A 115,343-nucleotide genomic window follows, 5' to 3' on the forward strand; every position below is an offset into this window, starting at 1 on the left:
CCCAATGTGAAATCATCCGCTTTTTCGGCTGCGAGCGATTCACCGGTTTCAGCTTTGCTCTCACGTCCCATTCTGAATTCTGCGCCTGCCAGATAACCGATCGTTCCATCGCCCGTGCAATCGGAGAAGAAGGAGCCGGTGAAGCGCATTTCTTTGTTGGTAGCAATGTCGCGGCCGATTACGGCGGTGATGATGTCGTTCTCTTTTTCAACTTTATAAACGTGCGTATTCAGGAATAGTGAAATGTTTGGTTCTGCTTTGACGATCGAAATTTTGCGCGCATCACCGTATTCTTTGGCATCCGGATTTCCGTTTCCGGGATCACCATTATCCATTTCCCTGACGATCCTGCCCAATTTGGGGTAATGGTTTTTATCCACATCGCCCATTAAATGCACACGGATTTCGGAGCTGTTATTTCCTCCTAAAACAGGTCTGTCCTGAATCAATGCGACTTTTAATCCCATTCTGGCAGCTGAAATGGCAGCGCAGGTCCCGGCAATGCCGCCACCGACAACCACCATATCAAATCGTCCGGCGTCGGCTGGTTTTTCAGTGAGATTAAGCAGGTTTTTGCGGAATGCAGTTAATGCTTCAAAATCATTGGGAGGCGTAAATTTTAAATCATCCGTAAATAAAATCGCGTCGCAGCGGCCATTGAAGCCGGTCAGGTCTTTAATAGATAGCTTTACCGAACTCCCCTTAATATCCCTTTCGCCGCCATCATACCATTTCCACACATCTGATCCGCTCGAACCGAAAACCTGTTCGATTTTCTTGCCGTCGATGCTGATCTCGAATTTTCCCGGCCCTTTCGGAAATGGCGCCCAATCTTTGGTGCGGACCCACATTTTATATTTCCCTGGTTTTGGGAATTTGACGGTTGTAGCCGCATCTTTCACAGGCCTGCCCATGCCATGCGCCATAATGTAAGAAGATCCCATTACCACAAAAGATTGCTGATCAATCACCCAGCCGCCTTTATCCTCGAATGATTCGGTTTCCACGAAAACATGGTTTTGCGCGGAGGCGCAGAAGGTGAAGATAGATAGCAGGAGAGCGAGCATAAGGCTTGCTGGCCTTTTGGATGGTTTGGTAGCATCCCCGGATCGAGATCCGGTGTTATAAAATGGAAACGTGCCTATGGCACTTGCTGCTACGTTCCATCCAAAAGATACGAAAAAAGTGCCATCGGCACGACCAATATACCTAGCTCCGGGTTTCAACCCGGCGAAATATGCGTTTTTCATGGGTTCAGGATTTTATTGATAAGGAATGTTTGTTCCTCGTTTGAGTTTGCCAGGGTGGATTTCAGGTTGTTTTTTAGGGATTCATTAACAGGAGCCGCGTTTAATTTTTTCAAAATAGCTATCTGCATTGCATAAGGCGACTTTTCATAAGTTTGCCAAAGCCACTCCTGCCGTTTTCGTCCTGAAAAAAAATCGCTGCTTACGCGCTGTAATGCATTTTTTGCAATGAAAACATTCTTTCCACTAATGACTTTTTCAATATCAGGTTGATAGGATTGCTTAACATTGCCTTTCGCATCCATCACTTTCTCCATAGCCCAATACTGATAATGGTAATTGTTGCTTGATAAAAATTGGTGCAGCAACGCGTCGCTTTGATAGGTTTCAATGATCTTTTTCATTTCTGGAACGACCGTTCCATATGCAATGTGCCAAAGCGTGTAACAGGTGTAAACGGCTCCGTCGATTACTTGGTTTTTGATGGTTTTCAATGTTGCTCCTGCCTTCGCATCCACAGAATCGGTCAGGTTATCAGTGCCTTTTGTCATCAGATCTTCCATTTTCAGGTCACCGAAAATGGAATTGGGCTGGGTCAGAATATCCTGCAACTTTTCATAATCTTCCTGCTTGAATTCGTCGTGATCCACTTTGGTCAGAACCTTGTTTTCCGGCAGATCAAAGCGTTCGTAATTGCCCAGCAAATCCCAGTAGAAGTTGATATGCACCGGTTTGCATTCATTCGTGTAGCAAACCGGCGTAAAAATGTTTCTGAAAAAATACTGCGGTACGCCCGACTCGTCCAGAACCAGCTTTAATGTATAAGTCAGCGTATCATTTTCCACGATCTTAAATTCACGGATTTTGTTATTTCCCTTTGCAGAAAAATGATTGATTGTGACAACCAAGAAAATGATAAAAGCGCTTTTCATTACTTCCAATCCGGATTTTGCTCAATCTTCGCATTGGCGTTGATCTCATCCTGTGGGATCGGGAAATAGCGGTTTTTAGCTGTCACATTCCTGACAGGATACACGCTGTTTACCGCTTTTGGAATAACTGTCAAAAATTTCCCAGTGCGTGTGAGGTCATACCAGCGGTCACCTTCGGCAAAAAACTCCCAAGCGCGTTCCTGCAAAACGGCTTCTATAAATGCATCTTTGGTCAAACCCGTTTTCAAAGCTGGCAGCCCTGCCCGCACACGAACAACATTGATGTACTCATAAGCAGCAGCCGTAGCGCCATTCGAACGCGCTTCGGCCTCGGCGGCGATGAGGTAAACATCCGGCATGCGCAGGATCGGAATATTTGGAATTAAACCGATCGTTGAAACCGGATCCTGATATTTTTTGATCAAAACACCTTCCGTAGTGATGGGCGTAATGCTCTTTTGCGGGACCACTTTTCCAGCTTTATCAATGTAGTTGGTGTCCAAAAGCGTTCTGCGTTTGTCTTTTGGATCAAACGAATTGAAAAACGATTGGTAGGCAAACATAGAACCGAACGATGTCCGGGCATATTCCGGGCCAGCGCTTCCCGGAGGGCCGCAAAGGCCAACCAGCTGATGGCTCAATCCTGGCGAAACAGGATCAACTTCATAGGCAAAAATATTTTCCAAACGTGCAGCATCCTCATTGTCAAATCGATACACATCCCATACATTGGGTAAGAGTGCATGTTTGTTGGAAGCGATAACCAGCTTTGCTTTTTCCAGCGCCGTTGCATAATCCTCATTATAGAGCGCAACTTTGGCATAAAGCGCGAGTGCTGCTTCATTCGAAGCGCGGCCTTTAACAACTGCCGGAAAGGATGGAAGTCCCGCTGACGTCGCTTGATCTAAATCGCTGTAAATTTGCTTGTATACATCTGCTTTCGGGCTTTTTGCAGTTAATGCTTCTCCTTCGGTGTAGCTTGGCGTGATCTTAACCGGCACATCACCGAAGTTTTTGGTCAGAAACCAATGGTAAAATGCGCGCAAAAAGTAAGCTTCGCCTAAAACCTGTTTCTTCCGCGGCTCGTCCATCGTTGCGCCCGGAACTTTGGCAATTACCCAGTTGGCCTTCTCAATGCCGCTGTAACACGACTGCCAGATCTGTTGCGGCGATTCATTTACGCGGCTGTTGCTTTTTTGAGTCGTGTAATTGACGTCATAGGTAAACATAGTCAATGTGTTACGGCCTACCACACCGCGCGGGTAAGTTTGGTCGTCGCTGAAATCTGCAACCAATGTCAGTGCCGGCGCGCCGCCGAGGCCTCCTAATGCACCGTAAACTGCAACCAGTCCTTTTTCGGCGTCGGCAGCTGTTTTGTAAAAGTCTTCGGTATAAATGGACGAGTATATCGTTTCGTTCAGCTCGCAGGAAGGCAGCAGGAGCGAGGCTCCCAGAATGCTCAGCGTAGCGCTTAGTTTCAATGCTTTTTTCATTTTATTTAAAATAAAATCAGTGATGAGGATTTAGAATGTTACCTGAATTCCGCCCAGGAATGACCTGGATTGCGGATAAACGAAGTTGTCAACGCCAATGATCGTGTTGGAACCTGCGTATGTGTTCACCTCCGGGTCGTAACCGCTGTAATTGGTGATCGTAAACAGGTTATTGGCGCTTGCATAGAGCCGAATGCCCTGCACACCTTTGAACCGCGGTAATGTGTAACCCAGGGTCAGGTTTTTGCAGCGCAAATAAGAACCATCTTCAACCACGTAGTTCGAGATAGGAAGCCTTCCGCCCTGTGCAGCGCTTACATATTGATTGTTGGGGTTCGTAGGCGACCAGCGATCCACAACGCCTTTCAGCAGGTTCCGCTGACCCAGCGGGTTTTCAAACGACAAGCGGCTTGCATTGTAAATATCATTGCCCTGCGACCCGGAAATGAATACACCAAGATCAAAACCTTTATAGGCCAGATTGGTTGAAAAGCCATAAATGAATTTAGGATTTGGATCCCCAACGATCATTTGATCTGCTGCGGTGATCTGGTTGTCGCCGGTAACATCTTTCACCTTATGACCGCCCAGACGTCCGTCGTAACCAGGAAGAATGGCTTCGCCGGTTTGGTTTACCCCATCAAAAACATATGTCTTGAACATGCCCAGTGGCTGGCCCACGGAGAGAACCGTGTAAGTAGTCACGAAACGCTCTTTTGTAACGCCGCCGTCCAGATCCAGCACTTTATTCCGGTTGAATGTTGTGTTGGCTGAAACATCCCATTTCAATTTCCCGTCAAGGATCCGCGCATTCACTGCAAGTTCAAGACCCTTGTTTTCCAGAGAAGCATAATTGCCTGTGATAGAGCCGTAACCAGCGCTTAATGGGAGTGTTTTTACATAAAGCAGATCATCCGTTTTCTTGTGATAAACATCGGCGATAAAATTCACGCGATTATTTAGCAAACTAATGTCAATACCCAAATTAGCCTGGTTTGAACGTTCCCAGCGCAGATCCGGATTGGCAATTCCGGTAGGATTGATGCCGGTCACATAAGTATGGTTGATGAGATAATCGCTGCCTGTGGATGCGGCGGTTGAAAGTGATTGGTAGGGGTTTATGCCACCCGCATTTCCTGTAATTCCAAAACTTCCACGAAGTTTAAGGTCTGAAAGCCAGGTCAAATCTTTGACAAATGGTTCTTCAATCAATCGGTAGGCGGCTGAAATAGCAGGGAAAACGCCGTATTTATGGTTTGCCCCAAATTTGCTGGAACCGTCCACGCGGGCGGTCAGGTCGAGGAAGATTTTATCTTTGAAACCATAATTTACACGTGCCAGATAAGAATCAAGGCGCTGGCTGCTTCTGCTGCTATTGACCGTGCGGGTTAATGCGAGCTGCAATGCTTCATTTTGCGTGGCGTCATTTGGGAAACCGGATGCACTCAGATTGTTGGAGTTGGATTGTTCAAGCTGCGTCCCGAAGACCGCTGTTGCTTTGAATGTGTGGTTTTTTCCAAAATTCGTATTGTATGTCAAAATGCTTTCGTGCAAGAGCGCAAGGAAATTGCCATTGCCTTTTGAACCAGACCCTGAATTGTCGTTTAAATCACTTTTATTAACGATGGATCTGGGCGAATACGAGTTGAACAACTCACCGCGCTGATCAATGTTGAAGGACGCACGATAAGTAAGCCCTTTGACAAAATTGACTTCGGCATACAAGTTCGCCAACGTCCTTTTAATGTCTCTGTTCAAAACCATTGCTGCAAAATTCAGTGGGTTCACCACCTCCCGATACTGACCGCCGGCCTGCTCTCCAAACGGAAAAATGGAGCCGTCTTCACGATAAGGTTTCAGGGTAGGAGGTGCGCCAATGGCCGCTCCCAATACAGAAGATAGGACAGCGCCGCCATCGCCAATGTTCTCTCCGCCGGTCTGAATGCCATCATTAATGGAATAGCTTCCCACAATGCTCGTCCCGACTTTTACTTTTTTGCTTAACCTGTGATCCAGGTTCAAACGATACGAGTAACGTTTGAAAGACGAGCCAATGAATGTTCCCTGCTGGTCGAAATAGTTGAGGGACAATGCCAGTTGCGTTTTTTCATTTCCACCATTGATCGAAAGCTGGTGGTTCTGGATCGGTGCTTTACGGAAGATGTAGTTTTGCCAATTGACACCCTCGCCAAGAGACGCGGGATCAGGATAGTAATTGTTTTTGAAAACTTCATTTTCCAGCTGTGCAAACTCGGAAGCGTTGAGTACATCAAGCTGTTTGTTAACCTTTTGCGTGCCGTAGTAACTATCGAAAGTCACGGTTGTTTTGCCGCTTTTACCGCGTTTTGTTGTGATCAAAACAACACCATTAGCAGCCCTGGCACCGTAAATAGCCGATGCGGAAGCATCTTTCAGGACTTCAACAGATTCAATATCATTGGGGTTAATGGTAGAGAGTGGGCTCACATCCGTGATGCCGCCGCCATTGGAAATCTGGATCCCGTCGATCACGTAAAGTGGCTCGGATGATCCGTTAATAGAGTTTGTTCCCCTTATCCGGACGCTGATGTTGCCACCAGGAGCGCCTGAGTTCTGGTTTATCTGCATTCCTGAAACTCTCGCTTGCAAGCCTTGCGCAATGTTCGCAACAGGCGTTTGTACCAGATCTTCTGCCTTTACGGACGCAATGGAACCGGTTGTTTCTACACGTCGCTGCGTTCCGTAACCTACTACAACCACTTCCTCGAGCGCCTTTGTGTCGGTTTTTAAACCAATGTCAATGGTTGTGCGGTTATTAATGGCAACTTCTTCCTTTAAATACCCAACAAATGAAAAAACAAGCGTTGCGTTCGCCGCAGCTTCAATAGAATATGTGCCTTCTACGGTTGTTAATATTCCCTGCTGAGTTCCTTTGACCGTCACACTTGCTCCGGGAATCCCTTCCCCTTTTTCATCGGTAACCTTCCCCGTCACCGTGCCGGACTGCGCCTGCAATGTATGCGTTAAGCCCAAGTGCAGGACCATCAGCAAAATTGATTCAAGTATTCTTCTCTTCATATACAAGTTATTAGGATTAAAGGCAATGTGGCTTAAATAGGAATAATACAATTTTGATTTAAGAGAATGTATAGAAATGTTATTTCCAGTTATTCAAAAACTTCCGCATCCGGCGTTTTGTTTGATGGTTTTACATAAATATAGATGCGCCCGGAAGTGAAATCAAGCCATTCAGAACCCAATTAAATGTCAGAATTAAACAAAAAGTATCGGTAACGTTTGCGAACACGTTGCCGATATATGGTTTTATGGCTTTTTAATATAAGAATTTTATATTTTTGTATATCTGGCTGCAATGCACGCCTGGTCAAAGGATAAGAACCTTGATTATAGAAAAAGTACAAAGCGTATGATCAAATGTGTAAAGTGTGAGCAAGTAGATAGCATAATGAAGGCAGGTTATGTCAGGGGCAAGCAACGCTATCTCTGTAAGACCTGTAATTACTATTTTACGCTCTCTGAAAAGGACTTGTCTTCGCCTTCTGCCATTAAGCGCAAGCGGCATCAAACCACGATCATCGATATCGCCAAGTCGCTGGGAGTTTCCAATTCTACTGTTTCCCGGGCTTTACACGGGCATGCAGACATTAATCCGGAAACGCGCCAGGCGGTGCTGGATAAAGCATTACAGCTGGATTACCAGCCGAATCAGTTGGCCTATAACCTTGTAAAAAGCAAGACGAATACAATTGGAATGATCGTTCCGGAATTTCATAATCCATTTTTTCCTAATGTGATCATAGGCGCGCATGAAGTGCTGACCAGGGCGGGTTATAACCTTACCATCATGCAAAGCAATGAGTCGTATCAGGTTGAAATTTCCAATACAAAGGCCATGCTGGCAAACCGCATTGACGGTCTTTTAATATCGCTGACGCAGGAAACAAATAACTTTGATCATTTGAGCGTCTTTGAAAAACGGGGCATTCCGCTGGTGCTTTTCAACCGTGTTTGTGAGCAGATCAATGTGCCCAAAGTGGTTGTGAATGATTTTGAAGCCTCGTTTCTAGCTGTGGAACATTTGATTATGAATGGTTATGAAAGGATCGCGCACTTGGGAGGGCCTTTGAATTTGCTGGTCAGCCAAGAGCGGTTACGGGGTTATCGCGCTGCCATGGAAAAGCATGGCAAAACCATTGAAGACCATATGATCATTCAGGGCATGCTTACGCAGCAAAAAGCACGGATTTACGGACAATATTTACTGGATCTCGCCCACCGACCGGACGCTATTTTCGCAGTCAATGATTCCGCGGCCATCGAAATCATGCTGATGGCTAAGGAGAAAGGAATCAGCATTCCCGATGAACTGGGCGTCGTTGGTTTCAGTGATAATCCGGAGTCCGCCTACATTGGCCCTGGCCTCACAACCGTCCGCCAGCCCACGCACGAAATCGGCCGCACCACAGCGGATTGGATTTTGCAGCTCGTTGATGATGAGGATGTTATACTTCCAGGAAAGCGGGTATTGAAGACGGAATTGATAGTTCGAGGCTCCTCGCGGCGGTGTGGGATTTGAGAATTTTCTTTATATTTGAAACACATTACTCAATTCATGACACATACTAACTTTAAAATCTTCACTTATGCTACGATTAGCTTTGTCGACAGAAAGGGAAAAACGGACCATTCTTAACTTTTTGAGCCGGAAGGTTCGGAAGAAGAGGGCTGTCGAAATGGATACTACGGAATATCTTATGAGTAATCCTGTAAACAGAGAATACTTGCTTCAAGCTATTGACGACATCGAAAACGGTAGAAATATTATTTATCGTGAACTGATCGAGCCTTGATGCTCGCGTGGCGAGCCAAAGCTTGGGAAGAGTATCTTGAATGGCAACGGACCGACAAAGCTGTCGTTACGAAAATTAACGAGCTTATTAAAGAATGTTTAAGGCATCCCTTTGAAGGTAAAGGCAAGCCGGAATTACTCAAATCAAACTTTTCAGGTTATTGGTCAAGAAGAATCACCAATGAGCATCGTCTTGTTTATAAAGTAGAAAAAGATTTGATTACAATTACGCAGTGTCGTTATCATTATGAGAAATGATTTTTGCCGCAGCAACACGAAAAAAGTGCGAATCCAACGAAGCCGCACTTTATTAACTACAGAATATAATTATGATTGCCTTAAAGGGATCAGCTGAATACTTCCCTGAATAATTTTAAGCTTTTAGGAACGGCTGTGGCGGCGTCTTCTTTTCCTTCCATTTCCAATGAAATATAACCTTTGAAACTGGCCTTGCGCAAAATGCCGGCGATGCGCTTGTAATCCAGATCAAGGTCGTAATAGTGACCGCCTCCATAATAGGTTTTGGCCTGAACAATGGTTGCGTATGGTGCCAACCGCTCAAACTGCGGATATGGATCTCCGACAAAATTCCCCGTATCCACATTCATGCCCATAGCAGGCGACGACGCAAGTGGTTTGTATATTTCGAGCAGATAATCAATGTTGGAAGACAAGCCCCAGTGGTTTTCGATGGCCAGCACGACACCGGCTTTTTCAGCTGCTACGAGGCATTCACCCATAGCATCGATACACCATTTAATGGCGTCCTGATCCGTGTAACCTTCAATTGGCGGCTCTTTGCCATCTTTATAATAATTGGCATCCCGTTTTACAGTCCGCCAGCTTCCCGTGTTCATCCTGATCGCCGGAATTCCCATTTGAACGGCCATATCAATACATTTGATCGTATGCTCAATGTCTTTTTTACGGTCCTCGGCTTTGGGCTGGACAAAACTCTGGTGAATAGACAGCAGAGGAAGCGACAAGCCATTATCGAAAGCAAGCCTTTTCAGCTTGTTCATATAAGGAACCGTTTCATTATCCATCTGGCGATGCAGGATTTCAACGCCATCGAAACCCAGCTTTGCCGCGTCTCCAATTACTTTTTCAACAGGATATTTGTCTTTCCCGAAATGCCAGTAGGAATAAGTTGAAACGGCAATCGGGATTCTTCGTGCAGGCAATGCGGCGGGAGGTGTTTCGGCAGCATTTACACGCTTACCAGCCATAGCCGCGACGCCAGCCAATGCGGCAGTCTTCAACCAGGTCCGGCGGGATTCACCTTCATGGTTTTTGTTCGAATCGAATGACATTGTGTAGAGATTTAGGAATAAGTTATATAACTAAAATTTGAAAAACTTGTGACAAAGCAAGTTAAATGATTAACGTGCTTTGTCCAAACTGATCAGGGATTTTGTTATAAATCCGAATGAGGATATCCAGAAAAGTCCTATTCCGAATCTTTATAAAGGCCGAATTCACTGATCGCGATGCTAACAGGTGATTTCGTGATGCGAAGTCTTACTTTTTGTGTAGTGACAGGAGTTGCGAGTTTCACGATCCGTTTGGCGCCTATGCTCGTCCCTTTGTGAATTTCCTTCCAGGCATTGCCTTCCCAGCTATCGACTGCAAATTCTTCAATGCGCTGTCCAAGCTTGATAAATTCCTGTAAACTAATGATATCAAATGTAATCGGCTGGCTGAGGTCAATGACAACTTCGGGGGTTTTGAAATCATCATCTGTTGCCCAGTAAGTTTCGGATTTTCCGTCCAGAATGTTTTTGGCGCTATAAATGGAGTTGTAACCACGCACATTTACCGCTTTCGAGCCGGCTCTTGAAATCAGGTTTGTTGCAAATGTCTCTTTAACGTGATTACCGAACGATTTCAACGCAGCAACATCGTCCTCATGCAATTGTCCGCGCGTATCCGGCGCAAGGCCAAGATCCAGCGCAGCGCCGCGGCCCACACTTTTTAAGTATAGATCAAATAATTTTTCCGGTGTTTTGGGTTTCTCCGTAGGGTGATAAAACCATCCTTTACGCAATGGTACGTCACATTCTGCCGGAATCCAGAACTTTCCATTCCGTGTTCCGCCCGGGTTTTCCGTAGCGTTGGCCTGTCCTGGAACCGCAACATTCTGGCCTTCGGACGGCTTTGGCGTAAGTGTAGCCCACGAAGTTTCATTTACGCTTCCATCCTCATTTCCGGCCCAGCGAACGTCCCAGCCAATATCGCTGAAAATATTTGCAGTCGGTTGAAGCTTGCGGGTCAGGTTCGTCCAGGTGGAATCCCATTGATAATATGTCGTGTTGTCGATCGCCCGTTTTTCTTTTGCGCCGCCATAGTAACCGTCACCGCCATTGGCGCCATCGTGCCATGACATAAACAGCTCGCCATAATTGCTGTAAAGCTCGCGGAGCTGTTCCCTATAAATGGCAATGTATTCGGGCGTTCCGTATTTTGCATTGTTACGGTCCCACGGAGAGCAATAAACGCCAAATTTGAGGCCGTGTTTTCTGGCAGCGTCAGCAACCTCTTTTACCAGGTCACCTTTGCCGCCGCGGAAAGGGCTTTTTGTAATATTGTATTCAGTCGTTTTGGTAGGCCATAACGCAAAACCGTCGTGATGTTTGGCCACTAATACGATTCCCCTCAGACCTCCTGCTTTTGCAGCGAGGATGATCTGCTCCGCATTGAAATCGGATGGATTGAATGATTTGGGATCCGCATCACCGAAGCCCCATTCTTTATTTTCAAATGTAGTGGGCGTAAAATGGATAAGGCCGTAAACTTCGGTTTCATGCCACGCAACCTGCCTTGGGGCTGGCAATGCGCCGTATGGCTTCGGAGGGGTTTGCGCAAATGCATTAAATGCCGTTAACAGGAAAAGTGTGGCTAAGGGTTTGATCATTTTTGTATTAACATTAAAAAAGAAAACGTACGGTAAATTCCAAAAGTGAAGATCGGTTTTTTTGCAACAGATCACTAATTTTTGTTGAGTATGTGAATGAAAATTGCTTTTCATAGCCAAAGCTCGTCACGTGATACAAAGACATAACATAAATCTTAATTTTAATTTATATATTTGAAATACTATCAACGTTCATCTAAACTTTTTGGCATGTTAAATATAGTCGAATCTTATATGGAGCTTAAAAAGAACATGGGTGCTTTGATCAACAAATCGGGCTATAAAAATGCATTTCTGGCTGAACAGATCGGTATCCCTGCACCTACTTTTAGTGTCAAAAAGCAGCGTGGAAACTGGACGGAGAACGAGATGAAGCAGATTTTAAGCATTATACAAAATAAAAAGCTTGAAGATTACTTTTTCCTTGAACTCATGAGATCCGAAGCCGATGAGCCACGCCATCCTGTTGCGGATCTGAAGAAGGAAATGGGATGGTAGTTCAATATGTCAAAAGGTTTTCAAAAGATCTAAAAAGCACACCAAATGACATTCAAAAGAAGGTTTTTGATATTATAAGAGTATTAGAATCAGCACACAATCTTGAAAGCTCAGGTTTAGACTACAAGCGAATCGAAGGACAGAAAAGGGGCGAAAACTACTTTCGGATCCGGGTAGGAGATTGGCGGATCGGCATTGAATATATCCGTCCCGATATCACTTTGTTACGGATCCTTAGCCGTGGCGATATGTACAAATCGTTCCCGCCCAAATTCTGACTAATTCCAGCTTGTTCACGAGAAATAACTTTTTGCATTGATTACTACTCCTTTGCCACCTTTTTCTGTGACAGTATAATTAAACCCTTTTTGTACGGAGTAAGCGCCGACTTCGCCTTGCTTATTGATGGCCAGAAAGCCAACCTGGAAGGTTTTTGCACGTTCGGGGTTTGGTTTTACGATGCGTTCGATGGCTTTTTTACAGGCTTCCTCGGGCGAAAGGCCTGAACGCATGAACTCTACAACCAGGTGCGTGCCGCATACGCGGATCACCTCTTCGCCCTGCCCGGACGATGTTGCCGCACCTATTTCATTATCTACAAACAGCCCAGCACCGATAATAGGAGAGTCGCCAACCCTTCCGCGCATTTTGAAACCCATTCCGCTGGTTGTGCACATTCCCGACAAGTCACCATTGTTATCCAGTGCCAGCGTACCCATTGTGTCGTGGTTAAAGGAGCCGTCTTCAAGCCGGGCCGGTGCAAAAGGGCCGTGGCCTTTCTGGCCTTTCGACTGCTGGTGCTCAATGTTGATGACTGGCTTATATTCCGCTTTTTTCAACCATTCTTTATAAGATTTTTCTGCATCAGGTGAAAGCTTTGCTGGTTCCAGTTTGAAACCATTCGCCACGGCAAACTGCTGTGCGCCTACGCCGGCCAGGAACACGTGTGGCGTGGTTTCCATGAGTTTTCTGGCGACTGATATGGGATGTTTTATCCTTTCGAGAAACGCAACGGAGCCGCAATTTGCTTTTTCATCCATAATGCATGCGTCCAGTGTCACAAACCCATCCCGATCGGGATTTCCGCCTAAGCCTACGCAGCAGTTTACTTCATTCTCCATCGCAATGGCGGCTTGTTCCACGGCGTCTAATGCTCTCCCTCCTTTTTCCAGCACGGGCCAGGCGGCTGCATTGGAAATCTGACCGCTATCCCAGGTGGAAATGACGATCGGTTTTCTCACTACACTTTTTGCAAACAGTTTCTGAACACTCGTGAGCGGCAAGGCAAGTGCAGAAAGACGTAGAAACGAACGACGTGAAGGGGTCATCAGGATGTATTTTTAAAATTTTTTCAAATATACATTCCTATGCTTCATCCGGCAATGAAAGTAACATTATTTTGAAAAACTGCCGAATGTTGATATGTAATTTGCTGAATATGAAATCAGACCTACTTTATATAAAAACGCCCGGTAAGCGATGTGCTTCCGGGCGGGGGTTAGTTCGATAAGCTGAATGTTACTTTGGTGGCATAGAAGGCCTTACTTCTATTTTGCTAGGTAATGTTCTTGCTGGCATTTTAATCAGATCGGAAACGATTTGTCCGATGTCTTCAGGCTGGATTTTCCACGCATCTTTTTCGGAGGGTTTGTGATCACCGAATTCTGTTGCGACAGAGCCCGGCATGATCGTGGTCACTTTGACACCCGCGTCCCTAACGTCCATCATCATAGCTTGTGAAAAGCCAACCAATCCGAATTTGCTAGCGTTATATGCGCTTCCACCTGCGAAAAAGTTGGTGCCCGCGAGGCTGGCAATGTTGATGAAATATCCTTTCGACTCGCTTAGCGCTGCTAATGATGCTTTTGCACTGAAAAATACACCGGTCAGGTTAATGTCAATGGTTTCCTGCCATTGCTCCGCGGTAAGATCTTTTATAGGAGCGAAATGTCCCACGCCGGCATTTGCTATCAGATAGTTCAGCTGGCCCCATTTTGAAATAACGGTTTTGACCGCTTTCTGCTGGGATTCCAGACTCCGGACATCAGACTCGATGCCGATTGCAAATCCGTCACTTATCTTGTTCAATGAAGCGGCCGCTTTCTCTGCACTTTCTTTTGAACGGCTGGTGATCGCCACCCGGATGCCTTCTTTGATGAGCACTTCTGCGATGCCGTATCCTATTCCTTTTGAGCCGCCCGTTATCAGCGCTGTTTTGATTGATTCTGCCATTACTTTCAATTTAGATAAACAAAAATTAAATGTAGTGGGTTAACAGCGGCACATGCCAGAAGGTTTCTGTAGTTTCTTTTTTGGCAGTGCCTGTTAAAACCCTATTTTTGTCGACCAAAATCATTTTGACAGAATTATTCCCATTTATGAAATTAGTAGAAAATAAAGTCGCGTTGGTAACCGGAGCATCACGTGGTATCGGTCGTTCCATTGCTTTGCGCCTGGCCCAGGAAGGGGCTGATGTGGCATTTACCTATTTATCAAGTGTTGAAAAAGGTGAGGCGCTGGCGAAAGAACTGGAACAATTTGGAGTGAGAGCAAAAGGTTACCGTTCGGATGCGTCTAACTTTCAGGCTGCGGATCAATTGGTTACGGATGTCCTTGCTGACTTTGGCAAACTGGATGTGCTGATCAACAATGCGGGCGTGACGCGCGACGGATTGCTAATGCGCATGAGTGAGGAACAATGGGATTCTGTGATTACAATTAACCTGAAATCGGTTTTTAACCTTACGAAAGCAGCCACCAAAAGCATGATGCGCGCCAGAAGCGGCTCGATCATTAACATTACTTCCGTTGTTGGGATCAGCGGCAATGCCGGGCAGTCCAATTATGCTGCTTCTAAGGCTGGGATCATTGGTTTTACCAAATCCATCGCACTGGAACTGGGCTCACGCAACATTCGCTCCAATGCAGTTGCTCCCGGGTTTATAGAAACCGAAATGACGGATGCTGTGGACTCAAAAGCAGTAGAAGAATGGAAACAGTCGATCCCTATGAAAAGAGGAGGGCAGCCGGAGGAGGTTGCGGATGCCTGCGTTTTTCTAGCTTCTGACCTTTCGCGCTACATTACCGGCCAGGTTTTACAAGTGGACGGCGGTATGTTGACATAGCATGTTTTTTCGTTACATTTAACACATGCGGTCCGAACTCATTTTCCAAACCCCTTACTGGTTTATTGTCTTCTGTCTGGTGGCAGGCGCTGCTTATGCATTCCTGCTTTACCAACCAACGGCGCCCTGGGGTAAAAAATGGAATTATGTGCTCGCCGCGTTGAGGGGACTGGCTGTTGGAACAATCTGTTTTTTGTTGTTAGGACCTTTGGTGCGCAAAACAGAAACTTCTGTTGATAAAGCCAAAATTGTCTTCGCGATCGATAACTCGGAATCGTTAAAAGGACCAGGGCCAGCATTAATGAAGCAAATTTCCAGTGCGGCCGCTGATCTGGAATCGTCTGGCTTTGAGGTGAGTGTGCAGACTTTGGGAAAAGATTCACGTTCACCGGTTCCGGATTCGATCCGTTTTAATGCCAGGAAAACGGATCTTTCTGAAATGCTTCAAACGGTGAAAACCAATTTTGAAGGAAGGAACCTTACAGATGTTATTTTGCTTTCTGATGGCATTATAAATCAGGGAATATCACCTGCTTACAATCGTTTTCCGTTCAAAGTAAGCACATTGGCTGTGGGCGACACTGTTCCTGATCTGGATATCCGGATCAAAGATGTGGTCAGCAACCGGATCGCCTATCTTGGAAATGAATTTCCTATCCGTGCAGAAATTGCTGCTAATGGCCTGGCAGGAAAATCCACAACGATCACATTGAAGCAAAACGGGCGCGTCATTGCAAGCCAGCAGGTTATGGTAGACCGGCCGACTTTCTTCAAAGCATTTGATTTTAAAGCTTCGTCAAACCAGAAAGGTGTTCAGCATTACACATTGGAATTGGGCGGCATAGCAGGCGAGACTTCACCAAGAAATAACAAAAAAGACGTTTATATCGACATTATTGACGGCAGGCAAAAAATCCTTTTAATGGCACTGGCACCACATCCGGACATTAAGAGCATTCGCAGCCTGATCGAAGCCAACGATAATTACGAGCTGGACATTAAGATTTTATCCATTTCAAATACGCCCGTTGCCACTGCAAAACCGTATGACCTGATCATTTTGCATCAAATCCCCAATGTGCTGGGGCTTGGTAATGCGCAGGTTCGCAATTTTATTGAATCCAAAACACCGCTTTTCTTTATTCTGGGAAACCAGTCTGCGGTGCCGCTGGCCAATTCATTGAATCGTTCTCTGATCATTAATACAACCAATAACCAGATCGACAAGGTTACAGCGCGCTTTAATCCTGCTTTTCAGCAATTGAATTTTGATCCTGAACAGCTGAAATTGCTGGAACGGCTTCCGCCGTTATCCGTTCCTTTTGGCGATTACAATATTTCGTCGGGCACTGAAACGATACTATTCCAAAAAGTAGGAACTCTAAATACAAGCAAGCCGCTGTTGGTTTTAAACACAAACGGCGGGCAAAAAACGGCGGTGCTGGCGGGAGAGGGCATATGGCAATGGAGGCAGGAAGAGTTTGCACAGACCAATAAGCAGGAAGTTGTGGATAACCTGTTTCAGAAACTGATCCAGGTGCTTTCGGTGAGGGAGGATAAGCGTAAATTTCGCGTATACCCGGTTCGAAACGAATTTGAAGCGGGCGAACAGGTCGCGTTTCAAACTGAAATTTATAATGATATTTACGAACAGATTTACGGACAGGAAGTGAAGCTGGATATCACGAATGAAAAAGGCGTGACCAGACAGTTCACTTACACACATTCAAAAGAAAATCCTCGTTTTAATGTCAGCGGCTTGTCCGATGGCGTTTACCGTTTTGCGGCATCAACGTCATTGCGTTCCGGCCAGGAAAAAGTGACCGGGCAGTTTGTGATCAGTAATGCGGATCTTGAATTAAATAACACGACGGCTGATTTCGGCATGTTGCGCGAACTTGCCAACCGCTCCGGCGGAACATTCACTACACCCGCAACTTTTGCGGATTTTATCTCAAAACTCAAAGAAAACCGCCCTTCTGACCGGCTCGACAGTAGTGAAGAAATGGTCGAGATCATTTATATGAAGTGGTTGTTCTTCCTCCTGGTCCTGCTTCTCGGCGCAGAATGGGGCCTAAGAAAATACCATGGTGGATATTAAAAGGCGTTTTTTTCTAGTTTCCTTGCTGCTGATTCTGGCTGTTTTTCTCTCGGATCAGGGATTTGCCCAAACGGATTCTTTGCAAAGAAATGTTTTGCAAACAGATTCTTCACGAATTGATACATTAAAACCGGCATCAGCTAAATCAGATTCGTCAGAAGTCAGGCCGAACTATCGGATGCTGCGTGGAATTTTCGCGGCCCAATCGGCACTTTATTTAGGGACGATTTATGGTCTGAGTAAGTCGTGGTATAAGAACCCTTTAACCAAGTTTACTTTCAAAGACGACACCGGCGAGTGGCTCCAAATGGACAAAATGGGGCACGTTTACACATCCTATCAGATCGCGCGGCACACTGCTGAACTTTATAAGAAAACGGGCATTTCAAAGCGGCAAATGTTGGTCTATGGAGCTATTTCCGGCATAATTTTCCAAACACCGATTGAGATTTTAGACGGTTTTTCGCCGGATTATGGCTTCTCTCCGGGTGACATGGTTGGCAACATTGCAGGGTCGGTCATTTATCTTGGTCAGATCACGCTTTGGGATGAGGTGCGCATTCAACCGAAATTTTCTTTTCATTATACTTCACTTGCAAAAGTACGCCCGGAATTGTTGGGCAGCACCCGTTCCGAAAGCTGGCTGAAAGATTATAATGGTCAGACGTATTGGTTCTCCGGCAGTCCGGGAACATTCTTCAAAAACAGCGGTTGGCCTGCCTGGCTTTGTCTGTCAGTGGGTTACGGCATCCATGATATGGTTTCAGCTGAAAAAGAGAAGAGCATTGAGCGGGGTTACCATCCATACCGGCAATATTATTTGTCGCTGGATATTGATCTCACAAAAATCAAAACAAAAAGTAAGTTTGTGCGGACCATCGGTTTTTTTGCTAATTCGATCAAAATTCCCGCTCCGGCGTTGCAATTCAGCAAAAAAGGCATTGATTTTAAATCCTTTTACTTTTAGCAATTGTTGCTTAAAGTACATGGCCCGACTGGCCGTCATTAGTTCAACAGAAGAAATATGAATATTGGAGATAAAGTAAGACTTGTGCATGGACGGGAGGAAGGCGTGATATATTCCTTTTTGCCCGGAAATATTGTTGAGATAGAAATCGAGGATGGCTTTCGGATTCCTGTGCTTCGTAATGAGATCGTGACCATTTCACCTGTTGAGAGTCAGCGACTTGTTAAGGAGCCGGATTCTAAAAAGATCAAGTCGCAAAGTGATGTCATCGTACCCAGGAATGCGCCTTTCGCGGAGAAAGGAATCTATCTGGCTTTTGTTGCGGTAAACGACCGTGCTGTGACAATGCACCTTATTAATAATTCAGATTGGATTCTGCCTTTTACGGCTGCTGCTGTTAATGAGCAGGTTAATACAGGTTTGGCAGGAGGCGTGCTGCAACCCCGGACTGCGCAAAAGTTGTCGGAGTTGATCATGAAGGATTTTGAAGTGTGGCCGGTTTTTGAATTTAAGATACTCTATTACAGGGAAGGTAACCACGTTTTGCCGCAAGCTTTAACCCGGCGAATCAAATGCAGGGCGCAATCATTTTATAAAAATAAAGGAACAGCGCCTGTGTTGGGAAAGGATGCGTTTGTTTATCAGATCGATGAAGAGAATTTAAAAACTGAGATACAATCCAGCCCTGAAAATCTTTCCAATGAGTTGAAAACGAGTCTGATGGGCGGCGGTAAGGTAGAAACGCCCGTGCTCGAAAAGCCTGAGCAGGTTGTTGATCTGCACATTGAAAAGCTCACCAAGCATGTCGGTTCGCTTTCTAATGATTCTATTTTAAAAACACAGCTTGCTGCTTTTGAGAGTAATCTGGAATCTGCGATTGCGAATGGAATGGAAGAAATTACATTCATCCACGGTGCCGGAAGCGGTGTTCTTAGGACTGAATTACACAGGAGACTTGGTAAAAATCAGCATGTTAATTATTTTAAAGACGCTCAAAAAGAAAAATTCGGATACGGTGCGACCCTCGTCAAAATTAAATAACTGGCTCACTAATTGCCTGAATATATTGTTGGTAATGACATTTGCGCTAAGCATCTGGCAGTGCCGTTCTAAAAGCACCTCTCCGAAAGCGCCCATGGAAGAATACAAGTACTCTGTTAATGAAATCCAGAATGAAAAGCATCTCTCGGTGCTCAATGTTCCGGTCGAAATTCCGATTGCTGAAATTGAAAATCAGATCAATGCGAAGATAAAAGGGCTTATTTATGAGGATAACAGCTATGAAGATGACGACAATGACAATCTTAAAGCCAAAGTCTGGAAAATAAGTCCTATTAAAGTCGTGGCTATAGATTCCTCATTTTTGTTTGAAGTTCCGCTTAAAATATGGGTTAGCGCCGGATATAAAATAAGTCCGTTGGGCATTACCATGTCTGGTTATAAGGATACAGAGTTTTCCATACGCATTCGTTTGATCTCAAAATTGGGGATTTCGCCTAACTGGGCAATCAAATCAGAAACATATGTCGACAGCTACGATTGGATCAACGATCCGAATGTCAAAGTTGCGGGCATCAACATTCCGATTAAGAGCATGGCGAGCAGGCTTTTAAACAAGAACTTTGAAAAAATAACCCAAGCCATTGACGAACAGGTTGCCAGCAACATTGAGCTGAAAAAGAATGCAGAATTGGCCTGGAACATTGCCAGGCAGCCGGTTTTGCTCTCAAAAGAATTTGATACCTGGCTTGCCATTGTGCCAACAGGTGTGGTAATGACGCCTCTACTGGCTAAAAATGGCATTCTCCGTTCCGTCATAGGCATTAAAGGTTACACGCAAACGATCACGTCTGCCACGAAGCCAGCAATTCCGGCAGTTTTAAAGTTGCCTAATTTGCAGATCGTCAGCAAGGTTTCGGAGGATTTTAAAGTGGGTCTCATCAGTGTCGTTTCCTATACCGAAGCTGCGAGGTTGGCTACGGCAAAATTTGCCGGAGAAAAATTCTCTTTCCTGGCCGGGCAGTATAATGTAGAGGTCACGTCAATTGATATGTATGGTCAAAATGAAAAACTGGTCATCAAAGCGGGGCTGAAAGGAAGTATCAATGGTGACATTTATCTGAAAGGCGTGCCGCATTATGATCCCGTGACACAGCAATTGTCGCTGAAAGGTCTTGATTATGACCTCGATACCAAGAATTCTATTGTAAAAACAGCAGGTTGGCTTTTACAGGGTCAGTTTAGCAGGATGATGGAGAAGAAAATGGTGTTCCCGGTGGGCGGGCAGATCAGCGACGCGAAGAAAACCATTCAGAAGGCATTGTCCAATTTGAAAGTCACCGAAGGTGTCATTTTGAAAGGCAACTTAACGGATATTACACCTGACAAGGTTTATTTAACACCGGAACACCTTTACGCTGTTGTATTTGCAAACGGAAATGTTAATTTGAAGGTCAATGGATTAAAGGGAATTTGAGACAAAAATTCTCTAAAAATCCGCGTCATTATCATAATTTTTTACTTTTAATAGTATATTGACTGCTGATCGAAAGAAAGTATTTCTTAGCTTTGTGGTCAGAGGAAAGGAATAAGCTGACCTACCGCTGCGGTTTCGGCCGGAGAGGAAAGTCCGGGCAGCAAAGAGCACCGTACTTCCTAACAGGAAGGCAGCAGGCTGGTGACGGAATGCTGACAGCAAGTGCCACAGAAATTATACCGCCCTGGCATGTTTTTTATGTGTCAAGGTAAGGGTGAAATGGTGGAGTAAGAGACCACCGCTCTTTGGGTGACCAAAGGGGCACGGTAAACCTTACGGGCTGAAAGGTCAAATAGGTGTCAATCCGTGGGGCTGCTCGTCCCCGTCTTTCGGGACATTGGCACGGGTAGATCGTTAGAGGTTCCGGGTGACCGGAATCCTGGATAAATGGTAGGAGCTTGATGCTGGTTCGCCAGCTTAAGGTAACAGAATCCGGCTTACAGGCTTATTTTTTTTCTTATTTCGAGTTAATTAATTAGTGAATAATTGAATCACATAACTGGTGTTTCCCATGAAGAGAAAGAATCTTTACGTTGCTTTTATTTGTTTTTCCCTGCTGAGTTTGAACACGTTTGCCCAAAATCGAACGTACGAAGGACCCAATAAAATGAACACCTGGTCCATCACAGGTTATGGGGGGATTACCAAGTTCTTCGGTGACATCAAAGAGTATGATTTCAAAAGGAGTAATAACGAAAAATTAACAGGGGGCTGGGGCCTTTCTATTAATAAGCAGTTGTCTCCGCTTTTTGGGGTTCAGATCGTTGGTTACAATGGCCAGCTGCAAGGCTCGAAACAAGGTCACATGAGCCGTATCACAGGCGATTCATACGATGTGGTGTTCAACAGCCCTTCATTTGTTCAGGTTACAATCGACGGAACACTTAATGTTAACAGACTTCTTTTCGGTTATAAGAAATTGAGAAGATGGAAAGTTGATGCGCATTTGGGAGCCGGTATCATTTACTACCACACGGATCTGACTGCAACCAACACAAATCCTAGAAGTGAATTTTTCGGAAACACTTACGAAGTTTCAACAAACACAGACGCTAGTTCGAAAACAGCCGGTAAATGGGAACGCAATGGTTCTACATATACAAGAGAATGGGTTGTACCTGCCGGACTATCCGTACATTATGAACTAACCCCAAGATTTGACTTAGGCCTAGACTTTACTTACAATTACGTAAACACAGAGAAGCTTGACGCTACAGTAGGCGGTTTGAGCGATTATCGTACCCAGGCTGGAATCTGGACGTTTGCAAAAGACGATTCTAAAAATGACGGCTGGGGAATTGCTTCTATCGCTTTGACTTACAAACTTGGTAAGAATGCGGTAATGGCTAAAAAAGGTAAATATGATGCAGGAAGCGGCCGTTACCACTTGCGTTGGGCCAATCCACAGTCTTTGATCCCTGTTCCATACAATCCTACTATGGAGGATGCAGATTCAATCGCAAAAGCAAACATGCCTAAGCCAGTTGATCCACGTCTTTATACAGATTCAGATGGTGATGGTGTAGCCGATCTATTTGACAAAGAACCTAATACGCCAATCGGAAGCATCGTATCAGGTGGTGGAGTAGCAATGGATCTTGATAAAATCATCAGAGACGCTATCAAAAACAACTTGCCAAAAGACGAATGCGAAGCATTGTTCAGCAATATTGAATTTGATACTGACAAAGCGATCATCCGCAATCCATCAAAAGAAACTTTGAGCAAAGTGGTTGAACTTCTGAACATGCGTACAAACTGCCGCATCGTTCTGGTTGGTCACACGGATGCACGTGCTTCTGACGCTTATAACGTATCACTTTCACGTCGTCGTGTTGATGCCGCGAAACGCTTCCTGATCCGTGCCGGAATAACTGATCCTAGCCGTATCATTGTAGAACATTATGGTGAGTATCGCCCGATCGCTGAGAATACAACAGTTGAAGGCTTGCAGTCTAACCGTCGTGTTGAAATCAAGATCTTGCCTAATAACACGATCCGCTCAACATATCCTGCCGGTTTCCGCCCGTAAGATTTAGCGAAAACATAACGAAAAGGAAGGTAAGCGATTACCTTCCTTTTTTTGTGGAACAGTTCGTGAATTCAGGAATTTCCCTTACCTTTGCACCCTGTTTAATTTAGGGACGAGTTCCCGACCATAACAAATTCAATAATGGCAGTTAAAATTAGGTTGGCGCGTCGTGGACGCAAGAAGAAGGCGATTTATGATATCGTAGTCGCAGATGCCAGAGCACCACGTGATGGTCGCTTCATCGAAAAATTGGGTATCTATAACCCGGGAACAAACCCTGCATCCATCGTTTTGGAAGCGGATAAAGCAGTTGATTGGCTTTTGAAAGGTGCGCAACCGACTGATACAGCACGTTCTATTTTGCAACACGAAGGTGTTATGTTGAAAAAACACTTGCAAGTAGGCGTTATCAAAGGTGCAATCACGCAAGAAGTTGCTGATTCACGTTTTGACGAATGGAAAGGATCGAAAACAGACCGCAAAGCAACTGCTGCTGATTCTATTTCACAAAAGAAAGATTCTGACAAGCAAGCCAGACTTGAAGCTGAGCGTAAAGTAAGCCAGACTCGTGCAGAAGCAATCGCTAAGAAAAATGCACCTCCTGTTGAAGAAGCTCCTGAAGTTGAGGAAGCAGAAGCGGGTGTTGACACAGTAGCAGAAGAAGTTTCTAACGAAGCAGTAGCTGACGAAACAGCGGCAGAAGAGACTGCAGTTGAAGAAACAGCACCAGTTGAGGCAGCTGCACCAGCACCTGTTGAAACAGCAGCGGCTGACGCACCGGAAGTTGAAGCAGCAGCACCAGTTGAAGCTGAGGCACCAGCAACAGTTGAAACTCCTGAAGCAGAGGCGCCAGCATCTACTGAAACTCCTGCAACTGATGAATCAGCAGAGAAAAAAGCTGAGTAATTAGCAACAAAATACAATCTTTATGAGTCTGTCGGTGATCCGTACAGACTCATCTTGTTTTATACTTACACCATTTTTGATAACCAGGTGACACAGGACAATTGTTATTTATTAGGTTATATCGTCCGCACGCACGGAACGGCGGGCAATGTTGTCATTTTCCTTGACGTGGATTACCCGGAGGAATATGAAGATCTAGACGCGATTTATGTTGAGATCAAAGGAGAGCTCGTTCCTTATTTCATCGAGAATTTCAACTTACAAAAGCAGGCTAATGCCATTGTGAAGTTCGAAGATATCAATACGATCGAAAAGGCGCAGGCACTTGTCGGAAGCTCACTTTACCTGTCGCTGGACGAGTTGGAAGAGTTGAGTAATGAGGAATTTTATTATCATGAAATCAAAGGCTTTACAGTTGTTGATCAAACAGCCGGGACACTTGGCGTGGTGCGTGAAGTGTATTCCCTGAATGGCCAGGATCTGATCGCCATGGATTACCAGGGCGTGGAAGTGCTTATTCCGACAGCGGCTGACATTGTGTTAAGAGCGGACAAAGAAAATAAGCAACTGATGGTAAATCTGCCGGAAGGTCTTCTTGAAGTTTATCTTGATAATTCTGATTCTGAAAATACACCGGATGATGCGGATTGATATTCTAACATGCGTTCCCAACCTGCTGGATAGCTTTTTTGCGCATTCAATTCTGAAACGTGCCCAGCAAGGCGGTTTTGTGGAGGTGGTCGTGCATGATATCCGGGATTATTCGGTAAATAAGCATCGCACGATTGATGATTATGCCTTCGGTGGAGGGGCCGGGATGGTTTTGCAGATTGAACCCATTGCTCGTTGCATCCGCGGGTTGCAGCAGGAACGAGCTTATGACGAAGTTATTTATCTTACCCCCGACGGCGAATTGATGCAACAGCCTATGGTGAACCAGCTTTCCTTAAAAGGCAACATCATCATGCTTTGCGGACATTACAAAGGCGTTGATCAGCGTGTACGCGATATGTTTATCACCAAAGAGGTGAGCATCGGAGATTACGTGCTTTCCGGCGGCGAACTAGCTGCAGCTGTCCTTTCTGATGCGATTATCCGCTTGCTTCCAGGCGTGCTTAATGATGAAACTTCTGCATTAACCGACTCATTCCAGGATAACCTGCTTGCACCACCCGTATATACACGCCCAGCTGAGTTCGAAGGGCATAAGGTTCCTGATATCCTTATGTCGGGGCATGAAGCGAAGATCGATGAATGGCGCTATGAGCAATCTATCCAGCGAACAAAGGAACGCAGGCCGGATTTGCTAAAACCTTAAAAATCCAGGCTGCAATTGATCCATTCATTATCGAAGTTGGTGCCGTATTTGCGGTAGAAGCCAACTGCTGAGGTGTTCCAGTCCAGCACCTGCCATAACATGCCTGTGCAGCCGGTTTGTTTGGCAGCTGCTACGGTTGCATCGAACAGTATTTTACCGATGCCATTTCCGCGCATGTCTTCGGTTACGATAATGTCCTCCATATACAATCTTTTCCCTTTCCAGGTCGAGTAACGGTAATAGTAGAGCGACAAGCCTATGATCCTGGAATCCGATTCGGCAACGAAGAAGTCATACAATTTCTCATTATAGTCGCGGGTCATTTTTTCGACATTGTTCGAAACCTGATCCAGGGCCCTTTCATAAAGTGCCAGTTCTTTGACCAATTCAAAAATTGCAGGGATGTCTTCGAGGGTTCCGGGTCGGGTTGAGATTGTCATAGCTTCGTTTTATAAATATTCAGTAAGAGTTTAGAAGATACAATTTCCTACTGATTGTTCGTATAGATTTCCCACTTTTCTAGGATCGTCTGAAAATTTTCAGGGAGTTCCGTATCAAATTGCATCCATTGTCTGGTCGCAGGATGCACAAATCCCAGCGATTTCGCATGAAGGGCCTGGCCTGGCAGCAGATCAAAAAGATTCGTTACCATGGCCTTATAACTGCCATTCGACGGGCCGCGCAGAATTTTGTCCCCGCCATAAGTTGTATCGTTAAAGATCGGATGCCCAATGTGCTTCATATGCGCCCGGATCTGGTGCGTGCGGCCCGTTTCAAGGTTACATTGAACTAATGTGACATTACGAAAGGACTTGATCGTCTTGTAATGCGTGACCGCATGTTTGCCCTGGCTTGCGTCAGGGAAAATGTCCATCACACGACGGTCTCTGGCGCTCCTTCCAATGTTGCCGGTTATAGTCCCTGATTCCTCTTTCGGCTCGCCCCAGATCAGTGCATTGTAGGTCCGCTCAATAGTGTGATCCGAAAATTGTTTGGCCAAAAATGTCATGGCAAATTCGGTTTTGGCAATAACCAGCAAGCCGGAAGTGTCCTTATCAATGCGGTGGACCAGGCCTGGCCGTCCTTCGCCGTTTCTGCCGGTCGGCAATTGTTGAAAGTGGTAAACCAATGCATTAATAAGCGTTCCCGACCAGTTCCCGAACGCCGGATGGACCACCATCCCAGTTGGTTTGTTTACAATCAAAAGAACCTCATCTTCATAAATAATGTCCAATGCAATGTTTTCGGGAATGATCTCCGTATCGCGTGGCGGCTCAGGAAGCGAAAGCGTGATGACATCCAACGGTTTAACTTTGTAACTCGCCTTCGTCACATGGCCATTCACCTTTACAGCTTCCGCATCGATTCCATTTTGTATTTTTGTCCGCGAAGCATTTGCGACGTGTAGGCTCAAATATTTGTCAAGCCTGATTAATCCCTGACCTTTATCAGCAACAATTCTGTAATGTTCAAACAAATCATCTTCTTCTGAGGCAATCTCAATATTGTCTTCGGACATTCCAATTGGTTATTTATTATAAACAAAATTATCAAAATAAGTGGATTTAATCAGTGCCATGCTGCCAACCCCGATCCAGAGGCTTTCCAATTTCATCACGGAAAGTGCTGGTGTGGAACTGTACATGAAGCGCGACGATTTGATCCACCCGACGGTCTCAGGGAATAAATGGAGGAAGTTGAAATACAATTTACTCGAAGCCCAAACGCAGGGATATCATCGCATCATAACCTTTGGCGGTGCGTTTTCCAATCATTTGTATGCGACGGCGGCTGCCGGTAAAGTTCTGGGTTTTGAAACAGTTGGCATTGTAAGAGGAGAGGAGTTGTCAGAAAAGCTTTCGCCGACATTGACTTTTTGCAAAGAACAGGGAATGCAGCTGCATTTTGTATCCCGTTCAGAATACAGGCTCAGGAATTCTGATGATTATTTGCAGGAAATTGCCGCAACATTTGGTCAACCATTTATAATCCCTGAGGGTGGAACGTCTGCATTAGCATTAAAAGGTGTTGCGGAAATGGTGCCGGAAGTAAATTTGCAGTTGAATAGAGCGCCGGGTTACTTTGCCGTTGCTGCCGGGACTGGTGGAACAGCTGCCGGATTGTTATCAGCGGGCGCAAATGTGCTTGCATTCTCAGCCTTAAAAGGTGGGGAGTTTTTAAAACAGGACATTAACAATCTCCTGAACGATTACCATTCACCCGGCAGGTTGCAACTTCTTACCGATTATCATTTCGGAGGTTATGCCAAATGGAACCAGGAGCTGATCGAATTCATGAATGGTGTTCAGCAAGAGTTTGGCATCCGGCTTGAACAGGTTTACACCGCGAAAATGGTCTTTGGACTGTTTGATCTGATCAATAAAGGACATTTTCAAAAGGGCACTACAATTGTTGCCGTGCACACGGGCGGGTTGCAGGGACTGCTCAATGCATAATTCGAATCAGGACAGAGCCGGAATTTCCTCGTCGCTGTTGGCCGATTTTGTCTTAACAAATTCTTTGATCAGATCCTTTTCACCCGCGATCCACAAAACATCATCGTTTTCAATGATCATCGATGAATCGGGATTGAGGATCCGCTCACCATTGCGTTCCAGACCGACAATCATACCACGCGTTTTCTCCCTGATCTGGCTGCTCCTGATGCTTTTCCCACGGATCTGATATTCGCTCCTTACCTCAACACGTTCCAGTACAATGCTGTCCTCATGCGCCATATAAACGTCACCATTTGTGCTGACTTCAATGTGCCCGCGGAAAATATCCAGCTGGTCATCCGTCCCGATCACTTCAATGCGATCGCAGGGATACAGCACTTCGGTAGGGCGGGGGAGGTAAATGGTTTTGCTGCCGCGCTCGATCAGCACCACATTAATGCCGAAATTCTCTCGGATCTTCAATTCCTGTAATGTCTTGCCGATAAGGGACGAATCGGGGCTTACTTCCAGGAATGCAAAGTGCGCATCCCATGGCAGCAATATTTTCTTCGATTTCCCGCTTCCTTCCAGTTGCCTTGCATTAAGATTCTGCAAAAAACGCTCCTCAATTCGATTATAGAAAGTTTGTAATCTTTGGTAAAAAATTGCGAAGCCCAAGATCATAATTCCAGCTGCAACCGTCAGCGCTGTGGGTGTTGCGAAAAAGGAACTGAGCAGAAAGCCCATTAACAAAATCGCTATCAGCACACGGGACAGTTCTAGCAACAACAGCGGACCCCGGCTGAATTTCCTGCTCAGCCAGATCGCAGAATAAGCTTTCCGGTTTGACCTTTTAAAAATAAGTGCCCACAGAAACGGGGAAATCAGCAGGAATGTAATGCCAAATAATACAGCATTGGTAATGTAAGTTTCCGGAACCCGGGTATGCAATTGGTCCGCAAGTTGGCGTGAGGAAGCCATTATAATTCCAATGATCACCACAGAATTTAAGATAACCGTTTGCGAATAGGATTTCAGGATCTGGTTCCAATGTGTGGTCTGGACAATGGTTTCGGTGCTTGTGCTGTATCGGTTAAGATAATGTTTCCATTTCTCCGGCAGTCGTTTTTCAAGCCATTCTGAAAGCGGTTCGGATGCTTTCATCATATAAGGCGTTGTAAATGTCGTTATTACCGAAACGCCCACTGCAATCGGATAAAGAAAGCTGCTCGTAACGCTCAGAGAAAGCCCGAGGTTGGCAATGATGAAAGAAAATTCACCAATCTGCGACATGCTCATGCCAGATTGTAAGGAATTTTTAAGAGGCTGCCCTGAAATAATAGCTCCAAGTGAAACGAACGTTGTTTTACCCACTATCACAACCAATACCAGTATGGCTGTCGGCAATGCGTATTCAATCAGCAAGCCCGGGTTAATTAACATTCCAACCGATATAAAGAACACTGCACCAAAAAGATCTTTCAATGGCTTCAATAAATGCTCTATCTTTTCTGCATGTGTTGTTTCAGCCAGAATTGAACCCATTATAAATGCGCCAAGCGCCGCCGAAAAGCCCGCCTGGGTGACCAGAAACACCATTCCGAAACACAATGCAACAGAGGTGATAAGCACGCTCTCGTCATTCATCAGCTTTCTGTAACGTCTGAGCAATGTTGGGAACACGAATATGCCGCCTAGGAACCACAATGTCAGGAAAAAGAACAATTTAAGAATGGATTGCAGCAGCTCCATTCCTGCGAATTGCTGACTGATGGAAAGCGTTGACAGCAAGACCATTAGTAAAACCGCAGTTAGGTCTTCAATGACCAGAATACCCAGCACGACGCGGGTGAATTTTTGTGTTTTAAGGCCTAATTCGTCGAAGGCCCGGAATATGATTGTAGTAGAGGAAATCGCGATGATCCCGCCGAGAAATAGACTGTCTGTTTTGCTCCAACCAAGCAACTGGCCCGTTATAAAACCCGTTGCCAGCATCATTCCCACTTCAAACAAACCCGTTATCGCGGCCGTATTCCCGACCTTAACCAGCTTTTTGAAACTGAATTCAAGACCTAGATTGAACAGCAGGAAAATAACACCGATCTCAGCCCATATTTCAATGGTTTTAATGTCGGTAATGGTAGGGAAGAGGTGGAAATTAGGACCTACAAGTAATCCGGCCAATATGTAACCTAAAACGATGGGCTGTTTTAATTTTTTAAAAATAAGGGTAATGATACCCGCCATCGTGAGTATTAAAGATAGGTCGACAATCAGTTGCGGAACGTGAGTCATATAGTGGTTTAGTGGAAAATATTTTTTTTCAGGTCAATAAAATACAAAAAGCCTTTGACGAATCAAAGGCTTTCGTGGGGTAATCATATAAAAAGTTGGTTTACAGCATCAACCTACGCTGCCTTCCAAACTGATTTCCAGTAATTTTTGTGCTTCCACCGCAAACTCCATAGGAAGCTGGTTCAACACCTCTTTTGCATATCCATTGACGATCAAAGCAACTGCTTGTTCCGTTGGAATTCCGCGTTGGTTGCAATAAAAGAGAATGTCTTCACCGATCTTCGAAGTCGTAGCTTCGTGCTCAACAGTAGCCGAAGGATTGCTTACTTCAATGTATGGGAAAGTATGCGCACCGCATTTGTCACCCAATAAGAGGGAATCGCATTGCGAGAAGTTACGGGCTTTCTCAGCTTTTTTGAAGACCTGAACAAGTCCTCTGTATGAATTCTGGCTTTTACCAGCTGAAATTCCTTTCGAAACAATCCGGCTCTTCGTATTCTTACCGATATGGATCATTTTTGTGCCCGTATCAGCTTGTTGCATGTTATTGGTCACAGCAACAGAATAAAATTCACCAATTGAATTATCGCCTTTCAAGATCACCGAAGGATATTTCCATGTGATCGCTGAACCGGTTTCAACTTGTGTCCAGGAGATTTTCGAACCAGCGCCGTCGCAAAGACCACGTTTAGTAACGAAGTTATAAATCCCGCCTTTACCGTCCTTATCACCAGGATACCAGTTTTGCACAGTCGAATATTTAACATTCGCATTCTCATGCGCGAAAATTTCTACAACCGCAGCATGCAACTGATTTTCATCACGCATTGGCGCTGTACAACCTTCCAGGTAACTTACATGGCTATCGGCATCACCGATAATCAATGTGCGCTCAAACTGTCCTGTTCCAGCCGCATTGATCCGGAAATAAGTCGAAAGCTCCATCGGGCAGCGAACGCCTTTTGGAATGTAAACAAATGAACCGTCAGAGAATACAGCGGAATTCAATGCTGCATAATAGTTGTCCTTTGGCGGAACAACCGATCCGAGATATTTTTGAACCAATGCCGGATGTTCACGAATGGCCTCGCTGATCGAGCAGAAAATAATTCCTTTTTCTTTCAGCGATTCTTTAAATGTTGTAAAAACCGATTCGGAGTCCATCACCGCATCCACTGCGATGGAAACGCCTGAAAGTCTTTTTTGTTCGTTAAGGGAAATTCCCAGACGCTCAAAAGTGTCGCGCAATTCGGGATCAATGTCATCCAGACTGTCAACCTGCTTTTTCTTCTTAGGCGCCGAATAATATTTGATTGCCTGAAAATCGATTTTTGGATAATGTACGTTCGGCCACTTGGGTTCAGCCATAGTCAGCCACAAATGATAAGCTTTCAAACGCCACGCAAGCATCCACTCCGGTTCATTTTTTTTGGCTGAGATAAACCTGACAATGTCATCATTCAGCCCCATAGGAGCCTCATCTGCCTCAATATCAGTTACAAAACCATATTTGTATTCCGAACTGGTGATTTCCTCCAACAATTCATCTTCTTTGCTCATAGTCTAATTATTATCACACTGTGTTTCGTTTAATAGTAACACAGAGAACGGGGATTGAGTTTATTGAGAACATCAAAAATACACAAAAATGCGGATTTATAGGTAAGCTCCCGTCGAAAGATAGTTCTTCACATAGTCATCAATTCCGTCTTCCAGCGAAGTAAACGGACGTGTGAAACCGATGGAGCGCAGTTTGCTCATATTCGCTTGTGTGAAATACTGATATTTATCGCGAATGTCTTCCGGCGTATCTATATACGAAATGTCAGCAGGCTTGCCCATTGCATTGAATGTGCTTGTTACCAGGTCTTTGAATGTTCTGGCGCGGCCGCTTCCGAGATTATAGATCCCCGAATTTTTGCGGTGGTGCATAAAGAAAATACACACGTCGATCAGGTCTTTTACATAAATAAAATCACGCATCTGCTCACCATCTTTGAAATCAGGGTTATGCGAGCGGAAAAGTTTCATTTTCTCCGTTTTATTAATTTGATTGAATGCATGCATAACAACGGATGCCATTCTGCCTTTGTGATATTCATTCGGGCCATATACATTGAAAAACTTCAATCCAGCCCAGAAAAACGGCTTTTTCTCCTGCTGCAAAGCCCAGATATCAAATTCATTTTTAGAATCACCGTAAGGATTCAGCGGTTTCAGCTGCGATAATGTAGATTCATTGTCATCATAACCATGCTCGCCCAAACCATAAGTGGCTGCGGATGATGCATATACAAGCGGAATTTGATAAGCCACGCATTTTTCCCAGATCTGCTTGGAATAACTGACATTAAGCTCTTCAAAAATTTCCCGGTCAAATTCAGTTGTGTCAGTCCGTGCGCCAATGTGAAAGATGAATTCCACGTCCCGGTTGTGTTGATCAAGCCATTCGAAAAGCCCGGACCTTTCAACCTTTTCCTGAATTGTTTTTCCTTCAAGATTTTCTGCTTTCTCGATTTTGGAAAAATCATCGACTGCGATAATGCTCTTAAAACCGTCTTTATTAAGTCGGCTGATAAGCCCGCTGCCGATGAATCCGGCTGCACCTGTTACGATAATCATGGGAGAGATTATATGTGATTTTTATTATTATCCTCTTGTTAAACTGCAAAACTACGGATACAAGATGTAATTTTGTACCCTATTTATTAAGGGAGGAGAAGATTTATGATTTACGTAACAAGAAAAGAGCATTTTAACGCAGCCCACCGACTTTTTAATCCGGCTTGGTCTGAGGAAAAAAACCAGGAGGTGTTTGGGCCGTGTGCGAACAACAATTGGCACGGACATAATTTTGAGCTGATTGTTACGGTAAAAGGAAAGCCCGATCCGGACACCGGATTTGTGATCGATCTGAAAGTGCTGGGTGACATTGTGAAAGAGAAAGTGGTGGATAAAGTAGACCATAAAAATCTCAATCTGGACGTTGATTTTATGCAGGGTAAAATGGCTTCCTGCGAAATATTTGTTTACGAAATATGGAATATTCTCGCGCCAGCCATCGCTGAGGCGTCCCCGAATTCTAAGCTGCATTACATTAAGCTGGTTGAAACGCCAAAGAATTTTGTAGAGTATTACGGCGAATAAGCGCCAACTGACTAGTCCAGATGAAATATTACCTCATTGCAGGAGAGCGTTCGGGAGATTTGCATGGTTCCAACCTCATCGGCGGAATCCGCGAGAATGATCCCGATGCGCAATTCCGTGGCTGGGGAGGTGATATGATGGCCGAGGCGGGCATGGAGCTGGTTACGCATTATAAGGATACGGCTTTCATGGGTTTCCTGGAAGTGGCCCTTAACCTGCACAAAATTTCAGGTTTTCTCAAAAAATGCAAAGCGGATATCCTGGAATACAAGCCGGATGCATTGATTCTGATTGATTACCCGGGCTTCAATTTGCGCATTGCCTCATTTGCCAAGTCAAAAGGCTTAAAGGTTTTCTACTACATTTCGCCAAAAGTCTGGGCGTGGAATCAGAAACGTGCATTAAAGATCAAGCAGAATGTGGATCACATGTTCGTGATCTTTCCATTTGAAATCGATTTTTACAATAAGTTCGATTACGAAGTGGATTATGTCGGCAACCCGCTGATGGACGCCATTGCCGCATTCAAGCCGGATCCTGATTTTAAGCAAAAAAATAACCTCACAGCAGCTAAACCTGTAATAGCATTGCTTCCCGGGAGCAGGCAGCAGGAAATCGTCGGTATGCTGGATATTATGCTGACGGTCCAGCCTCATTTCCCCGCTCACCAGTTCGTCATTGCCGGCGTGAGTAACCTGCCCAAAACATTGTATGAAAAATACATTGCCGCACACAACGCCGTTATCGTTTATGAATCCACCTATGATTTGCTGAGCATTGCCGATGCAGCATTGGTAACATCCGGCACCGCCACATTGGAAACCGCCTTATTCAGCGTCCCGGAAGTAGTCTGCTACAAAACCAGCACATTCTCCTACGCCATCGCCAAACGCCTTATCCGCGTTCCGTTTATTTCATTGGTTAATCTGATTTTAGAAAAAGAAGCGGTCAGGGAGCTGATTCAGGATGAATTAAATGAGGATTTGTTGGTTAAAGAATTAAAGCAAATTCTTCCAGGCGGAGCTAAGCATCAGCAGCAATTATTGGATTATAAAACATTGCAGGAACGCGTCGGCAGCCCGGGGGCCTCGGAAAGAGCGGGAGGGTTGATTGTTGGTTATTTAAAATGAATATTGTCAAATCACCAGATTCGCCCGATCCCGCTGCCAAAACTACTTAGCAAACAACTGATTACCTACCATGAATCAAGCTGATAATCACTTAGACGACCATTACCAAGGTCCAAACAACGGAGAAGCCAACTCGGCGATCAAAATCGTGCATTACAATCCTGACCATGCAAAGGCCTTTTACGACTTGAATTATACTTGGATATCAGCAGCTTACGAAGTTGAACCGGAAGATGAGAAAGTTTTGGAAGATCCGGAAAAGTATTATCTGAAAGACGGAGGCGCTATTTTGATGGCGCTATACCAGAATGAACCGGTAGGAACCTGCGCATTAAAACAAGGCGAGCCTGGCGTGGTTGAAATGAGTAAAATGACTGTTTCGAAGGAAATGCGCGGAAAGAAAATCGGTGACCTGCTGGGTCATGCGATCATTGAAAAGGCGCGGGAGCTGGGAGCGCAGAAAATCATTCTTTATTCCAACAAAAAAGGCTCAGCAGCCGGCATTAACCTTTATAGAAAGCTCGGATTTGTAGAAGTTCCGCTAACCGGCCACAACTTCAAACGCGCCGACATTAAAATGGAACTGGTGCTTTAATGGTGAAGTCTTGCAAAGTCTAAGTTTTGCGCTTCTTTTTCCTTGCCGATGGAAACAAAACATTGTTCAATATCAATCGGTAACCCGGTGAATTGGGATAAAGATTGAGATCTGTTGGCATTCTGCGACCCCCTCCGCCGCGTCCTTCGGGATCGTGGCCGCCGTAAAATGTCCATTGTCCACGGCCCAGTTCGCCATAGATGTAGCGATCCGAAGAAGCTGCTGTTCCCATCACGAGTACGCTGGGTTTGACGGTTTTTTTTGAGAATGCAAAAGTCTGACCCATAAATTCCCTGATCAGATGTTCATGATTCTGAACGAGCATTGCGGGGATTACGTCCCATTTGGCAGAAAAATCAAACAACGAAAAGTAGGCCCCTTCTTCGCCCCAGCTGCGAAAACCTCCCGCGGAGGAATTAATGTCGGAAAATGTCATCCCTTCATATTCATCCAGCGCCAGTTTGAAATTCTGGAATGCGAATGTTTTTTCAAAATCGAGCCTGGACTGCGCGTCAGGATCTACGCCGTCGCCATCCATATTGTCGACAATGTCAATGCCTTCGGCCGCCAATGCAATGTCAAAGGTCTCTGCGCCGGAACACATGGCAAACAGGAAACCGCCGCCCGCACAGAATTCTTTGATCGCTTTTGCAACAGCCAGCTTCATCTGCGGGACTTTGGCAAAACCAAACCGACTTGCAATGGCTTCCTGCGCTTTTACGTCTGCCGGCGTTGTTCGTCGCAGGCTTTTTCCAAATTGCCCGGTGAAATCTTCATGATGCAAATGCAGCCAGTCATATTTCGGCAGGTCGCCTTTCAAAATTTCCTCGTCATAAATCACTTCAAAGGGAATTTCCGCATATTTTAAAACCAATAACACGGCATCCGTATTCTCAAATTCGGATGGGCTGATCTTGATCGGTGAATAAACGGCAATTTTAGCGGCTTTATGCAGCTTGATTACGTCCATATTCACGTTGGGATTACTGATCTGGCTCACAATCTGCGCGCTTGCCGATTCGGATAGCACTTCATAGGAAACGGCGCGGAGCTTGCATTCATTCTCAATGGACTTGCTATAAGCCACTTTAAAAGCACCGCCGCGGTAATTAAGCAGCCAATCGACGTCAATCTCCCCTTTCAACAACATATACGCGAGGCCGTAAGCCTTCAAGTGGTTTGTCTGCGTGTTATCCATCGGGATAAGGATCTGATTCGCAAGGGTGATTTGCGAGACAAGCACCAAAATGAATGTTATAAACCTTTTCAGCATAATGTGACAGGTTAAATTTCCAGCGCCAGAAAACAAGGGAGAGTAAAATCAAATTTAACTAATAATCATGATATTAAATACTTGCCACTAAGTGAATTATCTAAAAAAGGCACTACGAAAACCGGATCATATGCTTGAAAGGCGTAAAACCATTCAGGTACACCGTCGGTGCTTCAACAGCGGGAAGTGCGCCGCGTAATGCAATGTTCTTGTGCAAGCCAATCCCAGGGCCAAAAGAGATAATGTCACCATTGAAACTATAACTGCCGGTCCCTTCTTTCAGCAGCCATGAATCTTTGGTGTTTTCAATCTGCGTTAATCCGTTAAATGTGCCGCCGGGCCTGAAAATCAGTTCAAGAGCGATGGGCACGCGTTCGGTGCCGGAGGTTTGTATTTCAATTTGCATGCCGTTTTCCGTCTCGCTGATGAGGATTTTGGTTTCCAGATTTTGCACTTCGCTCACCGGCCGGAAGAGCCGCGGCATTTTTTCCCAATCCCCGTCTTTTGCAATAAAATCTTTGGGATAAGGCTGAAAATAAGGTCCTTCCAATGTCTGGATCAGCTCCCAGGTTTTGCCCTTCTCTTCAAGCTTTTCCGACTGAAACTGGCCTTTGCCAAAAAACGAAGAAGCCAGCCGCACGCCTTGAAGCACCGCGTTTCCTTTCATAAATGTGAACCACGACGGGTTATTTGCAATCAATGTGCTGTCCCAGTTTCCCCGGCGGATCCTGACAAGGCCCGAATTCGGAAATGTTTTGACATAATTGACTGGTAACGGCTTGGGAGCTGGCAAGTCTTTCCATAATGTCGGGTCTGCGAGATAGTAATCCAGAAAACCGCCGATTTTCAGCCCGGCCGTTTTTTCAATCATCTGGCACATAGCGGCATATGCGCCGTTCTGGTCCTTTAATGCCAGGTAACGGTAAGGATAATAATAGTTTTCCAACGTCCCGATCAGCGCCTTGTCCTGCCGCCCCGACGCATCTGTGACGATCTCACCGTTTGGATGAACGTAGAACATGGTCATATCCAGGTTTTTGCGTACGGCGTCGAGCAGTTCGGGTTTGTTAAAACCGTTTGCAATCGTGATCAGCAGCCGGTCGGTCAGGGATGAATAAATGAAAGTGCTTTTCTCATTGTATTGCCCGTCCGGATCAATGTCAATGTGCTCACCGAGCCACTCTTCTGCGCGGGCGACATACTTGGGATCGGGCCATAGCGAATTGAGCTTTGCGAGTGCCGCACATACCACCCACCGGTGATTGGGCGTATGTATTCCGCCAACTGCAAGCGCATTTCCGCCCCGGATCAGGAATGTTTTCAGGTTCGCGAGCATTTTTTCGGAGCCTTTGGTCGCCGATTTCTGAATAAGCGTATACGCAGTAACGAGTCGTTTTACTAGAAATCCTGTGTCGGGCGTTGAATGGAAATTGGTGGAAAGCAGGTCGATCGTGCCGTCCTCATGCTGTGTTTTGACCAGATATAGTGCCGCCAGGTTCATGTCAGCCAGCAATTCCTGAGATTGAAAAAACCGCGAGCCAGCAGAGGAAAGGGCGTTTGCCCCGGCCTGGATCAATGCGGATGTGGTGTGTGGATTAACAACGTCAAAAGCATCCATCAATCCACCATATGCGGGATTTTGAGCATCTTTGACCTGCAATTTTCTGATCGCCTCTACGCCGGTATCATTTTGTTTTACCAGCGCGTCCAACCAATCGGGCATCTTTTGTATCTTCCTGGTTACAGTGCCAAATGCGAGTGCCGAAGTGACGGGCAAAGTGCAAATTCCGGCAGCAGTCCCTTTTACGAAAGTTCTTCTGTTCATGTGGGCTATTTTTTGGGATGCCTTCAAAAGGAGCTGAAATGAACGGATTACTTGCTGCTCGAAATTATACTACGCTATTTCAATTAATTGTAGCAAACCCATTGCATTTGAGTAAAAATTAAAACAAATTTGATCCCGATTTTACAACCTGTAAGAATGTATTCGCTGCCGCTTGCTAACTGCGTTTTCAAAAGCCCTGTTTTTTCGAGAGCTTTAATATGCCATTTCTGGCCGTATTCAGACGAATCCTTTGAATCTGCTAATTCTCGGAAGTTTAAATGAAAACAACGCTACTTCGCAATTTAAGTTTGGGTTACCTTCTTTTACCTAACCTCATTTTTTCGCTGGGTTGGTTTCGGTTACCCTTGTCCTTAATGCTTGCGCTGGCGATCATCTGCATATTTGTTTACAACTATCGCCTTAAAAGTAATAGCCTGGCCGATATCAGCCCCCGGGAGCTTGCACAGATATCCGTGATTTCTTTGCTCATTATCGCATTCTCCGGAATAGGAGGGTTTTGCTTCCAGGCATTTGATTATTGGGCACATAATTCAAAATATTACACGCTTTTCAACCATTCGTGGCCGGTTTTGTTCAAGGCAAATGGCCGCTATGCCTGCCATTATTTCGGGTTTTTCCTGGTTCCTGCGCTGATCTCGAAAATGCTCGGCGAACTGTCGGGCATCGCGCTTTATTTATGGGCTTCGGTGGGGTTATTTCTTGGCTTTTGCTGGATCTTTATTTTTACGGGGAAAAGTTATTTGTCGCTCGTGCTGTTCCTTTCGCTGGGTGGCGTAGGGCACTTGGTGAAAGTGATCACGCTGAAATTGATAGGCCTGAATTATTATGTGCCGCCATTTTTCACTGAAATCTGGCCGGTTCTTTACCAGGCACAATGGGCGCCCAACCAGCTGATCCCCATCATCATTGTTTCGTCCATCCTCTTTCATGATTATGTGTATTTAAAAAAACCGGAACGAAGCTTCCTGGCTGTGATCGCGATTTTTATCTGGGGGATCTTCCCCTCGATCGTGTTCGTGATCATTTTTTCAATGCTCGTTCTCTTACGTTACCGCAATGGCATCAAGGCGCTGTTTGAGCGGCAGGTTCTGATTGACATTCTCATTCCCGGCCTGATCTTCATCCCGACATTCTTTTATTTCCTATCCGGTAAAAGCTCGGTCATTGCCGGTTTTATATGGCAATTCAACCCGCTGAACGAGATTGCCTTTCACTATTTCTTCGGGGTTGTGATTGATCTGGGCGTGCTGATTGGCATTGTGTTAATCCTGAACCTCCACAAAAACATGAACAGGGACATTATTCTGGCCTTATTTATGCTCCTGATCCTTATTTCGCTGGTTCGAATGGGGAAGTGGAATGATTGGTTCCTAAGAGGGAATACGCCCGTTTTGACATTGCTTTCGCTGTTTATTTTGCAAGGTTTTTCAACCTGGATGAAAGAGCATCCTCATTGGTACAAACAAAAAGTCGCTTACCCGCTGATGATATTTCTCCTGCTCGGCCTGGTAGTTCCGATGTCTCAGATCCGTCGCGCGTTGCAAGAGAATGTTGTTACATCGATGCTATTTCCTGATAAGGTAAAGTTTACGCCTTATCCTTATAACAAGTTTGAAGATTTTTACGAATTGGGCCTGACAATATATTCCCAGCAGGAAGCTAACCAGTTTCTGGGCCAGAAAGGGTCTATTTATGAAACGTATTTAGCAAGATAACAGCAGCCCGCAGGTTAGCACGAATAAAGACATTAACCTACAATCATTACCCGGCGAGTGTCTCAATAAATTTGGGAGCTGTTCTATTTTTAGATGCTTGTTCATAAGCATAGGCAATGCGAATGAGCCCGGCGTCTGCAAACGCCTTACCCAAAAATGAAATTCCGATCGGTAGCTCATTTACCGCACCCATTGGAACGGTTACGGAAGGAAATCCTGAAATAGCGGCGGGTCCATAACCGCCATATCCTGACCAAAGATCGCCTTTCACAAGATCATTACACCACGCCGGACCGGTGGCAGGCCCGCAAAGCGCATCCAGTTTTTCCGATTCGAATAATGCATTCAATGCATTTCTCACATTCAGAATTTTCGCCAGGGCCTCCTGGTATTCTTTGGATTGCAAACTGCCTCTCCCTTCTGAAATTTCCAGCAATTCCTGTTGAAAGTACGGCATGGCTTTTGCCGCATTTGCTTTATTGAAGGCAATAAGTTCAGCAAGGGACTTGATTTTAGCATTGGATTTGGAAAGGTATTTATTCAAACCATCCTTGAATTCATATTGGAGCACAATCGATTCGGCATTATCCACTTTTTGTGTCTTCATATAGTCCACTTCTACGATAACAGCGCCTTTCTCTTTCATTTGGACCAATGCTTTTTGTAACAGCGCGTCCACATCTTTATTTTGTTTTAAAAAGCCTTTTTCAACTCCGATCCGCTTGCCATTCAGTCCGTTCAAGTCAAATGAGCCGGAAAAATCGGTGAATTTTTGGTGTGTCACAGGAATTCTGGACGGATCATTTTCATCGGCTCCGATCATGACACTTAATAATGTAGCAGCGTCCGCCACGGTTCTACCCAACGGCCCGGCAGTGTCCTGAGTCGCTGATATGGGGATAATTCCGGACCGGCTCACCAGCCCAACCGTTGGCTTGATCCCGACCACACCATTCGTTGCCGCCGGACATGCAATAGATCCATTTGTTTCTGTGCCTACCGCAACTGCGCAAAGGTTGGCTGCAACCGCCGCGCCCGAGCCCGAACTGGACCCGCACGGAGAACGATCCAATATGTACGGATTTTTTGTTTGTCCTCCGCGGCTGCTCCATCCGCTTGAAGACTGCGTAGACCGGAAGTTGGCCCATTCGCTCAGGTTTGTTTTGCCGAGGATCACTGCGCCGGCTTCGCGTAATTTTTTGACTACAAATGCATCATTCGAAGCAATGTTTCCGGAGAGCGCGATGGAACCCGCAGTCGTCTGCATTTTGTCTTTCGTATCGATATTGTCTTTGATTAATATCGGGATTCCATGCATAGGGCCCCGCAAGCGTCCTTTTTTTCTTTCCGCATCCATCGCTTCTGCAATGGCAAGCGCGTCCGGGTTGATCTCGATGACAGCATTTATTTTCGGGCCGTTACGATCCAGTAAGGCAATTTGATCCAGGTAACTTTTTGTTATAGCGCGTGATGTTAATGTTCCTTTTTTCATTCCATCCTGCATTTGCGCCACCGTCATTTCTGATAATTGAAATGCAGACGCATCCGGCTTCTTCCCGTTGCGCGTTCCCGAATTACAATTTAAAATGGGAAACGCAGCCATAGCAATTCCCGCGGCAGAAGTGAGGCGCACAAAGTTTCTTCGTTTCATAGGAGCATTTTCGTCAGTAAATGCAATATAAAAACTCCTTGAAGCTTTCTTTTACCTGCGCGAATTTTTTTCAGATAACTGTTTCCAGACCCAGAATATCAGCCAGAAAGGGGATATGATGATGACAGTAATGACGGTCGCAATGGCAAGGATCATTGCGAAGAGGAATCTGAAAAGCAGGACGAGATAATGTGTCATGTATGCAATGTGTGTGTGAGTTGTAGAATTAATTATTCTTATACTTTCTTGCACATCGAATGTGTTTGACAAAGCCACAACGAAAGCTGCAAAAGCATAGTTAAAAATGCCCAAATCCTTTAAATCATTTAAATTTATAAGAAAATTTTCATATTAAATTAGGCTGGCATGGTTATTTATTTAATTTTGTCATTGAAAAATATCACATAAACAGTAACGGCTATGAACTTCGTCACAAACATCATATATTATTCAGGTAAGCTACTTTTCGCAACGATTTTGTTTGTTGCAATGATCATTTCCACCATAATTTCGCTGCCATTTATCGGCGCTGGGATGATTAAGGACGCAATTGACTCGCATTCACACCATCATGCAGACAGAAATCACATGGCGGATTATTTCGGATAATACGATATTGACATATAATCGCTTTTGAAAAGGGTGCAGATTTAGGTTCTGCACCCTTTTTTTGTGTTCTGATGGGAGACCAACGCGGCAACATTCACATGGTGAAAGCAGATATTACCTTAAAACAAATACTTTTGGGCATTCAAAAAGCAGCTCGTTATAGTAAGCAAATCACAGTAATGTTTTCAATTAAAAATTTCAAATGGGTGATAGTCCTGGCATTGAGTACGATAGCCAATTATTGCCATGCCCAGGAAAGCCGGTATAGTTTTGAAAAAGGCATGATGGGATCTCCTTTCAAGCTCGTCTTTTATGCAAAAAACGACTCCATAGCCAATGTCGCAGCACAGGCAGCATTCAAACGCATCGAAAAACTGAATGAAATATTAAGTGATTACCGCGATGGCAGCGAAATTAACCTGCTCTCAGCCCAATCGGGCACCGGCAAGTGGATCCCGGTGAGCGCCGACCTGTTCAACATTCTTGCAATCAGCCAGGATATCAGTGAAAAAACGGATGGCGATTTTGATGCAACATTAGGGCCGGTGGTTCAGATGTGGCGCCACGCCACCCGAAAAGGGATCTTTCCTGCTGATTCTGCCATTAAAGATGCCATGTCCAGAACAGGTTATAAAAAATTGAAGCTGGACGTAAAAACGAAAAAAGTGCTTTTAACACAAAAAGGCATGCGCCTGGACATTGGTGGCTTGGGTAAAGGGTTTGCTGCCGAGGAGACTGTTAAAGTTTTGAAGGGCTTTGGTATTCAGTCAGTTATGATGGATGCGGGTGGTAAGATCGTCCTGACGAATCCGCCGCCGGGGGCAAAGGGATGGAACATTACGATTTCAAACGGGAGCGATTCCCTCAAAACAATGCCCTTATCTAATGTTGCGCTAGCCACTTCGGGGCCAACTTACCGCTATATGGAATACAATGGGATCCGGTATTCGCACATTGTTGATCCAAAAACGGGCATAGGCTTGCTTTTCCATGTGCGTACGACCGTGATTTCTCCGGACGGCACTGTTGCTGATGCATTAGCAACGGCATTTAGTGTGGCGGGAATCAAGAAAAGTAAACAAATGATCGCGCAATTTCCTGAAAGCAAGGTTTGGCTCGTGGAAAAGCAGGAGGAGCATGTGGCCGAATGGAACACATTGGAATAATTTTTTAGCTTTTGCCCAAAGCACAGCTCTTACCGCTTTTTAGCTCCACCTTATGACAAAGACCATTTTTATCGCTTCCGCAGAGCCTTATGCAGGGAAGTCAGTGATTGCATTGGGCCTCGTGAATATGCTTTTGTCCAAAACGAAAAAGATCGGTTTTTTTAAACCCATCATTTCTCAGCAGGAGCCCGGGCGAAAAGACAAGCACATTGAGGCGATCATCGACTATTTTTCGCTGCCTATTTCCTATGAAGATACATTTGCTTTCACCCGCCAGGAGGTTTTGCAGCATCCTGAATCCGAGAATTGGGGCGAAATGATCAACACCATTATTACAAAGTTCAAAAAGCTGGAAGAGGATTATGACTTCACAGTAATAGAAGGGAGCGATTTTTTAGGAGAAGGGATTGCTTTTGAATTTGAATCCAATGCGGCCATCGCCAAAAACCTCGGCGCGCCGGTGCTGACGATCATTAATGGTGAAAATAAATCGACGGCACAGATTATCAATTCTGCGCTGAATGTGCTGAGGAATTTTGAATCTCGGGAAGTTCAGGTGCTGGGCATTGTCGCTAACCGCGTGAAGGCTGAGCAGGTTGAAGATGTACGGGAATTATTGAGAATGCAGCTGCCAAAGGAGATTATGCTGACCGTCATTCCCTGGGAAAAAGCATTGCAAAGCCCTACTATGCGGGAAATTACTGACGCGCTGGATGCCAAGGTCCTTTTCGGAGAGCATTTGTTGTCGGCACAAGTGGATAATTATGTGACGGGCGCGATGATGCTCCCTAACTTTTTAAATCATATCAAAGAAAATGTGCTGATCATCACACCCGGTGACCGGGGCGACATTGTGATCGGTGCATTACAGGCCAACCTTTCCACCAATTATCCCAAAGTGGCGGGCATAGTCCTCACCGCCGGAACGATTCCGGAAGAGCCGGTTATTCGCCTGATCGAAGGTTTGCAGACGATTATACCGATCATTTCCGTGCAGCAAGGCACATTTGGGACAACCACGGCCATTGGCGCGATACATTCACGCATTACTGCCGATAATACTAAAAAGATCGAGCTGGCGATTGATACATTTGAGAAATATGTGGATATGAAGGTCCTGGACGACAAGATCATTACATTCCAGCCGGAAGGCATTACGCCGCATATGTTTCAATATCAATTGGTTAAATGGGCAAAAAGCCAGAAAAAGCACATTGTGCTGCCGGAAGGAAATGACGACCGGATCCTGCGTGCCGCTGCAAGGCTTATCAGCCAGAATGTCGTTGACCTGACCATCCTCGGAGATCAGACAGAAGTGGCTGCTGCGGTCAAAAGGCTTGGGATTGATCTTGATCTGAATGTTGTCCGGATCATTAACCCAGCCAATTCTGAACATTACGAAAATTACGTGGAGACGCTTTTTGAGCTCCGGAAAAATAAAAATGTGAACCTGGAAATGGCGCGCGATTTGATGACCGACGTTTCCTATTTCGGAACAATGATGGTTTACAAAGGCCATGCAGACGGGATGGTCTCAGGCGCGGTGCATACGACCCAGCACACGATCCGGCCGGCTTTGCAGTTTATCAAAACGAAACCCGGCGTTTCCATTGTTTCGTCGATCTTTTTCATGTGCCTGCCCGACCGCGTGGCGATCTTCGGCGATTGCGCCGTGAACCCCAATCCAACTGCTTCGCAGCTGGCAGACATTGCGATTTCTTCCGCTGAAAGCAGCGCGAGATTTGGCATTGAGCCACGCATTGCCATGCTATCTTACTCTTCCGGAACGTCTGGCGAGGGCGAGGATGTGGAACGCGTCCGCGAGGCGACGGCCATTGTGAAGCAACGTGCGCCGCATTTAAAAGTGGAAGGCCCGATCCAGTATGACGCTGCTGTGGACCCGATTGTAGGAAACCAGAAGCTTTCCAATTCCGAAGTGGCAGGAAAGGCCAGCGTGCTGATTTTCCCGGATTTGAACACTGGAAATAACACTTATAAAGCCGTTCAGCGTGAAACAGGCGCGTTGGCGATTGGCCCGATGTTGCAGGGATTGAACAAACCGATTAATGACCTGAGCCGCGGATGCACCGTCGACGATATTTTTAACACCGTGGTAATTACTGCCATTCAATGTCAGCAAGAATGAACATTCTCATTATCAATTCAGGAAGCAGCTCGCTTAAATATCAGTTTTTTAAAATGCCCGAACAGAAACCGCTTTGTTCGGGGATCATTGAGCGGATAGGAAAGGAAAATTGCTTCATCAGGCACAAAGTCTGGAAAGACGGCATAGAAAAGCTTACGGAGAAAACGTTTTTTGTAAGAGACCATTCCGAAGGACTTCAAAATGTAGTGCAATTGCTGACCGACCCTGAAACGGGTTTGCTGGAAAATACCAGTGAAATTGAGGTTGTCGGGCATAGAGTGGTGCACGGAGGTGAATATTTTACGGCGGCTGTTGAGATTACGGATGAGGTGAAAGAAAAAATCCGCTCGCTTTTTTCCCTCGCGCCGCTGCACAATCCGGTCAATTTCAAATGCATTGAAATAGCAGAACAGACATTCCCGAACGCGAAACAGATCGCAGTTTTCGACACAGCCTTTCATCAATCGATGCCGGAATATGCCTTTCGCTATGCGATTCCTGAAAAATATTATTCCCAAATGCGGATCCGCGCTTACGGGTTTCATGGTACGAGCCACAAATTTGTGAGCGCGGCGGCAATGGCCTGGATGAACAAGCCTGATGCGAAAATCATCAGCATTCACTTGGGGAACGGATGCAGCATTACTGCCGTGGACGCTGGTAAGTCGCTGGATACGAGCATGGGTTTCGGGCCGTTGAGCGGGCTTATCATGGGAACCCGGTCGGGTGACATTGATCCGTCTGTGATTTTGCATCTGCTGCGGCAGGAGAAGATAACGCCGGACGAAATGGATATTTTGCTGAACAAACAATCGGGAATGCTTGGGCTAACCGGTCATAGCGATATGCGTGATGTGCGAAAATTGCTTGAAATGGGCAATTACGATGCTGAACTGGTCGCAGATATGTTTGCTTACCGCATCAAAAAATACATTGGCTCCTATGCCGCAATATTAAATGGGCTGGACGCCATTATCTTCACAGCGGGCGTAGGGGAGAATGATGCGCTGATGCGCGAGCGCGTTTGCAGGGATATGGAATTTTTAGGGTTGCATATGGATTCGGAACGTAACAGGGTGAAATCAGACGAAATTAAGGAGATTAGTAAGGAAGGATCAGGGGTGAAAATTTTGGTTGTGCCTACTAATGAGGAGTTTGAAATCGCGCGGCAGAGCTATGAGTTGCTTAGCGAGGAGCCGCCTTGCGAACAGATTGAATTGTATTAAAATGATAAATATTAGTTTTAAATCATAGTTTTAAATGGTTGTTTAAATTATTCATTTAAAATGTTTGTGGAATTGAAAAAAATGCAGACCTTTGGTTTGTATTAATACAGTGCGCAGAAAAAAAAGACCTGACAATAAATCAAAAAGGACAAGCAAGTGAAGTGTATTACGGAAAAAAGCGAGGATAAGATCAAGGACGCGGCGAGGAGGGTTTTTCTGAAAAAGGGCTTTGACGGAACAACGTCCCGGGACATTGCCCGCGAAGCCGACATGAACATTGCATTGACCAATTATTATTTTAGGAGCAAGGAAAAGCTGTTCCTTGAAATTTTCAGTGAAGTGTTTGCCCAGTATTTTAGCAACACCATTGAAATACTGAACAAAAAAATCGGGATTAAGGAGAAGATCTCGGAAATGATCGAGCATGATTTTGACATGATGAAAAATGAGCCGGATATGGTCATATTTATCATGAATGAGATCCACAAAGAGCCGGATCGCCTGTTTACCGGAATGTCGCATTTCAAGCAATTGCAGGAAACCTATTTTACTAAGCAGCTTGAAGAAGGCATTGCTGCGGGCACGATCAGGGATTTGCGCATGGAAAATTTACTGCCGCTGATCAAATGTTCGGTCGAATTCATCTATCTGGCTAAACCGATCCACAAGAAATTATATAACATGACCGACGAGGATTTTGAGAAATTCGCTGAAACACAGAAAGAGCACATCAAGGAGATGATTTGCAGTTATCTGGTGATTGGTTAAATTTTTTTTGCCCCTCGTTTAAACAAACATTTAAAATAAACATTTACTTGACTTTTAGCCATGAAATTAAAATTTCATATCGCAGCACTGTTGTCTTTTTTGGCGACAGGCAGCATTAAAGCGCAGGAACATTCGCTGCCGCAACTTTTAGAATTAGCCATGAAAAATGATTTTAGCATTCAATCCGCGCAATTGGAAGAAAGGAAAACCAATGCCAGGATTGACGAAGTGAAATCGGCGCTGCTGCCCAGCGTGAATGTGACCGGGGACTATAAGCGCTACTTCAAGATTCCAGGGCAGGTTGTGCCGGCGAGCGCATTCGGCGGGCCGGAAGGACAGTATAGCACCTTGGCGTTTGGTTTACCGTACAATTTGTCAACAACCGCGCAAGTAACTCAGAATCTGTACAATCCATCTGTCAGATACGCATTAAAAGCTGCTAACCTGAACCGAGAACTGACTTCATTAAGCACTGTAAAAACCAAGGAAGATGTCGCTTATAATGTTACAGACGCTTATTACAACCTGGTTACGGTAGTGCAGCAAATGGCTTTTCTTGATAGCAACCTCATTTCGCTCGACCGCATGTATAAGGTTTCAGACCTCCTCTATCAGAATAAATTAGGCCAGCGCGTGGATGTGGACAGGATTTTAATCAACAAAACCACAACAGAAACGCAGCTGGCGACATTGAAAGATAATTACAGCCAGCTCATTAACCTGCTTAAATATTACACCGGAACACCGCAGTCTGATTCCTTGCGTATAGCAATCAACGTAAGCGATGTTACGCTTCCCGTGCAGTCCCAGGATGCTGAGTTAAAGCGCACAGATGTGGCTTTAATTCAAAAACAGCGCGATTTGAACGAGTTGCAGGACAAGAACATCAAGTCCGGATTTATACCCACGGTGAGTGCTTACGGAACAGCGAATATGTCTTTTTATGCCAAAACAGGGGAGAATTCAACATTCCAGGATGTGCCGGGTTACTGGGCTGGTTTGCAGCTGAACTGGAGTGTGTTTGACGGAATGGCCAGGCGCGCGAAAAGAAGTCAAAACCAGATCGATAACGAAAAACTAGGCGTGCAGCTTCGACAGGTGCGTGAGTCCATCGCCATGGAAGAAGCCAATGCAAGGAACAAATTTGCCGTTGAGCAAAGGAACATTAATGCCCGGAAAGACCAGGTGGCGCTGGCGGGAAGAGTTTACAACCAGATCCAACTACAATTTAAGGAAGGAACAGTTTCGCTGACGGATGTAATCCAAGCCGAGAACAGCAACCTGGACGCGCAGAGCAATTACCTGACCTCGCTGGTTCAACTCCTGAAAGCTGAGTTGGAATGGAAAAAGGCGACCGGCTCATTGATACAAAAATAAGATACTCAATCACTACTTATACATTAACATCAAGATTATGAAACGCTTACTTATATTTTTAGCCGTGATTGCCGGCATTGGCCTTACTGCTGCCAAGTTGTTGGACAACAAAGAAAAAACTGCTCAGAAAGTCTATATTCCGGATGCAGATCCCAAAGTAGGGGTGAAGGTTGCTGTTGCAGAAATGCGCAAATTATCCCAGGAAGCATCGTTTTTAGGCTCGTTTACGCCTAACCGGAAAGTCGAGATCCGTCCGCAGGCTGGTGGCGAAATCGTTCGCCTGAATATTCAGGAAGGTCAGTTTGTAAAAGCAGGACAACTTATCGCTAAGCTCGATGATGAGCAACTGCGTTATCAGATCGAGGCTGCGCAGGTTACATTGGAAGGTTATCAGAATGATTTGAAGCGTTACGAAGTGCTCGTAAAAGGCGACGCGGTTCCGGCTGTTAACCTGGAAAGATCGCAGTTGAGCATCCGCAGCACAGAGGCGCAGATCAAACAATTGAAAAAACAAGTTTCCAACACAAGCATTATCGCGCCGTTCTCTGGGATTGTTACAGCTAAAATGGTTGAAAAAGGCTCGGTAGTGAGCATAGGAACGCCTATGGCTGAAATCACGGACATTTCACTTTTGAAACTAGTGGTGAACATTCCAGAAAAATCAGTGAATGAATTCCGCAACGGCAAAACGATCGGCATTAAAACAGACGTTTATCCGGATGCTAATTTCAGCGGAAAAGTGACGATGGTAAGCGCAGAAGGCGACGATGCACACAACTATCCGGTTGAGATCACGGTTCAGAATTCTCAGAAAAATCCTTTGAAAGCGGGCATGTATGGCTCCATTGCCAATGCTGCGGAAGTAAAAGGCGAGGCGCTGGCGATCCCGCGTCAGGCCATTACGGGTTCGGCCAAACAGCCGCAGGTTTATGTGGTTGAAAATGGTAAAGCGAAGCTGCGCGATGTGGCGATAGGAGCGACTACAAATGAATTTTATGAAATAACAAAAGGTCTGAAAGCAGGTGAGCAAGTGGTTACCAGCGGCCAGATCAACCTGCAAAACGGCACTTCTGTCATTGCACAATAACCCCCATTAGCCAGAGAAATCATGAAATTTATTCAAGCCATATTAAAACGTCCGTCGATGATCATTGTGCTGTTCGCAGTGCTGATCCTCGGGGGGCTCGTTTCCTACACGCAGCTGAATTACATGCTGTTGCCGGAATTTTCAGTGCCAACGATCACAATCACAACGGTTTACCCGGGCGCAGCGCCGACGGAGGTCGAATCCGAAGTGAGTAAAAAGATCGAAGATGCCGTTTCGGGCCTCGACAACATTAAGGAAGTAACTTCCAAGTCTTTGGAAAGTGCGTCGTTGGTTATTGTAGAATTTAAAGCAGGAACGGACATTGACAAAGCATTGGAAGATGCGCAGCGCGATGTGAACAACATGCTGAGCGACTTGCCGGATGATGCAGAGACTCCATCATTATCCAAAATATCACCTAGCGATCAGCCGATTATGCAGCTGCTTGCAACTTCGAGCCTGCCTAATGAAGTGTTTTATCAACAGGTTGAAGACAAATATCTGCCCATACTCACACAGATCGAAGGCGTTGCTGAAATCACCATGACCGGTGGCGATCAGCGTGAGATCCGTGTGAATGTGAACAATGATAAGCTCAACTTTTACGGATTATCACTTTTGCAGGTTACGCAGGCCATTAACCAGGCTAACCTCGACTTCCCGACCGGAAAAGTAAAAAGCACAAGTGAAAATATGACATTGCGTCTCGCTGGGAAATTCACTTCCATCGACGACATCAGAAATCTGGTCATCGCCTCACCCGTAACAGGCAGCCCCATCCGCGTAGGCGACGTAGCCAGCATTACCGACGGACTTACGGATGCAGAAAGCATCAGCCGTTATAATGGGATCAACGGGATTGGGTTATTTGTCAAAAAACAATCGGATGCCAATGCGGTTGAGATCAGTAAATCCATTCAAGCGAAGCTTTCGGAAATTGAAAAAACCAATGTAAGGGACAAAGTAAAATTTGCGATCGCTTACGACAGCAGCATTTTTACACTGGAATCGGTTCAGGCGGTGACGCATGACCTGATTATTGCGGTGATCCTGGTGGCGGCGGTGATGCTCTTGTTCCTGCACAGTTTCAGAAATGCTTTCATTGTCATGGTGTCGGTCCCGGCATCATTGATTGCGGCTTTCCTATTTATGTATGTAATGGGCTACTCGCTGAACCTGATGACATTGCTGGCGCTTTCGCTGGTAATCGGGATTTTGGTCGATGACTCGATTGTAATTTTGGAAAACATTCAGCGACACCTGGAAATGGGCAAAAACCGCTGGGACGCGACCATTGAAGGGGTTACAGAAATCGGATTTGCAGCATTGGCGATCACATTGGTAATCGTGGTTGTTTTTGTCCCGATCACATTTGTGAACTCGGTTATCGCCGATTTGCTTCGTCAATTCAGCTTAACAGTTGCATTTGCAACTATGGTCAGCTTGCTCGTAAGTTTCACGCTTACGCCGTGGATGACTTCCAAAATGGCGCGGATTGAACATTTGGATCCAAAAAATCCGGTTCAGGCTTTCTTATTATGGTTTGAAAAAGGGCTTACCAAAATGACCAAATGGTATCACGGCAGTTTGCAGTGGGTTTTGGGCCATAAGCTGGCGTTTTCAGGAATTTTAATAGCGATTTTCGGGATGACAGTTTGGGTAATGAGCCTTGGAATTATTGGTTCAGAGTTCGTGGCCGAAGGTGATCAGGGTAAATTCCTGCTTACCATGAAACTGGACAAAAGCGCTTCTTTGCAACAGAATAACCTTACGTCCAGACAAATAGAAGATTATCTAAGAAAAAAACCGGAGGTAAAAACGATCTTCGCGAACGTTGGCGGAGCCAGCACAGGCTTGAACAGCTCCGGTCGCGGCGAAACGAACAGAACGGAATTGACCGTAGAACTAATCCCAGCAGACGAACGTGCGAATGCACAACCAACTGAGGATTACATGCTTGCCGTGCGGAAAGAATTGGAGCAGAAATTCGCCGGCGTGGAATTCAATTCCGCAGCCGTCGGAATGGTCAACTCAGGTGCTTCGCCAATTGAGATTTTCCTGAGCGGTGATGATCTGGATAAAATCCTCGTTTCAGCCAATGATCTTGCCAACCGATTGAGAAAAACACCAGGTGCTAATGACGTCAATGTGTCGGTAGAAGCCGGTAACCCCGAAGTACGTGTTGAAATAGACCGTGAAAAAATGGCGAAGCTCGGACTGGATATTCAGACTGTGGGCGCAACGATGCAGAATGCTTTTGCCGGAAATGATGATTCCAAATACCGGGATGGCGGTGAAGATTACGAGATCCGTATTATGCTTGATGCGTTCGACCGGAAAAATCCGGATGATGTCAAAAATATAAATTTTTATAGTCCGGCAGCCAAGCGCCCGGTGCGCCTGGCCGAGTTCGCGAATGTAAGTTTGAGCAACGGACCGTCCATCGTGGAGCGTAAGAACCGTCGTTCATCCGTAACTGTAACCGCTAATACATTAGGGATTGGATCGGGGACATTGGTGAGCAATATTCAGGCAGGTTTGGTGGAGAAGCCGCTTCCGTCCGACGTAATCTTAACCTGGGGCGGTGACGCGAAAAACCAGAGCGAAGGTTTCGGTTCATTAGGTCTGGCCATGCTCGCGGGGTTGGTTTTGGTATACTTTATCATGGTGCTGCTGTACGATAGTTTCGTGTATCCGCTGGTGGTATTGTTCTCAATTCCGGTTGCGGTGGTAGGCGCGCTTCTGGCACTCGCATTGTCATCGTCGAACATTGGTATTTTTGCCCTTTTGGGAATGCTGATGCTGATTGGGCTTGTGGTTAAAAATGCAATTCTGATCGTCGACTTTGCCAATCAGCAAAAAGAGCTTGGTGTACCGTTCAGGGAAGCCATTCTGATTGCCGGAGAGGAGCGTCTTCGTCCGATTTTAATGACAACCATTGCGATGGTGATCGGGATGGTTCCTATTGCAACGGCGACAGGTGCCGGTGCAGAATGGAAGAATTCGCTGGCATGGGTTTTAATAGGTGGACTAACAAGTTCAATGCTTTTAACCATCTATCTCGTACCAATGATGTATTACCTGGTCGACAGAGCGGCGGAAAAGTGGGCAACTGTGAAATTCCGGCCTGGCACAATATCACGTGGTGTAGTGGCTGAGGAAGCCTAGCTAGAATAGACGTTAACATGAAAAAATTCTGTTTGAAAAAGTTCCTGTTTTTGAAAAACTGAAAGTTAAGTGTGTCAGAACTTGGCATTTTAAGAGCTCAGCGGGTAAAAAGTGCAAAAAGTTTTTTTTCATGTTAACGGTAAAATGCAAAATGAATAGGCAATTTGATGAACTAGTATGGCAGGTATCGGGTTTACCTTTTAACTTTGAATGCCAGTAGATAAATTCCGGTAAATTGTTGAGGCCGGAGCGTAGTTTAAGAACAGGATAATTGAAGGCCGCAGCAAGCGAAACTGACATTTTTATCAAACTCAAGTTCTAAAAAAATTAGCATGGAAAATAACCACTACAATACCAACTGATCTCTCTGATCACCCCACAGCCTCGGCTCAAAAGCCATCAGGCACCCCACTAAAAGAAGCTGTTGATTCTGACATTAATTACTTATGGGTAAAAAATTAAATAAGCGCATCGCCGAATTTAAAGACGCGGCTATCATTCGATCCAAAGGTCTTTATCCTTACTTCCGTCCCATCGAATCGGGGCAAGACACGGAGGTTATCATCAATGGAAAGCCGGTCCTCATGTTTGGATCTAACTCATATTTGGGACTGACCTCGCACCCCTATATTATCGAGTCATCTCAAAAAGCCGTACAAAAGTATGGAAGCGGATGTGCTGGTTCGCGCTTCCTTAACGGAACGCTGGACATTCACGAAGAGTTGGAAAGAAGGCTTGCCGCTTACACGGGAAAAGAAGCTTCGGTGCTATTTAGCACGGGTTACCAGGCGAACCTGGGCGCATTATCAAGCCTTACCGGCCGTAACGATTACCTGATCCTGGACGAAAGCGACCATGCTTCTATCATTGACGGATGCCGCTTGTCATTTTCAAAAGTGATCAAATACGCGCACAACGACATGAAGGACCTCAGGAAAAAACTGAGCCTTTTGCCGGAAGAAGCCGTGAAGCTGATCGCTACGGACGGGATTTTCAGCATGGAAGGTGACATTGTGAAACTTCCTGAACTGAATGCCATTGCAGCAGAGTTTGACGCTTCAGTTTTGGTTGATGATGCGCATAGTTTAGGTGTAATTGGTAAAAACGGTGCGGGAACAGCTTCCTACTTCGGCCTGACCGATACTACGGACCTGATCATGGGCACATTCAGTAAATCACTTGCTTCATTAGGCGGATTTATTGCCGGAGATGCAGCAACCATTGATTATCTGAAACACCGCGCACGCTCATTGATGTTCAGCGCGAGTATGACGCCAGCTGCGGTTGGCAGCACATTGGCAGCATTGGATATTATTGAATCCGAGCCGCATCACATTGAGCGCCTTTGGGCTAACACAAGATATGCAAAAGAACTTTTGCTTGTCAATGGTTTTGACCTGGGAAATACAGAAAGCCCGATCCTGCCGGTTTACATCCGCGATAATGAGAAGACATTCCTGATGACCAAGCTGTTGCAGGAAGATGGTGTTTTTGTGAACCCGGTTGTTTCGCCAGCGGTTCGTCCGGAACATTCATTGATCCGATTCTCGCTGATGGCTACGCATACATTTGGACAGATAGAGGAAGCGGTTGATAAAATGGCTAAAATATATCGTCAGATCTGTCCAGAAGCTGTAACCGCAAAACTATGAAGCGTATTGCCCACGTAAACTCTCCCAAAGAACTGGCATCATTCATTGATTTTCCCCATGATCTATATCAGGGAAATCCCAATTATGTGCCGGAACTATTTATAGCACAGCGGGATATGCTTTCTCCGAAGAAGCATCCTTTTTATGAACATTCGGAAGTGCAGCTATTTCTGGCTTATGAGGGAGACAAGATCGTGGGACGGGTCGCTGCCATTTATAACCGCAACCACAATGCGTTTACAAACAGGAAGGACGGTTTCTTTGGTTTTTTTGACACAATCGATGACCAGGAAACGGTTGATCTGCTTATTAAGCAAGCGTCGGAATGGGTAAAGGAAAAAGGCGCGGATAATATTATCGGGCCGGTGAATTTGTCAACCAATGACACCGTAGGCTTGCTGATCGAAGGATATGACAAGCCGCCGATGGCCATGATGCCTTACAATCCGCCTTACTATGTGCCTTTGCTTGAAAAAACAGGGCTTGTTAAGAAAACGGATCTGCTTGCTTACGAGATCAATGTGAACGAGGCGAATGACAAGTCGGTAAGGCTGATCGAAGCGCTGGAAGGAAGGCTGAAAAGAAGCGGCATCACGATTCGGAAGATTAACCTGAAAGACTTCAAAAATGAGGTTGTCAAGATCAGGGAAATTTACAACAGTGCCTGGGACAAGAATTTAGGCTTTGTTCCGATGACCGAAAAGGAATTCGATTACCTGGCCAATGATTTGAAACTGGTCCTTGATCCGAACTTCTGTCTCGTTGCAGAGAAGGATAACAAGCTGGTGGGTTTTGTGCTGGGCATCCCGGACATTAACCAGATCCAGATCAAGATCAAAAAAGGACGTTTGTTGCCAACCGGAATATTTAAACTCCTGTTTGGTAAAAAAGATATAACCCGCATCCGCGTACTCACATTAGGTGTGATTGAAGGATATCGTAAAATGGGCATAGAAGCCTGTTTATACGGCCATATCATCAAAAATACTTACGGAACGAAAATTACGGGAGGTGAATGTTCGTGGATGTTGGAAGGAAATTATCTGATGAACCACGCCATTGAGCAGATCAACGGAAAGCTGTACAAACGGTACAGATTGTTGGAAAAGGCAATATGAAAGAGAAAGTATTCATCACGGGGGCGAGCGGTTTTATCGGATTTCATCTGGTGGAAGCCGCACTGGAAGCAGGCATGGAAGTGCACGCAGCAGTAAGGCCTTCCAGCGACCTCACCTTTCTGAAAAAGCTGCAAGGCGATTTGGAAAAAACCGGAAAAGGGCCGCTGACGTTTGTGAATACGAATTTTGAGTCAAGGGATTCCTTGACAGAATTATTGGAAAATGGGGGCTATTCCTACATTATCCATGCAGCAGGAGTGACGAAGGCTAAAAAAACGGCTGTTTACAACAAAGTCAATGCAGAATATTCGCTGCATCTGGCGCAGGCCGCAATGTCAGCCAATATTCCTTTAAAGCGCTTTGTTTTCCTGAGCAGTCTGGCCGCGATTGGCCCATTGTCTTATGCTGAGCAACAGCCCATTACGGAGGAAACATTACCCATTCCTGTGACTGATTATGGTAAAAGTAAACTGCTTGCCGAGCAATATCTCGAACAGGTAAGCGGCCTGCCACTCACCATCATCCGTCCGACTGCCGTTTACGGTCCCGGTGAAAAGGATTTGTTTATTCTTTTCAAAACACTGAACAAAGGATTGGATGCATATATAGGCAAGGGCCCGCAGCGGCTGAGCTTCGTTTATGTAAAAGATCTTGTGGCCGCAACCATGGCCGCAATGCTGGAAAACCAGCGCGAAATCACAGTATACAATATTTCCGACGGACAGGCTTACGACCGCTATGCATTCGCAGACCGGTTCCGGGAAATCAGTGGTAAAAGCATCTTCCGGACTCATTTGCCATTGTTTTTGGTAAAGCTGACAGCCGGATTCCTGGATTTTGTCTATGGATTTACCTCCGTAACCCCGGTTTTAAACAAGGAAAAGCTCAAAGAGCTCACAGCTTCCAACTGGATCTGTAGCATAGACGCAGCCAGGAACAGCCTGCACTATACACCGCAATACGACTTGCGGCAAGGCATGCAGGAAACCCTGATGTGGTACAAAGAAAATAAGTGGCTATAACAACATTTTGGGTTATCTGATTGATCATGATGCGGGATTCCCGTCAGGAAACCCATGTACATGATGCATGCCAAAGTCATGAAAAAACACGTTTCGACGTTCAAAAAATGAAAACAATAAGTAAGTCGGTATGGTTAAAAATTTTCCTGCTGATCTGTCTCGTACAGATCGTTTCGGGAACGGCCATAGCGCAGAGCACCTCAATTAAAGGAACCGTTACCGACGCAAAAACAGGCGAAACTTTGCCTTTTGTGTCCATACTCATCCCGGGAACAACCATGGGAACAGCTTCCGATGCAGACGGAAAATACGCGATGACATTGCGTGAAGATTACAAAACCGTAAAATTCACATACGTAGGATATCTCAGCATTGAAAAACCAATCACGCCAGGCGTTGATCAGGTGATTAATGTGAAAATGGCAGTGGATGCTTCAATGTTGAAAGAAGTGACCATTAAAGGAAGGGGACGTTACAGAAACAAGGATAATCCGGCTGTTCAGCTGATCCGCGAAGTAATCGCGCACAAGGACCAGAACAAAATGGCGGCCAGTGACTTCGTTGAGTACGAGCAATATGAAAAGATATCTTTCGCGCTGAGCAATTTGTCTGATAATTTCAAAGAGAAACGCATTTTCAAGAACTATCAATTCCTTTTTGAAGATCAGGATTCGACGGCAATGGGTGGCAAGAATATGTTGCCTGCCTACATTCAGGAAAAGCTTTCGCAGGTTTATTTCAGAAAAAATCCTTATACCAAAAAGCAATGGGTGCTGGCCAACAGAAGGGCAGAATTTGACGCAAAATTTGTGGATAATGACGGTTTGAGCGCTTATTTCAACCGCTTGTATGAAGATGTTAATCTCTACGAAAACGACATTTCCATTGCTACGAACCTTTTATTAAGCCCGATCGCGAACTCGGCCCCAACATTCTACAAGTTCTTCATCCGCGATACGATCAAGACCGAAACGCCTTGGCTGGTTGAACTGGGTTTTGTCCCAAGAAATAAAACAGACATGCTTTTTGAAGGCAAGCTATTTATCACACTGGATGGAAATTATGGGGTTCAAAATGCCTATTTAACAGTTAACAAAGACATTAACCTCAATTTCATGCGTGACCTCGAAGCACGTCTGGAATACGAAAAAGGACCTGACGGCCGCTATCACCCGACAAAAACAACATTGGGCATGGAGTTCGCACTGGGCGAGAAGAATGCAGGTTTTTACGGTCAGCGCGTGGTGAATTTCAAAAACTACACCATTAACCAAAGCCGGCCGGACAGCGTTTACAACGGGCCGAGGGAAGAAGTTGCCTTTAACCCAAGCGCGAATGCAGGCGAAGCGTTCTGGGCTGGTGCGCGGCACTTGCCTCTGGAAAAAATGGAGCTGAACATTTACAGAAATGTGGATACGCTTCAAACTATTCCATCTTTTCGCCGCACGATGGACATTGCTACACTTTTGCTGTCGGGTTACAAGTCGTTTGGTAAAGTAGAAGTTGGGCCGGTAAATACGTTTTACAGTTTCAACCCGGTGGAAGGTTTCAGGCTGCGTTTCGGTGGACGGACGACCACGGATTTTAGCAAACGCTTTTATCTGGAAACTTATGCAGCTTATGGTTTTAAAGATCAGAAGTGGAAGTATTTTCTGAGCGGCACTTATTCTTTCAATAACAAATCCGTTTACCATTTCCCGCTCAATTACATCCGCGCAAGTTATCAGCGCGACACCAAGATCCCGGGTCAGGATTTGCAGTTTGTGCAGGAAGACAACTTCCTGTTGTCATTCAAAAGAGGCGATAATAACCGCTGGCTTTACAATGATGTGTACAAGCTGGAATATGTGCGCGAATTCGAAAGCCGCTTTTCTTACAAAATTGGTTTTACCAATTGGAGACAAACACCAGCCGGAATTTTACGATACGAAAAGCTTAATAATGAAGGTGTTATAGAGAACGTAGGCGCGTTGAGCAACACAGAAGCGAACCTGGAACTGCGCTATGCACCGCACGAGCAATATTATCAGGGAAAACTGTATCGCACGCCGATCATTAACAAATATCCGATTTTCACCGTGCGCTATAATGCAGGTTTGAAGGGAGTTTTTGAAGGTCAGAACCGCTATCATAATGTTTCTGCGAACATTGCGAAACGTGTTTACCTGTCACAGTTTGGTTATGCGGATGTGACGGCCGAGGGGAGTTACATTTTAGGGAATAAAGTCCTTTTTCCGCTGCTTACCATTCACCGCGCCAACCAGACTTACGCTTACCAGCTCAACAGCTATAACCTGATGAACTTCCTGGAATTTGTGAGCGATCATTATGCCAGTCTGGATGTGCAGTATTACATGAACGGGTTTCTTTTCAATAAAATACCATTGTTGAAAAAACTGAAACTGAGAGAAGTTTTCAGTTTCAAAGGTCTGATGGGCGGACTTCGGGATGAAAACAACCCGGCGAATAACCCCGGACTTTTCCGCTTTCCGGTGGATGAGAATGGTAAACCGATCAGCTATACATTGTCGCGTGAGCCTTACATTGAGGGAAGTGTGGGTGTAGCGAACATTTTCAAGTTGCTGAGAGTGGACCTGGTGAAACGTTTTACCTATCTCGACAATCCGAATGTTTCGGAGTGGGGGATCAGGGCGAGGTTCAGGCTTGATTTTTAAGAGAATAAAAAGACACGACACCAATTATATATGAATTACGCAATCATAGCGGCCGGAGAAGGATCACGTTTGGCACAAGAGGGCTTCAAGCTCCCCAAACCAATGGTGACGCTGAATGGGGAAATGCTGATAGACAGGCTGATAGGGATCTTTATGCGCAACAATGCCGAAAAGATCATGATCATTATCAATGAAGAATCCGCCGTTCTGGAAAGTCACTTGTCCGACCTGAGCCTGACATTGCCGATTCAAATCGTGAAAAAATCAACACCGAGTTCGCTGCACAGCGTTTATGAACTGCTGGGAAGCGACCCTGAACTGGAAGCGATTTGCCTGACGACAACCGACACTGTTTTCAAAGAAGAAGAATTCACAGCCTACATTCAAGAATTTGCAGAAAATGAGGAGCTGGGCGGGCTAATGGCCGTTACGAGCTTCATTGACGACGAAAGTCCTTTATATGTAACCGTTGACGCAGTGGAGAACATTACCGCATTCACGGATCAAAACACAACGCAAACGAACTTCGTCTCGGGCGGGATTTATTGCCTGAGAAAGGATGCGATTGGTCTGGTAAGTGAGGCGGTGAATGGCGGTGTGAGCCGGATGCGCAATTTTCAGCGCCAGTTACTGGGAAGCGGCATTCATTTGAAAGCATATCCATTTTCGAAGATCGTGGATGTGGACCACGTGCAGGACATTAAAACAGCCGAGCTTTTTTTGAGCCCCGAAACGGCTGTTTAGATTAAAATAAATTGAGTAACTGACACCAAATAAAGGCAGGAGCGTTTTAACCTGCCGCAGCGTAAATGAGTGAATTAAATATATTGGGCGTTCCCCGGAACCGTAAGTTCTCGCCTAACCACATTGGAAATGATGATGCGATTTTTTCTTTGACAGCAAAGGAATTAGAGAAAATGGGATGCAAAGTGCGGATCAGTTTTGAGGATGATTTTTTGAAAAACGAAGACATTGCTGAACAAAAGATCTTCACGATGGCCCGCCAGAAAGAAGTTGTTAAAAAGTTGCAGGCTTTGGAAGATAATGGTGCAGAGGTTATTAACTCAGCATTTGGCATCGAAAATTGCTTTCGGACAAACCTGACCAACGCATTAAACCTGAACAACATTCCGGTTGCTGAGAGTTACATCGTGCCGACGGATTATGCAGGTGACGAAGTTTTCGATGCGATTACAGGAAAAGGTTACTGGATCAAAAGAGGCGATTTTCATGCAATCCATAAGGAAGACGTTTCATTTGCTGCGTCACGCGAAGAAGCCAGGGATATTTTGCGCGAATATGCGTTGCGGGATATTCCGGACGCGGTGATCAGCAAACATTTGATCGGTGACCTGGTGAAGTTTTACGGCGTGCGCGGAACAGACTTTTTCTTTTGGTTTTATCCATATGATAACAACCATCATAAATATGTTGAATATCAAAACATTAATGGCAATTCTGCTTACTATCCATTCGATGCAGACAAGCTGAAAAGTGTGGCAACGGAAGCCGCCGGAGCAGTTGGAATAGATATTTACGGAGGCGATGCCATTATTGGCAAGGACGGCAGTTTTGGCATTATCGACTTAAATGACTGGCCCAGTTTCGCGCCATGCCGCGACCAGGCCGCAGGACACATTGCCCGGATGATTTACGAAAAATTTACAAAAAGCAATTAATGGATCCAGTTATAAAGCAAAACGCCGTTTCAGAGCCACAGCCTTCGGCATTCGAGAGCTCGCTCAAATCCAATGATACGGAAGAGCAGATCGACATTTGGTTTTACCGGCCCATCGGCTATCAGATCGCGTTATTTTGCGCCAAGATAGGGTTAAGGCCTAATCCGGTGACCATTATCAGCATTTTCTTCGGCGTTGCAGCCGGGATCCTGTTTTACTATCAGGAGCTGTGGATCAATGTGATCGGGATGTTGCTGCTTGTTTTTGCCAATTCGCTGGATAGCGCGGATGGTCAGCTGGCGCGGATGACAAATGACAAGAGCCGGTTGGGACGGATTCTGGATGGCGCTGCGGGTGATTTCTGGTTCATTGCCATTCACATTGCGATCTGCCTCAGGAGCATGAACGAGGGTTGGAGCGCCTGGATCTGGGTGCCGGGTGTGCTCGCAGGGGCGTCGCACGTGGTGCAATCTGCAATGGCGGATTATTACCGGAATGTGCATTTGTTTTTTATCAAAGGAACGTCGGGGAGCGAGCTGGATAACAGTCGTGATCTGCAAGCTGAATATGATAGCCTTACTTGGAGCAAGAACTTTGGAATGAAATTCATTGCCCGCACTTATTTGAATTACACCAAATTACAGGAAAGTTTCTCTCCAAATTTGCAAAAGTTGCTGGGTTTGGTTCGTGAAAAATATAAAACAGGCTTACCGACAGATCTGGTTACCGATTTCCGGGCGCATAACAGGCCGTTGATGAAGTATACCAACATTGTCCAGTTCAATACAAGGGTGCTATTCTTGTTTCTTTGGCTGTTTTTGGACCAATCGTGGATTTATTTCTTCTTCGATATGTTTGTTCTGAACCCCATCCTGATCTACATGATCGTGAACCAGGAAAAGGTGAGCCGTTATTTTTATCAAAAGATCAAAACGAATGAATTCCAAGGCGTATAAAGCCCTTTTCATGGCCATAGGCATTCTGTCGCTTGGATATATGATCTATGGCACGGGGCCGCTTGTGATTTGGGAAAATATAAACAGGACAGGCATCTGGTTCATCCCGGTGATCGGGAGCTGGCTGGTGATTTACGTCCTGAATGCGCTTGCTTTTCGATCGATTATTAAGGAGCCGAATTTACCGGAAAGCAATCTTTCGTTTCGGTCTGTTTTGAAGCTGACCATCTCGGGATACGCGATCAATTACATTACGCCATTTGTAGCATTAGGAGGAGAACCTTACCGGATTTTGGAGCTGAAACCTGCATTAGGAATTCAGAAAGCCACTTCTTCGGTGTTGCTTTACAGCTTGATGCACATGTTTTCGCACGTGATTTTCTGGCTGGTTTCCATCGTTCTGATCGTGGCTGTTGTGCCATTGAATAATGTAATGCTGGTTGGTTGCGGGATTTTATTGGTGACGGGATTAGTGTTGGGTTATTGGTTTATCAATGTTTACAAAAAAGGCTTTACAGTAAGCACATTCAAGCTTTTGGAAAAAATTCCTTTTGTAAAAACCAAAGCCAGGGAATTTGCTTTAAAAAATGCGGAAACATTATACGAAGTCGACGAGCAGATCCGCATTTTATATGCCGAAAGGAGAAACGTTTTTTATCTGTCATTGTTCTATGAATTCACGGCAAGGGTCATTGGCTGCGCAGAAATTTACTTTACCGCGCTGGCGATTGGATTAGGAATGTCTTTGTCGGAATCGCTGATCATCAGCTCGGGATCATCGCTCTTTGCCAACCTGATTTTCTTTTTCCCGATGCAACTTGGAACAAGGGAAGGCGGACTTGCATTAGCATTAAGCAGCGTTGGATTTGCGGCATCACAAGGAATTTTCATCGGCATCGTCATGCGGATCCGGGAAATTGTCTGGATCATCATTGGTCTAGCATTAATTACAAAAAAGAGTAAAAACAATAAAGTGAATAAAAGCGGGGAGGTTCCGGAAGAAGATCTGAAACCTGTTCCGGTAGGAGTAACTGGCGAAAGCCGACGATTATGATTAAAGGAATTTTATTTGACTACGGCGGTACGATCGATACCAACGGCCTGCATTGGGCTAATGTTTTGTGGGAGAGTTACCAGCGTAACCAGGTAAATGTGGATCGGGACGCATTTGCAGAGGCATACAAATACGGCGAGAGAGCACTGGCGATCAAACCGATCATTGAACCGCATCACGTTTTTTATGATGTTTTGTTTCTGAAAGTGGAGCAGCAATTCAGCTTTTTGAAAGAAAAAGGATTTGAACTAAATGATGCAGCGATTGAGACAATTGCCAGCGAATGTAACCAGTTTGCGCACACTACTGTTGAAAAAGCCGCGCCGGTTTTGGCCGAACTCGCGCAAAAATACCCGCTTGTGATGGTTTCTAATTTTTATGGAAACATTCATGCTGTTTTGCAGGATTTTGGAATCAGCGATTATTTCCAGGCTGTTGTTGAATCTGCCGTTGTTGGCGTACGGAAGCCCAACCCGCAAATTTACCAGCTCGGAATTGACCAGTTGGCGCTGGCTCCTGAGGAATGTGTCGTGATCGGGGATTCTTACTCCAAGGACATTCAGCCGGCCAAGTCATTAGGCTGTAAAACGATCTGGCTGAATGTGAAAGGATGGGATGAAGCCGACACGGATTTTAGAGTTTCGGATGCGGATGTTGAGATTACCGATTTTGCCCAAATAGCGGATACAATTACAATTTTGGGTTAGTTGTCAACTTTTATCGGGCACGGACACAAGCCTTGATAAAATTAAATTGAAAAAAAAGATGTACGACATTTGTACCATAGGGCACATTACTTTGGATAAAGTGGTAACTGCCCAGTCTGTCAAATATATGCCTGGCGGCACGTCGTTCTACTTTTCGAAGGCATTGCGCCAATTCGATATGGACTACATGCTGGTAACGGCGCTGGCAGAATCAGAAAACCATATTGTATCTGCATTGAGGGACGAAAACATTCAGGTTTTCTCCCAACCGAGTGAATACACGGTGTATTTTGAAAATATCTACAGTGCCAATCAGGACCACCGCGAGCAGAATGTGCTGCACAAAGCCGCACCATTCACCACGGCGCAAATGCCTGACATTGAGTCGAGGATATTTCATTTGGGTCCTTTGCTTTCCGATGATATTACTGTGGATCTGTTGAAATCGCTGGCTGCAAAAGGCACGGTTTCGTTAGACATTCAGGGTTATTTAAGATATGTAAAAGACCAGAAGGTTTTGTATAAAGACTGGGCCGATAAAAAAGAAGCACTTCCGCATGTTTCGATCCTCAAAGCCAATGAGTTCGAAATGGAAGTCGTGACAGGCACCAGCGACGTGCGCAAGGGCGCTGAATATTTGGCGGACCTTGGTGTAAAAGAAGTGATCATCACACTGGGCAGTAAAGGTTCACTGATCTATAAAGACAATGATTTTTTCAGGATTCCGGCTTATAAGCCAACGGCGATCGTGGATGCGACCGGCTGCGGGGACACTTACATGGCGGGTTATCTGAGCAAAAAAATACAGGGAGCTGACATTCAGGAAGCGGGTGAGTTCGGGGCTGCCATGGCTACCTTGAAAATCCAGTCATCCGGGCCGTTTTCGGGTAATGCCGCAATGGTCGATGAAGTGCTTCAATATGGAGAATGTGACCGTGAAATGATTGCCCAGGCAATTTATCAATAGACTCAACAATAGTAATAGTACTCAACAATAGTCATGAAAAACGCAGTTAGTATATTGCTGGCTTTAAGCCTGCTGCTGTGTTCGTATTCAGTAAGTCATTCTGCAAATAAAAATTCAAAAGCCTCCGTTGCGGAGCCCGACGAATTTCCCGTACCAAAGAATATCCCCGGATTACTTTTCTACATTCAGCGTGATCCCAATGCGAATACCATTATTTACCACCTTAACATGGACGAACAGGGCCGGCTAAGTCAGAAAAGCCCTGTTGATGCCTTCTGGATGAAGTATGCTGATGGCGGCGAGAAAAAGGATCTGAATTACCTGCAAAGAAAATTTGCATACGGGATCAACTCCAAGTCGATCGGAAACGCTACTTACGAGCTGCGGTCTGTGGCTTACTCGAAGTTGCCGCTTTATCTGAGGAAAGACAGAAACAACGAGTATCATGTTTATGCAAATATCAATAAAAAAGAATGTATCCTGAGCCGCGTTTTTATCCGGATCGACGGAGGGACATTCTGGTCTCCCAACGTACTGTATATCGAACTGAAAGGAACTGAGACGGCAACAGGGAAGACGGTTGTGCAGCGGATTAAACCCGTATGAGTTGCAAAAATGTTTGGGGAATGCTGTTAGTAGCTTGATTTTATGTTTTATTTGTCAAAATTGAGCACAGATTCTGTGGTAATGCCTTGAATTGGCTGATGGCAGGATTTTTGATCACTTTAATAAAACACAGAATCCGGATAACCTAACCTAGTATGACAGAAACACCGCAACCCGAACAGGACAATGTTTTCAAAGATGAAATTACCAAAGTGTCGGATTTTAAATTCGGGACAACAGTTGTAAAAGTTTTTGATGACATGGTCAGCAGATCAGTCCCGTTTTACAACGAAATGCAGCGCATGCTGGGAGAAATTGCGGCGGATCACGTCAAAGAAGGAAGTTTCGTGTACGATCTGGGATGCTCTACGGGCACCACGATGATAGAAGTGGACAAGCTGATCCCATCCGATATCCGGTTCATCGGGATCGACGAGTCGACCGAAATGCTTGAAAAATGTGATTTAAAGTTAAAGGAAGCCAACTTCGTGCGTCCATACGACCTCGTAACAGGTGATTTGCACGAGAAGCTGCCCATTCAGAATGCTTCCGTTGTGATCCTTTGCCTCACTTTGCAGTTTGTTAGACCGCTTTACAGGGAAAGATTGTTACGCAACATTTACGAAGGGCTCAACCCCGGAGGTGTGTTGTTATTAGTGGAAAAAGTGCTTGCTGAAAGCACGGTTTTCAATCGTGATTTTATCAAATATTATTACAATTATAAGCGCCGTAACCATTACAGCGAGATGGAAATTTCGCAGAAAAGGGAGGCCCTGGAAAACGTTCTCATACCATATAAGCTGTCTGAAAACCTGCTTTTATTGAAAGAAACGGGCTTTGGAGATTGCGAGACTTTCTTCAAATGGTATAATTTTTCAGGTCTAATCGCTTATAAAAAATGATGGTCACAATTGGTAATTTCTTTTTCAGGTTCAGGAACATTTTATTCATTTTTCTTTATCTGCTGTTATTTCTGCCCTCGCCCTTATTGTTCAAACCGGAGCACTTTGGAGAGAAATATTATCTGTTTCCAATCATTCTGGGCCTGTTAGTGACTTTTTCAGGTGAAATTATCCGCGGGATAACTATTGGCCTTGCTTACATTATCCGCGGCGGCCGCGACAGGAGAGTTTATGCCGAAAAGCTGGTAACCGAAGGAATTTTTAAGCATTGCCGGAATCCGCTTTATGTTGGAAATATCCTAATGTTGCTGGGCGTAGGGATTTTGTCGAATTCTTTGGTATATGTGGGCATTGTTATGCCGTCATTTTTGTTCATATATCAGGCGATCGTGCTTGCGGAGGAGAACTTCTTACGCAACAAGTTCGGGGCTGATTTTGACAATTATTGCAGGAAAGTGAACCGGTGGATCATCAATTTTAGCGGCATGTCGGAGACGTTCAATGATATGCGTTTTAATTATAAGCGATGGATTTTAAAGGAATATAACACATTGTACGTCTGGTTAATGGGGATCACGGCCATTATTTTGTTCAGATATCCCGAGCTGACACCGGACAGCGACACGCGTATAAAGCTTTTCATAGGCATAGGTGTTTTTCTCGGCCTGGTTTATGGTTATATCAAATATTTAAAAAAATCGGGAAAAATGACCGACAGCCTGGCCTAGCGTGCCTCTTTTGATAATCTTACTTGGGGTAAGCTTGCAGACTGTTTGCCGATCAGCACGGCACAAAAACTAAAATCAATACCCCCTAATAAACAGTAAGAATTATGAAAATTGTAATCGTAGGAGGAGGGTTTGCCGGTGTGAACCTGGCACTTGATCTGGCCAAGAGCAATAAGTTTGAAGTAACACTCGTCGATAAAAACAACTATAATTTCTTCCCGCCGCTGATTTATCAGGTCGCTACGGCGTTTTTGGAACCATCCAGCATCAGTTATCCATTCCGCAAGCTTTTCAGGGGAAAAGGAAATCTCTCATTTCGGCTGGGCGAACTGCAAAGTGTCGTAACCACGGAGAATAAGATCATCCTTTCAAACGGGGAGCTTGAATATGACTATCTCGTCTTCGCCACCGGCGCCGAAACGAATTTCTTCGGCATGGAGAATGTCAAGCGTAATGCTACACCCATGAAGACTGTGGAGGATGCCATTGGTATGCGGAACAGGCTTTTGCAGCAGATGGAGCAAGCCACCATTTCAGATGATCCCGAAGAAGTAAGAAAGCTTTTAACCGTGGTAATCGCCGGAGGCGGACCTACGGGTGTGGAAATCTCCGGCATGTTCGCTGAAATGCGCAACGGGATTTTGAGAAAAGAATATCCCGATCTGGCCGGAAAAGGAAGTGAAATTTACCTGGTCGATGGCGGCGATGCATTGCTTTCCCCCATGAGCGAAGCTTCACAAAAAGATACTTACGAGGCTTTAAGAAAGCTCGGTGTGAAAATAAAACTGAACACCCACGTCTCCGATTTTGTTGACGATAAGGTGTGTTTCAGCGAAGGAGAATGCATTGAGGCTAAAACATTGATCTGGGCAGCAGGAGTGACAGGTAAAGTTTTTGAGGGTATCCCGCCCGAATCATACGGTCGCGGACGCAGAATGCTAGTGGATGCTTACAATAAGCTGATCGGCTCTTACAACATTTACGCGATTGGCGATGCAAGCTTACAGCAAACAGATGCAAAATTCCCGAACGGACATCCCCAGGTTGCGCAGGTTGCCATTCAACAGGGCAAAACACTGGCAGAGAATTTCAGGAGAATGGTCGAAAATCAGCCGTTAAAGCCATTTGCATACCACGACAAAGGCTCAATGGCCATTATCGGTCGTGCCAAGGCTGTTGTGGATATGCCGTCGCCGAAGCTGCATTTCAAAGGGGTGATCGCCTGGCTTGCCTGGCTGTTTATTCACCTTGTTTCGCTGATCAACCACAGGAACCGGATCAAGACGCTTTATAACTGGATGGTGGCTTATTTTACTAAGGATCAATCGCTTCGGATGATCATTAAACCATCTGCCACAGAGAAGGTTAAGGAGCCTGTTTTAAAAGAGTAATTAAGATTTAACATTGGAGTTTAACAAAAAACGCGGACTTTTGGCAACCGTCAGTAAGTGAGCGCTTTTTAAAAAAAAATATAATGGAACCGACGATTATTGATGTAATCCAAGATGCACCATACGGTCTCCAGAAAATCGATTCTTCCATCTCTTTCAGGAATTTTATAAATTTTCTGGAAGAGAAAGCAGGACAGGAACAAACAGTCAAAAAAACATTCTTCTCCATGGTGCTGGACCGGCTGCGGTCGAATCCGGCTTTCTCGGCAGATATTGATATCAACAACATTGCAGATTTCAGAGAAGAATTAAGTTTGGTTTACGGCATGCTGATGCCACCCGTTACGAACGAAGATGAAGTTTTTTGGGCGTTGAGCACGCCTGTAAGTCCGGTCGTATTTTACGGCACGTCAGGCTTTTATAAGCTGATGACGGACAATTCCGGCTGTGTCCGGTGCGAGATTGCGGATAAAACCGTGATCAATGTGAAGCAGAAAATGAAAAAGCTGTATTCGTTTATTCTCGAAAGGCTTTACCATTTTCCGCCAATGCACGAAAATGACCTGATCATTGCGCTGAACGACGACAAGACCGGTTTGAAACGATATTACCGGGCAAATCTGGACACCCGGTTTGCAGACGTATATGCCAAGGGAAGTCTTCCGGAACTCGATGTGGAAGAAATCCGGAAGGAGTTGCAGGAATCCAACGATATTGATGTATTGAGCCGGTTGCTTCCGTTGACAATGTTCCGGTTTGAAGGCTTTTCCGTGATCACTTTCACGGATGTGACCGCAGAGCATGCAGTCGATAATATCAAAAGCGCAATCCTCGACCGGGCTTCCTACGACGCCAACACCTATTTCAGGAATGTGACGGATGCGCTGAAAATGCTCGCTTGTAATTCAGACATTGATTTTGGATTACTGCCCGTGCTCCGCGTAAACAATAAGCTCGTCTTCGACCGCAGCACTGTGCTTTATAGTAAGCTCATGACCGCGGCACTTCAGGATAATAAGGCTGAGGATATGTATCTGTCCATGGCCAACCAGTATTTCCAGGCTCCTAAGGTGGTGTTTATGAGAAATCTGGCGCTGGAAGATGAAAGCAAAATGGATTTTATCCGGACACTGAAAGCCGACGGTGTTGAATCTTATGCATTGCTGCCCGTATACTACGATAGCAAAGCCATTGGAGTGCTTGAAGTGTATTCCAAATCGCAAAAAGCCATTGATGAGCGTGTGCTCGCGCGGCTGGATGCGGCCCTGCCCTTCATCGGTCAGATGATGAAATACTACATTGACGAATTCAATGTGGAGATCGACAATGTGATACGGGAAAAGTTTACATCCTTACAGCCCGCGGTGCAATGGCGTTTCCGGGAAACGGCGTGGCATTATCTGCGTGACAAATCGCTGAAAATGCCATCCCCGACCATAGAAACGATACAATTCCGGAATGTCTACCCCTTGTACGGGGCCATTGATATCAGGAATTCCACATTGGAAAGAAATGCTGCGCTGAGGGATGATTTGCACTTACAATTTGATTTATTGATAGAAACCTTTACGATTTTAAAGCAGAAACTGGGATTCGGGCTGGCCGATGAGATGATCTATAAATGCAAAAAATGGATCGAAGAAATCGACAACGATTCTACGGACAGTGACGAAATGCGCGTCCGGGATTTCCTTGAATATGAGGCACATCCGTTTCTCATACATTTTAAAGATGCGCGGGTTTTTCAATCGGCGTCAGGCGTAACGGATGACGAAAATGAGGAGCTGGTAGATGTTATCGACAAGTATTTTGAGATAACAGATGAACACACCGGAGCTGCTTACTCCAACAGGCGCGCGCTGGAAGCCTCCATGCAAAAGGTCAATTCATCCGTAAATCTTTATCTGGATCTTTTCAGAAAGGAAATTCAGCAGTCTTACCCCTGCTATTTTGAAAAATTCAGGACGGATGGAATCGAATACGACATTTATATAGGCCAGTCGATCGAGCCGGAAAAGAAATTTAGTGAACTGTATCTCAAAAACATACGGCTCTGGCAACTGACTTCCATGGCCGCCATTTCAAAGATCACCAATTCGCTTATTCCGCAGATGGAAAAGCCGCTGCAAACCACGCAGCTGATTTTCATCCATTCCAGCAGCATTGACATCAGTTTCCGCGACGACGAACGGCGTTTTGATGTGGAAGGCGCGTATAACATTCGTTATCAGGTCATTAAAAAGCGTATTGATAAAGTACATATTAAAGGAAGTGGCGAACGCCTCACGCAGCCCGGGAAAATAGCGCTGGTTTATTTTAATAGTAAATCCGCAGAAGAATATGTTGGCTATGTCCGGTATTTACAGGAAAAAAAGACTTTAAATAATGACCTTGAATTCCTCGATCTGGAAGAATTGCAGGGCGTTACCGGGTTGAAAGCGCTCAGGGTAGGGGTTAACCTGGATTCCGAGTGGCTCTAATGCAATGTTGAATGCGCTAAATAATTGAACTTCTATGAATTACAACCATCGGCTCGATAAGGTAAGGCATTATGTCCATCATTTTTTTGGTACAAAAGAACTGGCGCAGCTCAGTTACCATAACCTGGTGCATACCGAAGCCGTTGTGTCCAATGCAGTCAAGATTGCCAACCATTATCGTCTGGAAGACAAAGAAACATTCATTGTCGTTACCGCAGCCTGGTTCCATGACACGGGTTACAGCACGGGTGAAGCGGCTGGTCATGAACAGCGCGGAGCTGCACTCGCGGCCGGTTTCCTGCGGTCAGAAGAAATAGAGGAGAGCGTGATTGCAGAAGTAGAAGGGTGCATCCTGGCGACCATATGGCCGCAAAACCCGACAAATTTCTTGCAGCAAGTGGTTTGTGATGCCGATCTGTTTCATTTTGGAACGCCCGAATTCTCGGATTGGAACAAGCTGGTCCGTAAAGAAGCGGAGCAGCGTTCCGGTAAAAAAATGGATAAGGCGCAATGGCGCAAAAGCACCATTGCATTGCTGGAATCGCATACTTTTCAAACCGACTTTTGCCGTGACCAGCTGGATAAGCAGAAGCGAAAGAACATTGAAAAGCTGAAAGAAAAAGAGCTCGAAACTTCGGGCATTCCGGAAAAGACGCTTAGTGTAGCTGAAACGCCTGCTATTGAACCCGCAGCGCAACCTTTTACACTGGCAACGGCGCCTGAAATCATGGACATCAAAAAAATAAAGAATGACCGTCCGGACAAAGGCATTGAAACCATGTTCCGGATCAGCTCCAATAACCACCAGCGACTGAGTGATATGGCTGATAATAAGGCACATATCATGATCACAACCACATCCATTATTATTTCGGTCCTGCTAAGCGTTCTCATCCGAAAGCTGGAAGACAATACGTATCTCATCATTCCTACCATGCTTCTACTGACTATCTGCATGATCACAATGGTGTTTTCAATCCTTTCCACCCGCCCGACGATCCCGCATGGCACATTCACGCAGGAGGATATTGATACGAAAAATGTAAACCTGCTTTTCTTCGGGAATTTTTACCGGATGTCATTTAGCGACTATTCCAATGGCATGCAGCGCATGATGAACGACCGTGAGTTTTTATACGGAAGCCTTACCAAAGATGTTTATTCCCAGGGCGTTGTGTTGGGAAGAAAGTACAGGTTGCTGCGCATTGCTTACAATGTGTTTATGTTCGGTATAGTCGTGTCCGTCATAGCTTTTGTGTTTGCATCCGCACTTTTTGAACATTGATGAATGATGGAAAAGTACCGCTATTTCAACCGTGATATCAGCTGGCTTTCCTTTAACGGACGTGTTTTGCAGGAGGCGGCCAATGAAGCGGTGCCGTTGATGGAACGCATTCGTTTTCTCTCGATTTTTTCCTCTAATCTTGATGAGTTTTACCGGGTCCGGATGCCTTACCTGCAAAAAAAGGAGATCCAGGACCGAAACGAAGATGCTTACAGCAAGGCGGGAACGATCATTAACCAGCAGCAGGATGAGTTCGGACGGATATTGAGTGAGTCTGTCATTCCTTCCCTAAACAAGCTGGGCGTACATTTTTGTTATAAGAATGGGATTCCCGACGACATTGCAAATATAGCCAATGACTATTTCTTCGCGCAGGTTGCAGGATTTTTACAACCCGTTATTCTGAAAAAAAGCACCTCATTTTTCCCGGAAAACAATCAGCTGTATCTGGTAGTAATCTTACAATATTCGCCTGACAAAGAACAGGTTGCGCTTGTGAACATTCCAGCGGGAAACCTGAGCCGCTTCTTGAAAATTACGAAGGGGAAGCAGGATTACATTATTTTCCTCGAAGACATTATCAAACGCAACCTGAAAAGCCTTTTCCCGGAAGCCATCCGCATTGAGTCATTCAACATTAAAGTAACGCGCGATGCGGAGCTTGATATGATGGATGAAGACGGAGATGACATTGCCGAAAAATTTGAAAAACAGCTGATCAAGCGTGATCTGGGTTTTGCTACGAGGTTGTTGTTCGAGCCGGGCTTGCCTTTGCGGCATTTGCAGAACATTATCTTTTTTTTTGAATTAAAAAGCGCTTCTGTGGTGCAGGGCGGGCGTTATCATAACCTCAAAGATCTGGCGTCGCTGCCCGTAAGCCCGCCTGCCGAAACCTACCCGAAATGGCCAGCCATAGAGGGAATAGAAGGTGTAGACGAAAATAATTCTCTGTTCGACTCACTCATCGAACGGGATTTAATGGTCCACGCGCCATATCAGAGTTACGATACGATCCTTCGGTTTTTCAATGAAGCAGCGATTAATCCGAAGGTTGAAGAGATTTATACGACCATGTATCGTGTGGCCCATGACTCGAAAATTGCATTTTCACTGATCAGCGCGGCGAAGAATGGCAAGAAAGTAACTGTGCTGGTGGAGTTGAAAGCACGTTTTGATGAAGCCAACAACATTCGCTGGGCGAAGAAAATGAAATCGGCCGGAGTGAAAATCGTGCATAGCGTCAATGCGCTGAAAGTGCATGCTAAGCTTGCTCTGGTGAAGAGAAAACACGAAACCTGTCCCTATCTAGGGCTGCTGGCAACAGGAAACCTCAATGAAGGAACGGCCTGTTTTTACACTGACCATATTTTGCTTACTGCTTACCAGCCTATGCTCGGTGAAGCAGAAACACTTTTTAGGTTTTTAAGTAAAAAGAAAAAACCTGACAGCTCCGACATTATCGCATTCCAGCATTTACTCGTAGCCCAATTCAACCTGCAGACTAAATTCGTGCAGCTGATAGACCGCGAGATCGCACACGCAAAAAACGGCCGCCAGGCAGGCATTACCATTAAACTGAACAACCTCGAAGAAGAAATCTTGGTTAACAAACTGTATGAAGCGTCGAATGCAGGCATTAACATCCGGCTGATCGTGCGCAGTGTTTGCCGGATCGTGCCGGGGGTGAAAGGGCAGAGTGAAAATATTACAGTGAAGCGGATCGTAGACCGTTACCTGGAACACGGGCGGGTTTTTATTTTCCATAACAATGGTCAGCCTGAGCTTTTTATGGGCTCTGCCGACTGGATGAACCGGAACATTTACCGCCGTATTGAAGTTTGTTTCCCTATTTACAGCGAAAAGCTCAAAGCAAAAATGATGGAGATCATTGAGCTGCAATGGCAGGATACGGAACAAGCGGTCCTGATCGATAGTGAATTAAACAACATTTCCCTCAAAACGGACAACAAAGGGATCCGTTCGCAGGAGGAAATTTACAGGCTTTTATCAGAAGACCTGGCCGAACTAAAAACGCATTAAAAAAATATGGCAACATTCTTACAACAGCTCGGTATGCTGGCTTTGCTGACTTTGGGCGGGTGCGACTCGACGAAGAAGGAGCAGATCGTATATAAAGATTATGACCTGGGCAAGCCCGAAAAATTCAACATGCCGGAAAGCCTTTTTGAGATCTCGGGTATCACCTTAAACCAGGGTAATCCGGACACAGTTTATGCGGTCCAGGATGAAGACGGCCGACTTTATCGTCTGGGCTGGGACGAGGCGAAACAGTTGAATGTCAAATTTGCTAAAAAAGGTGATTATGAAGATGTGACCATTATAAAGAACACTGTATATGTCCTGAAAAGCAATGGTGTCATTTATAGTTTTCCTTTGAGCGAAGCAGTCTTTGAAGAAGTAGAGCAGATTAGGGAAACGAAGAAAATACTGCCAAAAGGAGAGTACGAAGGCATGTTTGGTGAAGAGGCTTCGGGCAAGATTTACATTCTCTGCAAGAATTGTGAACAGGATAATTCCAAGAGCAGCGTTACGGGCTATATTTTTGAGCCGGATAAAGATTCCGCCCGGATTTCAGGTGAGTTTTCTATCCATGTTGATGAGATTAAAGCGATTACAGGAAAAGTGGAGCGCGGCTTCCGGCCATCCGGCCTCGCCAAAAATCCGTTGACCAACGACTGGTACATTCTCTCGGCAGTGAACAAACTCATGGTTGTGACGGACAGTCAATGGAAAGTGAAAGAGGCTTATACGCTGAACGGAAACGTGTTTATCCAGCCAGAAGGCATTATTTTCGACAAGCAGGGAAACCTTTACATTTCCAATGAAGGGGACGACCTTTTTTCGGGCAACATTTTAAAGTTTAAAAAAATCAGCCGATGAAGCGCGTGTTGCGGGTTTTTGCTTTTTTCATTTTGCTGGTTGGTGTTTCTTCCTGCGCCAGCTATAAAACCCAGTTTTCAAAAGAAGCGGTTAACTGGGAACGGGACGCACCGGCGCCCGATCTCGTTCTGAAACACACCATGTACCTGATAGGTGATGCCGGAAACGATTCGCCGGACAGCCGCGCGCCGGTTTTGGAATATCTCAAAACAAAACTGGAGTCCGAGTCGAAGAACAGTTCTGCATTGTTTTTAGGAGATAACATTTACGAATCCGGCATGCCGCCTTCGGAGGATTCAGCGGATCGGAAAGTGGCCGAGTTTAGGATCATTTCCCAGCTCGAAACATTGGATAAATTCAAAGGAACACCCATTTTCCTGCCAGGAAATCACGATTGGCGCGGCTGGGGCGTAAAGGGTTTGAAGCGTCAGGAAAAATTTGTTGATAAATATATCAATGAACAACGCGGTATAACCGACAAGGAAAATTTCGAAAATTATTTTCTGCCACTAGACGGCTGTTCAGGCCCGGAAGTGATCGAACTGAATGATAATGTGGTGGTCATCGTCGTGGATTCACAATGGTGGCTCACGGATTGGGATAAGGATTCCAAGGTCAATGATGGCTGCGAGATCAAAAACCGGGAACAATTCCGGTTTGTTTTTGAGAATGTCGTCCGGAAATATCGCAATAAGAATGTGGTTTTTGCCATGCATCATCCGCCTTACACATACGGGCCGCACGGAGGACGATTCACGATTAAGCAGCACATTTTCCCGCTTACCGAGCTGAATCCCGAACTCTGGATCCCGTTGCCCGTTTTGGGCAGCATTAGCGCATTGTTCCGGGCAACCATTGGGTCCAAACAGGATGTTGCCAACAAGCATTACAAAGACCTGCGCACAGCCGTAATGGCCGGGGCCAAAAAGAACGGCAAATTTATTTTCGCCAGCGGTCATGAGCATGCTTTGCAGTTTATTGAGAATGATAATCAGGAATTTATCGTCAGTGGAAGCGGCAGTAAAAACAGTCCGGTAAGTCTGGGTAAGGGTTCGCAGTTTGCTTCATCCAGGCTGGGATATTCAACCATTAACTTTTACGAAGGCGGGGAAGCCTGGACTAATTTCTGGGAAGTAAGCGCAGATGGAAAAGAGGCAAAACTGGTTTTTCGTAAAAAAATAAAGGATAAACAAACCATTGAATTACCCGATTCAACAATCGCATTTACAGAATATAACCAGCATAATGATTCGACAAGCCGTTATGTGACCAGCAATGAGGTAAAGCCCGTTGGTGGCTTTCATAAATTCCTGCTCGGGCAGCACAACCGGGACCTGTACGTTCGAAAATATACATTCCCAAATCTTGACCTCAACAAATTTAAGGGAGGCTTGACGCCCGTGAAGCAAGGCGGCGGCAACCAGACCAATTCCCTGCGCCTGCGGGACAGCGACGGAAAAGAATATGCATTAAGAGGCCTGACCAAAGATGTGAGCCGGTTTTTGCCATTTCCTTTTAATCAAATGATCGCTGCGAAATATTTGGTCGAGGATAACTTCTTGTCTACCAACCCGTTCGCGCCGCTTTGTATGCCCATATTGGCGGATGCGGTGCATGTTTATCACACCAACCCAAAACTGTATTATGTGCCGGCGCAACCCAGGCTGGCTACTTATAATGCGCTTTTTGGCGGCACGATGAACTTGCTTGAAGAGCGTCCGGACGGCAAAAAATGGAAGCAGGCTGCGTTTTTTGGAAATCCTGATAAAATTGTGAGCACCCCTGAACTGGTTGAAAGCATGCTGGAAAACGGTAAGTACAAAGTGGACGAAGCCTGGGCAGTCCGGACGCGGCTTTTTGACTTCATTATCGGCGACTGGGACCGGCATGATGACCAGTGGGCGTGGTCGTCGGTGAAGCAGCAAGACGGGACCACATTATATCGCCCCATCCCGCGGGACCGCGATCAGGCGTTTTCCATGTATGACGGGTTGCTGACGGGTGTGGCGCGACTAACATTGCCATTCCTCAGGCAGCTGCAAAGTTTCAGCCCTGAGATCCAGAGTATGAAATGGACTACATGGAGCGCCCGGCTTTTTGACAGAACATTCCTTACCCGGCTTAACTGGGATCAATGGGAAGAGCAGGCAAGATTTATCCAGACCAACCTGACCGACGAAGTCATTAACTCTGCATTTGCCAGCTGGCCGGAAGAAGCCCGGAAAATATCCTCACCAGCCCTGATCCGAAACATGAAAAGTCGCCGCGATAACCTGCTCGAAATCGCCAGGACACATTATGAATTTGTGAATGAAAATGTAAATGTGATCGGCACGGAAGAAAATGAACGCGTGGTGGTGGAAAGGCTGGATGACAAACGCACAAAGGTGTCTGTGTACGAAACCGGAAAGGAAAGGCATATCAAACATTTAAATTACGAGCGCATTTTTGACGCCACTATTACGAAGACCATCAATGTATATGGCAATGGCGACGATGACGAGTTTATCATAAAAGGAGATGCGGTAGAAGGCATTCAGGTGAGATTAATCGGCGGATTGGGGACGGATGTATTTAATGATAGTACTGAAACTGGCAGTGGAAAAAAGAAAACACTGATCTACGACGATCTGCGAAATAACACGGTCGTTTCCGGGCCTGATACGAAGGACAAACGGACAAGTCTTTACCGCTACAATGTGTATGACAGGCGCAGCGCGGACAGCAATTACGACATTGCCATCCCGGCGCCCATTTTGGGCGTTAACCCTGACGATGGGTTTCTGCTCGGCGCAAGCGCTACGTGGATGCGTTATGGATTTAAAAAAGAACCTTATGCCTCATTGCATGCATTTGGTGCGAGTTATGCCTTTGCTACGAAAGGTTTTAAGGTCAATTACACCGGCGATTTTATCAACGCTTTCAAGAAGCTGGACTTTTATCTGGACACTTATTATCACGGTCCCACCTATGCATTCAACTACGCCGGATTGGGAAATGACACGGAACGGCCTGTTGACGATCCCGATTTTTACCGGGTAAGACAAAGCTTTTTACACATTTATCCAGCATTAAAAAAACGCTTTGGCGGAACAGCTGGGTTCGTCACAATTGGGCCAACCTTCGAGTTGTCGGACATTCAGCCTACGGGCGGCAGGTTCATTACGAGTGCAGAAAATGAGTTGTCTGATGATGTTTTCGAAACAAAAATGTTCGCCGGGGGTAAGTTGCAATTTGACTTCAACAGTGTGGACAACATTTTCGCACCACACACCGGAATCCGTTTTAATGCTGGCTTTAACTGGACTACAAATCTTGACAATAAAAACAACTTCGGTTCATTCCGGACGAAATTTGCCTACTATACCAGCCTAGATGCAAAGGAGAACATTATCCTGGCCACACAGGTCGGAGCGGGGCTGATCTTTGGTGACAGTTACGAATTTTTTCAAATGCCAACATTAGGCGGAAAGCAGGGCTTACGGGGTTACCGCACAGAGCGTTTTTACGGACACAGCAGCATTTGGCATGATACAGACCTTCGAATCCGCCTTGGCAGCAGCTATAACCCAACATTGCCGCTTACATACGGTGTGTTTGGAAGCTTTGATTATGGCCGCGTCTGGCTGGATGATGAGGAGTCAAAATCCTTACATTATAACTACGGTGGCGGCGTCTGGTTTGCGCCGGTTGACGTTCTCACCTTGGCCGTAGGCGCATTTATTCCAAAAGAAAAGAAAGAAGAAAAGCCACGGATCGCATTCCAGATCGGATTCTGGTTCTAGTTTTTTCCCAGGAAGTATTTTACTGGATCGAATCTCTCATAGATCTGGCTTTTTCCAGATGCGCTCGTAACCGGGGAAGGTTGTCGGCCGCAAAGGCTTTTAAGTCAATGTTCCGGGCAGACGTCGCCTGGATTTCATACAAGTTAACCGCTTCTTCATGTGAAATGGCCACCATTTTAATATAGGTCGTATCAAATGCTATTCCTGAAAGTGCAGACAATGAATCCAGTTTCTGCTGTTTTGCATTCGACAAAGTTGTCGGCAGATCTACATTGGCGTCTTTAGCAATTTTCATCAGCGCCTGTTTGATATCTGTATGTTCATCGAGCATTTGCTGGCCAAAAGCTTTGAGTGCGGTGGTTGTGCCATTTGAGGATGCAACCTGCCCGGCATTGATTTCGAACAAACCTCCGTCAGAAGCGGAAAGCATAAATTGTTTATCAAGTTCAGCGGTAACATCCGTCCCGGCCGTGTCGTCGTCACAGGCAACGTTTGCGAATAGGAGTGCTGCTGCAATGAAATATATTTTTGTGCGCTTCATAAAATTAAATATTAGCAATAATGCTGCTGGTGACTGAGAAAGAGGCGAGTAATAATTGTGCCACGCGAGTTTGCGCTATGCCGGCAATACACGGGATCATTTTTTTACATATTGTTAATGATAGAGAAATTGGGGAATATGGGAATTTGGGGAAGCAGGAATATGCATCCGCTGGCTGTCTCCGAGTGGCATTCCTCAACCGATCTGAACACATAATGATAGAAATAGTGAGTAAGGCAGATAAAGAAAGCAAAGATGATTAGCGACCTGAAAATCCTTTTGGTAGACGATGACAAAATCATGTTGTTCCTCCACGAGATGTTCCTGAAAAAATCAGGTATTTTACATGATACTGTCTTATGCTACAATGGATCCGATGCATTGCAATATCTGGACAGTTATACGTCACAACAAACCAATTTTCTTGTTTTGCTGGACATTAACATGCCCGTCATGAATGGCTGGGAGTTTCTTGAAGCCATAAGCGACCGGTCCTATCTTAGTCGCGTGCATGTTGTGATGGTCAGCTCAGCGACAGAAGAAGCTGAAATGAACAAAGCATTGAATTATAGCCAGGTTATTGATTACCAGCAAAAACCGCTTAGCATTGAAAGTTGTAATAAGATAGTCCATAGTGAAATGCTGAGGGGTTTTTTCGAAGATTTTACTGCTAACTAAATTGATTTTTGCTTCGTTGGGCATGCTGCTTATCTGCGCTTGACATTGTCTTTTCATGACATTCCGCGATTCAATCCATTTGTTTCTTATTTAAAATGCCGGTTACTTATAATGCAGCCGTTTCGTATGTTTGCAACATTCTCACGAAGCGTTAGGTATTTTGGCATGAAAAGAAACTATTATGCATGATGTTGAGCGTGCTTTGCAGCGTTATTTTCCCTGGTTACTGATCGTTGGCATTGCATTGAATGTTCCCGGCTTATGGCTGGAAATTATAGAACCGGACGGAGCGCTGTACGCTACTATTGCCAAGCACATTGTCCAGCACCGTGACTGGATCAATTTATGGGGCGATGGCCACGACTGGCTCGATAAGCCTCATTTCCCGTTCTGGATGGCTGCAATCAGTTACAAGATCTTTGGTATAACCAGTTTTGCCTATAAATTTCCCGCATTCCTTTTCTGGCTTTTAGGTCTTTATTACACGTTCCTGACGGCCAGGGATCTCTTCAACATCACTGTCGCAAGGATTTCGGTGTTGGTTTCCGCTGTTGCATTGCACAGCACATTGGCCAATTTTGACGTCCGAGCAGAGCCTTATCTTACGACGTGCATCATTGCGGCCGTGTGGCATATGTTATGTGTTTACCAAAAAAAGAGCGGAATCCACATTGTTGCCGCTGCGCTTTTCGCCGCATGCGCGATCATGACAAAAGGCATTTTTGTGCTCCTCACCATCGGAGGCGGCTGGGTGCTTTTCTGGGTTTTTACGTCCCAGTGGAAGCAATTCATCAATTACCGCTGGTGGGTTATGCTCATTCTTTGTTTCCTTTTTATAACCCCCGAATTGTACAGCCTATACGCGCAGTTTGACCTGCATCCGGAAAAGGTTATGTTTGGAAAAACCGGTGTTTCGGGATTGAAATTCTTTTTCTGGGATAGCCAGTTCGGACGGTTTTTCAACACCGGGCCGATCAAGGGAAGTGGAAATGCTACTTTTTTCATGCATACAACACTATGGGCTTTTCTTCCATGGTCGGTGGGTTTGGTAAGTGCCATTGTTTATCTCATTCGTTTTGACACCAACCGGATGCCTTCGCGCTGGATTATTTACGGCAGCACATTATTGACATTCATCCTTTTTTCGCTGTCGAGGTTCCAGCTTCCGCATTACATTGTGATCCTGTTTCCCTATTTTTCTATCATTACCGGGTATTTTTTGTATCAAAAAGCGCGACACGTCAAGCTTTCTATTCTGGCAAAGATCCAGCAAGTCCTGGTGTTCGTTGTGGCGATAGCGGTCATTGGCCTGCTATATCTGACCGGACTGAAAAATGAATGGCTCGCTACCGGCTTGACCTGTTTCATCGTGGCAGTCGTGAACATTATCAAGTTCCGGGACCCATTGCAGCGCGTTTTGTACAATGGTTATGCCATGGCAGCCATTATTTACATCTTCCTGTTCCTGTTTTTCTATCCGTTCTTGCTACAATATCAATCGGGCAGGAGTGCGGCAAAAACGATTTGGGAAAAGGATCCCGAACATCCTATTGCAGCTTACAAATCATTTTCCTATTCCCTTGAATTTTATGCGCCTGGCGATGTCAAGCTCGTGCATACGAGCCAGGATCTGGATGCATTCATGGCCAAAAAGCCATGCTACATCTATACTTCACCTGAGCTCGCAGACAGCTTGATTCAGGCAGGCTTAAAGGTAGATGTCCTTGCTACACCGGAATACTTCCGCATCACAAAGTTGAAGGGAAAATTTCTGAACAAAGACACCAGGAGCAGCGCAGTTGAAAAGCGAAGCTTATTATATGTCAGGTAATGACAGGTTTTGCCTGCAATCGGGAACGTTGCTGGAACAGTTATTGAGTGGTTGAGGGAAATTAACTCATCAACAACCAATAAAATGAAAAAGCTAAGAATAAGCATAGGAATCTTGATGCTGACATTGTGCGGCACTTCCTATGCGCAAACGACCAACCAAACTACAAAGTCATCCAGCTCAACGAATAAGGATTCGACACAATCGCAAGGAAATAGCGCAGGTGGAACTTCTGCCTGGCCACAGAGCACTGGAACAGCGGGAGCAGCACGCCCTGCTATGGATACCACCGGCAAAAATGGTAAGATGCAGGGAGCCGGAACGAGCGAAAGCACCGGCCAATCGCAAGGAACAACCAGCACAACCGGAACAACGGGATCGCAAAGCACAACGGGTTCACAATCACAGGGAAGCAGCGCGGGCGGAACATCGGCTTGGCCACAAAGCACGGGAACAACCGCTGCAGTGACGCCCGATTCTACCAATCAGAATGCGACACAGGGAACGTCACAGTCTACTGCAACGCAACCATCTGAAACCAATTCAAATGCCGGAACAAGCACTTTGAACGCAAATTCGGGTGATGATCAGATGAATGATAAATCAAGCAAAAAAGACAAGAAGCGTAAAAAAAGAGACCGTGAAGATGCTGGGACGAACGTTCCTAACTAATCTGGGTTGGCTGAAAATAATGCTCGATAGAGAGCTCATATAGAGATTAATAAAGCGAAAAAGATGGCATTCGGAAGAATGCCATCTTTTTTTGTCGAATTTGCAACTGAAAATTCTAATCTTACCAATATGGAATATAGACAATTGGGCGCATCGGGGTTGAAAGTACCCGTATTGAGCTTTGGAACAGGCACTTTCGGAGGCGGCGGTGATTTTTTCAAAGCCTGGGGAAATACCCAGACTGACGAAGCAGCGCGTCTTGTCAACCTTTGTATGGATGCTGGGATTACACTCTTTGATACAGCAAATGTTTATTCTCAGGGTCTTTCGGAAGAAATTCTGGGGAAGGCGATCATCGGTTTGCGGGATAAGATCATCCTTTCAACAAAGGCAACTTTCAAAATGGGATCCGGGCCAAATGACTTCGGCTCATCCCGGTTTCACCTTGTCAGGTCTTGTGAAGACAGCCTCCGCAGGCTTAAAACAGACTATATTGATATTTACCACATGCACGGTTTTGATGGCAATACACCCGTCGAAGAAACACTTAGCGCTCTGAACGACCTGATCACTGCCGGGAAAGTGCGATACATTGCTTGTTCGAATTTTTCGGGCTGGCATTTAATGAAATCTCTTTCTGTTTCTGAAAGATTCGGCTGGTCCAAATACATTGCGCATCAGGCGCATTACTCGCTGCTCAGTCGTGAGTTTGAGTGGGAATTGATGCCGCTGGGCGTGGACCAGAAAATTGGAACAATCGTTTGGAGCCCGTTGTCTGCCGGAAGGCTCGGCGGAAAATACAGAAGAAACCAGCCAATTCCATCTGATGGGCGCATCGCGCAGGGCGGGGGAGAAGGCCCCGAAATCCCGGAAGAATTCTTTTTTAATCTGATTGATGTACTGGACGAAATGGCTGCGGAAACTGGCAAGACGGTTGCCCAGGTTGCGCTAAACTGGCTCTTGCAGCGTCCTACGGTAAGCAATGTGGTTATTGGGGCAAGAAATGAAGAGCAGCTTAAACAAAATCTGGGAGCAGTCGGGTGGAATCTAAACCTTGAACAGGTTAAGAAACTTGATGCCGCGAGTGACAAATCACCCACATATCCTTACTGGCATCAGCGCAAAAACACAGCATTGAATCCGCTTCCTGACTTTTACGGAATATTCAACCATTAAAATATTAGCGATCATTGAAACAGCCGGTAAACTAAACATTTACCGGCTGTTTCACTTCAGGGATGTAAAGCCCATGCTGCATGGCGTACACGATCAGATCCGTCGTTCTCTTCACTTTCAATTTGTCCATAACGCACCTGTGGTAGTATTGGACCGTGTGCGCGCTAAGTTTTAAATCGTAAGCGATTTCCTTGATCGTCCTGCCGCTGCAAACCTTTTGCAAAACCTCTTTCTCACGTGGTGACAGGTGCAGCACAACCTGTTCGTCGGTAAAAACGCTGTTAATCAGGTTGTCCCGAATGCCTTTTCCAATGTATTGCTTGCCTGCTATCACACTGGCAATGGCTTCTTTCAGCTCATCCAGTGACGTTGATTTTGGCAGAAACCCATTCGCGCCTCTTCTGATCGCATGCTTTATTGTTTGCACGTCTGTAACAGAGGAAAGGATAATGATTTTAAGATCTTTTGACACGGAGTTTCTCGTCAGGTTCAGGAGCTCCAAGCCGGTCATGCCATTGATGGCCCAATCCATGATCAGAATATTGGGCAGGAATGTTGCATGATCGGCCAAAAACTCCTTTCCATCCGTGTAAGACATCACCGCATTAACTTCCGGCATCTCACAAAAAATATTGCGCAATGAGTCGGTGAGCAGTACAAGCTCATCGACCAAAGCAATATTTATAGAATTAGTTTGATATCGGCTCATAATATAGTTTGAGCCGTCAATGGTTTGCTCGAATCTAATTTTCATGGCATAACAGACTGACGTAAGTAACTAGCAATTGTTTACGACACAGATTGGCAATGTTGATTATCTAGGACGCTCTAAAACATTAAGTTAGCTTAATAACCTCAATTTTTCAACCTCCTGATCCGCAATTTAGTAAAACCAATCTAAGAAAGATGTGGATAGAATTAGCTCGATACCCGCTAAAATTTGGGGGGTTCAGCATAGTAATATTATGCGGGTATTTTTTGTGCTTTTAATAGATACATTTGCAAATAACTACTATTTGGAAGAAGTATTAGTGGCTATTTTATAACAAACTACTACTATAATCACCAACAGTTACTTTCAATTTATCATCAACCTTAAAACCATTTAATGAGCTAAACTTTACATCTACAGAGTAAGAATCCCAAAGTCCTGATACCAACTTCCAGCAATGTCTCTGGAAGGCCTCCACGATACAAATAAATCCCGGAAACGTCGGCCCTTGGGCCGCTGCACACTATTTCCATAGCGTCTCAACGCCCCTTTATTCACATAACGGTTTATAATCACTATCTAAATTTTTTACTACTATGAAAATTTCTATCCGTCAACTAATTAGAAAATTGGCCATGAAAGGTTCACGTTCAACCTTAGGTCTACTCATGATTTTCTCGCTGCTTGCGCAGGGTGCCTTTGCGCAGCAATATGCGAGTAGTGCAACATTTACACCAACCAACGAGCTCACCGCCACCGCCACAGCCACAACTCCGGAAAATGCAGCTGGCGGACCCGGCGGAGGTGTAGCTAGAATGAGGGTTCAAGGTTTGACTGTTACCACTGGGCTTCCTCCGCTTGAAGTTACTGTTGCCGTCTCCAGTAAGGGAACGCTAAACTTAGTTTTCAATCCTGGCATAGCAGCAGGCATTACAACATATGTTCGGATCACTGATCTTGAAACCTCTATTATTGGTGTTGATCTTGACCAGCTGGTAGGACTACTAGGCCTCCTGAATACGAATGCACTGACTGCAACTTCCGACGGTGGAGCAACAACGTCAAAACTGGTAAGAGATCCTTCCGGAGCATTGTTCCTGGCGGTAAAGCCTACTAGTGCGTACACGATGGTTAGTGTAACATACGATTTTGAGAAAATAGCTAATGTAGCAGTTGGCAATGCAACAATAGACATTGATCATGCTGTTGCTTATACAACCACTACTTTTACGCCATGTGAGTCTGTACCAAGTTTTACAAACGCTGCCGCTGAAACCGATGGTGTAACCGTAACGCTTGCAAACGCCTTAATTAATCCAGAGGATGCAATTGATGGTGACATGGCTACATACTCGGTATTAAAGTCTGCTGAGGCAAGCGTGCTTGCTGATGTATCTCAGGTGATTCGCTTTACAAAAACGCTACCTGGTACTACCCAAATTGTTGCAACGCTTTCGAAGATCGGGTTATTGGCAGACGCAACCGTATTGACGGACATCACGATTCAGGCGAGATTAGGAAATGCAAGAGTTGGGACAGCTCAGACGCTGCAAAGTCTTCTCTTAGGCGTCACATTGCTAGATTTCAATGGTTCACAGCCCGCTACAATTGCATTCGCTCCTAATTTTGCTTTTGATGGAGTGGAAATTACAGTGGGAGGCGTTCTAACCGCGCTGAACAGCCTTAACATCCATGAGGTTAGTGCGCGCACACCCATTACATTTACAGGTGGCGATCTGGGTACGTTCCGGACAAATAAAATCATTGATATTGACTTGGATGATGCGTTATCGTTTAGTTTTGACTCAAATTATCCAACCATCCCTGCCCAGCCCGGATTTGACATCGAGTGTGGCGTTTTTGGTGACTACACGTACACACTTTCAGGTGTTACGCTCGTTAACGCAAGAACAACAGCTGGTTCACTGCCTAGCACATTAAGTTTATCATCAACCGGGCGCTTGGTAGGTGGCACCAGCGAAAGTCAGGTAGGCGTTTATTTCTTTGATGTTCAGGCAACAAATGCATTTGGACAAACTGCTGTAACCACTTTTAAAATTGCTATTGAATCAGCATTACCAGTGACCCTCGTAAGCTTCAAAGCAGCGGCCGAAGGATCAACGACTTCTTTATCATGGTCTACTGCTTCGGAAACGAATAGTGATCGTTTTGACATTGAGCGCAGCCAGAACGGTAAGAAGTGGGATAAGATCGGTTCTGTGAAATCAAACCATGAGAGTGTTACGCAACAGTTCTATTCTTTCCAGGATGCGAAACCTTTGGATGGACAAAACCTTTACAGACTGAAAATGGTGGATCTGGATGAGACTTTTGCTTACAGCCATATCGAAAATGTATCATTTGCAAGCACTGCATTCCTGTATCCAAACCCTGTTCGCAACGCTGAAAATCTGAACCTTAACCTGACCGACTGGTCTAATGTTAAGCAGGTAAAAGTAGTTAACGCCTTGGGCAAAACAGTATTTGAAGCATCGAACGCACTGAGCACAGGTATCAGCACAAGAAACCTGAGCTCCGGCTCATACGTGGTGCAGGTTATCCATAATAATGGTACAATTGCTACACACAGATTTGTAAGACAATAGTCCTGTTCAACACGATACACATACAAACCGCTGGGCAAAACCAGCGGTTTGTTTTTGTTTGTAGCACTATCTTGTCAAAAAAGGACCACATGAATAAAATTGCAGCGGCGGATCGGTATATTTGCGTATAACACCATCACAAAAATCCCAAGAACGTTAACAAAACATATATGGCAGGAAGAAGAGGCAAAAAAGCCAAGTTCAAGAAGTTCTTTATTCCTTTTTTAAAATGGGTTAGCGCCATAGTTCCCGTTTGCGCATTCATTTACATCCTCTACTACTACAAACAATTTGATTTCCTCAAAGAAAAACCTGTTGTTAAATCCAAAACAGAAGTGATCAGCCAGGCAGACTCGCTTAGCGCCATAGGTTCACAAAGCAGGGAAAAGCTGATCAGTAAAATAAAAATCCTCGAAAACGAATGGCATTCCGTAGGTGGGATCGCCATTCACAGCATGATTATTGAAAACACCTCTGCCTCGCCGATCAAGAACATTGAAGTAGAATTCAAATATCTGTCGGATACGCAGGCAGTGATCACTTCCAAAATTGTAACGATCAAGACGCCACTGCCGGCCAAAAAGGCTACAAAGGTTTCCGGGATCAGTGTTGGTTATGTCAACAATTCTGTTGTAGGCTGTGATACAAAGGTCGTTAACGCCGCCATCTGAAACTTTTTCCTGGTTTTTCTGTATGCCGGAATGTCTTAATAAATCAAAATAAGGCATGATTTTAATTTATTAAGCAGAAACGATTTACTAACATTAAAATCATGGCAGACCACGACTCGACGATGCAGGATCTATACAAGATCCAGGATTTCCTCTTTCAGTACGAAGGCATCGGCAAGAGGCCGGAGTATGATGAAAATCAACAAGTATATCTGAAAGTGCTCAGGCTCCTGGCAGATGCCAAGGGGCTGCATTTTATCAGCAAAGAATTGAGTGACCCGGAAACCACATTCGAAAGTACATTGAACCGGTGGAACCCCGTGCTGACCTTCCTCATTACGGACGCGCTGTCGCAGCTCGAACCAGACAAGAAACACAAGCTTTTCTCGAAGCAGATTTCCGAAATGACGGGCTATGAATTCCGTGAGTATCTGGGTTATTTGAAGGAGGAAAACCTGTTGAAAAGCTGAAAATAGCGGCTGATATTCCACACTTTTCGCCACTTAACTGCTTGCAATTCTACAAGTTTACTAAATGTTAGCCATCAGATGGCGGACAACGAGGAACAAGCATCTGGTACGATTATTTTTCATTTCCAGTCAAGATATCAGCAACCTGACTAACAACTGGAAACTATGACACAGCTACTTCAAAGTATATACGCAATCGGACCATATTTGTTTATTGTTTTACTGATAGGCGCAACTTTTTGCGGCGTGTGGCTGATTACCCAGTTGAAGAAATCGCCAGGTGATGATCGTTATAGCGTTGCAGACAACATGTTTCTGAAACGCAATGCAGCCAGACTCAGAAAAGTAGAATGGCACTGAGCACTTCCTGACTGACAAACTATTCTTGCTAACACCACATATCTGAATGCACAGTCTGGCTGTGCATTTTTTGTTTTTAGTTGGGCACAAAAAAACATCCCAAATACAGGGTATCCGGGATGTCTGATTTTACTCAACGTTATTTGATAATCAGTTGTCTGATTATCAACACAAACTTAACGAATTCTTTACTTAAAACATTATCTTTTTAGCCGGAAAAAGTAGAATTAAACGATAGTTTCGCAGATTTTAATGTTGGCCGGAGATTTTCGGACAAGATGGGGTCATTTAGGTTAATGTTTGCTTATAAAAATGGATAATGTTTCTGATATTTGGTCGATAAAAACCATCTTTGCGTAATTTGAAACATCTGTCTTTTAGTATTGCATTCTGCATCTCAGTGTATGAAAAAGATCAAACCGATATCTGACGAAACCAATGCTCTCCGGGAAAAAGAGACTGATGAAAATCTCGAAAAAATGGCGAAAAAGCTAACCAGGGAGTGGAATAAGCCACAAAGAGTGGATAAAATCCCTGATTTATCGTTTTCGAAATTTGAAGAAAAGCTGAAAAACAAGGATCAGTAACCATACCAATCTCCCCACCAGTGCTGCAATTTTTTGCGGATTTCTTCTTCCCTTGCATTCAATCCAGGTTCAAAAACTTTCTTGCCTTTCAGCTCATCCGGCATGAAGTTCTGCTTGGCAAAGTTGCCTTCAAATTCATGGGAATATTTGTACTCTTTTCCATAGCCAATTTGCTTCATCAGCTTGGTAGGTGCATTGCGCAAATGCAGTGGAACGGGTAAATGTGCCGTGTTTTTAGCCAGCTCAATCGCGGCGCCGATGGCCATATAACTGGCATTGCTCTTCGGAGAAGTTGCGAGATAAATCGCTACTTGTGAGAGGATTATGCGACATTCGGGATAACCGATCACATTCACGGCCTGCATGCAAGCATTGGCCATGATCATTGCCGTAGGGTTTGCATTTCCAATGTCTTCGGAGGCCATAATCAGCATTCTGCGAGCGATGAAAGACGGATCTTCGCCAGCCACAATCATCCGCGCCATCCAGTAAACCGCGCCGTTTGGATCGCTTCCTCTTAATGATTTGATAAAAGCAGAAATGATATCATAATGTTGCTCGCCGGACTTGTCGTAGCGCGCAATGTTCTGTTGCGCCACTTCGGTTACCCATTCATCGTTGATTACAATGTCCTTTTCCTCGCCTTTTCCTAAAATAACAAGTTCAAGAAGATTAAGCAGTTTTCGTCCGTCACCACCGGAAAGACGCATCAGTGCATCATAGGACTCAAAAGTGACATTCTTCTCCTTCAAAAACTGATCTTTTGCAAGCGCTCTTTCAATGAGTTGTTTCAATTCTTTTTCACCAAAAGCTTCCAGAATGTAAATCTGGCTTCTGGATAATAATGCGGAATTGATCTCAAAAGAAGGATTTTCTGTCGTCGCACCGATCAATGTTACCTGGCCTTTTTCAACCGCGCCCAACAATGCGTCCTGCTGGCTTTTGTTATAACGGTGAATCTCATCAATAAACAAGATCGCCGGAAACAAGCCAGATGGTCGAGCCAAAACTTCCCGTAAATCCTTTACGCCTGAACTGATTGCGCTCAGATTATAAAATTGTCTTTTCGTAGTTTCGGCAATGAGTAATGCCAATGTTGTTTTTCCAACGCCGGGCGGTCCCCAGAAAATCATCGAAGGAATTGTATTTTGTAAAATTGCCCTGCGCAACGGGCCATTCGGACCCAGTAATTTTTCCTGGCCTACAAAATCATCCAGGGTGCGTGGGCGAAGACGTTCAGCTAGTGGCGTGGAGTTCAGCGACATTCAAATGGTCTTATTTCAGTTTGTTAGTGATCGTAAATATTTAACAAAAAAAGCGTGGCTTAGTTCGCCACGCTTTTTTCCAAAGATGTTTTTAAAGAAATATCAGAAGGTCAGTCTGTCCAGCGTCATTTGCTTTTTCAGGTTGCCTAATGCACCAAAAACCAGGTTATAAACAGATTGAATGTTGATTTTCATCAGATCTGCAATTTCGTGGTTGTTCAGATTCATGTAAAATTTCAAAAAGATAGCCTCGCGCTGACGGCGTGGGAGCCCGTTGATCGCTACGTTTAAATGTTGATTGGTTGATTCAAATTCTTCTTCGGAGATCAGGTGATTCTCGTGAGAAGGCGTGTTGATATGCCAGTATTCAACCGGAATATCTTCGTTGCTTGTATGCTTTTGCTGCGCATTCAAATGGCGAACCAGCTTTCTCTTGATCGACGCCATAAGATAAAACCGAACGGAAGTGGTGTCACCCAGCGTCATTCGGTTTTTCCAGAGTTCAACAAATAAATCGTGAATGCAGTCTTTAATCAGTGGTTTGTCAATCGTAAATTGTGAGCAATACTGGTAAAGAATGTGAACGTAAGAGCGGTACAGGCATGCGTAAGCATTTTCATCGCCTTTTCTGAACTGATCCCAAAAACAGAGTTCTTCTTCTTGCTTGTAGCGTAGGTGAGCCATTGTTTGGAAAGGATTTTGATTGGGGTTAGGAATTGATCGTTGTAATAAGGGTCATTATTACACTTGTAAATATATTTATAAAAAAACGTATTAAAAAAATATTTTCGCCAGAAAATTCTATTTCAAAGGTTAATGTTACTATTTCGTTAAATATGTAACCATTTAAAGACTTACCGGCACGAATTTGAAGTTTTCGCCGTCAAACAGTCCCTTATCACTCAATTTCAACCTTGGGATCACCAGCAGCGCCATAAATGAAAGCGTCATGAATGGAGATTGCAACGTGGACAGTAATTCTTCCTTTACAAAATTGTCAAGGAATGTATAGGCAGCCGCAATTTCATAACCGTCCGAATCCGTCATAATTCCTGCGATCGGCAGCGGAATTAAATGCGTCTTCCCGTTCCCTACGGCCGAGATTCCACCTTTCGCTTCGATAATCACATTCACGGCCATGGCTATACTTTCATCATCGCAACCCACACATATAATGTTGTGAGAATCATGCGCAACCGACGAAGCAATGGCGCCTTTTTTCAGTCCGAAATTTTTGATAAATGCGATCGCCGGGCGGCCAGCTGCGGGGCGATCAGAGGAATTAGCATTTTCATAACGGTTAATCACAGTAATTTTCAAAATGTCATTGTCCGGATCAGCCGAAATTACATCATTCTGCACATTTGCATTTGCAATGATTTCATTCGTAATCAGTTGACCTTCCAATGCTTCAATGACCCTTATTTGCGGCTCAGATTTATTTTCATTTTTATAAATAAAATCGGCTGCTGTTTTGGGCTCGCAAACAAACCGGTTCGGATGTGCGCTCTGCAAATTTGGGATTAGTGAAATGGAATCTTTGGCTACAAGCGCACCATTGATCCATGTTTCTTTTACATTAAAGTCACTTAAATTATCAATAATAATCAAGTCCGCAGGATCATTTTCACGAAGCAGCCCAACCGGCAAACTGTAATGTAAAACGGGGTTAATGCACGCTGCAAACAAAATGTTCCAAATGTCGTAACCATGTGCTAATGCTCTTTTTACCAACACATTAATGTGCCCGGCAACGAGATTATCGGGATGCTTGTCATCCGAGCAGAACATGATCATTTCGGGAAACTCAGCAATAAGCGGGATTAGGGCTTCAAAATTTCTGGCAGCGCTGCCTTCGCGGATCAGGATCTTAACTCCGTAATCAATTTTTTCTCGGGCTTCATCATAAGTAAAGCATTCATGATCAGTGGTGATGCCGTGAGAAGCATATTTTCGGGCCGCTTCACCGCGAAGTCCAGGTGCGTGGCCATCGACCACCTTACTATAATGCTTAGCCCAATTGATCTTCGCCATCATATCCGGATCTTCGTTGATGACGCCTGGGAAATTCATGACCTCTGCCAGATAACCAATGTCATCAATAGCAAGCAACTGCCCAACCTGATCGGCGTCAATCACAGCACCAGCAGTCTCAAAAACTGTCGCAGGAACACATGAAGGCGCGCCAAAACAAAACTTGAACGGCACGCGTTTGCCGTCAGTGATCATAAATTCAACGCCTTCTACTCCCAGCACATTCCCGATTTCATGCGGATCAGAAACCGTGGAAACCGTTCCGTGCACAACCGCAAGCCGGGCAAATTGTGCAGGCGTGAGCATTGAGCTCTCTATATGTACGTGCGCGTCCGTGAAGCCGGGCATGGCGTAAGGCAATGATGGATTTTCCGGACCCGTAATGTTGATTTTCTTTATAATGCCATCCGCTATGTGCAGTTCTGCTTCGGAAATGGTTTTTTCAAAAATATTGACAACGTTGATTTTCATGCGACTTCGAGATTAGGCAAGTGAACGGCAATTTTTCGGAATTCCTTTTGATAGGCCAAAGGACTCTTGCCGGTGTGGATTTTGAAATATTTATTAAAATTGGCAAAGTTGTTGAAACCGCTTTCAAAGCAGATTTGCGCAACGGGCAACTTGGTTTCGGACAACAATTTACAAGCATGCCCGATCCTAAGTTCCAGCAAGAACTGTGAGTAAGTTTTCCGGCTCCGGCTTTTAAAATAGCGGCAAAACGAATGTGGACTGATGTTCGCGATCTCCGAAATCTCTTCAATAGAGATCTTCTTCTGAAAGTTGCTGATCGAATATTGATAGATCTGATTAATGCGATCGGTGTCAAACTGGTCATATTCTTCCTGATAATGTGTGTTGGACAATGTTTTCTTTTCAGAACAATGTGCCAGGTTTTCAAGAATTTGCAAAAGCGAAATCACCGCATTCCCGCTTTTTTGGTCCAATAATTCTTGCAAAAGCGTCTTTACATTTTCCGTCCCTTCACCCAATAGTTTCATCCCAAACCTGGCTTTGAGCAGTAATTCACGAATGGCTTTATTTTCAGGCAAGTCTAGAAATGCGTTGCCAAAAAGGTCTAGCGAAAAGTGCACGACTGTGGCCTGTGCGTACAACTGACTTTCACGCTGGAAATATTTTTCGTCACAGCGCCAGTAATGGGGAAGGTTAGGACCTATCAATAGCAGGTCGCCGCTTTGGAAATTTTGAATGTTGTCGCCCACGAACTGTGTGCCCGAACCTTGCTCAATGTGAATGAGCTCCAATTCGGGGTGGTAATGCCAGCGGTTGTAAAAGTAAAGGACCACATCGCGCCGGATACTGAACGATTTTTGCAGGCCTTTGGGGACTTTCAGTAATTGCGGTTTCACAAATAATTACAAAAAGAAGCTATTAACAAGTTATTTATGCCAATATAGTTGAAAACTTTGCTAGTATTCCGAATCAATGTATTGAAATATTTCAGTTCATTTGTTGATAAATTCTATTTATCATACCCTACCATTAAAAACCAATTTAAAGCATACTATGGCGTCACAGCTTTTAAAAATACATCCTTCTGATAATGTGATCGTTGCATTACGCGATCTGCCGGTGAATGCCGACGTGGCATGGGCGGGCAGTCATTATTCGCTTCCTTATGGCGTTTCGGCCAAGCATAAGTTTGTAACAGAGGACATTGAGACGGGTGGCGCTATCATTATGTACGGCGTGCTGGTGGGCCGCGCATCGCAACCCATCAGGAAGGGTGAGCCGATCACGACATTCAATCTAAAACACGATTCACAAGATTACAGCACGGCCCATCGCCAGCCTTATTCCTATATTCAACCCGATGTCAGCAAATGGCAGGGGAGGACTTTTAAAGGATATCACCGCGAAGACGGCCGTGTAGGCACATATAATTACTGGCTTGTTGTGCCATTGGTATTTTGCGAAAATCGCAATGTGCTGATTATGAAGGACGCATTCGAGCGAGAGCTAGGTTATGCGCAAACAGACATTTATAGAGAGCATGTCAGGGATTTCCTGCATTTATATCAAAGCGGCGATTTGCGCACCATCAAAAGCATGGAAGCATTCACCGAGCGTGAGCCTGTAAGAAGAAAACAAGAACGTCCGTTCAAAAATGTGGACGGCATTAAATTCCTTACGCACGAAGGTGGCTGCGGCGGCACAAGAACGGACGCAAACACGCTTTGCGCACTTTTTGCATCTTATGCCGTGCATCCTAATGTAGCCGGAATTACAGTTCTAAGCTTAGGTTGCCAAAATTCAGAGTTGAAAACATTGGAAGATGAGATCAAAAAACGCGATCCGCATTTCAACAAACCATTCTTCGCATTTGAGCATCAAAAAGGCACGGAATATTCATTAATGTCCGGCGCCATCAAGGAAACATTCATGGGTGTTGCCAAAATCAATGAGTTCGAAAGAAGCGACGCGCCTTTGTCTAAACTTTCCGTTGGGCTCAAATGCGGCGGCTCGGATGGGTTTTCCGGGATTTCGGCCAATCCGGTTCTCGGACATTTATCAGACATTGTAGTTGGATTGGGCGGACAAACATTATTAGCTGAATTCCCAGAGCTGAATGGTGTTGAACAAGAGCTTATTAACCGTTGCGTAACAGAAGAAAAAGCTGCAAAATTTGAAAAACTAATGCGGGATTATGCTGGTAAGGCAGAAGCAGTTGGTTCTGCTTTCGCATTCAATCCTTCGCCCGGAAACATTAAAGACGGACTCATCACGGATGCAATCAAATCCGCCGGAGCGGCTCGGAAAGGTGGTAATGCCTATATTTCGGACGTGCTTAATTATACGGAAAGGGCCACGGAATCAGGACTTCAATTGGTTTGCACGCCGGGAAATGATGTGGAGGCAACGACCGGACAAACAGCGGCAGGCGCCAACGTTATCCTTTTTACAACAGGATTAGGCACGCCAACAGGCAATCCAATTTGCCCGGTTGCGAAAGTAGCAACCAACACAACATTAGCCAACCGCATGCCGGATGTAATCGACTTCGATTGCGGTCCAGTTGTGGATGGCGCTCAAAGCCTGGAACAAAATGCCGAAGCATTGCTGGAATATGTCATCCGCGTTGCAAGTGGCGAGCTAACCAAAGCCCAGCAACTAGGACAAGATGATTTCATACCTTGGAAGAGGGGAGTTTCTTTATAATTCTCTTTCTTTTGAATTCATAGAAAAGATAAAATTGAAAAATATTTAAATATCTCCAATATCTCATTTATCCCCGGGTTGAAACCCGGGGCAATGAGGATGGATTTGGAATTTCAATCTTTTAATTTTTTTGCTAAAACCGGGTTGAAACCCGGGGAATGTTGATCGATAAGAACTTAGAATTTAGAATTAGTAAAGTCATTCGTCTAGACTTTGTTGCTACATGCGACAATGCTGATAAAAAACAATCAAAAATCAAAAACATCATTGCCCCGGGTTTCAACCCGGGGATCCAGGGATTAAGGAAGAACTGAGTAATAATATTGATTGAAAAAAATATCAGCACAAATAATTCAAGTAAGGGCAAGGATGTAGGCTCTTTTGTTTCAATAACATTAAAAATTTCATGTTTGATTTAAGCGGAAAAACAGCATTGGTTACTGGAGGAGCAAGCGGAATTGGCTTGGCAATCTCTCAAACTTTTGCAAAACAGGGCGCATTCGTCCATATTCTTGAACTCAATTTCGACCTGGCCAATCAGGTTGTCAATCAGATAGTTGCAGATGGCGGACAAGCCGAGGCGCATGCGGTTGACATTTCAAAACAAGCAGATGTGGTGAATGTCATCAATGCCATTGCAACCAATCATACGATCAACATTCTGGTTAATAATGCTGGAATCGCGCACATTGGAAAGGCTGATAACACGGCGGAAATTGATTTTGACCGGGTGATTAATGTCAATGTAAAAGGCGTTTACAATTGCTTGATGGCTACGATTCCGCATTTAAAAACCAATGGCGGCGGCGTGATTTTGAACATGGCATCTATTGCAGCCACAGTAGGCATTCCGGATCGTTTTGCTTATTCTACGGCCAAGGGCGCGGTTTATTCCATGACATTATCGGTTGCACGTGATTATTTGGCGGATGGCATTCGTTGCAACAGCATTTCGCCTGCACGCGTGCATACGCCGTTTGTGGATGGATTTATTTCAAAAAATTATCCGGGACAAGAAGAAGAGATGTTTGAAAAATTGTCCAAAACGCAGCCCATCGGCAGAATGGCCAAACCCGAAGAAATCGGCGCAATGGCATTATATCTCTGCTCAGACGAGGCCGGATTTATCACAGGCTGCGATTATCTGATCGACGGTGGGTTTGAAAAATTGAATAACTAGAGGCTGTCAGCTTCAAAAAATATAGGCGTAGAATTTATCATATAAAATAGGCGGAAAGCGGATTGCTGAAAGCCGAAATCAACTTATGAAACTTTTTCGATTTGGTGCTTTTGAGCAGGAAAAACCGGGTGTAGAACTTCCCGATGGTAAAAAACTGGATGTGTCTGCATTTGGTGAAGATTACAATGAGAAATTTTTTGCAACCGACGGCTTAACCCGCCTTTCCGAATGGCTGAATTCGAATGCGGACAGTTGCCAGGAAGTGGAAGAAGGTTTCCGTTACGGCTCCTGCGTGGCGCGTCCGTCCAAAATCGTGTGCATAGGAATGAATTATGCCAAACACGCTTACGAATCAGGCGCGACGGAATTGCCAAAAGAGCCGATCGTTTTCTTTAAATCCACGTCTGCACTTTGCGGACCTAACGACCAGGTGATCATCCCAAGGAATTCTGAAAAGACGGATTGGGAAGTGGAACTCGCTGTAATTATTGGAAAAAGAGCAAGTTACGTTGAAGAAGCAAACGCGTTGAATTATGTAGCCGGATATGCAGTGCATAATGATTATTCCGAACGCGCATTTCAAATGGAGCGTGGCGGACAGTGGGTGAAAGGCAAGAGCAATGACACATTTGCGCCGTTGGGACCTTATTTGGTGACAGCCGATGAAGTTGGCAATGCGAATGATCTTGAACTTTGGCTGACATTGAATGGCAAAAAAATCCAGGACAGCAGCACTTCGGATATGATTTTCCAGGTTCCGTTTTTAATCAGTTACCTCAGCCAGTTTATGACATTGCTGCCGGGCGATATGATCACGACCGGAACGCCTGCTGGTGTGGGCTTGGGCATGAAGCCGCAGGTTTATCTCAAAGCTGGAGATGTTGTGGAATTAGGAATAGAAAAACTTGGCGCACAAAAACAAGAAGCCGTAGCCTGGAAACCACTTTAATATGGTCATTGATTCGCATCAGCATTTTTGGGTTTTTGACGAGGAACGTGATTCTTGGATTACGCCGGAAATGCAGGTTATCCGAAAGAATTTTTTGCCGGAAGACTTGAAACCGGTTTTAAAAGAGAACCGCGTGGATGGCTGTGTCGCCGTACAAGCTTCGCAATCCAAGTCAGAAACGGATTTCTTGTTACAACTTGCGGAGGCCAATGATTTTATCAAAGGCGTTGTCGGTTGGGTGGATTTGCAAGCGGACAATTTATACGATCAGCTTGAAAAATACTCGCAATTTGAGAAGCTAAGAGGGTTTCGGCACGTTGTGCAGGGTGAGGCAGAGGGATTTATGTTGCAGCCTGCCTTTATAAAAGGTGTTGGCCAGCTTGTTGCATTTGATTTTACATATGATATTCTGATTCGTCATGATCAGTTGAAAGAAGCGTTCAATTTTGCTGTAAGGCTTCCTAATGTGCATTTTGTCCTCGACCACATTGCAAAACCTTTGATCAAAAATGGAGAAATGCAGCCCTGGGCAACGGATATTAGAAACCTTGCTGAGCTTTCCAATGTCAGCTGCAAAGTCTCTGGAATGGTGACTGAGGCAGATTGGAAAAACTGGGAAAAAGCTGATTTCAGGCCTTACCTGGACGTTGTCTTCGAAGCATTCGGAACGGAGCGGCTTTTATATGGCTCTGATTGGCCGGTTTGTCTCGTCGCTGCTGAATATGAAGGCGCTAAGGGCATTCTGACAGATTATCTGAGCATGTTTTCAGATTCGGAATTGCAGCAAGTGATGGGTAAAAATGCAGTGGATTTTTACAGTCTTGATATATAATTTTATGAAAAAATACTGTCTTGCGGTGGATCTGGTGAATGATCCGGTTATGATTGCGGAATATGAGCAATATCACAAAAAAGCCAGACCGGAAATTGAAAAGAGCATCCTGGACGCAGGAATCACCCAAATGGAGATTTATCGGATCGGAGAGCGCCTTTTCATGATCATGGAGACAGAAGACGATTTTAGTTTTGAAAATAAAGCCCAGATGGACGCTGCGAATGCGCAGGTTCAGGAATGGGAACAGTTGATGTGGAAGTATCAAAAAGCACTTCCATCCGCCAAACCAGGCGAAAAATGGGTGTTAATGGATAAAATATTTGCCCTCCGATAAGAATAAGGAAAGATTTGTGACTTAGCGTTCTAAAAAAGGTTTGAGTAAATTAATTTATCTATTACTAATTGCCAGTTTGTCTTGCACATTGCTTTCCTCCCGGCCGCGCAAGCCTGTGGAAATCAAAGTGATGAGCTTTAACATCCGTCATGGGCTGAACCGGAGCGAGGAGTCGAACCTAAGGGATATCCTGAGAATCATTAACGAGCATAAACCGGATCTGATCGCTTTGCAAGCGGTTGATAGCCTGTTAGGCGACGGAAAAGTCCAGTTTCAGCTCCGGCAAATTGCTGTTCAAACCGGAATGCATTATTTATATGGGGTCGCGGACAAGTCTGAGAACGGCTCGCAGGGTGTAGGGATCTTATCAACCTGGGAATTCGAAAAGACGCAGACCATTGATTTGCCGAAAACGGCCGGTGCGGACCCGAAAGTGCTTTTATGCGGATTGGTAAAACCAGCCAGGGGACTCACTTTCCGGTTTTGTAATGCACGGTTGGAATATGCCTCGGTGATGGACAGGGCTTTGCAGGCCGCCTACATTAATCAAATGCTGGTAAACAGCGTTCAGCCCGTTTTATTAGGCATGGATATGGGTGCCCGACCGAATGAACAGCCTTACTTTTCTTTCCGGAAAAACTGGCAGGACGCAGCCCAGGGATCACAGCTCGAAACCTGGAACGAAGGCCTGCCCGGCGACCGGCTCGACTATATTTTTGCACTGCTGAATAATAAGGTAAGGATCCGGAATTACAAGGTAATCAGGAATTACCCGCAGGTTTCAGACCATTATCCCATACTTGCCACCATTGAATTTTGGTAAAAATGAATTACTCGGATTTGAAAATCGGATTGTTTATTCCCTGTTATGTCGATCAGTTTTACCCGCAAGTGGGCATAGCCACGCTCGAACTGCTTGAAAAACTGGGTTGTACAGTCACGTTTCCTTTAAGGCAGACTTGCTGCGGACAGCCCATGGCCAACTCGGGATTTGAACATTTGACAAAGGATTGCGATCGTTTGTTTTATAATCAATTCGCTGATTGTGATTATGTTGTGTCGCCGTCGGGAAGTTGTGTGTTGCATATTAAGGAACATTTGAAGGTGGAAAACAAGCCCGATGAGTCCAAGATTTTGCGGAAGAAGGTTTACGAGCTGGTGGAGTTCATTGTGGATGTTTTGAAAGTCGATTTCATTGAAGCGGAGTTTCCGCATCGGGTCGGGTTACACCAGGGATGTCACGGTCAGCGCGGGTTGCATTTGTCCCAAATGTCAGAACTGAATGCAGCGCCGTTTTCGAAACCTGTTTCGCTTTTGAAAAATGTGAAAGGTTTGGAACTGGTTGATTTGGATAGGACAGATGAATGCTGCGGATTTGGCGGGACTTTTTGTGTGAGTGAAGAGGCAGTTTCCGTGAAAATGGGCAAGGACCGTGTTGCAGACCACATTCGTCATCATGCGGAATACATTACAGGCTCCGATATGAGCTGCCTTTTGCACTTGGAAGGGATATTGAAAAGAAGCAAAAGCAATGTTCAGGTAAAGCACATTGCCGAAATTCTGAACAGCGCCGTAAAAAAACAAATACCGGTCCCCGCATAGGAACCGGCATTTTACAAAGTTTTAGTAGGAGGTGCTCCGCGCAATACTCCGCAAGGAAGACGCTGCGAGGGTCGAAATTTGAGAAGCGCTTTGTTGTTAGTTGATAGAAGAAACAACGCGGCTGGTTGTAGTCAGAATATCAAACGATTGTGTAGCCTTCTCTTTACCGTCCGTGATTTCGAATGTGTAAGTGCCATCCATCAGGGTCGATAAATCGAAATATTTCAAATAGCTGTTGTCAACGCGTCTGCTTTCTGAGAAAAGAACATTTTTATCAGTATCCAAAATGCGAACTGCTACATTTTTCGAAACTGGATTATTATATGAAACGCGGAATTGCATTGGTTTGATCTGAAGAACTGTCAGTTTGTTAGAAACCGTTTCAGTTTTTTCAGTTGCGATGTTGGTCTGTGCATTTACAGTCAATGCTGAACCTGATAGAAGCAAGCCAGTCAAGGCTGCGATGAGAAGCGTGTTTTTAGTTTTCATAAGAGTGAAAATTTAATTGTGTCTAAAAAAAGTTAAACTAAACTTGTTTCAAACTCCGATGCCCTGATCGAATAACTTTGTAATTCAAAAGTATAAGATATTGCATTACAATAAAATAGCTTTTTTTGGTTAAGTATAAAGTTGTTTATTAAACAAATAGCAAACTTGGAATAGTGCAACGAATGTGAAAAGTACAATTCTTATTCTTTATAAAATACTATTATCAAATTGTTAAGGAAACTATGTCTAAGGCGGTAATTGAGCATTCGGTGGCTTCGGAGACCTTCAACAAGGACGAACCATATGTAGATTGGCATGATGAAACGCTCTGGTTTGTGCGTCAGAAGCGGGATAAATCTTCGAAATTACTGCCTGAGTGGGAGCAATTGAGAGAAGTAGCGTCCGGGATCAAGAACTATGTGCTTTCGCATATGGATGACCTGCTCATTGCTTTTGAAAACAAAGCAAAGGAAAATGGCGTCCATGTCCATTGGGCCGCTGACGCCGCCGAGCATAATGAGATCGTGCTCAACCTTTTGAGGCAGAACAACATTGACAAAATGGTCAAAAGCAAATCCATGCTGACCGAAGAGTGTCATATGAATGAGTTTTTGTCTAAAAACGGAATCGAAGTCATTGATACCGACTTAGGCGAGCGGATTGTGCAGCTGAGGAATGAGCCGCCCAGCCACATTGTGCTTCCCGCCATACATTTAAAAAAGAAAGACATTGGCGACCTTTTCCATGAACATTTGGGAACAGAAGCCGGCGCAACGGACCCGCAATATCTCACCGAAGCAGCGAGACAACATTTGCGTGACAAATTTTTAACAAGAAGAGCAGCATTAACCGGCGTAAACTTTGCCATCGCAGAAACGGGCGGTTTCGTAGTTTCTACCAATGAAGGAAATGCGGATATGGGCGCACATTTGGCCGACATTCACATTGCCAGCATGGGTTTTGAAAAAATAATCCCGACCCAGAAAGATCTCGCGGTTTTCCTGAGGCTCCTCGCAAGAAGCGCCACCGGCCAGCCAATCACGACTTACAGCAGCCATTTTAAAAAGCCGCGTGAAGGCCAGGAAATGCACATGATCATTGTAGATAACGGCCGCACGACCCAGCTTGGACGGGCAGATTTCAGAAATTCACTGAAATGCATCCGCTGCGGTGCCTGCATGAACACTTGCCCGGTTTACCGGAGAAGCGGCGGACATAGTTACCATAATGCTGTTGCAGGGCCGATCGGATCGATTCTTGCGCCGAATCTGGATATGACTAAAAATGCGGATCTGCCTTTTGCGAGCACATTATGCGGCAGTTGTTCCAATGTCTGCCCTGTTAAGATTGACATTCATGACCAGTTATATAAATGGCGTCAGGTTTTGGTGAAAGGCGGTCATGTGCCTCAGGCGAAGGAAATTGGGATCAAGGCCATGTCGGTCGTTTTGTCGCAGCCGAGATTTTACCAATGGTCGGGCCGGTTAGGACGCTCCCTGATGCGGACGATTCCTTTTGTAGTGAACAATGGAATGAATCCGTGGTTTAAACAGCGCGAAATGCCCGAACCACCCAAAGAGAGCTTCCGCGACTGGTATATCCGTAATCGAAAAGAATAGTAAAATGACGTCCCGGGAAAGAATATTGCAGCAAATAAAATTGAATAAACCCGCCGAAACGCAGCTTCCGGAAATCACGCGTTTTGACAGTTTATATGAAAATACGGAAGAAAAATTCATAGAAACGCTCACCGCAGTCTACACCGAGGTGATCGTGGTGAAGGATTATACTGCATTGACGCAAAAGGCAGATGAACTGTACGCTTCCGTGGTGAACCGCGCAACGACTATTCCTGCACTGGCAAACTGGGCGGATTTCAGTTTGAACAACCCCGATCCGCACGCATTGGAATTGATCGAAATTGCAATATTACACGCAGAATTCGGTGTGGCCGAGAACGGAGCGATCTGGATTTCGGATGCACATTTATCACATCGTGCACTGCCTTTCATTACGCAAAACCTCGCTTTCGTCATTCCGCGTCATGCACTTGTAAACAACATGCACGACGCATACGAACGCTTAACCGAAACAACGGGATGGGGCTGTTTTATTTCCGGTCCTTCCAAAACGGCTGATATCGAGCAATCGCTCGTCATCGGCGCACATGGCGCGCGAAGTTTGGTTATCTTTCTGCTGGAAGAAGCCTGATATGCAGGGGATGATGTTTTAGCAGGAGGAAAAATTTCTTGAAAAAGGCTTCCAGCCCATTCTTTCTTCTATTTTTGCAAACACAAGATTCATCCTTATGCCCAAAATAATTGTTGCGATTGATGGCTATTCCAGCTGTGGCAAAAGCACAACTGCGAAACTGGTTGCCAAGCAACTGAATTACCCCTATATCGACACCGGTGCCATGTATCGCGCTGTTACATTGTATTTTATCCAAAATCACGTCAGTCTTACAAACCCCAAAGAGACCGAAACAGCGCTTAGTAATATTCATATTTCCTTTCGAAGACACGCGGAACTCGGGCGCAATGACACTTACCTGAACGGGCTGAATGTGGAGGACGAGATCCGCAAAATGTATGTCTCCGAGAAGGTAAGTGATGTGAGCGCGATTGCGGAAGTAAGGCATGCATTGGTGGCGCAGCAGCAGCGGATGGGCAAAACCAAGGGCATCGTAATGGATGGCCGTGATATAGGAACTGTCGTTTTTCCACAAGCGGAATTGAAAATTTTCATGACCGCAGATCCGCTGATCCGCGCGCAAAGAAGGCAGCTTGAATTGCTTGAAAAAGGCGAGCTGATAGGGCTGCCAGAAATTGCCGAAAACCTGAAAATGCGCGATCACATTGACACAACCCGTGCAGAAAGTCCGTTGCGACAAGCCGCTGACGCCGTTTACATTGATAATTCGCTGATGACGCTGGACGAGCAGGTTGAAATGGTTGTGAGGCTGGCCGATGAGCAGATTGGTCTATCACTGCGCAGGAGAGCGAGCCGGGCCTGATATGGAAGAGCACGACTATGACTATCTGATTATAGGACAAGGCATTGCAGGCACTTCACTGGCCATGCATTTATTGGATCTTGGTAAAAAAATCTTGATTATCAATGATTCCGAGGCGCCATCATCTTCAAAAGTTGCGGCTGGGATATTTAATCCTTTAACGGGTAAAAAGCTTGTTAAGACCTGGCTTGCAGACGATCTTTTTCCTTACGCCAAAGGTTTCTATGGCTATCTGGAAGCGATATTTGGCGGGAAGTTTGTGCATGAAGCACCCATTTACAGGCCATTCCGCTCCATAGCCGAGCAAAACACCTATCTCGCACAGACCGCCGATCCAAAAATTGCCTCCTATGTGAATCAAAACGGAGAACCAGCTGATTTATCTGGCTATATCCATGCAGATTATGGCGGTTTGGAAGTCATCAGGTCAGGATGGATCGACCTGCCTGTTTTATTGGAACAAAGCAAAAATTACTTTCTTGAATACGGAATGCTTGTTGATGAGGCATTCGATATCAATGCATTGTCTGTTTCAACAGATGGAATTGTTTGGAAGGACAAGACATTTGGAAAGCTGGTTTTATGCCAGGGATTTAAGGCTTTGGAGAACGACTTTTTCAACTGGCTTCCCTTTACGCCGGTAAAAGGCCAGATCCTGGACATAGAAACAGACGTTTCGCTGCAAAACTACATTGTGAACCAGGGGATTTTTCTGTTTCCGATCAGTGAAAAGGTCAGCCGGGTAGGAGCGACCTATTCCTGGGACCCGCTGGATTGGGAGCCGACAAACGAAGCAACGGCCGAATTACAGGAAAAGCTCGATGCGCTGTTGAGAATGCCATATCAAGTTAAGTCAGAAGTGGCCGGGATTAGACCGTCTGTAAAGGACCGCAGGCCGCTGGTTGGTGTGCATCCCGCGTACCATAATGTTGCTATTTTCAATGGATTAGGCACGAAGGGCGTTACGCTGGCACCCTTTTTTGCAAATGAGCTCGCCCAACATTTGGAAAACGGCAAAGAATTGAATCCGCTAGTTAATATTCAGCGGTATTTTTCGTTATATTTCCGTTGAAGTCAGCCTTAGCACTATGAGCATAAAATCTATATACAAGTTAACCTTCTCGGTCGGTCTTTTAGCGGTTTTAGGATTATTTACCGAATCAGTAGCGCAGCGCTACCCCTCTCAGGAAACCTTTGGAAAGAACAGGGTCCAGTATAAGACATTCAACTGGAAAATATTCAGAACAACCAATTTCGAGATCTATCACTATCAGGGCGGAACTGCGCTTGCCAAGCTGACTGCGCAATATGCTGAAAGTGAATTTGATAAGATCACCGATATCCTGGGCTGGACGCCTTACAGCCGTGTGAAGATCTTCCTTTACAATTCTCCCGCTGAGCTGGAACAGAGCAACATGGGACTGTCCACATTGGATAACCTGAATGAGCAGAAACTGGATCTTTCCCAGTCGCGCGTGGAAGTTGCATACACCGGAAACCAGGTTACATTTCGTCAGAAACTGGTAAAAGATATCAGCCTTTTGTTTGTCTATGACATGCTTTACGGCGGAAATATGAAGGAAGCATTGCAAAGCTCATTGCTTCTGACACTTCCGGAATGGTTTATGTCCGGGACTGCCGCCTATATTGCAGAAGGCTGGTCGCCAGAATTGAACGATTACATGCGTGATTTTTTCAAAAACCGCAATGTGCGCAAGCCAACATTAATGACCGGCAACGATGCAACATTAATTGGTCACTCCATCTGGAATTACATTGCAGAACGCTACGGGAAGGACAAAATCTCGGATATCCTGAACCTTACCCGCATTATCAGGACAGAGCAGACCAGCATTACCAGCACATTGGGAATCCAATCTTACAACCGCTTCTTACGCGATTGGAAAGCATATTATTTAAACCAAAACAAAAACGCCGAGCAATTTTACGCCGACTCAGCCCCGACCTGGAAATATAAGCTGAACGAATTCGGTGTTTCCGATGCAAGCGCAGTGATCAAGGTGTCTCCGGATAAGAAATTTACTGCGGTTAGCGAGATCAAGAATGGTCGTTACCGGGTTTATTTGTTTGATAGCGAAAGCGGAAGCAAAAAAATCGTTCGTCAGGGCAAGCTTGATTTCATAGGAGGAAGGGTGAAAACGCAACCACCGCTTTTGGGTTGGTCCAGAAACAATGTGTTATCGATCCTGGCCACTGAAAACGACCGTAAGAATTTTTATCAATACGAAAACCTGGGCACGAAAAAGGTCAAGGTGAAGCTGAAACGCAACATTCGCGGTCTGGATCAGATCGTTGATATGGATGTTTCGCATGACGGAACAATGCTCGCAGTGAGCGCTGATAAGGGTGGACAAAATGACCTTTATCTCATCAGCGTGGCAAGAGCTTCTGCATTGCCATTAACCAGTGACCTTTACGATGATCTTTCGCCACGTTTCGTACAGGGTTCGTCGCGCAGGGTTGTCTTTTCCTCAAACCGTTCGGTCGATTCGCTGGGGACCGGCGATAAAGGGAGTTACAAATCCATTTCGGGCTCATTTACCATATTCGAGCATGACGGAACGCCTAAGTCCGATAATCTTTTGAAACTGGTTCAGGCGAATGGGAAGACCAAGATTTTGCCGGTTTATGCAGATGAAAATGACATTGTATACATTTCCAATGAGAAAGGTGTAAGCAACCTCTTTAAGTTTAACCGCGCCAGCAACACAAATTCCCAGCTGACCAATTACATCCAGGGCATCAGAAATGCGGATCTGACGACCAGGTCGGGCGGTGGATTGGCTTACACTTACTTGAATGATGGCTACTATACAGCTGCTTTTAAAAACGGTTTCGATATCAATGCAACTGTAAACACACCCGCATTAAACAATGGTGGGGCAGCAACGGGAGCACCGGCCGCCGGACAGTCGGTCGCCGGAGCGTCGGTAGGTCAGAAATCGGATTCGACACAGCAGGCAAAACCTGCGCAAGCGCCAAAAATTGCATTGAAAGAAGGAGAAGTGGACACCGACAATTATGAATTTGACGAGGATGTCCTGAAATCGTTTGAATCCAAACAGCGCAGAGGAACATTCCCGACCACGCCAAGCACATTGTCGAGATCCAAAGCAACCCGCGAGAACATTGCGATCAAAGGGCCATATCCATACAAAGGGTTATTTATTACCAATGATGCCAGCTCCGACTGGCGCATCGATCCGATCAGAGGATTTGGTTATGCGCAGTCGATTTCTATGAATGATCTTCTTGAAAATCACGTCATTAAGGCAGGGCTTTTCATTTCGTCCAACTTCCGGAACAGCGATCTTTTTGCAGAATATAACAACAATACATACCGCATTGATTTCGGACTGCGCATTGACAGAAAGAGCCTTTACGTAGATTCGGAAGGGGCGCCACAGAAATACCGGTTTAATCAACTGATGTTTACGGCTTCGTATCCATTTTCAACAACGAGCCGTTTCTCACTTTCCCCAATGTTCACGTCCACACGCATGATCGATGTGTATCTGTTGCCCAATCCCGACCTGGCGTCCAGCTACGGCGGTTTGAGGAGCGAATATGTGTTTGACAACACGCGGGTGAACGGCATGAATATGATGGAGGGAACGCGTTTCAAGATTCGTTATGACTTGCAGCAAGGTCTCTCGAATGGCAACGAAAGTTTCAACCGAGTAAGTCTCGATTTCCGTCATTACCAAAAAATTCACCGTGATCTGATCCTGGCAGTGCGCGCTTCGGCCAGCCATTCGGGTGGTAAGGCGCCTAAACAGAACATTCTGGGTGGGATGGAAAACTGGATCGGAAACAAGAAAGAAACCCGCACCGGCGACAATCCACTGGATTTCCAGAAAGACAACCGCGATATTTTCTTTGCAGATTTTGCAACCAACCTTCGCGGCTTTAAACTGAACAGGTTGTCAGGAACAAGTTATATGTTGCTGAATGCAGAGTTGAGGATCCCGTTGGTGAAATATCTGTATCGCGGCGCTATTACTTCCAGCTTCCTGCGCAACTTCCAGATCGTTGGTTTCGGGGATATTGGCACTGCCTGGACTGGTAAAGGGCCATTTAGCGAAAATAATAGTTTGAATACACAAATCATCGGAAGTGAGGAAGATCCGTTCCGCGCAACGGTTACCAACTTCAAAAACCCTTATTTAATGGGCTATGGAGTGGGTGCGAGAACAACATTGTTTGGCTTCTATGCGAAGTTTGATTATGCCTGGGGCGTTGACAATGGTTACACAAACAAGGCTGTTCCTTACGTGACATTGGGTTATGATTTTTGATTAAAAAATCAGTATAAACAAAAAATTTCAGGTTCTTTATGGTGGCAAGGGATAACCTCTCTTGCCATTTTTATTTTAATATTTGACTTAGATTCAACCATTCTCATGAACACACGATCTACCCTTACAAAAGTAACATTTTGCCTTTTGCTGTTTCTGGCTGCGAGTTTTCAAACTGTTTTGGCGCAAAGAGAAGTTCTCTACGAGCAATATGTGCAAAGTCCGATGACCATTAATCCAGGCTTTACGGGTGTGCGCGAGACATTCAATATGACCGCAATGTTCCGCAGAAAATGGTTTAACATTCAAAATTCGCCTTCCAGCCAAACATTCACAGCCGACGGAACCGTTGCTAATGGCAAATTTGGAATAGGTTTTATGGCACTGAACGATCAGACCAGCTTTTTTACTACCACTGGCTTTTCGGGTTCATTCGCATTTCACCTCGAGATTTCTGATAACTGGAAACTTGGGCTTGGCGCCCAGGGCGGAATTAATGTGCTTCCAGTTGTAGATTTAAGCTCGCCCAGAAATAATACGGTGCTTGGCAGTTTTGGGCTCGGGGCTTGGCTGCATTCAGATCGTCTGTATTTTGGACTGTCCAAACCGGAACTATTAGCACAGAATTTTGGCAATCAGGCAATAACCAGCGTTTATCGTCGTCCCTTATATATAATGGCCGGTGGCAGTTACGAATTGAATGATGATCTTATGATCCTGCCGCACGTTTTGTTTGTCCAGGAAAAAGACCATGCGCTGCGTTTTGACATAGGCAGCAGGTTTTGGTTTAATGAAAAGGTGGGCATAGGAGCCTCATACAGGGCTGGGGGAGGATATCAATCGTTTTCACAAAAGGTGGATTATTTGCAGATCTCGGCAGAAGTGCAGGCTGGCAAGAATATCAGACTGGGATATTTTTACAGCACGCGCCAGGTCGAACAACTTTACGCCAACTATTCCGGCCCGAAAGGCATACATGAACTGATGCTGAAATTTGTCCCGAGTCCGAACGGATTTCAGAAAAACTAGTGCGGCTGGACGGTCAGAGATCGTTTTTGGCCTAAGTTAAAAGGAGAATTTATTCGTAATGTTTTAATAAGTCTCGTACCTTTGTGCGGTAAATGAAATACTCACTTTTGTGATGGATAAATACACATATATAGCAAATTCCGACGGCGCTTACATAGAGGAATTGTACAATTCCTATAAGCAGAATCCAGCTTCCGTAGACGAAGGCTGGCAGAAATTTTTTGAAGGCTTTGACTTCTCACAAAAGTATCCTGTAAACGGCAACGGCCATGCGAATGGCGCTGCGAACGGCAAGGAATCAGCCACAATTTCTAAGGTTGATCCTGCCAGGATCCGCAAGGAAATGGAGGTTGTCCACTTAATCCGTGGTTACAGGTCAAGAGGCCACTTATTGGCCACTACTAACCCCATCCAAAAGCGTAAAGACCGTCAGCCACAGCTGGATATCGCCGATTTTAACCTTAGTAACGAAGATCTTGATTCGGTTTTTGAAGCAGGCGTGGAGGTTTTTGGCCGGCCGGCAACATTGCGTGAGATTGTCGATTCCCTGACTACGATTTATACAAGAAACATTGGTTTCGAATATTTATACATCCGCGACCGCGAGCAAAAAAGCTGGTTGCGTAAGAAAATTGAAAAAGAAGCGCTGAATATGAGTTTCTCGATTGATGAGAAAAAACATATTCTTTCAAAGTTGAACGAGGCGGTTGTTTTTGAAAATTTCCTTCACACAAAATATTTAGGTCAAAAGCGTTTTTCTCTGGAAGGTGGCGAAACCACGATCCCGGCGTTGGATGCAATGATCAATAAGGCCGCAGAAATGGGCGTTGTGGAAGTAATGATAGGAATGGCCCACCGTGGCCGTTTGAACGTGCTTGCCAATGTGATGCAAAAAACTTACGGTCAGATCTTCAATGAGTTTGAAGGCAATTTGCCGGACCAGGTTTGGGGTGATGGCGACGTAAAATACCACATGGGTTTTGCCAGCCAGATCACAACCAAAAATGGCGAAAAAGTACATTTGAAGCTTGCGCCTAACCCTTCTCACCTTGAAGCCGTTAACCCGGTTGTGGAAGGTTACATCCGCGCACGTGCCGATGGCATGTATGACAGTGATTATGACCGCGTTCTGCCGGTTTTGATCCACGGTGATGCAGCAGTTGCAGGGCAGGGGATCGTTTATGAAGTAACCCAGATGTCTGCGCTAAATGGCTATTACACAGGAGGAACTATCCACTTCGTGATCAATAACCAGGTTGGTTTTACAACCGACTTCATTGACGCCAGATCAAGCATTTATTGTACAGACATTGCCAAGATCGTCGATGCGCCTGTATTGCACGTCAATGGTGATGATCCTGAGGCAGTTGTATTCTGTATGCGACTGGCTGTGGAATATCGCCAGACATTCAATAAGGACATTTTCATTGATATGGTTTGCTACCGCCGTCATGGTCACAATGAAGCGGACGAGCCGAAATTTACACAGCCGGTTCTTTACAAATCCATTGAGAATCACCAGAATCCAAGAGAGATTTATCAAAAAACGCTTTCAGATCGGGGTGATATAGATGCGCAATTGGCGGCTAATATGGACAAAGAGTTCAAGCAGCTTTTGCAGGAAAGATTGGATATGGTGAAGCAAAAAGCATTGCCATATATCATGCCGAAACTGGAACAGGAATGGCATACTTTGCGCAAATCGAGGCCGGAGGATTTTGAGAAATCCCCTGAAACCGGTGTTCCTTTGGAAATATTGGAAAAAATCGGGAAGGCATTGATCAGCACGCCTGAGAATTTCAGCCGTCTGAAACAGATTGATAAGTTGCTCAAAGACCGCGAGCAAATGATCTTCGATAAAAAAGAAGTGAACTGGGCCACAGCCGAATTGCTGGCTTACGGATCTATTCTTACCGAAGGAAATATCGTAAGATTAAGCGGACAAGATGTGCAGCGCGGAACATTCTCTCACCGCCATGCGGTGTTAAGGGATGTTGAAACGAATGCAGCTTACAACAGCTTGCAGCACATTCAGGAAGATCAGGGACCATTCATGATCTACAACTCGCTGCTTTCGGAATATGGCGTTTTGGGTTTTGAATTTGGATATTCCATGGCCAATCCGAATGCATTGGTCATTTGGGAGGCGCAGTTTGGTGACTTTGCGAATGGCACACAGGTGATCATTGACCAGTTTGTTACTTCAAGCGAAACGAAATGGGACCGCTGGACCGGGTTGGTAATGTTACTTCCTCATGGTTATGAGGGCCAGGGACCTGAGCACTCGAATGCACGTCCGGAGCGTTATTTGCAACTTTCAGCCAATTACAACCTGATCGTGGCAAACGTAACAACGCCTGCGAACTTCTTCCATTTGATGCGCAGACAATTGAAATTCCCATTCCGCAAGCCTTTGGTAGTGATGTCGCCGAAATCAATGCTGAGGCATCCGCTTTGCGTTTCGCCGATTGACAGCCTTGTAAATGGCTCTTTCCAGGAAACAATTGGTGACACTTTTGCGGATCCGAAAAAGGTGAAAAAAGTGTTGCTGTGCACAGGAAAGCTATATTACGAGCTTTACGAAAAGCAGCAGACAGATAAGCGCGACGATGTGGCCATTATCCGTCTGGAACAAATGCACCCGTTCCCTCAGACCCAGATTGATGCGCATTTGGCACAATATCCGAATGCAAAAGTATATTGGGTGCAGGAAGAACCTTTCAATATGGGTGGCTGGACATTCATGTTAAGAATGTACAAAGGCGCGAAACCTTTACAGGTGATCGCCCGCGAGTCAAGCGCTTCGCCTTCAACAGGATTCTCGAAAATCCATGCGAAGGAGCAGGCTGAGATCATTAGCAGGGCTTTTGAATGATATTCCTATAAAATTTAGACACTTAGTTCGATAACAAGATTGCACATAAAATGGCTGAAATTGAGATAAAAGTACCGCCCGTTGGCGAGTCCATTACAGAGGTTACAATTGGGAATTGGTTCAAAAATGATGGCGATTTTGTGAAAATGGATGAGGTCATTTGCGGACTTGATTCGGATAAAGCGACATTTGAATTAACAGCAGAAGCAGAAGGCGTCTTGCGCATTAAAGCGCAGGAAGGCGATACGCTGAACATCGGCGACCTGATTGCAACCATCGATTCAGCCGCAAACGGTGCATCGAAAGATAGTGCTCCGAAACAGGAAGTTGCGTCTAACGCTGCTGCACCAGCTGCATCCGCCGCTGAAGAACCGGCTGCCGATAAGATTGAAGATAAAGCCGGTGAGCCAGCCGCTGTTGCGCCAGCCGCCGCCGCAGCAGCGCCGGCATCTGCGCAAGGGCAGGCTGCACCAGCTGCCGTTCCCGCGAGTGGAGGCAAGGCATATGAAATGAAAGTTCCCGCAGTTGGCGAGTCCATTACAGAGGTTACCATTGCTTCATGGAGCAAAAAAGATGGTGATCATGTAGAAGTTGACGAGATCCTTTGCGAACTGGAATCGGATAAGGCAACATTCGAATTACCGGCAGAAGCAGCAGGAACGCTCCGCATTGTTGGTAAAGAAGGTGAAACATTGTCAATAGGCGCAATCATTTGCACCATTGAGCCAGGAGCCGGTGGAGCACAAGCATCAGCAGGTTCTCAGCCACAAGCAGCCGCACCGGCCGCAGAAACAGCCGGAGCGGATAAAGCATACAGCGAAAAACACGCTTCACCCGTTGCGGCGAAAATTTTAGCTGAGAAAGGAATCGATCCAAAAGATGTTAACGGATCAGGTTCAGGAGGCAGAATCATGAAAGACGACGCGCTGAAAGCCGGAAGCAAACCCGCTGAAACTGCTGCGCCGTCACAATCCGCTGCTCCGAAACCAGCCGCAGCTGCCTCAGGGCCAGTAGCACCAGCCGGAGCGAGAGGTCAGCGTCGTGAGAAGATGTCGTCATTGCGTAAAACCATTGCACGGCGTTTGGTTGCTGTGAAAAATGAAACAGCAATGCTGACCACATTCAACGAGGTGGATATGAAGCCCGTTATGGATGTGCGCTCCAAATTCAAGGATAAGTTTAAAGAGAAACATGAAGTTGGTCTAGGCTTTATGTCATTCTTTGTAAAAGCTGTAACCGTTGCGTTGAAAGACTTCCCGGTTATCAATGCTTATATGGATGGCGAGGAGTTGGTTTACAACGATTATGCGGACATTTCGGTAGCGGTTTCCACGCCTCGCGGTTTGGTTGTGCCTGTGATCCGTAATGCTGAAACGTTGTCGTTTGCAGCTGTGGAAAAGGAAATCGTTCGCCTGGCTGTGCGTGCACGTGATGGTAAACTTGGCCTGGATGAAATGTCTGGCGGAACCTTTACAATCACTAATGGAGGAACATTCGGTTCTATGCTTTCAACACCGATCATCAATGCGCCGCAGTCCGCTATTTTAGGAATGCACAACATTGTGGAACGTGCCGTTGTTGTTGATGGTCAGATCGTTATTCGCCCGATTATGTACGTGGCGCTTTCTTATGACCACCGCACCATTGACGGTAAGGATTCCGTAAGCTTCCTGGTTCGCGTGAAGCAGCTTTTGGAAGATCCGATGAGATTGTTGCTTGATATGTAATTTGATATCGCATTATAAATACGAAGAGAGCCTGGTTCATCCGGGCTCTCTTTTTTTGTCGGCTGATTTTAATTAGCTCAACTTTTCATTGTTTTTATGCCGGTCGCTATCCCTTTCGGTTTTCTTGGCCATATTCTTTTCAAAAGCCTCGGTCAGATTAACGCCCGTTTGGTTGGCAAGACATATCAGCACCCACATTACATCCGCCATTTCATCGCCCAGGTCTTTGCCCAGATCCGATTTTTTAAATGACTGATCGCCGTAAGTCCTCGCCATAATGCGGGCAAGTTCGCCCACTTCTTCGGTCAGGATCGCCATATTGGTAAGTTCTGAAAAATAACGGACACCGTAGGTTTTGATCCAGGTATCGACTTGCGACTGTGCTTCTTGGATGGTCATGGGTTAATGTTGAATGCTGAATGAGTGAATGAGTGAATGGATGAGCGTGTGCCGTTGCGCTGAAATTTAAATCCTGTTTTTTGAATCAATGACGATTGTTACCGGGCCGTCATTTAGCAAGGCTACTTTCATATCTGCTCCGAAGATTCCGCGTTGAATGGGTTTTCCTAATTCTGTTTCCAGGAAAGTGATCATCTTTTCATAAAGGGGGATGGCAACCTCTGGCCTGGCTGCTTCGGTAAAGGATGGCCTGTTTCCCTTCTTCGTACTCGCATGTAACGTGAATTGGCTGATTAATAGAATGTCGCCATTCACCGATTTTAGATCCAGATTCATTTTATCATCACTATCCCCAAACACGCGCAAGCCAATAATTTTCCTGCCAAGCCATTCAATATCTTCCAGATTATCCAAATGGGTGACGCCTAGAAGAACCAGGAATCCCTTTTGTATTTCCCCCTCAACCTTCCCCTCAATGGTAACAGACGCGCTGCTCACGCGCTGGATTACTGCGATCATAATGAAATCAACTTATTAATTATTCGTTTTTATAAAGGTAACCCCAGAATTTCCAGCTTTCCAAAACATCAAAAACTCTCGTTAACTTTACCCGAGGCAATTTCGATTGACATGAAAGAAGAACGCATATCTGTTTTTGATATTTTTAAGATTGGGATTGGGCCTTCCAGTTCGCATACGATTGGGCCTTGGCGGGCGGCGCAGCAGTTTTTGGCGGCTGTTGAGGCGCGATGCGGGCTGGATCAGGTGCGGGCGGTTAATATTCATCTTTATGGTTCCTTGGCGAAAACCGGAAAGGGACATGGGACGGATATTGCGGTGATCCTGGGTTTGAGCGGCTATGATCCGGTTACGGTTCAGACTGAGCATATTGATGAGATTCTGGCTGAAATTGCTTCGAAAGAATGCATCCTGCTCCCAGGTGACTTACGGGTGGTTTTTTCTCCAAAAGAGAACATTCACTTTCATAAAAACGAAACACTTCCATTTCATCCCAACGGCCTCACATTCATTGCGGACTGCGAATCTGCGGGGTTAGTTGAGGAATCATATTACTCGGTGGGTGGCGGTTTTGTCATTCAGGAAGGAAAGTCGGGCGACGAGGTGAAGAATTGTGTGAATCTGCCTTATCCGATCGATCAGGCGGCAGACCTGCTCAAATGGCATCATGCCTCTCAAAAGCCGATTTGGGAAATAGTTTTGGAAAATGAGAAGGTTTGGAAAGATGAAAACCTGGTCAGAAGCGATCTGCTGAATATCTGGAATGTGATGCAGCAAAGCATTTTCCATGGTTGCCAAACGAACGGCGTTTTGCCTGGCGGTTTGAA

General features: G+C 45.3%; 96 protein-coding genes and 1 other RNA gene (2 of these 97 cut by a window edge). 72 read left to right on the forward strand and 25 right to left on the reverse strand.

The genetic code is table 11. From position 1 onward, the window contains the following. The 4 genes from L0659_RS03225 to L0659_RS03240 form a co-directional block, all read right to left on the reverse strand. Nucleotides 1–1,067: the 5' portion of an FAD-dependent oxidoreductase gene (locus tag L0659_RS03225; protein ID WP_235125237.1), read on the reverse strand. The gene continues 724 nt to the left of window position 1, outside the view; the window shows 1,067 of its 1,791 coding nt (coding positions 1–1,067); it begins with the start codon at nt 1,065–1,067; the stop codon falls past the left edge of the window. Between the two features lie 179 nt (nt 1,068–1,246). Further along, nucleotides 1,247–2,179: a hypothetical protein gene (locus L0659_RS03230; protein ID WP_235124179.1), complete on the reverse strand. Its 933-nt coding sequence runs from the start codon at nt 2,177–2,179 to the stop codon at nt 1,247–1,249. Further along, on the reverse strand, nt 2,179–3,672 hold the full coding sequence (locus tag L0659_RS03235) for a RagB/SusD family nutrient uptake outer membrane protein (RefSeq protein ID WP_235124180.1): 1,494 nt from the start codon (nt 3,670–3,672) through the stop codon (nt 2,179–2,181). The genes L0659_RS03230 and L0659_RS03235 overlap by 1 nt, the downstream gene beginning before the upstream one ends. A gap of 30 nt (nt 3,673–3,702) precedes the next feature. After that, complete coding sequence (locus tag L0659_RS03240; protein WP_235124181.1) at nt 3,703–6,729, reverse strand: TonB-dependent receptor; 3,027 nt, start codon at nt 6,727–6,729, stop codon at nt 3,703–3,705. Between the two features lie 388 nt (nt 6,730–7,117). Here L0659_RS03240 and L0659_RS03245 point away from each other — a divergent pair, with 388 nt between their 5' ends. From L0659_RS03245 to L0659_RS03255, 3 genes are all read left to right on the forward strand, one after another. Beyond that, entirely contained in the window at nt 7,118–8,248 is a 1,131-nt protein-coding gene (locus L0659_RS03245; RefSeq protein WP_409018652.1) for a substrate-binding domain-containing protein, read from the forward strand. 67 nt (nt 8,249–8,315) lie between these two features. Further along, nucleotides 8,316–8,522, forward strand: coding sequence for a hypothetical protein (locus tag L0659_RS03250; protein WP_235124182.1), 207 nt, complete (start codon nt 8,316–8,318; stop codon nt 8,520–8,522). Further along, nucleotides 8,522–8,779 carry a Txe/YoeB family addiction module toxin gene (locus tag L0659_RS03255; RefSeq protein ID WP_235124183.1) on the forward strand — a complete coding sequence of 86 codons (258 nt, stop codon included), beginning with the start codon at nt 8,522–8,524 and terminating at the stop codon, nt 8,777–8,779. Before L0659_RS03250 ends, L0659_RS03255 begins: the two co-directional genes overlap by 1 nt. Before the next feature lie 89 nt (nt 8,780–8,868). Here L0659_RS03255 and L0659_RS03260 read toward each other — a convergent pair whose 3' ends face one another. Further along, a complete protein-coding gene (locus L0659_RS03260; RefSeq protein ID WP_235124184.1) occupies nt 8,869–9,834 on the reverse strand; it encodes a sugar phosphate isomerase/epimerase in 966 nt (321 codons plus the stop codon). 137 nt (nt 9,835–9,971) lie between these two features. After that, nucleotides 9,972–11,435, reverse strand: coding sequence for an alpha-L-fucosidase (locus L0659_RS03265; protein ID WP_235124185.1), 1,464 nt, complete (start codon nt 11,433–11,435; stop codon nt 9,972–9,974). Nucleotides 11,436–11,645: 210 nt separating this feature from the next. Between L0659_RS03265 and L0659_RS03270 the strand changes: the two genes are divergently transcribed. Together L0659_RS03270 and L0659_RS26450 are read left to right on the forward strand one after the other, a co-directional pair. Continuing rightward, entirely contained in the window at nt 11,646–11,933 is a 288-nt protein-coding gene (locus L0659_RS03270; protein ID WP_235124186.1) for a hypothetical protein, read from the forward strand. After that, the gene (locus L0659_RS26450) at nt 11,927–12,211 is read left to right on the forward strand and encodes a type II toxin-antitoxin system RelE family toxin (protein WP_409018655.1); all 285 of its coding nucleotides are present in this window, start codon (nt 11,927–11,929) and stop codon (nt 12,209–12,211) included. Before L0659_RS03270 ends, L0659_RS26450 begins: the two co-directional genes overlap by 7 nt. Before the next feature lie 15 nt (nt 12,212–12,226). On the opposite strand, the gene L0659_RS03275 is transcribed toward L0659_RS26450, so the two are convergent. Then, nucleotides 12,227–13,261 (reverse strand): isoaspartyl peptidase/L-asparaginase family protein, encoded by a 1,035-nt coding sequence (locus L0659_RS03275; protein ID WP_235124187.1) that lies wholly within the window; start codon nt 13,259–13,261, stop codon nt 12,227–12,229. Between the two features lie 190 nt (nt 13,262–13,451). Beyond that, entirely contained in the window at nt 13,452–14,165 is a 714-nt protein-coding gene (locus L0659_RS03280) for an SDR family oxidoreductase (protein WP_235124188.1), read from the reverse strand. 146 nt (nt 14,166–14,311) lie between these two features. Between L0659_RS03280 and fabG the strand changes: the two genes are divergently transcribed. From fabG to trmD, 10 genes are all read left to right on the forward strand, one after another. Then, a complete protein-coding gene (fabG, locus tag L0659_RS03285; RefSeq protein WP_235124189.1) occupies nt 14,312–15,058 on the forward strand; it encodes a 3-oxoacyl-[acyl-carrier-protein] reductase in 747 nt (248 codons plus the stop codon). A gap of 25 nt (nt 15,059–15,083) precedes the next feature. Then, the gene (locus L0659_RS03290; protein ID WP_235124190.1) at nt 15,084–17,159 is read left to right on the forward strand and encodes a VWA domain-containing protein; all 2,076 of its coding nucleotides are present in this window, start codon (nt 15,084–15,086) and stop codon (nt 17,157–17,159) included. Next, nucleotides 17,146–18,126: a DUF2279 domain-containing protein gene (locus L0659_RS03295; RefSeq protein WP_235124191.1), complete on the forward strand. Its 981-nt coding sequence runs from the start codon at nt 17,146–17,148 to the stop codon at nt 18,124–18,126. The genes L0659_RS03290 and L0659_RS03295 overlap by 14 nt, the downstream gene beginning before the upstream one ends. Nucleotides 18,127–18,183: 57 nt before the next feature. Further along, nucleotides 18,184–19,167, forward strand: coding sequence for a DUF2027 domain-containing protein (locus L0659_RS03300; protein ID WP_235124192.1), 984 nt, complete (start codon nt 18,184–18,186; stop codon nt 19,165–19,167). Nucleotides 19,168–19,201: 34 nt separating this feature from the next. Next, nucleotides 19,202–20,602 (forward strand): DUF4403 family protein, encoded by a 1,401-nt coding sequence (locus tag L0659_RS03305; RefSeq protein WP_235124194.1) that lies wholly within the window; start codon nt 19,202–19,204, stop codon nt 20,600–20,602. A gap of 108 nt (nt 20,603–20,710) precedes the next feature. Continuing rightward, nucleotides 20,711–21,118: RNase P RNA component class A (gene rnpB / locus L0659_RS03310), an RNA gene on the forward strand. 55 nt (nt 21,119–21,173) lie between these two features. Continuing rightward, complete coding sequence (locus L0659_RS03315; protein WP_235124195.1) at nt 21,174–22,694, forward strand: OmpA family protein; 1,521 nt, start codon at nt 21,174–21,176, stop codon at nt 22,692–22,694. A gap of 141 nt (nt 22,695–22,835) precedes the next feature. Beyond that, nucleotides 22,836–23,600 (forward strand): 30S ribosomal protein S16, encoded by a 765-nt coding sequence (locus L0659_RS03320; RefSeq protein ID WP_235124196.1) that lies wholly within the window; start codon nt 22,836–22,838, stop codon nt 23,598–23,600. A gap of 87 nt (nt 23,601–23,687) precedes the next feature. Then, entirely contained in the window at nt 23,688–24,251 is a 564-nt protein-coding gene (gene rimM / locus L0659_RS03325; RefSeq protein ID WP_235125244.1) for a ribosome maturation factor RimM, read from the forward strand. Beyond that, nucleotides 24,241–24,918, forward strand: coding sequence for a tRNA (guanosine(37)-N1)-methyltransferase TrmD (gene trmD / locus L0659_RS03330; protein WP_235125245.1), 678 nt, complete (start codon nt 24,241–24,243; stop codon nt 24,916–24,918). The genes rimM and trmD overlap by 11 nt, the downstream gene beginning before the upstream one ends. Here trmD and L0659_RS03335 read toward each other — a convergent pair. Both L0659_RS03335 and L0659_RS03340 read right to left on the reverse strand, forming a co-directional pair. Then, nucleotides 24,915–25,358, reverse strand: a complete 444-nt coding sequence (locus L0659_RS03335) for a GNAT family N-acetyltransferase (protein WP_235124197.1) — start codon at nt 25,356–25,358, stop codon at nt 24,915–24,917. The two genes, trmD and L0659_RS03335, sit on opposite strands and share 4 nt — an antisense overlap. A 47-nt stretch (nt 25,359–25,405) precedes the next feature. Next, nucleotides 25,406–26,437: an RluA family pseudouridine synthase gene (locus tag L0659_RS03340; protein WP_235124198.1), complete on the reverse strand. Its 1,032-nt coding sequence runs from the start codon at nt 26,435–26,437 to the stop codon at nt 25,406–25,408. A 40-nt stretch (nt 26,438–26,477) separates the two neighbouring features. Between L0659_RS03340 and L0659_RS03345 the strand changes: the two genes are divergently transcribed. Beyond that, entirely contained in the window at nt 26,478–27,374 is an 897-nt protein-coding gene (locus L0659_RS03345; protein WP_235124199.1) for a 1-aminocyclopropane-1-carboxylate deaminase/D-cysteine desulfhydrase, read from the forward strand. A 6-nt stretch (nt 27,375–27,380) separates the two neighbouring features. On the opposite strand, the gene L0659_RS03350 is transcribed toward L0659_RS03345, so the two are convergent. The 3 genes from L0659_RS03350 to rfaD form a co-directional block, all read right to left on the reverse strand. After that, nucleotides 27,381–29,651, reverse strand: coding sequence for a cation:proton antiporter (locus L0659_RS03350; RefSeq protein WP_235124200.1), 2,271 nt, complete (start codon nt 29,649–29,651; stop codon nt 27,381–27,383). 108 nt (nt 29,652–29,759) lie between these two features. Next, nucleotides 29,760–31,211, reverse strand: a complete 1,452-nt coding sequence (sufB, locus tag L0659_RS03355; RefSeq protein ID WP_026631702.1) for a Fe-S cluster assembly protein SufB — start codon at nt 31,209–31,211, stop codon at nt 29,760–29,762. Between the two features lie 96 nt (nt 31,212–31,307). Next, nucleotides 31,308–32,273 (reverse strand): ADP-glyceromanno-heptose 6-epimerase, encoded by a 966-nt coding sequence (rfaD, locus tag L0659_RS03360; protein ID WP_235124202.1) that lies wholly within the window; start codon nt 32,271–32,273, stop codon nt 31,308–31,310. 105 nt (nt 32,274–32,378) lie between these two features. Here rfaD and L0659_RS03365 point away from each other — a divergent pair, with 105 nt between their 5' ends. From L0659_RS03365 to L0659_RS03375, 3 genes are all read left to right on the forward strand, one after another. Beyond that, nucleotides 32,379–32,798: a 6-carboxytetrahydropterin synthase gene (locus L0659_RS03365; protein ID WP_235124203.1), complete on the forward strand. Its 420-nt coding sequence runs from the start codon at nt 32,379–32,381 to the stop codon at nt 32,796–32,798. A 20-nt stretch (nt 32,799–32,818) separates the two neighbouring features. After that, on the forward strand, nt 32,819–33,928 hold the full coding sequence (lpxB, locus tag L0659_RS03370) for a lipid-A-disaccharide synthase (protein ID WP_235124205.1): 1,110 nt from the start codon (nt 32,819–32,821) through the stop codon (nt 33,926–33,928). 70 nt (nt 33,929–33,998) lie between these two features. Then, nucleotides 33,999–34,523, forward strand: coding sequence for a GNAT family N-acetyltransferase (locus tag L0659_RS03375; RefSeq protein ID WP_235124206.1), 525 nt, complete (start codon nt 33,999–34,001; stop codon nt 34,521–34,523). Nucleotides 34,524–34,542: 19 nt separating this feature from the next. Here the strand turns inward: L0659_RS03375 and L0659_RS03380 are convergent, their stop codons facing one another. Together L0659_RS03380 and L0659_RS03385 are read right to left on the reverse strand one after the other, a co-directional pair. After that, nucleotides 34,543–35,796 (reverse strand): asparagine synthetase B, encoded by a 1,254-nt coding sequence (locus L0659_RS03380; protein WP_235124207.1) that lies wholly within the window; start codon nt 35,794–35,796, stop codon nt 34,543–34,545. A 112-nt stretch (nt 35,797–35,908) separates the two neighbouring features. Beyond that, entirely contained in the window at nt 35,909–37,621 is a 1,713-nt protein-coding gene (locus tag L0659_RS03385) for a hypothetical protein (protein WP_235124208.1), read from the reverse strand. Between the two features lie 278 nt (nt 37,622–37,899). Here L0659_RS03385 and L0659_RS03390 point away from each other — a divergent pair, with 278 nt between their 5' ends. Then, nucleotides 37,900–39,357: a hypothetical protein gene (locus L0659_RS03390; RefSeq protein ID WP_235124209.1), complete on the forward strand. Its 1,458-nt coding sequence runs from the start codon at nt 37,900–37,902 to the stop codon at nt 39,355–39,357. Nucleotides 39,358–39,403: 46 nt separating this feature from the next. Here L0659_RS03390 and L0659_RS03395 read toward each other — a convergent pair whose 3' ends face one another. Continuing rightward, nucleotides 39,404–41,008, reverse strand: coding sequence for an amidase (locus tag L0659_RS03395; protein WP_235124210.1), 1,605 nt, complete (start codon nt 41,006–41,008; stop codon nt 39,404–39,406). A 420-nt stretch (nt 41,009–41,428) separates the two neighbouring features. Here L0659_RS03395 and L0659_RS03400 point away from each other — a divergent pair, with 420 nt between their 5' ends. From L0659_RS03400 to L0659_RS03530, 27 genes are all read left to right on the forward strand, one after another. Further along, the gene (locus L0659_RS03400; RefSeq protein ID WP_235124211.1) at nt 41,429–41,617 is read left to right on the forward strand and encodes a hypothetical protein; all 189 of its coding nucleotides are present in this window, start codon (nt 41,429–41,431) and stop codon (nt 41,615–41,617) included. Nucleotides 41,618–41,688: 71 nt separating this feature from the next. Continuing rightward, nucleotides 41,689–42,783 (forward strand): FAD:protein FMN transferase, encoded by a 1,095-nt coding sequence (locus L0659_RS03405; protein WP_235124212.1) that lies wholly within the window; start codon nt 41,689–41,691, stop codon nt 42,781–42,783. 52 nt (nt 42,784–42,835) lie between these two features. Continuing rightward, nucleotides 42,836–44,929, forward strand: a complete 2,094-nt coding sequence (gene pta, locus L0659_RS03410; RefSeq protein ID WP_235124213.1) for a phosphate acetyltransferase — start codon at nt 42,836–42,838, stop codon at nt 44,927–44,929. Next, on the forward strand, nt 44,926–46,155 hold the full coding sequence (locus tag L0659_RS03415) for an acetate/propionate family kinase (protein WP_235124214.1): 1,230 nt from the start codon (nt 44,926–44,928) through the stop codon (nt 46,153–46,155). Before pta ends, L0659_RS03415 begins: the two co-directional genes overlap by 4 nt. A 156-nt stretch (nt 46,156–46,311) precedes the next feature. Further along, on the forward strand, nt 46,312–46,923 hold the full coding sequence (locus tag L0659_RS03420) for a TetR/AcrR family transcriptional regulator (protein ID WP_235124215.1): 612 nt from the start codon (nt 46,312–46,314) through the stop codon (nt 46,921–46,923). Nucleotides 46,924–46,983: 60 nt separating this feature from the next. After that, on the forward strand, nt 46,984–48,300 hold the full coding sequence (locus L0659_RS03425; protein ID WP_235124216.1) for a TolC family protein: 1,317 nt from the start codon (nt 46,984–46,986) through the stop codon (nt 48,298–48,300). 37 nt (nt 48,301–48,337) lie between these two features. Beyond that, entirely contained in the window at nt 48,338–49,387 is a 1,050-nt protein-coding gene (locus L0659_RS03430) for an efflux RND transporter periplasmic adaptor subunit (protein WP_235124217.1), read from the forward strand. A 21-nt stretch (nt 49,388–49,408) separates the two neighbouring features. Continuing rightward, the gene (locus L0659_RS03435; RefSeq protein WP_235124219.1) at nt 49,409–52,555 is read left to right on the forward strand and encodes an efflux RND transporter permease subunit; all 3,147 of its coding nucleotides are present in this window, start codon (nt 49,409–49,411) and stop codon (nt 52,553–52,555) included. A gap of 446 nt (nt 52,556–53,001) precedes the next feature. Next, nucleotides 53,002–54,207, forward strand: coding sequence for a serine palmitoyltransferase (gene spt, locus L0659_RS03440; RefSeq protein ID WP_235124220.1), 1,206 nt, complete (start codon nt 53,002–53,004; stop codon nt 54,205–54,207). Then, nucleotides 54,204–55,325, forward strand: a complete 1,122-nt coding sequence (locus tag L0659_RS03445) for a hypothetical protein (protein ID WP_235124221.1) — start codon at nt 54,204–54,206, stop codon at nt 55,323–55,325. Before spt ends, L0659_RS03445 begins: the two co-directional genes overlap by 4 nt. After that, nucleotides 55,322–56,347: an NAD(P)-dependent oxidoreductase gene (locus tag L0659_RS03450; protein ID WP_235124222.1), complete on the forward strand. Its 1,026-nt coding sequence runs from the start codon at nt 55,322–55,324 to the stop codon at nt 56,345–56,347. Before L0659_RS03445 ends, L0659_RS03450 begins: the two co-directional genes overlap by 4 nt. 107 nt (nt 56,348–56,454) lie before the next feature. After that, nucleotides 56,455–59,022 (forward strand): DUF5686 and carboxypeptidase-like regulatory domain-containing protein, encoded by a 2,568-nt coding sequence (locus L0659_RS03455; RefSeq protein ID WP_235124223.1) that lies wholly within the window; start codon nt 56,455–56,457, stop codon nt 59,020–59,022. Between the two features lie 30 nt (nt 59,023–59,052). Next, nucleotides 59,053–59,766 (forward strand): sugar phosphate nucleotidyltransferase, encoded by a 714-nt coding sequence (locus L0659_RS03460; protein ID WP_235124224.1) that lies wholly within the window; start codon nt 59,053–59,055, stop codon nt 59,764–59,766. A 65-nt stretch (nt 59,767–59,831) separates the two neighbouring features. Then, a complete protein-coding gene (locus L0659_RS03465) occupies nt 59,832–60,701 on the forward strand; it encodes a hypothetical protein (RefSeq protein WP_235124225.1) in 870 nt (289 codons plus the stop codon). Beyond that, nucleotides 60,701–61,657 (forward strand): CDP-alcohol phosphatidyltransferase family protein, encoded by a 957-nt coding sequence (locus tag L0659_RS03470; protein ID WP_235124226.1) that lies wholly within the window; start codon nt 60,701–60,703, stop codon nt 61,655–61,657. The genes L0659_RS03465 and L0659_RS03470 overlap by 1 nt, the downstream gene beginning before the upstream one ends. Then, a complete protein-coding gene (locus tag L0659_RS03475) occupies nt 61,638–62,711 on the forward strand; it encodes a lysylphosphatidylglycerol synthase transmembrane domain-containing protein (protein WP_235124227.1) in 1,074 nt (357 codons plus the stop codon). The genes L0659_RS03470 and L0659_RS03475 overlap by 20 nt, the downstream gene beginning before the upstream one ends. Beyond that, nucleotides 62,708–63,418, forward strand: coding sequence for an HAD family hydrolase (locus L0659_RS03480; protein ID WP_235124228.1), 711 nt, complete (start codon nt 62,708–62,710; stop codon nt 63,416–63,418). The genes L0659_RS03475 and L0659_RS03480 overlap by 4 nt, the downstream gene beginning before the upstream one ends. Nucleotides 63,419–63,476: 58 nt before the next feature. Next, on the forward strand, nt 63,477–64,385 hold the full coding sequence (locus L0659_RS03485) for a PfkB family carbohydrate kinase (protein WP_235124230.1): 909 nt from the start codon (nt 63,477–63,479) through the stop codon (nt 64,383–64,385). A 33-nt stretch (nt 64,386–64,418) separates the two neighbouring features. Further along, nucleotides 64,419–64,991, forward strand: a complete 573-nt coding sequence (locus tag L0659_RS03490; protein WP_235124231.1) for a DUF4833 domain-containing protein — start codon at nt 64,419–64,421, stop codon at nt 64,989–64,991. A 155-nt stretch (nt 64,992–65,146) separates the two neighbouring features. After that, complete coding sequence (gene cmoA / locus L0659_RS03495) at nt 65,147–65,893, forward strand: carboxy-S-adenosyl-L-methionine synthase CmoA (protein WP_235124232.1); 747 nt, start codon at nt 65,147–65,149, stop codon at nt 65,891–65,893. Beyond that, nucleotides 65,890–66,621 (forward strand): isoprenylcysteine carboxylmethyltransferase family protein, encoded by a 732-nt coding sequence (locus tag L0659_RS03500; protein WP_235124233.1) that lies wholly within the window; start codon nt 65,890–65,892, stop codon nt 66,619–66,621. Before cmoA ends, L0659_RS03500 begins: the two co-directional genes overlap by 4 nt. A 104-nt stretch (nt 66,622–66,725) precedes the next feature. Continuing rightward, nucleotides 66,726–68,012: an NAD(P)/FAD-dependent oxidoreductase gene (locus L0659_RS03505; RefSeq protein WP_235124234.1), complete on the forward strand. Its 1,287-nt coding sequence runs from the start codon at nt 66,726–66,728 to the stop codon at nt 68,010–68,012. Nucleotides 68,013–68,095: 83 nt separating this feature from the next. After that, nucleotides 68,096–70,492, forward strand: a complete 2,397-nt coding sequence (locus L0659_RS03510; RefSeq protein WP_235124235.1) for a GAF domain-containing protein — start codon at nt 68,096–68,098, stop codon at nt 70,490–70,492. A 34-nt stretch (nt 70,493–70,526) separates the two neighbouring features. Next, nucleotides 70,527–71,777 carry a Pycsar system effector family protein gene (locus L0659_RS03515; RefSeq protein WP_235124236.1) on the forward strand — a complete coding sequence of 417 codons (1,251 nt, stop codon included), beginning with the start codon at nt 70,527–70,529 and terminating at the stop codon, nt 71,775–71,777. A 3-nt stretch (nt 71,778–71,780) separates the two neighbouring features. Continuing rightward, nucleotides 71,781–73,817, forward strand: coding sequence for a polyphosphate kinase 1 (gene ppk1 / locus L0659_RS03520; RefSeq protein WP_235124237.1), 2,037 nt, complete (start codon nt 71,781–71,783; stop codon nt 73,815–73,817). Nucleotides 73,818–73,823: 6 nt separating this feature from the next. Next, nucleotides 73,824–74,678, forward strand: coding sequence for an SdiA-regulated domain-containing protein (locus tag L0659_RS03525; protein WP_235124238.1), 855 nt, complete (start codon nt 73,824–73,826; stop codon nt 74,676–74,678). Continuing rightward, nucleotides 74,675–78,463, forward strand: coding sequence for a metallophosphoesterase (locus L0659_RS03530; RefSeq protein ID WP_235124240.1), 3,789 nt, complete (start codon nt 74,675–74,677; stop codon nt 78,461–78,463). The genes L0659_RS03525 and L0659_RS03530 overlap by 4 nt, the downstream gene beginning before the upstream one ends. Before the next feature lie 19 nt (nt 78,464–78,482). Here the strand turns inward: L0659_RS03530 and L0659_RS03535 are convergent, their stop codons facing one another. Continuing rightward, complete coding sequence (locus L0659_RS03535; protein WP_235124241.1) at nt 78,483–79,004, reverse strand: DUF4142 domain-containing protein; 522 nt, start codon at nt 79,002–79,004, stop codon at nt 78,483–78,485. A 255-nt stretch (nt 79,005–79,259) separates the two neighbouring features. Between L0659_RS03535 and L0659_RS03540 the strand changes: the two genes are divergently transcribed. The 4 genes from L0659_RS03540 to L0659_RS03555 all read left to right on the forward strand — a co-directional run bounded on the left by L0659_RS03540 (nt 79,260) and on the right by L0659_RS03555 (nt 83,361). Further along, on the forward strand, nt 79,260–79,682 hold the full coding sequence (locus tag L0659_RS03540; protein WP_235124242.1) for a response regulator: 423 nt from the start codon (nt 79,260–79,262) through the stop codon (nt 79,680–79,682). 181 nt (nt 79,683–79,863) lie between these two features. Beyond that, nucleotides 79,864–81,513 (forward strand): glycosyltransferase family 39 protein, encoded by a 1,650-nt coding sequence (locus tag L0659_RS03545; protein ID WP_235124243.1) that lies wholly within the window; start codon nt 79,864–79,866, stop codon nt 81,511–81,513. An 84-nt stretch (nt 81,514–81,597) separates the two neighbouring features. Continuing rightward, entirely contained in the window at nt 81,598–82,185 is a 588-nt protein-coding gene (locus L0659_RS03550; RefSeq protein WP_235124244.1) for a hypothetical protein, read from the forward strand. A gap of 129 nt (nt 82,186–82,314) precedes the next feature. Then, nucleotides 82,315–83,361, forward strand: coding sequence for an aldo/keto reductase (locus tag L0659_RS03555; RefSeq protein WP_235124245.1), 1,047 nt, complete (start codon nt 82,315–82,317; stop codon nt 83,359–83,361). 31 nt (nt 83,362–83,392) lie between these two features. Here L0659_RS03555 and L0659_RS03560 read toward each other — a convergent pair whose 3' ends face one another. After that, entirely contained in the window at nt 83,393–84,115 is a 723-nt protein-coding gene (locus L0659_RS03560; RefSeq protein ID WP_235124246.1) for a response regulator transcription factor, read from the reverse strand. Between the two features lie 593 nt (nt 84,116–84,708). On the opposite strand from L0659_RS03560, the gene L0659_RS03565 reads away from it, so the two are divergent. The 5 genes from L0659_RS03565 (at nt 84,709) to L0659_RS03585 (ending at nt 88,767) form a co-directional block, all read left to right on the forward strand. After that, entirely contained in the window at nt 84,709–86,679 is a 1,971-nt protein-coding gene (locus tag L0659_RS03565; RefSeq protein WP_235124248.1) for a T9SS type A sorting domain-containing protein, read from the forward strand. A 170-nt stretch (nt 86,680–86,849) separates the two neighbouring features. After that, entirely contained in the window at nt 86,850–87,350 is a 501-nt protein-coding gene (locus L0659_RS03570; protein WP_235124249.1) for a hypothetical protein, read from the forward strand. Between the two features lie 101 nt (nt 87,351–87,451). Next, on the forward strand, nt 87,452–87,820 hold the full coding sequence (locus tag L0659_RS03575) for a hypothetical protein (protein ID WP_235124250.1): 369 nt from the start codon (nt 87,452–87,454) through the stop codon (nt 87,818–87,820). A 165-nt stretch (nt 87,821–87,985) separates the two neighbouring features. Continuing rightward, complete coding sequence (locus L0659_RS03580) at nt 87,986–88,180, forward strand: hypothetical protein (RefSeq protein WP_235124251.1); 195 nt, start codon at nt 87,986–87,988, stop codon at nt 88,178–88,180. 404 nt (nt 88,181–88,584) lie between these two features. Further along, nucleotides 88,585–88,767 (forward strand): hypothetical protein, encoded by a 183-nt coding sequence (locus L0659_RS03585; RefSeq protein ID WP_235124252.1) that lies wholly within the window; start codon nt 88,585–88,587, stop codon nt 88,765–88,767. Here L0659_RS03585 and L0659_RS03590 read toward each other — a convergent pair. The 4 genes from L0659_RS03590 to L0659_RS03605 all read right to left on the reverse strand — a co-directional run bounded on the left by L0659_RS03590 (nt 88,761) and on the right by L0659_RS03605 (nt 93,433). Continuing rightward, a complete protein-coding gene (locus L0659_RS03590; RefSeq protein WP_235124253.1) occupies nt 88,761–90,032 on the reverse strand; it encodes a replication-associated recombination protein A in 1,272 nt (423 codons plus the stop codon). The two genes, L0659_RS03585 and L0659_RS03590, sit on opposite strands and share 7 nt — an antisense overlap. Before the next feature lie 102 nt (nt 90,033–90,134). Then, a complete protein-coding gene (locus tag L0659_RS03595) occupies nt 90,135–90,716 on the reverse strand; it encodes an RNA polymerase sigma factor (protein ID WP_026631654.1) in 582 nt (193 codons plus the stop codon). Between the two features lie 162 nt (nt 90,717–90,878). Then, nucleotides 90,879–92,537 carry an adenine deaminase gene (gene ade / locus L0659_RS03600; RefSeq protein ID WP_235124254.1) on the reverse strand — a complete coding sequence of 553 codons (1,659 nt, stop codon included), beginning with the start codon at nt 92,535–92,537 and terminating at the stop codon, nt 90,879–90,881. Next, nucleotides 92,534–93,433, reverse strand: coding sequence for an AraC family transcriptional regulator (locus tag L0659_RS03605; RefSeq protein WP_235124255.1), 900 nt, complete (start codon nt 93,431–93,433; stop codon nt 92,534–92,536). The genes ade and L0659_RS03605 overlap by 4 nt, the downstream gene beginning before the upstream one ends. A 157-nt stretch (nt 93,434–93,590) precedes the next feature. Between L0659_RS03605 and L0659_RS03610 the strand changes: the two genes are divergently transcribed. From L0659_RS03610 to L0659_RS03640, 7 genes are all read left to right on the forward strand, one after another. Further along, complete coding sequence (locus L0659_RS03610) at nt 93,591–95,243, forward strand: UxaA family hydrolase (protein ID WP_235124257.1); 1,653 nt, start codon at nt 93,591–93,593, stop codon at nt 95,241–95,243. A gap of 406 nt (nt 95,244–95,649) precedes the next feature. After that, nucleotides 95,650–96,423, forward strand: coding sequence for an SDR family NAD(P)-dependent oxidoreductase (locus tag L0659_RS03615; protein ID WP_235124259.1), 774 nt, complete (start codon nt 95,650–95,652; stop codon nt 96,421–96,423). Nucleotides 96,424–96,508: 85 nt separating this feature from the next. Next, the gene (locus L0659_RS03620) at nt 96,509–97,372 is read left to right on the forward strand and encodes a fumarylacetoacetate hydrolase family protein (RefSeq protein WP_235124260.1); all 864 of its coding nucleotides are present in this window, start codon (nt 96,509–96,511) and stop codon (nt 97,370–97,372) included. A 1-nt stretch (nt 97,373) separates the two neighbouring features. Beyond that, on the forward strand, nt 97,374–98,204 hold the full coding sequence (locus L0659_RS03625; protein ID WP_235124261.1) for an amidohydrolase: 831 nt from the start codon (nt 97,374–97,376) through the stop codon (nt 98,202–98,204). Nucleotides 98,205–98,208: 4 nt separating this feature from the next. Then, nucleotides 98,209–98,541: an L-rhamnose mutarotase gene (locus L0659_RS03630; protein ID WP_235124262.1), complete on the forward strand. Its 333-nt coding sequence runs from the start codon at nt 98,209–98,211 to the stop codon at nt 98,539–98,541. Nucleotides 98,542–98,581: 40 nt separating this feature from the next. After that, the gene (locus L0659_RS03635; protein WP_235124263.1) at nt 98,582–99,364 is read left to right on the forward strand and encodes an endonuclease/exonuclease/phosphatase family protein; all 783 of its coding nucleotides are present in this window, start codon (nt 98,582–98,584) and stop codon (nt 99,362–99,364) included. Nucleotides 99,365–99,366: 2 nt separating this feature from the next. After that, on the forward strand, nt 99,367–100,143 hold the full coding sequence (locus L0659_RS03640; protein ID WP_235124264.1) for a (Fe-S)-binding protein: 777 nt from the start codon (nt 99,367–99,369) through the stop codon (nt 100,141–100,143). Between the two features lie 96 nt (nt 100,144–100,239). Here the strand turns inward: L0659_RS03640 and L0659_RS03645 are convergent, their stop codons facing one another. After that, the gene (locus tag L0659_RS03645) at nt 100,240–100,632 is read right to left on the reverse strand and encodes a hypothetical protein (protein ID WP_235124265.1); all 393 of its coding nucleotides are present in this window, start codon (nt 100,630–100,632) and stop codon (nt 100,240–100,242) included. A gap of 242 nt (nt 100,633–100,874) precedes the next feature. Between L0659_RS03645 and L0659_RS03650 the strand changes: the two genes are divergently transcribed. From L0659_RS03650 to odhB, 8 genes are all read left to right on the forward strand, one after another. Further along, nucleotides 100,875–102,251 (forward strand): lactate utilization protein B, encoded by a 1,377-nt coding sequence (locus L0659_RS03650; protein WP_235124266.1) that lies wholly within the window; start codon nt 100,875–100,877, stop codon nt 102,249–102,251. 40 nt (nt 102,252–102,291) lie between these two features. Then, on the forward strand, nt 102,292–102,843 hold the full coding sequence (locus L0659_RS03655) for an LUD domain-containing protein (RefSeq protein ID WP_235124267.1): 552 nt from the start codon (nt 102,292–102,294) through the stop codon (nt 102,841–102,843). A gap of 97 nt (nt 102,844–102,940) precedes the next feature. After that, complete coding sequence (gene cmk / locus L0659_RS03660; RefSeq protein ID WP_235124269.1) at nt 102,941–103,648, forward strand: (d)CMP kinase; 708 nt, start codon at nt 102,941–102,943, stop codon at nt 103,646–103,648. Nucleotide 103,649: 1 nt separating this feature from the next. After that, nucleotides 103,650–104,720, forward strand: coding sequence for an FAD-binding oxidoreductase (locus L0659_RS03665; protein WP_235124271.1), 1,071 nt, complete (start codon nt 103,650–103,652; stop codon nt 104,718–104,720). A gap of 16 nt (nt 104,721–104,736) precedes the next feature. Beyond that, complete coding sequence (locus L0659_RS03670; protein ID WP_235124273.1) at nt 104,737–107,967, forward strand: hypothetical protein; 3,231 nt, start codon at nt 104,737–104,739, stop codon at nt 107,965–107,967. 105 nt (nt 107,968–108,072) lie between these two features. Then, on the forward strand, nt 108,073–108,996 hold the full coding sequence (locus tag L0659_RS03675; protein ID WP_235124274.1) for a PorP/SprF family type IX secretion system membrane protein: 924 nt from the start codon (nt 108,073–108,075) through the stop codon (nt 108,994–108,996). Between the two features lie 112 nt (nt 108,997–109,108). Next, nucleotides 109,109–111,871 carry a 2-oxoglutarate dehydrogenase E1 component gene (locus L0659_RS03680; protein WP_235124275.1) on the forward strand — a complete coding sequence of 921 codons (2,763 nt, stop codon included), beginning with the start codon at nt 109,109–109,111 and terminating at the stop codon, nt 111,869–111,871. Between the two features lie 50 nt (nt 111,872–111,921). After that, complete coding sequence (gene odhB, locus L0659_RS03685) at nt 111,922–113,598, forward strand: 2-oxoglutarate dehydrogenase complex dihydrolipoyllysine-residue succinyltransferase (RefSeq protein WP_235124276.1); 1,677 nt, start codon at nt 111,922–111,924, stop codon at nt 113,596–113,598. Nucleotides 113,599–113,670: 72 nt separating this feature from the next. Here odhB and L0659_RS03690 read toward each other — a convergent pair whose 3' ends face one another. Further along, on the reverse strand, nt 113,671–113,997 hold the full coding sequence (locus L0659_RS03690; protein ID WP_235124277.1) for a nucleotide pyrophosphohydrolase: 327 nt from the start codon (nt 113,995–113,997) through the stop codon (nt 113,671–113,673). Between the two features lie 66 nt (nt 113,998–114,063). After that, nucleotides 114,064–114,516 carry a D-aminoacyl-tRNA deacylase gene (dtd, locus tag L0659_RS03695; RefSeq protein WP_235124278.1) on the reverse strand — a complete coding sequence of 151 codons (453 nt, stop codon included), beginning with the start codon at nt 114,514–114,516 and terminating at the stop codon, nt 114,064–114,066. Between the two features lie 111 nt (nt 114,517–114,627). Here dtd and L0659_RS03700 point away from each other — a divergent pair, with 111 nt between their 5' ends. Further along, nucleotides 114,628–115,343 carry the 5' portion of an L-serine ammonia-lyase gene (locus L0659_RS03700; protein WP_235124279.1) on the forward strand. The gene runs 712 nt beyond the window's last position, so the window shows 716 of its 1,428 coding nt (coding positions 1–716); its start codon is at nt 114,628–114,630; its stop codon lies off the right edge, out of view.

Source organism: Dyadobacter sp. CY347 (genome assembly GCF_021502655.1).
Lineage (GTDB): Bacteria > Bacteroidota > Bacteroidia > Cytophagales > Spirosomataceae > Dyadobacter.

Coding starts and splice junctions, on each gene's coding strand:
- L0659_RS03630 (WP_235124262.1), top strand. CDS start 98,209: ATGAAAAAATACTGTCTTGCGGTGGATCTGGTGAATGATCCGGTTATG.
- L0659_RS03280 (WP_235124188.1), bottom strand. CDS start 14,165: ATGGCAGAATCAATCAAAACAGCGCTGATAACGGGCGGCTCAAAAGGA.
- L0659_RS03365 (WP_235124203.1), top strand. CDS start 32,379: ATGATTTACGTAACAAGAAAAGAGCATTTTAACGCAGCCCACCGACTT.
- L0659_RS03550 (WP_235124244.1), top strand. CDS start 81,598: ATGAAAAAGCTAAGAATAAGCATAGGAATCTTGATGCTGACATTGTGC.
- L0659_RS03690 (WP_235124277.1), bottom strand. CDS start 113,997: ATGACCATCCAAGAAGCACAGTCGCAAGTCGATACCTGGATCAAAACC.
- L0659_RS03230 (WP_235124179.1), bottom strand. CDS start 2,179: ATGAAAAGCGCTTTTATCATTTTCTTGGTTGTCACAATCAATCATTTT.
- L0659_RS03335 (WP_235124197.1), bottom strand. CDS start 25,358: ATGACAATCTCAACCCGACCCGGAACCCTCGAAGACATCCCTGCAATT.
- cmoA (WP_235124232.1), top strand. CDS start 65,147: ATGACAGAAACACCGCAACCCGAACAGGACAATGTTTTCAAAGATGAA.
- trmD (WP_235125245.1), top strand. CDS start 24,241: ATGCGGATTGATATTCTAACATGCGTTCCCAACCTGCTGGATAGCTTT.
- L0659_RS03500 (WP_235124233.1), top strand. CDS start 65,890: ATGATGGTCACAATTGGTAATTTCTTTTTCAGGTTCAGGAACATTTTA.
- L0659_RS03545 (WP_235124243.1), top strand. CDS start 79,864: ATGCATGATGTTGAGCGTGCTTTGCAGCGTTATTTTCCCTGGTTACTG.
- L0659_RS03595 (WP_026631654.1), bottom strand. CDS start 90,716: ATGGCTCACCTACGCTACAAGCAAGAAGAAGAACTCTGTTTTTGGGAT.
- L0659_RS03580 (WP_235124251.1), top strand. CDS start 87,986: ATGACACAGCTACTTCAAAGTATATACGCAATCGGACCATATTTGTTT.
- pta (WP_235124213.1), top strand. CDS start 42,836: ATGACAAAGACCATTTTTATCGCTTCCGCAGAGCCTTATGCAGGGAAG.
- L0659_RS03435 (WP_235124219.1), top strand. CDS start 49,409: ATGAAATTTATTCAAGCCATATTAAAACGTCCGTCGATGATCATTGTG.
- L0659_RS03645 (WP_235124265.1), bottom strand. CDS start 100,632: ATGAAAACTAAAAACACGCTTCTCATCGCAGCCTTGACTGGCTTGCTT.
- L0659_RS03270 (WP_235124186.1), top strand. CDS start 11,646: ATGTTAAATATAGTCGAATCTTATATGGAGCTTAAAAAGAACATGGGT.
- L0659_RS03575 (WP_235124250.1), top strand. CDS start 87,452: ATGGCAGACCACGACTCGACGATGCAGGATCTATACAAGATCCAGGAT.
- L0659_RS26450 (WP_409018655.1), top strand. CDS start 11,927: ATGGTAGTTCAATATGTCAAAAGGTTTTCAAAAGATCTAAAAAGCACA.
- L0659_RS03590 (WP_235124253.1), bottom strand. CDS start 90,032: ATGTCGCTGAACTCCACGCCACTAGCTGAACGTCTTCGCCCACGCACC.
- L0659_RS03275 (WP_235124187.1), bottom strand. CDS start 13,261: ATGACCCCTTCACGTCGTTCGTTTCTACGTCTTTCTGCACTTGCCTTG.
- L0659_RS03650 (WP_235124266.1), top strand. CDS start 100,875: ATGTCTAAGGCGGTAATTGAGCATTCGGTGGCTTCGGAGACCTTCAAC.
- L0659_RS03240 (WP_235124181.1), bottom strand. CDS start 6,729: ATGAAGAGAAGAATACTTGAATCAATTTTGCTGATGGTCCTGCACTTG.
- L0659_RS03535 (WP_235124241.1), bottom strand. CDS start 79,004: ATGAAGCGCACAAAAATATATTTCATTGCAGCAGCACTCCTATTCGCA.
- L0659_RS03570 (WP_235124249.1), top strand. CDS start 86,850: ATGGCAGGAAGAAGAGGCAAAAAAGCCAAGTTCAAGAAGTTCTTTATT.
- L0659_RS03525 (WP_235124238.1), top strand. CDS start 73,824: ATGGCAACATTCTTACAACAGCTCGGTATGCTGGCTTTGCTGACTTTG.
- L0659_RS03350 (WP_235124200.1), bottom strand. CDS start 29,651: ATGACTCACGTTCCGCAACTGATTGTCGACCTATCTTTAATACTCACG.
- L0659_RS03445 (WP_235124221.1), top strand. CDS start 54,204: ATGAAGCGTATTGCCCACGTAAACTCTCCCAAAGAACTGGCATCATTC.
- L0659_RS03475 (WP_235124227.1), top strand. CDS start 61,638: ATGAATTCCAAGGCGTATAAAGCCCTTTTCATGGCCATAGGCATTCTG.
- L0659_RS03510 (WP_235124235.1), top strand. CDS start 68,096: ATGGAACCGACGATTATTGATGTAATCCAAGATGCACCATACGGTCTC.
- L0659_RS03610 (WP_235124257.1), top strand. CDS start 93,591: ATGGCGTCACAGCTTTTAAAAATACATCCTTCTGATAATGTGATCGTT.
- L0659_RS03390 (WP_235124209.1), top strand. CDS start 37,900: ATGAAAACAACGCTACTTCGCAATTTAAGTTTGGGTTACCTTCTTTTA.
- cmk (WP_235124269.1), top strand. CDS start 102,941: ATGCCCAAAATAATTGTTGCGATTGATGGCTATTCCAGCTGTGGCAAA.
- dtd (WP_235124278.1), bottom strand. CDS start 114,516: ATGATCGCAGTAATCCAGCGCGTGAGCAGCGCGTCTGTTACCATTGAG.
- L0659_RS03400 (WP_235124211.1), top strand. CDS start 41,429: ATGAACTTCGTCACAAACATCATATATTATTCAGGTAAGCTACTTTTC.
- L0659_RS03260 (WP_235124184.1), bottom strand. CDS start 9,834: ATGTCATTCGATTCGAACAAAAACCATGAAGGTGAATCCCGCCGGACC.
- L0659_RS03385 (WP_235124208.1), bottom strand. CDS start 37,621: ATGAACAGAAGAACTTTCGTAAAAGGGACTGCTGCCGGAATTTGCACT.
- L0659_RS03460 (WP_235124224.1), top strand. CDS start 59,053: ATGAATTACGCAATCATAGCGGCCGGAGAAGGATCACGTTTGGCACAA.
- L0659_RS03490 (WP_235124231.1), top strand. CDS start 64,419: ATGAAAAACGCAGTTAGTATATTGCTGGCTTTAAGCCTGCTGCTGTGT.
- L0659_RS03585 (WP_235124252.1), top strand. CDS start 88,585: ATGAAAAAGATCAAACCGATATCTGACGAAACCAATGCTCTCCGGGAA.
- rfaD (WP_235124202.1), bottom strand. CDS start 32,273: ATGATTATCGTAACAGGTGCAGCCGGATTCATCGGCAGCGGGCTTATC.
- odhB (WP_235124276.1), top strand. CDS start 111,922: ATGGCTGAAATTGAGATAAAAGTACCGCCCGTTGGCGAGTCCATTACA.
- L0659_RS03255 (WP_235124183.1), top strand. CDS start 8,522: ATGCTCGCGTGGCGAGCCAAAGCTTGGGAAGAGTATCTTGAATGGCAA.
- L0659_RS03485 (WP_235124230.1), top strand. CDS start 63,477: ATGTACGACATTTGTACCATAGGGCACATTACTTTGGATAAAGTGGTA.
- L0659_RS03375 (WP_235124206.1), top strand. CDS start 33,999: ATGAATCAAGCTGATAATCACTTAGACGACCATTACCAAGGTCCAAAC.
- L0659_RS03560 (WP_235124246.1), bottom strand. CDS start 84,115: ATGAAAATTAGATTCGAGCAAACCATTGACGGCTCAAACTATATTATG.
- L0659_RS03625 (WP_235124261.1), top strand. CDS start 97,374: ATGGTCATTGATTCGCATCAGCATTTTTGGGTTTTTGACGAGGAACGT.
- L0659_RS03245 (WP_409018652.1), top strand. CDS start 7,118: ATGAAGGCAGGTTATGTCAGGGGCAAGCAACGCTATCTCTGTAAGACC.
- L0659_RS03235 (WP_235124180.1), bottom strand. CDS start 3,672: ATGAAAAAAGCATTGAAACTAAGCGCTACGCTGAGCATTCTGGGAGCC.
- L0659_RS03640 (WP_235124264.1), top strand. CDS start 99,367: ATGAATTACTCGGATTTGAAAATCGGATTGTTTATTCCCTGTTATGTC.
- L0659_RS03290 (WP_235124190.1), top strand. CDS start 15,084: ATGCGGTCCGAACTCATTTTCCAAACCCCTTACTGGTTTATTGTCTTC.
- L0659_RS03340 (WP_235124198.1), bottom strand. CDS start 26,437: ATGTCCGAAGACAATATTGAGATTGCCTCAGAAGAAGATGATTTGTTT.
- L0659_RS03300 (WP_235124192.1), top strand. CDS start 18,184: ATGAATATTGGAGATAAAGTAAGACTTGTGCATGGACGGGAGGAAGGC.
- L0659_RS03425 (WP_235124216.1), top strand. CDS start 46,984: ATGAAATTAAAATTTCATATCGCAGCACTGTTGTCTTTTTTGGCGACA.
- L0659_RS03455 (WP_235124223.1), top strand. CDS start 56,455: ATGAAAACAATAAGTAAGTCGGTATGGTTAAAAATTTTCCTGCTGATC.
- L0659_RS03515 (WP_235124236.1), top strand. CDS start 70,527: ATGAATTACAACCATCGGCTCGATAAGGTAAGGCATTATGTCCATCAT.
- L0659_RS03430 (WP_235124217.1), top strand. CDS start 48,338: ATGAAACGCTTACTTATATTTTTAGCCGTGATTGCCGGCATTGGCCTT.
- ppk1 (WP_235124237.1), top strand. CDS start 71,781: ATGATGGAAAAGTACCGCTATTTCAACCGTGATATCAGCTGGCTTTCC.
- L0659_RS03540 (WP_235124242.1), top strand. CDS start 79,260: ATGATTAGCGACCTGAAAATCCTTTTGGTAGACGATGACAAAATCATG.
- sufB (WP_026631702.1), bottom strand. CDS start 31,211: ATGAGCAAAGAAGATGAATTGTTGGAGGAAATCACCAGTTCGGAATAC.
- L0659_RS03315 (WP_235124195.1), top strand. CDS start 21,174: ATGAAGAGAAAGAATCTTTACGTTGCTTTTATTTGTTTTTCCCTGCTG.
- L0659_RS03680 (WP_235124275.1), top strand. CDS start 109,109: ATGGATAAATACACATATATAGCAAATTCCGACGGCGCTTACATAGAG.
- L0659_RS03615 (WP_235124259.1), top strand. CDS start 95,650: ATGTTTGATTTAAGCGGAAAAACAGCATTGGTTACTGGAGGAGCAAGC.
- L0659_RS03305 (WP_235124194.1), top strand. CDS start 19,202: ATGACATTTGCGCTAAGCATCTGGCAGTGCCGTTCTAAAAGCACCTCT.
- L0659_RS03565 (WP_235124248.1), top strand. CDS start 84,709: ATGAAAGGTTCACGTTCAACCTTAGGTCTACTCATGATTTTCTCGCTG.
- L0659_RS03670 (WP_235124273.1), top strand. CDS start 104,737: ATGAGCATAAAATCTATATACAAGTTAACCTTCTCGGTCGGTCTTTTA.
- L0659_RS03620 (WP_235124260.1), top strand. CDS start 96,509: ATGAAACTTTTTCGATTTGGTGCTTTTGAGCAGGAAAAACCGGGTGTA.
- L0659_RS03530 (WP_235124240.1), top strand. CDS start 74,675: ATGAAGCGCGTGTTGCGGGTTTTTGCTTTTTTCATTTTGCTGGTTGGT.
- fabG (WP_235124189.1), top strand. CDS start 14,312: ATGAAATTAGTAGAAAATAAAGTCGCGTTGGTAACCGGAGCATCACGT.
- L0659_RS03470 (WP_235124226.1), top strand. CDS start 60,701: ATGGATCCAGTTATAAAGCAAAACGCCGTTTCAGAGCCACAGCCTTCG.
- L0659_RS03250 (WP_235124182.1), top strand. CDS start 8,316: ATGCTACGATTAGCTTTGTCGACAGAAAGGGAAAAACGGACCATTCTT.
- L0659_RS03320 (WP_235124196.1), top strand. CDS start 22,836: ATGGCAGTTAAAATTAGGTTGGCGCGTCGTGGACGCAAGAAGAAGGCG.
- L0659_RS03295 (WP_235124191.1), top strand. CDS start 17,146: ATGGTGGATATTAAAAGGCGTTTTTTTCTAGTTTCCTTGCTGCTGATT.
- L0659_RS03405 (WP_235124212.1), top strand. CDS start 41,689: ATGGGAGACCAACGCGGCAACATTCACATGGTGAAAGCAGATATTACC.
- L0659_RS03675 (WP_235124274.1), top strand. CDS start 108,073: ATGAACACACGATCTACCCTTACAAAAGTAACATTTTGCCTTTTGCTG.
- L0659_RS03395 (WP_235124210.1), bottom strand. CDS start 41,008: ATGAAACGAAGAAACTTTGTGCGCCTCACTTCTGCCGCGGGAATTGCT.
- L0659_RS03480 (WP_235124228.1), top strand. CDS start 62,708: ATGATTAAAGGAATTTTATTTGACTACGGCGGTACGATCGATACCAAC.
- lpxB (WP_235124205.1), top strand. CDS start 32,819: ATGAAATATTACCTCATTGCAGGAGAGCGTTCGGGAGATTTGCATGGT.
- ade (WP_235124254.1), bottom strand. CDS start 92,537: ATGAAAATCAACGTTGTCAATATTTTTGAAAAAACCATTTCCGAAGCA.
- L0659_RS03415 (WP_235124214.1), top strand. CDS start 44,926: ATGAACATTCTCATTATCAATTCAGGAAGCAGCTCGCTTAAATATCAG.
- L0659_RS03450 (WP_235124222.1), top strand. CDS start 55,322: ATGAAAGAGAAAGTATTCATCACGGGGGCGAGCGGTTTTATCGGATTT.
- L0659_RS03505 (WP_235124234.1), top strand. CDS start 66,726: ATGAAAATTGTAATCGTAGGAGGAGGGTTTGCCGGTGTGAACCTGGCA.
- L0659_RS03665 (WP_235124271.1), top strand. CDS start 103,650: ATGGAAGAGCACGACTATGACTATCTGATTATAGGACAAGGCATTGCA.
- spt (WP_235124220.1), top strand. CDS start 53,002: ATGGGTAAAAAATTAAATAAGCGCATCGCCGAATTTAAAGACGCGGCT.
- L0659_RS03555 (WP_235124245.1), top strand. CDS start 82,315: ATGGAATATAGACAATTGGGCGCATCGGGGTTGAAAGTACCCGTATTG.
- L0659_RS03265 (WP_235124185.1), bottom strand. CDS start 11,435: ATGATCAAACCCTTAGCCACACTTTTCCTGTTAACGGCATTTAATGCA.
- L0659_RS03380 (WP_235124207.1), bottom strand. CDS start 35,796: ATGCTGAAAAGGTTTATAACATTCATTTTGGTGCTTGTCTCGCAAATC.
- L0659_RS03465 (WP_235124225.1), top strand. CDS start 59,832: ATGAGTGAATTAAATATATTGGGCGTTCCCCGGAACCGTAAGTTCTCG.